The sequence below is a fragment of the Qipengyuania atrilutea genome (genome assembly GCF_013370205.1).
GTDB classification, from domain to species: domain Bacteria; phylum Pseudomonadota; class Alphaproteobacteria; order Sphingomonadales; family Sphingomonadaceae; genus Actirhodobacter; species Actirhodobacter atriluteus.
Genome location: NZ_JABWGV010000001.1, coordinates 901543 through 1007690, shown reverse-complemented (window position 1 = coordinate 1007690; position 106148 = coordinate 901543). Strand labels below are relative to the sequence as shown.

The following is a 106148-nucleotide window of genomic DNA, read 5'->3' as shown; positions in this document are numbered from 1 at the left end:
GGTAATCTCCAGCAGCGCCTTGTCGTGGTTCGCCCGCGTGGCAGCGTATTCTGCTCGGTTAATGGTGTTCTCGGCTAGGTTCACTTCCTCGCGCGCTTTGACGAGGCGATCAGCAAATTCGGTCATGGGTCAGTCCTTCGGGCAGGCCAGATTTGGCATATCGGTGTCTTCGAAAAAGGCGCAGAGCCGCAGCCCTGCCGATCGCAACCGGTCGCCCCATGCTTCGACTTTGGCGTTGTAAGTCGCTTCGGCTACCGGATCGGTCGCGATGGACGCAGTGGGGACGGGCTTCTTTTCAGTTACCGCCATCAGATCCGCACGCGGCGGAAACGACCCCGGCGTTGCGCAGGCGCTGGCAAGCGAGAGCGCGAGCAGCAGGGCTAAGTTCGCCGCCTTCGGGCGCTTGTTCGATTGCATCAATCAGTTCCTTTTCGGTTTCGGCGTTGGCGATTGCGTCAGTTGCGCGCTGTTCCGCCGCAGTATCGCGGGCTTCGATGCTTTCGACGGCCCGCTCGTTCTCGTAATCTTCGACAACATTGGCGTCGTAGAGTGCCTTCACAGCGAAAAAGGCGAGGACCGCGAGGGCTATCAGGATTGCCCATTGCAAGGGGCGGCGCAGTTCTTCAGGCACGCCCCATTTGGCGAGCAAGGGCAGCAGGAACGTGTGCATCATTCTTCCTCCACGAATACGGGATCGGCAGGCGTTCCCTGCGGGCGCTGGTTCAGCATCTCGGTTTTCTGTGCGCTGCCTTCGCTTGATCCGAAGAAGAAGCCGTAAGCTGTCCCGCCCCACGCAAGGACAAGGCCCAGCGCCAGCATCAGCGGTTCACGGTTGCCTTCAGGGATCGGCCAGAAGATGAGCGCGGCCACTATTAGCCCGCCAAGCACGATTGCGATGAGCGCCAGAACAAAGCGCGTTTTCTGACGGGTCACAGCATAGCCCCCCGCAGGTGTTCGGTGATGTCGATTTGCTGCGCCTTGGCGAAATCAGGCACGTAGGAAGGCTTGCGAACGGGAATGACGCTGGCCTTGCCATCCTGCGACCACTTGCCATCGAAGAACAGCGCCGCCTCTTTCTCGCGCCGCTCAATGACCGCGGCAGGCTTGCGCCAGTCCATGAAGCTGGCCCGGGCCGCGTCGATCTGTCCGGCTTTCCAGAGGTCCGGCCATGTCGCGCTTCTAATCGCGCCGGTATTATAATTGAACGATAGAGCTGCCGCGAATTGCTCTTCGGTGAGCGGGAAGCCCTCGAACTCCTTCAGGACCGGCGGCACATACACGTTCTGCAAGAGCCAGATGAATATCTCGAACACCCGCGACAGGTCAGCTGGCTTGTCCTTGTAGCGACCGACGAGATGGCCGGAACGATCGGTAACGCCAATGCCCCACGTCCAGATGCCTTCGCTGTCCCTGTAGGCTTCCAGCACGATGCCTTCGTGTTCGATCAGTTCCTGGCAGACCTTGAGAGTGAGCGGGTTGTCCTTCCCGTAATCGCTCGCCGGTTCTTCAAGTAGTTCCAGAGCGGCAAGCAGAAGCCGCCGCAGTTCCGCTTCATGCTTCATTACCGAACCTCCGATTGAATGCTTCTTCCTGCGCCGTGGCGTTCTTCAGGGCGTGGTCTGTCTCGGTGCGGGGTGCGCCGTTCAGCGACAGGTGCAGGACGCGCTCCCATGCCTTAAGCACGGCCTCTTCAGCTTCCTGACGGGTCATCATCTGTCCGGTGAAGCGCGCCTTTCTCGGCAGCGATTTGCTGCTTCTGATTGGCTCGCTGTGCTTCGATCGCTTCCACGTTTGCCGCCAGTCGTTCGGGGCTGGTGCGTATCATCATCAGCAGCGTGTCGAGCGTCTGCGTTTCGTTGTTCAGCCGGTGGCGCATAACGGACATTTCCGCTGCGTGTTGCTTGCGCACCGCTTCCATCTCGCGTTTATGGCTTTCGCGCATCTCATCCATGCGCTCTTGCAGTTTGTCGGCGCGGTCCTCGATCAGCTTCAGGCGTTCGCGCAGGTCGTCACGAACGGCAGCATCGCCTTCGGTGCGGATGCGGATGATTTCCGGCCGGCTGCGCAGGAAGGTGACAATGGCCAGAGCGATGATTGATCCGAAGCCCACGGTGCCGAGAAGTTGCCCCATGAGGCCGTCCATTAGTGCGTCCAGCCCATTCATCGGCCATAACCCCGCAAGTCTTTGACGCCTCTGATAAGCAGGTAACAGCAGGCCAGATGGAAACCCATGCCAAGCAGGCGACCGAACGCTTCCAGATTGTTGGCAGGCGGCTCAAACGATCCCGCGCAGACCACCCAAAGAATGTTGTAAGCGATACTGAGCGAGGTGAAAAAGATCGGCGCTTCGATCAGGTCAAACGCTCGCGGTTCACGGTTCCATGAACGGACGAACGCCTTCCGGCACGTGTAGGCGAGGCAGAGGTAGGCGACCGCAGGAAAGACCTGAAGAACGGACAGGGTGACTTCCATCAGGCCCACCAGTCCCTTGCCAGTTCTATGAGAATGCAGAGCGCGAGCGCGGTCACGCCGCAAAGCACGGTGAGCAAGGCTGTCATACCCGTTCCGTTTCTGGACGAATTGTCCGCTTGTATTTTTCAGGAATTGGCGCAGAATCAGCCGATGAGGTTGGGGTACCTGCTAATCATCGGCATCGTGGCGGCGAGTGTTCTTACCGCTGTGCTGCTTGGCGAATCTGCCGCTCTGTTATTCGGTTGGCAGGGTGTAGGCGACAAGTGGTTGTTCTGGTTCATGCCGCTGATCGGGTGGTATGCGCTCGTTACATTCCAGATGATGCGGCGGGGCATCAAAAGCCCTCTTCGCGGTATTCGCTATCTTACTGCCAAACATTGGCGGTGGTTACTTCGGGGCTTTGCGTTGTCCCTGCTTCTAGTCCCGGCAGGGCGTTCGGCCATGAGGATCAAGGAATCCATTCCGTCGTTCGTGGATTTCTACGCGGACTCTTACTTCGTCAGTGCCGACCGTTTCATATTCGGAACTGATCCGTGGCGCATCACGCACGCCGTTTTAGGACCTCAAGCGACGTTCATCATCGACCGCATCTACCTGCTGTGGTTCGTCGTCTTGCTTGGGCTGATGGTGTGGCTGGCCTTTGAACGAGACAAGGCGTTTCAAGTGAAAGCCATCCTTACATTCGTGCTGTCGTGGACCTTGCTCGGAAACGTCGCGGCTATATCGATGGCGTCTGTCGGGCCGGTCTTTTACGAGAACCAGTACGGCGATCCGTACTTTCGCGACCTCATGGAGATTCTAAGAAGCCAGCCCGATTTGAAGGCTCTCCAAATAGCCGATTATCTCTGGACTAGTGACGGGCTGGGATCGGGCATCTCGGCAATGCCCTCGCTTCATGTAGCGATCGCGCATCTGGCGCTTTTGTGCGTGCTGGAACGTATCAGAAACCGCGTCGTGATCTGGCTTGCCGTTGCATTCGAGGTCGTCATCTTCGTTGGGTCTGTTCATTTGGCTTGGCATTACGCGGTGGATGGCTTGTTCTCGATAGTAGCTGTTTCGCTGATTTGGATAGCGTTCGGTTCGTTCGTGCGATGGCTTGAAAGGAGAGCCCCTTCTCACTCAAGAAACAGCACGAAGCCTTTCTTCCCGGTTCCGGCGACCGCCGACCAGTTCAAGGTCATGCCATCGCTGTCAAAGCTGTCTAGGGTAGCTTTCAGGGCATCGCAGTCCACGTGAGACGCACCAATCAGCGTGCCGTTCGTAGCCTGTGAAGCAGTGTTCGTGATCGCTGCGCCGCTTTGCGCACGGAAAGAATGCGAAGCTGTATTGTCTGCCAGCGCCGCGATGGAAAAGCCGCCTGTATTGGCACTACTGGCTAAAGGATAAGACGGGTCGAAAGTCTCCGAAGTCGTCAGGACTACAATCGCAGCCTGCGGAGTGAAGCCGGCGCCGGTAATCGCTTGAGAACCGATGGCGGTAGGGGTGGTCAGAAGCACCAGTTTTGCACGTCTCCCACCGAGATCAAGTGCAAGGTAGGAAATGTCATCGTCTCCGGCACTGGCTGATGGAGTTATCGTGAAGCCGGTTCCGCTGAAACCGCCGATCGTCAGGTGGTAGGCTAATGAACCGCCGGTCAGATTACCGCCAGCACGGTTAGTGAGAACAGCCTGGATGGGAGTGCCATCTGCAAGACCATTTACCTCTTCGGCCAACAGGCAATATTGCCCCCCGCCATTCACCGCCACGCCGAAGCTCAAGGTCATGTTTGTCTGGATTGAGTTCGTGGCTATGCCGCCACTTCCCAGAACGAACACCACATCAGGTTCGAAAGCGGTTGCGATGCTGATCGCGCCCGTTCCCGTTCCCAGATCTACAACGTCCGCCTTAGAAGCGATAGTCCCCGCGAATGCCATATAGCTGGCACGGTAGGAAAATCCGCTGATGGTCGCGAAATTGAGATCCATACCTCCCGATGCAAATGCAGCCCGCCCCTGCAATCGGGTCGTGGACGCAGTTCGCAAAAGATAAGCGCCAGTGTTGCTGCCATTGTCCGACTGGTAGAGGGAGTTTGTGTTAGTATTGCCGAAAGCGTCGTAACTTTGACCGCTTACAACTGACCCGGTTCCAGTCTGCCCCAAAGCACCGATTGAGATACTGGCTCGCGCGGTTTCGCCCGGATCACTGACGACGTTATGGTAAGAACCGAAGAAAAGCGCGGCCTTCGGTGTCAGTCCGGTGAGCGTGGCGTTTAGCTGGCTTTGCGGACCTGTAGTCGTTCCTGTAGCGAAAGACTGAACGGCTACCGTCATATCGCCGGCAGGGCCGGCCGCTGTAGCAGGATAAGGCAAGACCTGAACAACGCTCATGCCGTGCGTTCCAGATGCACTGCCACGCTACCGGTGACAGCAGCGGCGTTTACCTTCAGTTTGGCTCCTGCTTCCAAGGCAATCGGACTGGACGTGCTGGCGAACGTGTCGGGCGCAGCTGCGGTCGATTTCTCGTAGGTGATCGTGCCCGTTCCGCTGGTCGCCTGCTCAGCGATCGTCATGGCAACCGGAGCGCGAATATAGGCGGGCGCGGTCGTTCCGCTAAAGTTGAAATCCCAGGTGGGAACCGAAAACAACGGATTGACCGCGCCGCCCGTTGCCAACGGAACCCAGTCCGCGCCGTCAAACACGCGCGCTGTGTTCGTGTCCTTGACGTAAATCTTCAGCCCTTCGAGCGGAACGATGTAAACAAACGCCGTGCTGATGTAGAGCGCGACCTGACCATCCTTGCCAGACCAAATGCCTGTAGCACCTGTCCCCACGATCCATGCCTGTCCATCGGTCGGCGTAAGCGTCGAGGGATCGGAAACGTCGAGATCTTCGACAGGGCCGCCAGCTGCTGCCCATTCCAGATAGCGCACCTGCTCATTGACGGTCGTTTCGGGCGCATCTTGTCCATTGACAAGTTCGGGCGCACCGAGAAGCGGTGTGGTCATTCGTTCACCTCGTAATTGTTAAGCGGTGGCTTCCGCCTCGTAGCCTGCGCCGACAAGCGCGCTGATTTGGGCAATGCTGTATTCCAGCGATCCTTCGGGCACTTCGGCTCCGGTTGCGGTCGTTTGATCGGCCACAGTCCACGTATAGGGCAGGCTGGGCGTTGTTACGGTCGCTTCGACAGTCCCGTTGCCCAAAGTCACCTGATACGCCTCAGAAGCCTCTCCAATCGGTATTGCGCCGCCCGTCCATGCTCCGCCGATGCGCGTGCGACGAACCGCGTCGATCGTCCAGTCTCCGCTATCTTCCTTGAACTTCGGCAACCGTCCCCCACGAAGCAGGAGCACTGGACGGAATCGAAGTCAGCTCGTCCGAATACTCGCCATCTACCGCCTGATAGATCGTTGCGCCCGGCCAAGCGCCCGAAGCATAGGGCGCTGCCATCGTATAAACTTGCGGCGTCACCGCCTCGTCGGAATCCTGCAACAGCGGAATATCGAGAACGAAGCCGCGTGTCGGCAGAGGAACGACGATAACCGCCTCATCCCTGCCGTCGAATGTAGCCCCTATGGAGCCGTCCAGCGTGGCAAGGGTTGGTGCGTCATACTTCCATTCGGTAGCAATTCGCTCGTCCGCTCCGATCGTAGTCCGCGTGCAGCGCGCCGTGATAAGTTGCCCGTCCAGTTCCAGCGTCCGAACGTCACCCGGCTCAAGGCCGAGTTCGCGTGCGGTCAATGATAGGGCAGGTTCCTTGCGCTCGTTCCACAACCTGCGGAAATAGCGGTTGCCGAGTTGCCGTGCGTCGTCAGTATTGAGTGCCAGAGTGGACAGGTCGATCTTCTGTTCGCTTCGTGCGTCCGATGTGGCAAGTGGGCGGTCGCTTCTGACTGTGTTCGGCTGCTGTTCCGCTTCAATGTCTGCAAAGTCGATCAGAATTGCGCGAGGCAGTTCAGCCGCCTGTTTGATCTTCACCGAATAGCGTGGTTCGCCCGCGAACATGGCGGTTGCCAGCGTCGAGCCAGTCGGGACACCGGTGCGCTTCAATCCCTGAATGTTGAAGTCGTGCGGGCGAATATCGCAATCGTAAGCATCGAACAGCGGTTCGAGAATGTTGTCGGCAGGACCGCGTGTCGCGCTCCACCCCGTAATCAACTGGTCCAGACCTGAGAAGTCGTAGCTTTCGACGCCGCACCATCCGGCAACGTCATTGCAAATGCTCGAAAGAGCCACGCCATCGCTGCTTACCCGGTCGAGATACCAGAAGTTTACCTGCTGCAACAGGTGTAGCTCCACGCAGCGAGCGGCTTCCCGCTTGCTGGCGTGCTTGTGGCCGTGAATGCAGGTCGTTTTCTTGGCGAAATACTTACCCATCGGCCTGCCCCCGATCGGCTTCGATCCTGGCGAGCATCATTTCGCGTTCCCATGCTTCGTTAAGCAGGGAAGGTTTGCGCATCACTTCGGACATTTTGTAACGGGATGCTTCGCGGTAGAGGCCAAGCAGCTTGCGTTCGGTAGCTTCGACCATCTCGGCCATGCGGCGCTGACGATGGTATTCGTACCGGTCCTGTTTGAGCGCGTCGGCCATCACCGGACCGCCATTTCAGCGCCTAGCGCCTGCATGATGCGCGGGTGTTCTGCCCACAGTGCGGTAAGCAGCTTGAAGCTACCGTCCTTCATCGCGGCCTTCACGGCTTCGTCAGCCAGAATGAGCGGTGCGGAATCGTGATAATCGCGGAGCCGTGCGCTTGCCATCACCGCGCCTCCCGCAGCCGGGTAAGCCGCTTGCGCCACTTGCGGTTAAGTGAGCGCTGGAACAGGTTAAGGCGGGTCTTGAGCCACCAGATGCGGGTTGATACGCTCACGACACCAGCCCCGCCATTCCGACACAGAAAAGGAAAACGGCAGCGCCGATTGCGATAATGTAGCGAGCGTCGCGGGGCGTAATCATGCTCATGCCTCCGCGATGTTCTGAAGTTCGGTAATGACGCGGGCGGCGTGGTCTTTCGCTGCCGCTTCGTCGCGGTGGCACCACTCGCCATCGGCCATGCGGGATGCTACATCCGCGCTGAAAGCACTGGTCACAGAGGCAGCGCGCAATGCGTTCGCTTGTTCGGCTGCTTCCCGGCAGACCAGGCGCAATCCTGACGGGCGAATAAGCCGGTCGGCAAGGTGACGGGGCAGGGCACCCAAGAGCAGCACCAGCGTATGCGCCGGCATCTTCTGCCCCTTGCGCCACAGGCCGATGTTGCGGATGTCCTTTTCGTCGATCCGTTCGCACAGGTCGTGAAGGTTGCCGCCTTCCGCTTCGAACAGCCGCAGCGCGTCGTCTAACCGCTGGGCAAAATCTTGTTGGATTTTCGTTTCACGCAGCATGAAAATGTTGACCTTTCGGTTCAGAGAAGACGGCATGAAGAAAGGAGATTCCGCACAGGCAGTTGCTTTCGGCGTTGTTGCCGAGAGACTGCTTGTGGGATGGATGGAGGGGCATTCAGGCGGCTCCGAGACGCGCGAGAGCATCACGACTGGCCCGTTCAAGGGCGCGGCGATGCTGACGCGATTGCGGGAAGGGTGGGCCGCAGAATTGCGAGTAGCGCCGCAGAGTAGGCTTCTTGCGGGGCAAACCAGCGGGAACGAGAGCGAGCGCGCCGAGAATGCCGAGCCTGCTAAACGAATAACTCACGCCGCCATCCTCAGGCCGCGCTTTGCGACCTCATCCAGCAGTTCGGTATCTGATAGGTGAGAAGCCCTGCCGACTATCTCGATTGCGCGATCGGTGCGGGGCAACCGGCGGATATGTCCGCGATGCTCAAGCCCACAAAGCATCTGGTGGACGCTGCCAAGGGACTTGCTGCCGATGCCTTCCTTCATCTCGCGAACCGTCGGCGCAGTGCCTTTCTCGGCAATGTAGTCCGTGATGAAGGTGAGCAGGCGTTGCTGGGCGGGAGTGGGGGCGATCATGCGCTTGCCCCGTGGTTTGGCCCGAACCCAAGGCGCTGTTGCTCCGATAATCTGGCAGCTATTGCGGCTTCTTTTGATGGAAAGGTGCCAATCTGGCGGCGCTTACCGCGCACACAAATTTGCGCCGTCCATTTTCTGTGACCGCTATGGTAGATAACCCCAGTCACGCCGCTCGTATTATCCGAACGCCGCCTTTGATTCATACGGTTGATGCTGCCCGAAACGTCGCGCAGATTAACAATCCGATTGTCCGAAGAATCACCGTTTATGTGGTCAATTTGTTGCTTCGGCCAATGACCGTAGTGCAGGAACCACGCGGCACGATGAGCGAATATCTTGACACGGTCTATCGACAGATAAACTCGTCCGTCTCTCTTCAGGCTACCAGCAGGCTTGCCTTGGTACTTCGCTCGCCATGCAGCTTCTGTGATGTGATCTCTAAAGAAGTGAGACGGTGGCGAGCCAAATGTGAACTGCCCAGTATGAGGGTTGTAGGTCACCCAGAATGGCAGGATTTTCTCGATCCGCTTTTCCTTATTCATACCGCCACCCCAGTCTGCCGCGCCTTGGCGACGATTGAGCAAAGATGAGACGCATTCAGCGCCCCGCCTGTTTTGCTCTCAGCGGTCAGCGCCAGCTCGGCGGGCCATTCCGTGGAATTACGAAGCTGCGACAGGCGGCTCTTGGAGACCCCCATCTCGTTCGCAAGCTGGGTCAGGGACATTGCATCCGACCGCTTGAGGTAATTGTGAAGCGTCATTCGCTTTGTTTAGACAGGCTAAACGATCAATGCAAGCATTTTGTTTAGACAGGCGAAACGACACCAGATTTGGCCGGTGGTATGTTGGATTTATGGCAGCGCCGATCCACGACTGGTATTTGAAGCAGTGGCTTCGCACGTTAGGGAAGCGGCAGGCTGATATTGCCCGCGACCTGGAATGGAATAAGGCGCGCGTCAGTCTAACCGCCAGTGGGAAGCAGCCTTACACGCGCGACGATATCAACGAGATAGCCGACTATCTCAATCTCCGCCCCTATGAATTACTAATGCACCCCGAGGACGCCATGCGAATGCGCCGCCTGCGGGATGAGATGATGCGCCTCGCCCATGAGACTGATGAGACGGGCGAAGATTCGCGCGACAAATCAGAGGCTCCGCAGAAAGTTTCGTCAGCCTAAACTTTTTCCTTGCGGTTTTAGTTTAGCTGTCCTAAACCATCCTCACACAGAGCGATGGAACATCCTTCATCGCTTTAGAGGAGCGATGAGATGGCACTCAACAAAAACGATAGCGAAGCACGAGCGCTCTGGGGCGCGGCTTACGAAGCAATGCCTAAAAGCGTTTTCGCTGTGATGGCTTACCATCTTGCTGATCTAGCCAGTGAAGATGGCGACAGCGCTATTGGTCGGGCACTTGAAGAAGTGAACGCGTTGGCCATGAACGGTCTCATCACTGAAACGCAGCACAAGAATGCCGCGCGCGCGCTCCAAGGTGTTAGCGCATGACCCGCTTCACCCGCACAGAAGCCCTTCACATAGACAGCCGCGGTATCACTCGTGACAAACGCGATCCGAACCCGCGCCACTGCATCGGCTACCGTATCGAAACCGAATACGACGTGCAGCCTACTGCGGCGTTTCCGTTCAGCCGTTCCAGTGCAAGCAGCGAGACGATCTACGCCCGCTACGAAGATGCGGAAGCGGACATGGAGGCGCGTCCGTCAAGCAAGCCGAATGCGCGCAGCTACGTTCGGGAAGTCGCTACGAATGTCGATAGCCTGCGGTTTGGCCGGTTGTCCAAAACCGAAAGCATGACTTCGGCTTACAACGCCGTAGCTGATGCACGGAGGGCGGCATGAGCGAGCGTTGGGATAAACACTTCATCGGCTTGGCATTGGCAAACGCGCAAATGTCAAAAGACCCATCCACTCGCGTTGGCGCTGTCATTGTCGGACCGGATCGCGAGATCGTTTCGACCGGCTTCAATGGTTTTCCACGCGGAATTGCCGATACAAATGAGCGGCTGTGTGACCGTGATACTAAACTGAAGATCATCGTTCACGCCGAAATGAACGCAATATTGAATGCTGCTCGTATCGGAACGGCGCTCAAGGGATGCACTCTTTACCTAGCTGCGACAGATGAAACCGGACTTGTGTGGGGTGGACCTCCCTGCACGAGATGCACCGTCGAAACAATTCAATCCGGTATCAGCCAGATTGTTTCCCTACCATTCAAATCCGGTCCGTCGAAATGGACTGACGATATTGAGTATGCGCGTGATTTACTTCGCGAAGCACAGGTAAACTACCGCGAGACAGAACTGTTCTACAGTCGGGCGGTGGCGTCGTGACTGGGTTCGATTTTAACCGCGCGATGATCGAAGCAGATATTGCTTCAGGCAAGGCAACCGTTCGCTCGCTCGCGATGCTTTACATGGTGGCAATGGCTAATCGTCACGCCCGCGGTAACCTGCAAGACTTCGCCGACATAAACACACTCATTAGCGACCATCGTAAGCCTAATGGCACGGAAGCCGAAAAGGCAATGGCGCTAGAGCCGGTCAAAAAGATCGCGTGGGAACTCTACGAGGCTGTTTCGGAAGCCGCCACCCGCACAGACAGTAAGGCGGTGGCACGATGAGCGCGGTTGAGAACACAGTCGATTGGTCGGCTGACGATAATGTAGGCGTCATCTATCGCAAGCGCGCTCCCACCGTAGCAGACTACGACGAGGCGATTGCGGACCTGATGGCGGCTCGCGAAGCAGTAGCGTCTGGCGACGAAAGCAAGGGCTGCGCAGTCTGCGGCGATAGCGGACATGGCGTTCGCACCTGTCATCACAATCTGCTGAACGCCGCTCGCTGGTGGGTCGCAGAACGCAATAAGCATCGGTGCTATCACTGCGGCTATGTCGCGCTGACGGACGAACAGGCGCGCGAGCATTTCGGAACCTGCGAGGATGAGGTTGCCAAGTGCATTGCCGGTCAAATCCGCACAGACAGTAAGGCGGTGGCGTCGTGAGCGGGCCTGACAACATGGTCGAGGAGTTGCGCCAACGGGCAAAAGCCTTTCGCGAGTATCCGCTTTGGAATGAAGAAGGGGATGAAGTTTATCTCATTCAGGCCGCCGACCTATTAGCCGCTGCCGCTAACCGCATCGCAGCACAATCAGACCTAGCCGCGCAGAACGAGAAGCTGCGGGAGGCGTTGAAAGCTGCAAATCGTGTTATAGACCACGCCTCTGAACGGCTTTGGAATTGCAGGCCGTCAGCAATCGCGCAGCGTCCTGCGAGCATAGACGCAGATATTCGCAACGCCCGCCAAGCCCTCAAGCACAGCGAAGGGGAAGCGAAATGAGCGAGCTATCCCTCATCATAGCCGATCGCCGTGAAGCAACTCTACCGGAACTGATAGAGCAATACCGCCAGGCAGAGAACTGGACGCAGAAAAACGACGGGCTGACGCTCATCCTGTCCGGCCAGATCAGGGCTTGCTTGATGGCATCGGGTTGCCCGCCGCTGTCCAAGGCTGACGTAGATACGCTCGGGAGAGCGCTATGAGCGTGTACGTCGATCAAGAGCGAAACCGCTTCGGTCGCATGGTAATGTGCCACATGTGGGCGGATACGCTGCCGGAACTGCACGAGATGGCGCAGGCGATCGGAATGGACCGCGAGTGGTTTCAACCGTTGTCGTTTCCGCACTACGATGTGAGCCTGTCACGACGCACGAAAGCCTTGGACCTTGGGGCCATCGAAGTTGACCGCCGCGAAGGGTGCCGCATCCGCAAGGCTATACGGGAACGCGGTTGGTCGGACGCCGATCTAGCTGACATGCGTGCTGCGCTCCCTGCTTACGATGCAGCGCGGGCCAAGCGAGCGAGGGCAGTCAAGTGACCCGCCTGCGCATCGGCCTGCTTGGCCTCATTCTATCCGCCGCCATTGGCCTTGGCCAAGGTCTCGTCCGTGGGGATCTGGCGGGGTTTGTGACTCAATTACAGGAGAACCGTCATGGGTGAAGCAACGAAGGGGCCGTGGGAACTGCAAACGACGGCGAAGCATACGGTCCAGGCTTTCACGCGCGGTCATTGGCACGAAATCAGTTCGCCGGACTACGCCGACCCGATTGCCGAGGTCTACGACACCGATGACACGTTCGGATCGGAAAGCCTCGCCAACGCCCGCCTGATCGCAGCAAGTCCTGATTTGCTTGAAGCGCTGGAGGAATGTCTTCGAGAGCACGGCGGCTTCACGATCAAAGGCGAATGCGAGCGCAAAGCCCGCGCCGCAATCGCCAAAGCCCGCGGAGAGGTCGCATGACCCACCACTCCTACCGCTCGTCCAGAGCAGACAACTGGACAAGCCCGCGTCCGTACTCCGATGCGAACCTGCGCTTGATGAAGCATGGCAAGGTGCGGCCGATGCGCGAACCTACGTGGCTTCAGCGCCTCTTGGGAGAACGGTGATGGGCGCTCCCGTAAACCAAACCGACTTTCTGGCAGACCATGACCGCATCGAGCGAGCGATGGCAGCAGAAGGGGTGTTCCAGTTGCGGCGCTATCCGATGGGCGGTGTGTCTGTCGTCATGATGGACGATCGCACCGGCAGCGGACGAACGTTCCGCGAGGCTATCGACAACGCATCACACGAAAGGTTGGCAGGATGAACCCCGACAATCACCCGGATTGCCCCCGTTGCAAAGGACAGGGCTTCTATTTGCGCCGAGAAGGCCACGGTTATTACCGTGACGGCAGCTTTGGTCATAACGATTGGCAGGATTGCGATTGTTACCCAGAAATGCCGAAAGAAAGGCTTCCTGCCGCAGTTAATCCGCATCGTGCTGACAGGTGGTGGGCACGCCTGACGCCGCGCAAGATTGCTTACAAGGCGGCAGACATTGATGAATTCATTGAAAAGCAGCTTTGCCAGGAAGCGCCGCCATGTCCCTCTACAAACCCAAGAAAAGCCGCTTCTGGCACTTCGATTTCCAATACAAGGGGCAGCGGTATAATGGATCGACTGGCTGCACGGCCAAACGGGATGCCCAAAGGGTTGAAGATGATCAACGGCGGCAAGTCTCACTAGGCGTTCAAGCCAAACCGACAATCACGCTCGAAGAAGCCTGCAACAAATGGCAGACCGAGGTGGGCGACAACCTGAAGAGCAAGAGCAACACCCTCTACCAGTTCGGCTACCTGATCGCTGCACTAGGCGGCTCCACATTGCTCCACGCTATTGAGTTCACCGACCTGCGTACCTATGCGGCCATCCGTCGCGGTAAGGTGAGCGACAGCACGATCAACCGCGAGATACAACTTCTTCGCCGCGTTGTTAACTGGCTCAGGCCCGCGAAGGTCGAGGTGCCAGAGATCGAATGGGATGATCTGATGGCGAAAGAGCCAGACTGGCGCATTCGCGAACTGACCTTCGATGAGGAAAGGCGGCTGTTCGCCCATTTGCACGACAACCTCAAACCGCTTGTTCGGTTCGCCCTTCTGAGTGGGCAGCGTCGGTCGGAAATCATATCGCTACGATGGGCAGACGTGGACGAGGTGGGAGCAAGGGCAACCGTGCAGGTCAAAGGCGGAAGCAAGCACAGCTTCCCGCTATCACCGGCAATGTTGGCAATCATCAAGGCACAACCGAAGGTCTGCCCGCAGGTCTTCACGTATGTCTGCCAGCGACCGGCACCGCGTCGGAAGGATCGTCCGGCGAGAGTGAAGGGCGAACGTTACCCCTTCAGCAAGCAGGGATGGATGCGCCAATGGCGTCGGGCACTCAAGGACGCTGGCATTGAGGATTACCGCTTTCACGATAACCGGCACACTGCCGCGACCCGTAACCTTCGCTCAAGCGGTAACATCGTTGGGGTGCAGCGGCTGCTGGGTCACAAGAACGTCGGGACGACCACACGCTATGCCCACGCACAGGAAGATGACGTTCGGGCGATGCTATTTGCAACCGAATCCCGAATTATCCCCGAACCTGACGATGAAGGCTTGCCGAAGCCGCAGAAATCTGCCAAAAATGGGGAGTAGCTACCCTGTACCCAAAACAGGTGCGCTACCAGGCTGCGCCACTCCCCGACCGGTGCCGAGCGAACTTTGCTACATTCGGGCCGGGCATCTGGTGGGCCCGGCAGGACTTGAACCCGCGACCTAGCCGTTATGAGCGGCCAGCTCTAACCAACTGAGCTACAGGCCCCCAGGATGCCGAATGTGTCGGCGCCGCCGGAACGGTCGCCATTCGCTGACAGTGGGTGCGCCTAGCTTGCCGCTTTGCCGCTGGCAACATTAAAGCGCGGGGGCGCCGCTTATCCGGCTTCGCGGCGGTGGTCTTCGTCCGCGTCGTTGTCGGCAGCGCCCTTATCTTGTGCAAGCGGCAGGGCAAGCGTGATGCGGTTCCCTTCGCGGATCAGGTCTCCGCCCGCCGCGCGGGCTTCGGCACGCGCGAGACGCAGGGCGAAGCCGGCTCCGAAGATGCCGGAACTGATGTTGCTGCCCGCGATACGGGTGCTCGCAGCGAAGATATTGTCCGCCTCGCCCAAAGCCTTCGGCAATGCACCCGATAGCAGCACGGCATTCCCGTCGTCGTCATTGCCAAGCTCAAGCGAGAGCGTCTCGTCCTGCCGCGCAGCCGACGCGAGCGTGCCGAGAATACGCCACAACATGACCTCGGCTTCCTTTCGCGTGACCACGACGAGGTAGGGATCGGTGCCGCCGTCGATGGCGAGTGACGCACCCCGCGCACTCAGTACCGGCTGGACCTGCGCAATCAATTTGCGCGTCACGTCGGTCAGGTCGCTCGATCCCTCTTCGAGGTGACGCGCATCGCTCTCCAGCGTCGCGAGGCGTTCCAAATCCTCGAAGCCTGCAAGCATGAGCGCGCTGTCGCCTGCAATCGCCGCGGCCATCGCGCGGTATTCGTGCGGCGTCGGTCCGTACATCTGCTGCTGGATAATCTCCGCGAAGCCCTGGATGGCGCCGACTGGCGTGCGCAGCTCGTGCAGCAACTCGCGCATGAGTTCCGCCCGTCTGCGGCGTTCCTTCGCTTGCGGGTCGACCGCGGGCAGCGCGCGGCGGAACTTGCCGACGAAGCCTTCGAAACGGCCGCCGATCTCGGAAAAGCTCGGAGCTGCGTCGATGACCCAATCACCGGCGATCGCTATGGCTCCGCGCAAACGGATCGCGGCACCGCGGACCGGGAGCCGGAGAACGAAGGCGCGCGCCAGATGGTCGTCGTCGTCGCTGTTCGCGCTGCCGAGAAGGGGCGAGGCGAGGTCGGTACCCACGATCATCGGCGCGACTTCGCGGTCGGCCCAGTCGATCTTGCCGCGGATATCGGTGGCGAAAGCAAATGCGGCGACCGGACGCTGCGGAGAGAAAGCCGCCGAGCCGCCGTCGACGCTATCGGGACCTTCGGCAGCGGCGCGGGCCGTACGGTTGCGCTGGAAGGTTTCGATGCGCTTCACCAAGGCTGCTATCGGCGCGTCTGCAGGAGCGGGGTTTTGCACCTGTTCGGCTACGGCTACTTCCGCCTCGACATCACTAGACCCCTCCTCGGCGTCGTTAGAGGTCACGTCTGTTTGCCCTTCCGCGTCCAGTACTGCCTCGGCGTCGAGATCGAGCGTGTCGACCGGTTCACCGTTGACGAAGATAGCGGCCTCGCCGCGCCCAGTTTCCCCACCTCCTCCCGGCTGAGTTTCCGTAACCGCCAAGGGCAGAGGGAGTCCGCGGTCGTAGATTCCGAGGCGATCGAGCACTTCCAACGCCTCGGCCGGAAGGCCGCGCCGCAAACGCAGAAAACCGCGCGCGCGGATCGGAAGCTGAGGAATTAGCTGCTGCCATTCCTCTCCGCTCAGTTCGGCGCGGGAAAGCGCAGCAGCCGCTACGTCGGGTCCGTCTTCGGCGAGGTAAGCGGCGAGGGCGGGGCTGCGAAACCGCCAGCCGGCCTCTCTTAAAATGGCAGCCCGTTCGCTTTGTGGCAGTATTTCGGCAATGGCGCCCATGCGCACCCATGCCGCTTCGAGCAGTTGCGGCTCGACGCTGAGCGAGCGATCGCCGAGCAAATCGAGTAGCTGACGAAATTGCGTCCGCACCGCCCGTTCCGTCGCCGCGCGCTGGCGCAGTACGGTAGCAAGTCGGTCGTCGTGACGCATGTGTCTGTCTACTCCCCTGTGAGTGGCAGGACGCAGGACGCGACGGGCCGACTTTAGCTTTCAGCGGCTTATGGGCGATTATTACGAAAGCTTGAAGCGCGCCCTCGGTGTGCGTTGCAAAGCGGGACAAACACTGGCAGAGATAATAATATTAGTTATTTGCGCAACGGCTGATGCTTGGCAGAGTATGAAACGGGCATAGCGCGCAGTTTTTTGGTATCTTATGCTTAGCGCCACGCGATAAGGTGACAGGGGTGCTGCGAACCGGGGACGTGAGTTGATGGGCAATTACGACGATATCGACCAGCGGTTGTTGGCCGAGCTTCAGGAAGAAGGCCGGATCACCAACGTCGATCTGGCGCAGCGTGTCGGGCTGACTGCTCCGCCGTGTCTGCGCCGCGTCCGCGCGCTCGAGGAAGACGGCGTAATCAAGGGCTATCATGCCGAACTCGACGCCGCGAAGTTGGGCTACACCATCATGGTGTTCGCAATGGTAAGCCTCAAAAGCCAGGCCGAAGATGCGCTTCGCGAATTCGAAGAACACGTGCGCGCGCTGCCTCAGGTCCGCGAATGTCATATGCTGAACGGCGAGATCGACTTCATCCTGAAGGTCGTGGCCGAAGACCTCCAGAGCTTTCAGGAATTCCTGACCGGAAAGCTGACGCCTGCACCGAACGTCGAAAGCGTGAAGACGTCGCTGACGATCCGCACGGCGAAAAACGAGCCAGGTGTCCCGCTGGGGTGAGCGGCGAGAAGTGTCTTGAAGGGCATTGCCTTTGCGGGGCGGTAAACATCTCGCTCGAAGAGCCCTCACACGAAGTCGAAATCTGCCACTGCGATATGTGCCGCCGCTGGGGCGGGGCGTTCTACGCCGCGCAAACCGGCAAAAAGGTAAAGATTGCAGGGGAAGTCAGTATTGCAATCTATCGTTCGAATGGCTGGGCTGAACGGGCTTTTTGCTCCATGTGCGGCAGCAACCTCTGGTTCCGCTTTCTACCGACAGGCAATCGCAGCTTCTCCGCCGGCATGTTCGATACAGCGTCAAGCCACTCGATCGAGAAAGAGATATTCGTCGATGAACGCGCGGACTGGTGCCGCCTTTCTGGCGATCACCCGCGACAAACAGGCGCGGAAGTTATCGCAGAGGCTAAAGCAGCAGGCTTTACCTTCGATTGAACGCGCGGCACCGGCAATAAGGCGTTACCGCTCCTTCAGCCATTCCTCGAGCCACTTGATCGAGTAATCGCCCGACAACACGTCGTCCTGTTCGATCAGTTCCTGGTGCAGCGGCAGCGAGGTCTTCACCCCTTCGATGACCATTTCGTCAAGCGCACGCCGCAGACGCATGATGCACTTGTCGCGGCTGCGTCCGAACACGATCAGCTTCGCGATCATGCTGTCGTAATACGGCGGGATCGAATAGCCGGCGTAGAGCCCGCTATCGACGCGCACATGCATGCCGCCCGCCGCATGGTAATGCGTGACCTTGCCGGGGGAGGGGGCGAAGGTGAACGGATCCTCGGCGTTGATGCGGCACTCGATCGCGTGCCCGGTAAACTGGATCTCTTCTTGCGTGAGCGACAGATCCTTGCCTGCCGCGATCCGGATCTGTTCGCGCACCAGATCGATCCCGGTGATCATTTCCGTCACCGGATGTTCGACCTGCAGGCGTGTGTTCATCTCGATGAAGTAGAACTCACCGTTTTCCCACAGGAATTCGATCGTGCCCGCACCGCGGTAAACCATGTCACGCATGGCCTTCGCGCAGGTCTCACCCATGCGTTCGCGGTCTTCCGCCGACAGGACCGGGGACGGCGCTTCTTCGAGAACCTTCTGGTGGCGGCGCTGCAGCGAGCAGTCGCGTTCGCCGAGATGGATCGCCTTGCCGCGTCCGTCACCGAACACCTGGAATTCGATGTGCCGCGGGTTGCCGAGATACTTCTCGATGTAGACGGTGTCGTCGCCGAAAGCCGCCTTCGCCTCGCTTCCGGCCTGCTTCATCAACGATGCGAGCTTGTCGGGGCTTTCGCACACTTTCATGCCGCGGCCGCCGCCGCCGCTTGCTGCCTTGATGATGACCGGATAGCCGATTTCCTCGGCGATACGGGCGGCTTCGTCGGTATCTGAGACCGCGCCGTCGGAGCCGGGAACCAGCGGCAGGCCGAGTTCGCCAGCAGTTTTCTTGGCAGCGACCTTGTCGCCCATCGTGCGGATATGTTCGGGCTTCGGACCGATCCACGCGATGCCGTGGGTCTCGACGATCTCGGCGAAGCGGGCGTTTTCCGAGAGGAAGCCATAACCGGGGTGGATCGCATCGCAATGCGCGATCTCCGCCGCAGCGATGATGGAGGCGATGTTAAGGTAGCTTTCGGCGGCGGGCGGCGGCCCGATACACACCGCATGATCGGCGAGGCGCACATGCATCGCGTCGGCATCGGCGGTCGAGTGAACCGCGACCGTTTCGATCCCCATTTCATGCGCAGCGCGGTGGATGCGGAGCGCGATTTCGCCGCGGTTGGCGATAAGTATGCGGCTGATTTCAGTCATGTCTGCACTAGCCGACGACGATGAGAGGCTGATCGAACTCGACCGGCTGCGCGTCGCCGACCAGGATGTCGCGCACGGTGCCGCTCTTGTCGGCGACGATCGGGTTCATCACCTTCATCGCTTCGATGATGAGCAAGGTGTCGCCTTCCTTCACGCTATCGCCGACCTTCACGAACGGATCGGCTCCGGGTTCGGACGAGAGATAGGCGGTTCCGACCATCGGGGATTTCAGCGCGTCCTGCGGAGCAGCACTGCCCCCGCTCGCAGGCACATCCTCGGATGCCGGCGCAGCGGCGACGGGCGCTGCCATAGCTGGCTGCGGCGCGGCAGCGGCGACGGTCTGGATGCCGCCGCGAGCGACGCGGATCTTGCGTTCGCCGTCTTCGACCTCGATTTCCGTCAGGCCCGTTTCGCCGAGCAGTTCTGCGAGTTCGCGGACCAGCGATGTGTCAACATTCATGCCGGTCTTGCGGCCGGCGGTGCTTTTGGTTTCGGCCATGAAAGCCCCTCGATTGATAGAATGCCCGTGCCTATGCGCGGCAGTGCGGCGCCTTGCAAGGGGGCGAATGCCCGTTCCTTGCGGAAAATCGGATACCGTAGCGCGCAGATGTTACAGGCCGGCTACGTACTCCAGCGCCGCGACGTAGCTTTGGGGACCGAGCCCCTGCACGGTGTGAACCGCACCCTTCGCGATGAAGGAATGGTGGCGGAAATCCTCGCGTTTGGACGGATCGGAGAGATGGACTTCGACGACCGGCGTGCGAATGGCGAGGCAGGCGTCGAGCAGCGCGACCGAAGTATGCGTAAACCCTGCGGCGTTGAGCAGGACCGCCTTCGCGCCCTCCGCCTGCGCTTCATGCAGCCAGTCGATTAGGTGGCCCTCGTGATTCGACTGCCGCATGTCGATGGCAAGTCCGAGATCTCGCGCCCGGTCGTCGAGCATGTCCGCGATGTCGTCGAGGGTGGCGCTACCGTAGATTTCCGGTTCGCGCGTGCCGAGCAAGTTCAGGTTGGGGCCGTTGAGGACATAGACTGTCTGGGTCATCGCCCCGCCATAAGCCAGCGGCGGGGCGAATGCCTAGCGGATTTCGGGGTTCTCAGGCCTCGATGCCTTTGGCCTTTCCCCATTGGCGCGCAGCGGTGTAACCGAGGTAGCCCGTGCCGAAGAGCGCGTAGAGCGGATCGGGCAAACCGGCGAGGTATGCGTTCATGCCGTTTGCTATGCTGCTCGCCATCTCTGGCTTGAATGCCGACAGGATGCCCATGGGTAGTGCGGCGAGGAAAATAATGTACATGACGTAAAGAAAGCTCAGCCGTGCGCGGCTGGTCCAGGGATCGTGCGAATTGGCTTCGGCAACGATCGCCGCGAGGCGCGTTTCGATGGTCTTGAGTTCGTGCGAACCTTGCAGTTCGAGTAGCTCGAGTTTGGCGCGGGCGCGCGCTTCCTTGTCGGGAATGATCTTGTCGATGATCGAGGCGATCGGTCCGATGAGGCCTTCGATGATGGCCATTGTTGGTGCTCCTGTCCGTGAGGGAGCGGAAGCACCTAACCATATCGGTACATGTAGGACAGATTTAGCTTCGCGTCAGCGCAAGGAGGGCTCGTGCGCGATCGAGATGGGGCCGGTCGACCATCTTCCCGTTGAGCGCCAGAGTGCCTGCACCCGGATTCGCGGCGAACAGATCGACGATGTCGCGCGCTTCAGCGATTTCGCTCTCGCTAGGAGTGAAAGCGGCGTTGATGACCGGGACCTGCGCGGGGTGGATCGCCAGCATACCGGTAAAACCTGCTTTCCACATGCGCTCTGCGCGCAGTTTTAGACCGTCGGTATCGCGGAAATCGGTCTGAATCGTCTCAATCGCGGCCACGCCCGCTGCCTTCGCGCCGAGCAGACACAGATTGCGCGCCATCACGTACAGCGGCAGATAAGCACCTTCTGCATCGGTGTTCTCGCTCGCGCCAAGTGCGTCTGCAAGGTCCTCTCCGCCCCAGGTCATGGCGGCGAGCCGTGGCGCGCCGACGTAATCGCTGGTCGAGAACATGGCCGCGGCAGTCTCGGTCACGAGCGGCATGACCTTGGTCGCGCCGGGGTCGATACCGGCCTTCGCTTCCAGCGCGCTCAGGTAAGCGTCGAGCCGTTCCACGTCCCGCCGACCGTTCGCTTTCGGTAGCATGATGCCGCCGGGCCTTGCATCCATGACTGCCGCGAGATCGGTCAGCGCGTGCTTGCCATCGAGCGGGTTGATGCGCACCCAGATACGGTGCCGGTCGCTACGCGTTTCAAGGAACTTCGCGACCATCTGCCGCGCCTCGGACTTGGCCGAGATTGCGACCGCATCCTCGAGATCGAGTATGACGATGTCGGCTTCCCCGTCGGCAGCCTTGGTCATTTTCTTTGCGCTGTCGCCCGGTGCGAACAGAAAGGACCGCATGGCTGCCATATATCGATGCTCCTCGGTTGATCGGCTGCCGCCATGCAAGGCTTGAAGCGCGACTGCAAGCGCGCCGCGCTCGCGCTTGGCAAGAACAAAGCGGGACGTTATGCAGCAATTAACCATGTTCGCGTAAAGCGAGCGTCGAGCTACCGAGGAGCGATTGATGAAGACGGCGATAATTGCTCTGCTTGCAGCCAGCCTCGCGGGGACCGCGGGTACTGCCCAGATACAGCGGGCGGACGATCGGGCTGCGACCGAACCGACCGAATGGAACGGCGACCGCGCCGAGGCGCTCCCCCCGCCGCGTATGTGGGATTGTCAGGACATTGCACCGGAATATCGCGACTGGCTTGGGGGCGATAATGCTGCCGGAGACTGGAAGTACGCAGGCCGGGCTTACATCGACCGTCAGGAAGGCCGGCGCTACGATTGGGCGGAGTGGCTTGACTGGTACGAAGGCGTGTGCGGAGAAGCCTTGTCGGCAGCGACAGACGGTCCGGACGTGCTCGGTACTGCCGCGTCGATTTCCGCGCTCGTCGGCTTCGTTGCCATGTCAGCCGATGCAGGCGAGGGCCGCGCGGTACCGCCGACGCGCAACGACAGCCCGGGCTGATCTACCCGGTCGCTTCGAGCCGACTGACATACAAAGGGGGGGTAATTCCACTGGTCGGGACGACTGGATTCGAACCAGCGACCCCCACACCCCCAGTGTGATGCGCTACCAGGCTGCGCTACGTCCCGTTCCAGTGGAGGCGGCGCTATAGGCCCGCCTCTGCCGCATGGCAAGCGCGGCGTTCAATCATCCCCGCGCATATCCGTGACGCGCGCCGTTGCTCCCGATTTGCAATGCTGCTAGGCGCGCAGCCGTAATTCCGTATCGGCGGATTGCGCGAGGGTCACTAGCATTTCATCGAAGCCTCGCCATCTTCCGCAGACCGGAGAGCGATCCGTAACAGATAGAGCCTTTTCACATGATCCACATTATCGCCGCTGCCGGTGCCGAAGCCCCTCCGGGATGGGTGCAGTGGGTGCCGATCGTCGGCATGATCGCCATCTTCTGGTTCCTTATCATCCGCCCGCAAATGCGGCGGCAGAAGGAGCATGCCGAAAAGGTCGAGGCGATGAAGAAGGGCGACCAGGTCGTGACCGCCGGCGGGCTCGTCGGAAAGATCGTCAAGGTCGACGACACCTACGCCGAGATCGAACTGGCGCAGGGCGTGCGGGTCAAGGCGGTCAAGAGCACCATCGGCGACATTCTTGCTCCCGGCGGCGCGGTCAAGGGCAAGGCCGGGGCGAACGACTGACGCTGCGCAGCCAGACATTCTGTCCGCTGCGGACCTTCTGTTCCGCCGGGCGACGATAGGATTATTAGATGCTCGATTTTCCCTTATGGAAAAAACTATGGCTGTGGGGGCTGACCGCGATTGCCGCGCTCGCCGCGCTGCCTTCGATCGCCTTGCTGGCAAACCAGGCGTGGCCTGATGCGCTACCCGACCCGACCATCAACCTCGGCCTCGACCTTGCCGGCGGCAGCCATCTTCTGCTCGAAGCGAATCCGCAGGAAGTGCGTGCGCAGCGGCTGGAAAACATGGAGGAATCGGTTCGCACCGCCATGCGGCAGGCCGAACCGCGGATCCGGATCGGCGACGTATCGACGCAGGGCGGACGCCTCAGCTTCATGCTCGACGACGCCAGCGAGATCGACCGCGCGCGTGAGATCTTGCTGCCGTTCATCAACGGCACCGGCATGGTCCGCGAGTGGGATCTGACCGTCATGGACGGAAGCCGGTTCGTTCTGACGCCGACTGCGCAGGGTCTCGACGCGGCAGTCGATCAGGCGATGGAAAGCGCGGTCGAAGTTGTCCGCAAGCGGATCGACGAACTCGGCACACGCGAGCCGACCATCATCCGGCAGGGCGATAACCGCATCGTCGTTCAGGTGCCGGGCCTCGAAGATCCCGACGCGCTGAAGGCGCTGCTCGGCGAAACCGCCCAACTTGAATTTAAACTCGTCGACCAGAACGCTCTGCCTGCGGACGTAGCGCAGGGCATTGTCCCGCCCGGGTCCGAGATCTTTCCCTATGTCGAGGATTCGCCGTTCGCAGGCCAGTCCGTAGCGGTACGCCGGCTCGGCGGCATTCGCGGAGACAACCTCGTCGGCGCACAGCAGAGCTTCGATGAAAACAATACGCCGGTCGTGACGATCCAGTTCGACCAACAGGGCGCCGCGCGTTTCGGCACCTTGACGTCCGAAAATGTGAACCGCCCTTTCGCCATCATCCTCGACGGTAAAGTGCTTTCGGCTCCGAACATCAACGAGCCAATTCTGGGCGGTACGGCGCAAATTTCCGGCAGCTTCACCGTCGAAAGCGCGAACCGGCTGGCAATCTCGCTCCGCTCCGGTGCGTTGCCCGTAGATTTGGCAGTAATCGAAGAGCGTACCGTTGGCCCGGACCTCGGCGCGGATTCGATCCGCCGCGGGATGATCGCGATGGGCATCGGCTCGCTCGCCGTGGTCGTGCTCATGATCGTGACTTACGGCCGCTTCGGCATCTACGCGACCGTAGCGCTGGTGTTCAACGTCCTGATGCTGCTCGGGATCATGGCGATCCTAAATACCACGCTGACGCTGCCTGGCATCGCGGGCTTCGTGCTGACAATCGGTGCGGCGGTGGACGCAAACGTCCTTATCAACGAACGCATACGTGAAGAGCGAAAACGGGGGCGGCGGGTCATCGCTGCGGTCGAGAACGGCTACAAGGAAGCAAGCCGCGCGATCTACGACGCTAACGTCACCAACTTCATCGCCGGCGTGCTGCTGTTCCTGTTCGGCTCCGGTCCGATTCGGGGCTTCGCAGTGGTTCTCATCATCGGCCTGTTCACCTCGGTCTTCACCGCGGTGACGCTGACCCGGATGTGGGTCGCAGGCTGGCTGCGCAAGTCGCGGCCAAGCGACCTGAACGTTTAGGGATTTACTGACATGCGACTTCTCAAACTCGTTCCCGATGATACGAACATCCCGTTCCTGAAATGGCGCGTGCCGTTCTTCGTCGTCAGCATCATCCTGATCGTAGCAAGCTGGGTCGCGGTAGCGACGCAGGGGCTTAATTACGGGGTCGACTTCGCAGGCGGTCAGGAAATCCGCGCAACGTTCACCGAAAGCTCCGCGGCGCCGATCCCGGAAATTCGCGAGACCGTCGGCGCGCTAGGCTACGGCGACCCGGTGGTGCAGCGCTTCGGCGAGCCGAACCAGGTTTCGATCCGCGTTCGCCTGCCCGACGAGGTCGCGGACGACAAGGAAGCAGCCGATCGCATCGCGGAGCAGATCACCTCGACGCTGCAGACGAATTATCCGGACTTCCAACTGGACGGCCGCGATACCGTGTCGGGTAAGGTTTCCGGAGAATTCCGCGAGCGCGCGGTCTACGCGCTGCTCGCCGCCATGCTGGCGGTCGCAATCTACATCTGGGTCCGCTTCGAATGGCAGTTCGGTGTCGGCGCGCTGTTCGCACTGTTTCACGACGTTTCCCTGACGCTGGGTATGTTCGCGCTGTTCCAGATCGAGTTCTCGCTCCAGATCATCGCCGCCATTCTCGCAATCATCGGTTACTCGCTGAACGATACGATCGTCGTTTACGACCGCATCCGCGAAAACCTGAAGAAGTACCGCAAGATGCCGCTGCCCGAATTGCTCGACCTTTCGGTCAACGAGACGCTGGCACGGACGGTGATGACGTCGCTGACGCTGCTCATCGCGCTAATCCCGCTATTGCTGTTCGGACCGGCCAGTCTGTTCGGTCTGGTCGCTGCGATCGTGCTCGGCCTGTTCGTCGGTACCTACAGCTCGGTCTACATGGCAGCGCCGATACTGCTTTGGCTGAAGGTCAATTCCGACAGCTTCATCCCGCGCGAGAACGTCGCCGACCGGCAGGAGCGGATTGCGCGCGGCGAGCTCTAGAGCCGCCGAACGAGCATTTCGGCGACCCCGATCCAGGCGGGGTCGTCGACCACCATCTGTTTCTCGCCGTGACCGGGCGGAAGCAGCCCGACGAGACTGCCGCGGCGGTCGATAAGCCTGCCAAAGGCGAAGCGGCCGCCGGGGCGGGGCACGAGCACGTCGCGGTTGATCGCCCGCCCGCTGTCAGCCGGATCGACCTGGCGCAGCCACAGCTGGTCGCCGCTGCGGTATTCGCCGACGCTCGCCTCGACCGTCAGGACCATGAGCGGGCCGTCACCGCCGAGCTCGGTGGCGAGCATTGCGTCGTGCGGGTCTTCGAGCGCCTCGGCACCGCCGTCTTTCAGGACTGCTACCACCTGCGCGGTATCGTTCTGTTCGGATCGCACCAGAATGTCCGGATCGACGCCGAGCGCCGCACCGATCCGCTCCATCCACTTTACCGATAGCGTGCGCATCCCGGTTTCAAGCCGCCCGATCGTTTGCGCAGTGGTCGGCGGATCGCAAGCTTCGGCGAGATCGGCGAGCGTCCAGCCCCTTTCTTTGCGAACGGTACGGATGCGGTTGATCATGGCGCGGTCTCTACTAACCAAATTGGTGAATTATCTTTCCTACACGCCCCGTCCGTTGGCAAGCGGCCCGCCTTTGTTTTCAACAACGGGACCGGCATTCATGAAACAGGAATTAAGCGAACGCGAACTGACGAGCGAGGGACCGCGGCGGGCCTCACGGTCGCGGAACAGGCGCGGACGAAGCGCGACGGTCAACCTCGCCGAGTCGCCGATCAGCTGGCTTCACGCGCGTGGACATATCGACGACCGCCTGTTCGCCGCCGGAGAGCAGCTTCGCGCCGATTACGAACGCTCGCAGCTATCGGCGAACGTCACCATGCGGTGGATCCCGTTGCGCATTTCGGGACAGAATGCGGATCGGGGGCTCAATCCATCGGAACGGCAGGTAGCGGCCAGGCAGCGCTTCGATGGAGCGGTCGCTCATGCCGGGCGCGGTATGGCCGACATTCTGTGGCGCGTGGTGTGCGCGGGAGAAAGCCTCTCCGCAGCCGAGAAAGGCCTGTCGTGGCCTTCGCGCAGCGGGAAGCTAGTGCTGAAACTCGCGCTCGACCGGGTGGCCGACTTCTACCGCATCGGCTGATTGCGGAACCCGCAGCGGCTCGCGTCCGTAAGTAAGGCGCTAACCTTTATCAAACGGAGCAACCCCGAATGAAACTCTACTACTCGCCCGGCGCCTGCAGCCTCGCCAGTCACATCGCCCTGATCGAAGGCGGCAAGGATTTCGAGGCGGTGAAGGTCGACCTCTCCAGCCACGAAACAGAAAACGGCGACGACTTCTACGAGATCAATCCGCGCGGCTACGTTCCCGCCATAGATACGGGCGACTGCGGGCTGATTACCGAAAACCCTGCGGTTCTGACCTACATCGCAGAGAATACGGGCGGCCTGCCCGCCGGTGAACCGTTCTACCGAATCCTCGAATGGCTCGGTTTCATCGGCACCGAACTGCACGGCGCGTATCATCCGCTGTTCGGCGAGGCGAGCGACGAGCAGAAACAAAAGGCGAAGCAGAAGCTCGCGAAGAACTACAAGCTGGTCGAGGACCAGATGAATGGCAGCGAATGGCTTGTGGGCGAAGGGCCAAGCGTAGCCGACAACTACCTGTTCGTGACCCTTACCTGGGCAGAGAACTTCGGCATTGAACTGCCTGACGCGCTTGTCCAGTACCGGGAACGCAACAAACAGCGCGATGCTGTCCAGAAAGCAATGAAGGCCGAAGGCCTGACCTGACCGACTAGGCTTCGCCGCGAAGCAGCGTGCTGACCCGGTCCCGGAGATCGGGCAGCACCTCTTCCGCGAACCAGGGGTTCTGTCTCATCCACAAGGTGCTACGCCACGAAGGGTGGGGCAGGGGAAGGAAACGCGGCAGGTAGTCGCGGTAACGCCGGATGCGCTCCGTCATCGTAAGTTTGCGGGTGTCCGGCAGGTAATATCGCTGTGCATAGGTGCCGACGAGCAGTGTCAGCCGGTCCGCCGGCAGTTCTGCGAGGATTCGCGCGTGCCACAGCGGCGCGCATTCGGGGCGGGGCGGATTGTCTCCGCCCTTCGCCTTGCCAGGGTAGCAAAGCCCCATGGAAACGATAGCGACCCGGGCCGGGTCGTGCAGCGTCTCCGAACTTATGCCGAGCCATTCCGCGAGCCGCTCACCCGACTTATCCTCGAACGGTATGCCGGTTTCGTGCGTGATGCGTCCGGGCGCTTGTCCGACCACGAGTATGCGCGACGTGCCCGAAAACTGGGCGATCGGCTTGGGTTCGAGCGGCAGGTACGCTTCGCAGAAGCGGCAGGCGGCGACTTCCTGGTGAAGGCTCAACCCTCGACCTGTTCCGCCAGCATGAGCCAGCGTTCTTCCGCCGCGTCCTTCTCCGCGCGGGCATTCTCCAGACCCTTCGAAATATTCGCGAACTTCTGCGGGTCGGAGGTGTAAAGAGCGGGATCGGACAAGATTTCCTCGCCTTTCGAGATTGCGGTTTCGAGTTCTGCAATCCGGTCCGGCAACAATTCGTAATCGCGCTGGTCCTTGTAGGAGAGCTTGCTTGACTTCGGAGCCGGAGGGGGCGGGAGTGCCGGTGTATCGGACGAACTGTCCTTCGGCTTGGCTGACTTCGCAGTTCGCTCGCTGCGTTTCGCGGCCCAGTCTTCGTAGCCGCCTGCTACGACATCGACGAAGCCGCTTCCGTCGAGGCCAAGCGTGACCGTCACCGTCCGGTCCAGAAAGTCGCGGTCGTGGCTTACGATGAGCACGGTGCCGTCGTAATCCGCGATGACTTCCTGCAAGAGGTCGAGCGTTTCGAGGTCAAGATCGTTCGTCGGCTCGTCCAGCACGAGCAGGTTCGATTTGCGCGCGAACTCACGGGCGAGCAGCAGGCGCGAACGCTCGCCGCCTGAAAGCGTGGCGACCTTGGTATCGACGATGCCGGGATCGAACAGGAACTCTTTCAGGTAGCCCTGCACATGCTTGCGCGTATCGCCAACGTCGATCCAGTCGCCGCCTTCGGCCAGCACCTGCCGCACGGTCAGTCCCTCGGTCATAAGGCTGCGCTGCTGGTCGATCATGACGCCGGTGAGGTTCTGCGCGATCGTAACGCTGCCGCTGTCGGGCTCGATCTCTCCGGTCAGCAGCTTCAGCAGCGTCGTCTTGCCGGCGCCGTTTGCGCCGACCACGCCGATCCGGTCGCCGCGCTGGATGCGTAGCGAGAAGTCGCGGATGATCTTGCGCTCGCCGTATGATTTGTTGACGTCCTGCGCGACGATGACCGACTTCGACTTGAAGTCCTCGTCGCTCGCCAGCTTCAGCTTCGCGGTACCGGCGCTCGAAATCATCGAAGCCCGCTGGGCCCGCATCTGGAAGAGCTTTTCGAGCCGCCCCTGGTTGCGCTTGCGCCGCGCAGTGACGCCGCGTTCGAGCCAATGGGCTTCGAGCTTGAGCTTCGCATCGAGTTTTTCGGCGGCGCGCGCCTCTTCGGCGTAGACCTGCTCTTCCCACGCTTCGTAGCCGCCAAAACCGACTTCCTTGCGCCTGAGCGAACCGCGGTCGAGCCACAGCGTGGCGCGGGTCAGCCGCTTGAGAAAGGTCCGGTCGTGACTGATGACGAGGAATGCGCCCGTGTAGCGCGATAGCCAGTCTTCGAGCCAGTCGATGGCGGCAAGGTCGAGGTGGTTGGTCGGCTCGTCCATGAGCAGCAGGTCGGGGTCCTGCGCAAGTGCGCGGGCGATGGCGGCGCGGCGCCGCTCGCCTCCACTGGCTCCGGCAGCGGGTGTGCTCATATCGATTCCGAGCTGTCCGGCGATTGCCTCAATCTCATGCTCGGCAGGGGCATGCGTCCCCGCAAGAGCGAAATCCATCAGCGTTTCGTGCGTGCTGAAATCGGGTTCCTGTTCGAGCAGCACGATCCGCGTTCCCGGCTTCACCTTGCGCTGTCCGCGGTCGGTTTCCAGGCGGTCCATGACGAGGCGGAACAGCGTCGTCTTTCCTGCCCCGTTGCGGCCGATCAGCGCGATCCGGTCGCGCGGTGCGATATGCAGGTCTAGCCCTTCGAATAGCCACTTGCCGCCGATCTGCAGGGCGACGTCTTCGAGGCTCAAAATTGGGGGCTGTGCCATAATGGGGGCCGCTTAAACGCAGGCGGCGGCGGTAACAAGCCGGTTCACTCGGCGGAAAGCATACGGCGCGGATATAATGTAACATTTAACAGGAGAATCGTCATGGTGCGTAAACTGCTTCCCTCGCTATCCCTTGCGCTGATCGCGCTTCCGATCGCAGTGCCTGCCGCCGCCGCGGAAGTTCAGATCCAGGTCCAGAACCCGGTCGTCGAACTGTCAGTGAGCGAAACCGTGCGTACGGCGCCCGATGTCGCGATGATCAATGCCGGTGTGCAAACCCGCGCTCCCACAGCGCGCGAAGCAATCCAGCAGAACGCGGAAGCGATGGACAAGCTGATCGCGCAGATGCGCCAACTCGGCATCGAGCGGAAGGATATCCAGACCTCCAGCTTCAATCTCAGCCCCAACTACCGTTACAATCAGCAAACGGGCGAGCAGACCTTCGACGGATACAATGTGAACAATCAGGTGAGCGTTACCCTTCGCGATCTGAAGTCGGCAGGCGAGGTGCTGGACGCGCTGGTTCAGGCGGGTGCGAACAACGTTTACGGTCCGACGTTCATGGTCGAGGACGATACCGCCATCAAGGCCGAAGCACGCCGGACTGCGTTTGCCCGCGGCCTGTCGCAGGCGCGCGAATATGCGCGGTTGGCCGGCTACAGCGATGTACGGCTCATCGAGGTGAACGAGAGCGTCCATGGCTACGGTCCCGTTCCGCCTCCCCCTCCAATGGCAGTACGTACGGAATCCGCGGATGTCTCTACGCCTATCGAACCGGGCGAGGTCGGAGTGGGTATCATGCTCGGGCTGAAATACGAAATGACGCGCTGAACCTGCGCCATTGCCAAGGGCTGAAAGGCACTTTTCGTACCATTCACAAATCGTTCAATGGCTTCGGCCTAGACGGTGATGGTCATGAAAAGTCTCCGTTCAGCTCTTATTGCAGGCGCGCTCGCCTCCGGCCTCGTCCTTACTTCACCTGCACAGGCGCAGTCGCGCAGCGACCAGGGCGAGGCGCGCAAGGAAATGCGCGCCGGTAACCAGCTTTCGCTGCGGGAGGTCGAAAGCCGTATCCTTCCGACCATGCGCGGCGCGGAATATCTTGGGCCTTCCTACGATTCCCGGGCGCGCGCCTACCGGCTCAAATTCATCCGGGACGGACGGGTTACATTTATCGACGTCGACGCGCGAACCGGACGGATAATCAAGCGCAGCCATTGATGCGAGGCCGGCACGCGAAACGCTCTTCCGGTTGACGCGTTCTGTTTCATGCCGCATTTCCGCGGCAAATTAGCTGACAGGGGCCGTTTGTATGCGCGTATTGATCGTCGAGGATGAACCGACACTCGGCAACCAGCTTAAATCGACGCTGGAGCAGACCGGATATGCGGTCGATTTGTCGACCGATGGTGAGGACGGGCATTTTCTCGGCAGTACCGAGGATTACGATGCGGTCATTCTCGATCTCGGACTGCCGGAAATCGACGGGCTCACCGTGCTCGGCATGTGGCGCAAGGAAGGCCGCGACTTTCCCGTGCTGGTTCTGACGGCGCGCGACAGCTGGTCGGACAAGGTTGCAGGTCTCGACGCAGGCGCGGACGACTACCTCGCCAAGCCGTTCCAGACCGAAGAACTGATTGCCCGCCTGCGCGCGCTTATCCGCCGCGCGTCGGGTAACACGTCGAGCGAATTGACCGCTGGCGACGTACGCCTCGACACGCGCTCGGGCCGGGTGACGCTGAAGGGCGAGCCGGTCAAGCTGACGGCTCAGGAATACAAGCTCCTGTCCTATCTGATGCACCACAAGGGCAAGGTCGTCAGCCGGACCGAACTGATCGAGCATATCTACGATCAGGATTTCGACCGCGATTCAAACACCATCGAGGTGTTCGTGACGCGCATTCGCAAGAAGCTGGGTGCGGACGTGATCACTACGATCCGCGGCCTCGGATACAGTCTCGACGATCCTGCCGACGCGCCTAGGGCCTGACGTGAACGCGCTCGACACTGCCGGGATCGCTCCCGAACAGGATCGGGCGCGGAAGGAAACGGACGACCCGAACAGCGTCGTTATCCCGGTCGCGGCGAACCACACCGGCGGCAGCCTTGCCACGCGGATGATGTTTATTGCCGCGGGCTGGATTACCGTGCTGCTGCTTGCGGGCGGCTTCGCGCTTGACCGGACGCTGACCAATCTGGTCGAGAACAATTTCGACGAGCAACTCGAATACAACCTCAACGCCATGCTCGTTTCGGCGGAAGTCGACGAGCTTGGCGAGGTCTGGTTCAACCGGCCGCTTGCCGACCAGCGATTTCTAGAGCCGAACAGCGGGCTATATTGGCAGATCAGCGGCGAAGGATATGATGATTATCCGTCGCGGTCGTTATGGGACCGCACGCTTGAGCTGAAGGACGAGGATTTCGACGACGAGATCAACGTGTATGCAAGCGACCAGTTTCCCAGCGAGCCTCTGCGCATCGCCGAGCGTACGGTCATCCTGCCGGGTAGCGACGTAAAATGGCGCTTCGCTGTCGCGGCCAGTCAGGAAGAGGCGAATGCGCAATTGAGCAGCATCCGCTCGATTCTCGTGTGGAGCTTCGTCATATTGGGGCTCGGCCTGTTCCTGTTGGCGGTGCTTCAGAACCGGGTCGGTCTTCGCCCGCTTCGCCGCGTCCGCCAGGCGATTCAAAGCCTGCGCACGACGGGTGCGAACCGGATCACCGAGCCGCTGCCGCTTGAGGTGCAGCCGCTAGTCGAGGAATTGAACGCGCTGCTCGCGCATTCGGAGAAGCAGGCGGAGGAAGCGCGCACCCACGCCGGCAATCTAGCACATGCGCTAAAAACGCCGCTTACGGTCATCAACAACGCCGCGACCGCAAAAGCGGCCGACCTGCCCGACACGGTGATCCGCGAGGCGACGACGATGCGCCGCCATGTCGACCATCATCTCGCGCGGGCTAGAGCCGTCGGCCGGCGCGCCATCGGTCACGCACGTACGCCGGTATGCGAAAGCGCGCAGGCGGTGCAGCGCGCGATCGAGCGGCTTTATCCCGAGGTTCGCTTCGACCTCGACGGTAACAAGCAGGCGAAGGTCGCGATCGAACGTCAGGACCTCGACGAAATACTCGGCAACATGATCGAGAACGCTGCAAAATACGGCGGCGGGAGCGTGTTCGTGACGGTGGATGCCGAGGCGGGCAGCGAGCAATGCGTCATTTGGGTCGAGGACGACGGTATGGGTATCCCCGAAGAAGAGCGCATCCGCATTTTCAAGCGCGGCGCGCGCCTCGATACGGATAAGCCAGGAACCGGCCTCGGCCTTGCGATCGTCCGCGATGTCGCGGAAATCTACGGCGGCTCCGTTGAACTGACGGAAAGCGAGGATCTTGGCGGACTTCTGGTCCGATTGAGCCTGCCGCGGGCAGGCTAGAGTTGGCGCTTAAGTAGTACAAAAAAGGACCGGATAACCGGCCCTCTTTCGTAACTCGAAGACGGCTTAGGCGCTGATCGGGTCACCTTCATCGTCGCCGCCCGAAGCGACCAGAAATACACCGAAGGCCACCAGACCGAAAATTGCGGCTGCTGTGCCGGAGGCGTTGGCGCCCATTTCGCTTTCACCGGCTACGGGAGCGGCGGCACGCGAAAAATTCGCGTTAGCAGCGATCGGCGTAGCGATCATGGCCATCGCGGCAAGCGCACCGGCAAGCTTCAAAGATTTCATTTGCAATTTCCCCTAAATCCCAGAGTTTAAACTTGACGAAGCAGAACGTTACGCCGTCCTTTGCGCTGCTTCAAGCACCCTCGAACGTTTTGATCACGCGTGGTGCGAAATTGCGACACCATATGCGTTGAGACGCAAATACCTTACTTTCGGCGCGCCTGTTCGTGATGGCGAATGACCTCATCGATGATGAAGCGAAGGAATTTCTCGCTGAATTCGGGGTCGAGTGCGGCGTCTTCCGCCAGTTTGCGCAGGCGTTCGATCTGCCGCTTTTCACGCCCCGGATCCGCTGGGGGTAGCGATACACTCGCCTTGTATTGCCCGACCGCCTGCGTGATGCGGAAACGCTCCGCCAGAATGTGGATCAGGGCCGCGTCGATATTATCGATACTGCGCCGGTAAGCATCGAGTTGCGGATCGCTGTCATTCTCGCTCATCGGACCGCTTATAGCGCCGCTGCGCTCCAATCCAAGCTTGCAAAGCGCCTCCCTAGTGACCATTTGCAACCCCATGAGCGCGAAGGTCGTCCCATTCAAACCGGAGCAGCCAGAGCGCGCGCCGTCCCTCGATCCCATGCTGGCGCAGACCGCATCGGCGATGAACGCGGTCAATACGGTCATTCTCGACCGGATGCAGAGCGAGATACCGCTCATCCCCAGTCTTGCAGGACATCTGATCGCCGGTGGCGGCAAGCGGCTGCGCCCGATGCTGACGCTCGCAGGCGCGGACCTCATCGGCTATCAGGGCACACGCCATCATAAACTCGCCGCTGCGGTCGAGTTCATTCACACCGCTACACTGCTGCATGACGATGTCGTCGACGGAAGCGATCTCAGGCGCGGCAAGGCGGCCGCCAACATCATTTTCGGCAACCCCGCGACCGTGCTGGTCGGCGATTTCCTGTTCAGCCGCGCCTTCGAATTGATGGTCGAGGACGGCAGCCTGAAGGTCTTGAAGATCCTCTCGGGTGCCAGCGCCATCATCGCCGAGGGCGAAGTCGATCAATTGACTGCACAGCGGCAAATCGAGACGAGCGAAGAGCGCTACCTCTCGATTATTGGCGCCAAGACGGCAGCCCTGTTTGCCGCCGCGAGCCGGATCGCCGCAGTGGTGGCGGAGCGCGGAGACGCTGAAGAGCGGGCACTGGACGATTACGGCCGCAATCTCGGGATTGCATTCCAGCTCGTCGACGATGCCATCGACTACAGTTCGAGCGCGGCGGAGATGGGGAAGACACGGGGCGACGATTTCCGCGAAGGAAAGATGACGCTGCCCGTCATTCTCGCCTACGCCCGCGGCGACGAGGACGAGCGGCGCTTCTGGAAAGCGGCTATCGGCGGCCATCGGACTACGCCGGAAGACCTCGCCCACGCGATCCGCTTGATCGAACGCCACGACGCGGTTGCCGCGACGCGCGAGCGCGCTCGCCATTTCGCGGAGCGCGCGGTCGATGCGCTCGCAATTTTTCCCGAAAGCAAGGCGCGTATGGCCATGGCGGAGGCAGCCCGCTTCGCGGTTAGCCGCGGCTACTGATTTCGTTCAGGGGCGCAGGCATGCGTGAGCTGCCGATCAATGCCGTCCTGCCGCAGCTTCTGGCGGCTCTGTCGAAAGATACCGGCGCAGTCCTGATCGCGCCGCCGGGTGCGGGCAAGACGACCGCGGTCGCCTCTGCCTTGCTGGACGAGAACTGGTGCAGCGGGCAGATCATCCTGACATCGCCTCGCCGCGTTGCCGCCCGCGCAGCGGCAGAGCGCATGGCGCAGCTTCTCTCCGAGCGCGCGGGCGAGACCGTGGGCTATGTCACAAGGCTCGACAGCAAGCAGTCGGCCGCGACGCGCATCCTCGTCATGACCGAAGGTATTTTCGTCAACCGGATCGCTGCCGACCCCGAACTGACCGGCGTTTCGGCGGTCCTGTTCGACGAAGCCCACGAACGCCATCTCGATACCGACCTCGGCTTGGCGCTGGCGCTCGAAAGCCGCTCGGTGCTGCGCGAGGATCTGCGCGTCGTCGTCATGTCCGCGACCATCGACGGAGAGCGGTTCGCGAAGCTGATTGGACCAGATACCGCGGTGATCGAAAGCGAGGGCAAGGCCTTTCCGATGTCAATCGAATGGCTCGGCGCACGCTCTGAACGGCGGATCGAGGAAGAGGTAGGCGATGCGGTCATCCGCGCATGGAAGGAACGGGATGGCGACATTCTGACCTTTCTTCCCGGCGTGCGAGAGATCGAGCGGACCCGCGACTATCTTGCCGGCAAACTGGCTGATGCCGTAATTCTTCCGCTGCACGGGCAGGTTGCACCCGCCGAGCAGCGCGCGGCCATCCGCCGCGATCCTGACGGTCGCCGCCGGATCGTGCTGGCGACCGCGATTGCGGAAACCTCGCTCACCCTCGAAGGCGTGTCGGTCGTCGTCGACAGCGGGCTTTCGCGGCGCGCCGAATACGACCGTGCGGCAGGAACGACGCGGCTGGTAACGCACCGCGCCAGTCAGGCGTCGGCGGCGCAGCGGGCAGGCCGTGCGGCGCGGCAGGGCCCCGGAATTGCCTACCGCCTATGGGAAGAGGCAGGCCATGCCGGGCGGCGCGCGTTCGATCCGCCGGAGATCGAGACGTCCGATCTGACGCCGCTGATGCTGCTTCTCGCGCAGTGGGGGACGCGCGATCCGGGTGATCTTGGATGGGTCAATCCGCCGCCCGCCGCATCGGTCGCCGCAGCGCAGGCGAACCTCAAGGCGCTGGGCGCGCTCGACGACTTATTGCGCCTGACAAAGCGAGGGGAGGAGCTTTCGCGGCTTCCGCTCGCTCCGGCATCGGCAGCCATGCTGCTGTTCGCCGGCGAGCACGGGATGGCCGACGAAGCGGCGCGGCTGGCGCTGCTGCTTCAGGAGCGCGGGCTGGGCGGGCGCGGAGAGGATCTGGAACGGCGGCTTGCAAATTGGAACGGCGACCGGAGCGAACGCGCGCAGAAATCGCGCAAGCTTGCGAGCGGCTGGGCGGCCAAGGTTGCGACAGCTGCCGAACCGTCGCCGACGGGTAAGCCGCCGCTAGGCATCGTGCTGGCGTCCGGAAGGCCCGACTTCGTGGCGCGCAGGCGCGATGCGAGCGGCGAGAACTGGCTGGCGGCGGGCGGGCGCGGCTTTCGGCTCGATCCCGCTTCGTCGCTTGCGCGTGAGGAATGGCTCGTCATCGGCGATGCGCAGGGTCATCCGCAAGGCGCACGGATCACGGCGGCGCTCGCGCTGACCATGCAGGAGGTCGAAAGCTGGCTAGGTGACCGGATCGAAAAAACCAAGCGGCTGCGCTGGACCGGCGAGCGTGTCGAAGCGCGGCTCGAACGCCGGCTCGGCGCGATAATTCTCGCGAGCGGACCCGACCCTGAGCCTGACGAGAAAGCGATCACTGCACTGCTTGTGGAAAAGGCTGCCGAAAACCTTAGTGATATCCTGCCGAAAAACCTACTGGCGCGTGCCCGTTTCGCCGGAGTGCAGGCATTAAGCGAACAGGCATTACTAGCTTCAGCCGACACCTGGCTACTGCCGCTATTGCATGGACGGCGCGACCTCGACCTGCCTTCGAGCGCCTGCGCAGAAGCCGCGCTGGGGCTCCTGTCCTGGGACGAACGGCAGCGACTCGATGAAAAGGCCCCGCGCCAGTTCGTCAGTCTCGCCGCTACGCAGCACGCGGTGGATTACACGTCGGACGATGCGCCTAGCGTGGAGGTGCGCGTGCAGGCCCTTTTCGGCCTCGATCGGCATCCGATGATCGGCGACACGCTGCTGCTGCTGAAGCTCACCAGTCCGGCCGGACGGCCGGTACAGGCGACGCGCGATTTGCCTGGGTTCTGGCGCGGAAGCTGGGCCGACGTCGCGAAGGAAATGAAGGGCCGCTATCCCAAGCATCGTTGGCCGGAACAGCCATGGACCGAAAAGCCCAGCCTCAAGACCAAGAACGCGTTTAATAAATAGGCCTCAAGCGCCGGCGCTCGCATCCGCTCGCTTGGCTTTCCTCGCTCATGCGGCCTCACGGCCGCGTCGCTGCGGGCGGGCAGTCGCCCTTGCGGCCCGCCGGGCCGAAATGCACTCTTGATTTCTCGCACGTCTTGCAGAAAGGAAACCGCATGCCAGCACGAATTTACCAGCGACCGAAAAGTGCGATGCAGTCGGGCAAGGCGCGCGTCGACGAATGGGTGCTCGAATTCGAGCAGACCGAGGCGCGGCGGCCCGACCCGCTGATGGGCTGGACCGGCAGCGGCGATACGCAGGCGCAGGTAAAGCTGACTTTTCCGGACAAGGACGCGGCGAAAGCCTACGCCGAAAAGCATGGCATTCCCGCACGCGTTCATGTGACGCCGCCGAAGACGCTGAAGCTCCAAGCTTACGCCGATAATTTTCGGTAATTGATTTTCCGATCGGTTATCGCCATATCGCCCGCCGGGAGTCGGGTGGACGTTTGCGTTCGCTCACCGGGTCAGGTCCGGAAGGAAGCAGCCCAGGTGGATTGCGGCGGGTCGCTCGGCTCCTTTTTCCCACATCCCCGGCATGACAAAAGGCGGCGTAGCGCCTAGCTAATCGTCATGCCTGATTCTCCGCAGAATAACGACATGCCGGACGGCGGCCTGCCATGGGCAGACGACGCGGAAGAGGCTAAGCCGAGCGCGGCCGAACTCGAAGCGGCGGGGCAGAATGCGCTGTTCGGGGACCCGGTTCCGGTGCCTGACGAGCCGAAACCGGCTAAAGCAGGCGAAGCGTCCACAACTGCACCTAAATCGCCCACAACTGCACCGAGCGCGGTTCAAGGCGCGGTGAACCCTCCCGAAACGGACCCTGCGACGCCTTACCGGGTGCTCGCGCGAAAGTACCGTCCGCAGACCTTTAGCGAATTGATCGGCCAGGAGCCGATGGTTCGCACGCTCGCCAATGCGATCCGCCGCGACCGGCTGGCGCACGCCTTTCTGATGACCGGGGTGCGGGGGGTCGGCAAGACCTCGACTGCGCGCCTTATCGCGAAGGCCTTGAACTGCATCGGTCCCGACGGGCAGGGCGGTCCGACGATCGATCCCTGCGGCGTGTGCGAGCCGTGTCTCGCTATCGCCGAAGGTCGCCACATCGACGTCATTGAAATGGACGCGGCGAGCCACACCGGCGTCGACGACGTGCGCGAGATCATCGAGGCGGTGCGCTATTCCGCCGTTTCGGCGCGCTACAAGATTTACATCATCGACGAAGTCCACATGCTGTCGCGCAACGCGTTCAACGCGCTATTGAAGACGCTCGAGGAGCCGCCGGCGCATGTGAAGTTCCTGTTCGCGACGACCGAGGTCGACAAGCTGCCGGTAACGGTGCTCAGCCGCACGCAGCGCTTCGACTTGCGCCGCATTCCGGCGCAGCTGCTGCAATCGCATTTCGGCTGGGTCTGCGAGCAGGAGGGCGTCGAGGCGGAAACCGAGGCGCTCGCCATGATCGCGGGCGCTGCGGAAGGCTCGGTGCGTGACGGGCTGTCCATTCTCGACCAGGCGATCGCCCATGCCGATATGGAAGGCGGCGAGGGCGCCACCGCAGTCACCGCCAAGATTGTTCGCGGCATGCTCGGCCTGGCGGACAAGAGCGCGCAGCGCCGCCTGCTGGGTCATATCCTCGAAGGCGATGCCAAGGCGCTGCTCGCTGCGATTGGCGAGCAATATGCGCTTGGAGTCGAACCGCTCGCCCTCATGCGGACGCTGATGGACCTCGTCCACCGTGTCACCGTGGCGCAGGTCGGCGGCGGACAGGCCGACGCGCCGAGTGCGGAGGAAAGCAGCGCGCTAACCGACTTTGCGCAGCGCCTGACGCCGGGGCAGCTTCACCGCCTGTGGCAGCTACTCCTGAAGGGCCATGACGAGGTGCGGATCGCGCCGGATCCGCTCGCCAGCGCGCAGATGGCACTGCTGCGCGTGCTGCATGCGGCGGACATGCCCGATCCCGGCAGCCTGGTGAAGCGGATGGAGGAACTGGCCCGGTCGGCCCCCGCACCCTCCCAATCGGACAGCACCGCCAGTCAGGGCAGCGCGCCCGAGAGTAACCTTGCGGACCGCTGGCTATCTCTGATCGAGGTAGTCGAGCGCGGCGGGCATCACCATGCGGCCAGCATCATGCGGCTGCAGGTTCGCCCGATCGCGATGTCGGACGGCGAACTCTCTTACTCGCGCGACAAGCGTTACCGTGACGAGGTTGCCGCCGTGCTGCGCGATGCGCTGATACAGGCGACCGGAAAGCGCTGGACGCTCGACGAGCAGCAGGCGGGCGGGCTTCCCTCTCTGGTCGAACAGGACGAGGAACGCTCGCGTTCCGCCGAAGCGGCCATGCGCGAGGATCCGCTGGTGAAAGCGGCGTTCGCGGCCTTCCCCGATGCCGAATTCGTCGAGGAAGAGGAGCGGGCACCCCGCGGCGGACATACAAACTGGAGCAAAAGCGCCTAAATACGGTATGTATCTGCAGCGCTGAAGAGGACACGAACTATGCAATCGATGGAAGAAATGATCGCCGCCGCACAGAAGGCCGCGGAGAAAATCCAGACGCAGATGGGCGAGGCCCAGGCGAAACTCGATTCGATCGAGGTCGAGGGGCAATCGGGCGGCGGGCTTGTAAAGATCCGTTGCACGGCCAAGGGGCGCATCCTGTCTGTCAATATCGACGAGAGCCTGATGAAGCCCGAAGAAAAGCAGATGGTCGAGGACCTCGTCACCGCCGCCTTCAACGACGCGCGCGACAAGGCCGACCGTGCCTCGAACGAGGAAATGCAGAAGATCCAGGGCGGCATGGGCCTTCCGCCGGGATTCAACCTTCCCGGCATGGGCTGAAAATTCACTAAAAAACAAGCTTCGCGCGCCATTATTTCTTAACACAATAGCGCTAATCCTGTTCGCGGTCGCTGGAATAGGGATGGATTGTGCATACTCCAAGCGACCCGCAGACCTGTCCGGACAGCCGCGACGACTGGGCGGACGAGGTGCGCCTCGAAACCGTGCGGTCGCTGGCCGAGCAGGAGCGCCACACGCTTTTCGCCAACATCGTCGGCCTATTCGGCTGCCTCGTGGCTGCAATCATGCTGCCCTTCGACGAGCAATTGTTCATCGCACTCGCCCTGCGCGCGGTATCGATCGTGACGACACGCCTGCTGGCAATCCAGCTTCGGGCAAAGCTCGCAGCCGGAGAGGATTTCGAGGCGAGCTTACGCGCCGTCACCTACAGTCTTGCCTTCGGAGGCTTTACCTGGGCGGCCTTGCTCTGGCCGGTCATCGGCTACCTCGAGCAAGGCGGCTTTTCCTTCGTCATTCTCGGCGTGGCCATCGTCGGCGTATCGCTTATCTGCGCGATGCTGGGTGCCTTGCCGATGATGCTGTTCGGATTTCTCGCCTCCTTCACCGTGTCCCTGTTCGCCGGTCTGGCGCTTCAGCCCGGTCCGGTAAGCTGGGCGATCTTGCTCGCCTCCGCGTCCATGGCGGGCGGCATGATCATGTTCAGCATGGGCATGGCGCGCCAGAACATCCAGATGTCGGAAGCGCTCGTCAGCAACCGCCGGCTCGGCGAGGACCTGTGCGAGGCGCTCGAACATGCGGAGTTCCTCTCGCTCCACGATTCCATGACGGGCCTCAAGAACCGGCGCGCCTTTTTCGAGGTCGAGGGGCATCTGGCACCGAGCGGGGAGAGGCGGCACATCCTCGCCATCGATCTCGATTATTTCAAGACGATCAACGATACGCACGGCCATGCGGTGGGCGACCGGGTCATCGTGCAATGTGCTCAGGTCCTGCGCGATTTCGCGCGCATGACGCCCGGAGGACCGCACTGTGCGGTGCGGCTGGGCGGTGAGGAGTTTCTGCTGCTGCTGACCGGGCAGGAGTACGTTACCGCCAAAGCGGTCGCCGAAGCCGTCCGGCACCGGATCGCGGCGATCGACATGTCCTATCTCGTGAAGGGGCTTACCGTATCGGCCTCCATCGGCTTTGCCGAATGCGCGCCGCAGCAGCCGCTCGAAAAGGCGCTGCTGGCTGCGGACAAGGCGCTGTACGAGGCGAAGCAGAGTGGGCGCGACCGAGTGATGCAGGCCGTGCCGGAGCAGCGCGCCGCCTGAACTGACGTCTTTCTTTCGCAGTCCGGCGTCCACAGAGCGGGGCCGCCGCGATGTTGCAGCCAGTCGGCATCGTTCCCATATATCGGTCAAGACAGTGGCCCGCTCGAAGCGGTCGCCGCACACCCCGATTACCGCCGAACGGAACCGATATGAACAAAGCCTATCCCCTACTTCCCCTGCGCGACATCGTCGTGTTTCCCGGCATGGTCGTGCCGCTTTTCGTGGGCCGCGAGAAGTCCGTGGCCGCGCTCGAAGCGGCAATGGAAGGATCGAAGGACATCGTTCTTCTGGCGCAGGTCGATCCGGCTTGCGATGATCCCGACCGCGGCGACCTGTACGACACCGGCGTCGTGGCGCAGGTTCTGCAGCTGCTGAAACTCCCTGACGGCACCGTCCGCGTTTTGGTCGAGGGCGGATCGCGCGTAAAGCTGGAGGAACTGTCTGAAACCGGCGACCTCGTAATGGCGGAGGTCTCGAACGTAGAGACCCGCACCGTGTCGGGCAGCGAAGTGACCGCGACCATGCGGCAGGTGGTCGAGCAGTTCGGCCGCTATGCGAAGCTTAACAAGAAGCTCGGCGAAGATGCGGCGGAAGACCTCTCCGAAGTGGACGACGCCGGCCAGCTTGCCGACGCGGTTGCCGCCGCGCTGGGCATCAAGGTGGCCGACAAGCAGGCGCTGCTGGTCGAGAGCGATCCGCTCAAGCGGCTCGAGATGGTGCTGTCCTTCATGGACGGTGAACTGTCGGTGCTGCAGGTCGAGCGCAAGATCCGCGGGCGCGTGAAACGCCAGATGGAGAAGACGCAGCGCGAATATTACCTCAACGAGCAGATGAAGGCGATCCAGAACGAGCTCGGCGGCGAAGACGGCGAGCAGGACGAACTGACCGCGCTCGCAGAGAAGATCGAGAAGACCAAGCTGTCCGAAGAGGCGAAGGCGAAGGCGACTTCGGAACTCAAGAAGCTCAAGGGCATGCAGCCGATGAGCGCGGAGGCGACCGTCATCCGCAACTATCTCGACGTGCTGCTCGGCCTGCCGTGGGGCGAGAAGTCCGAGGTGCAGAAGGACATCGGCAAGGCGCAGGAAATTCTCGACGAGGATCACTATGCGCTTGCCAAGGTCAAGGACCGGATCGTCGAATATCTCGCCGTGCAGGCGCGTACGAACAAGCTGAAGGGTCCGATCCTGTGTCTCGTCGGTCCTCCCGGCGTGGGCAAGACGAGCCTCGGCAAGTCGATCGCGCGCGCCACGGGGCGCGAGTTCATTCGCCAGTCGCTTGGCGGGGTCCGCGACGAAGCGGAGATTCGCGGCCACCGGCGTACCTATATCGGCTCGTTGCCGGGCAAGATCGTCACCAATCTGAAGAAGGCGGGCAAAAGCAATCCGCTGTTCCTGCTCGACGAGATCGACAAGCTGGGCCAGGATTTCCGGGGCGATCCTGCTTCGGCTCTGCTCGAAGTGCTCGATCCCGAACAGAATGCGAAGTTCCAGGACCATTATCTCGAACTCGACATCGACCTCAGTGACGTGATGTTCGTGACCACCGCGAACAGCCTCAATCTGCCGCAGCCGCTGCTCGACCGGATGGAGATCATTCGCCTTGAAGGATATACGGAAGACGAGAAGGTCGAGATCGCGCAGCGGCACCTGATTGCGAAGCAGGTCGAACTGCACGGCCTCGCCGAGGGCGAGTTCGAACTGACCGAAGCGGCCCTGCGCGACCTGATCCGCTATTACACGCGCGAAGCGGGCGTGCGTACGCTGGAGCGCGAGATCGCGCGGCTGGCGCGCAAGTCGCTGCGCAAGATCCTCGAAAAGGAAACAGACAGCGTTACCGTCACGCCCGACAACCTCGGCGACTTCGCCGGCGTGCGCAAGTTCAAGCACGGCAAGAGCGAGGAAGAGGCGCAGGTCGGCGCGGTCACGGGTCTCGCATGGACCGAGGTGGGCGGCGAGCTGCTGACCATCGAAAGCGTCACCACGCCGGGCAAGGGCGAGATCAAGACGACCGGCAAGCTCGGCGAAGTGATGAACGAAAGTGTCGCGGCGGCCTTCAGCTTCGTGAAGGCGCGGGCGCCGGCCTACGGCATCAAGCCTTCGATCTTCCAGCGCAAGAACATCCACATCCACCTGCCCGAAGGCGCGGTGCCGAAGGATGGCCCGAGTGCGGGCATCGGCATGGTCACCTCGATCGTCTCGACCCTGTCGGGCATCGCGGTGCGGCCCGATGTCGCGATGACCGGCGAGGTCACGTTGCGCGGCCGGGTCCTCCCGATCGGCGGGTTGAAGGAGAAAATGCTCGCGGCCCTGCGCGGCGGGATCACCACCGTGCTCATCCCGGAAGACAATGTGAAGGATCTCGTGGAGATACCGGACAATGTGAAGGACGGGCTGGAGATCATTCCGGTGAAGCATGTGGACGAGGTGCTTGCGCACGCTCTCACGGCGGAACCGTCGCCGATCGAGTGGACCGAGGCGGACGATCTGGCGAGCCAGCCGCTGCCGGGCCACTTCCTGAGCGAGCAACCGACCGCGCACTGACCGGTTCAATTACGTCTGCATCGCGCCGCCAGGTCTGATGGTGCGATGCAGCGACTCGCCGCTACGGCAAGGCTGCATTGGTAGCGCAACCGCGCGGCGAAAAGCTGCGCCTCGTTCATCTGTTCTTATCATAGGCTAAAATGCGCAAAAAACCGCGCGAATCAGCCAATTTGCCTTTGACTTGCCCCATGAAAGCGTATCAAGTCGCGCTCCATTCGGTGAGGCGACTCACCGAGACAATTCAATTCACTCTATTTTGGGGGAAGTACCGAATGAACAAGAACGATCTGATCGGCGCAGTTGCAGAATCCAGCGGCCTTTCGAAGAGCGATGCCGCAAGCGCCGTGGAAGGCGTTTTCGACTCCATCAGCAAGTCGCTGTCGAACGGGGACGAAGTTCGCCTCGTCGGCTTCGGCACTTTCTCCGTCGCCAAGCGCAAGGCCTCGACCGGCCGCAACCCGCGCACCGGCGAACCGATGACGATCAAGGCATCGAACCAGCCGAAGTTCAAGGCCGGCAAGGGCCTCAAGGACGCCGTCAACTAAGACAGCGTCTGTTAGACGAAAAAAGCCGCATGCGTCCTGCCGGACGTGTGCGGCTTTTTCGTTGCGGGCGTCTTTACCGCGCGGCGATGGCGTAGAGCGCGACCGCCGCGGCATTCGAGACGTTGAGGCTTTCGATCCGGTCGCTGATGGGCAGGCGAGCGAGGGCATCGCAATGCGCCTCGATATTCTGCCGCATGCCTTCGCCTTCCGCGCCCAAGACGAGCGCTGTCGGGCCGGCGGGCAGAGCATCGGCCAGCACGGTCTCGGTATGGCCGGTGAGCCCGATCCGCCAATAGCCGGCCTCGGCCAGTTCCTCGAGCGCGCGGGCGAGGTTAACCACGCGCACCCACGGCACGCTTTCGAGCGCGCCCGAAGCGGATTTGGCGACTACACCCGATTCCGGCGGGGCATGCCGGTCCTGTGTGACGATGCCCGCTGCACCGAATGCGGCTGCAGAGCGCAGGATCGCGCCGAGATTGTGTGGATCGGTCACCTGGTCGAGCACGACGATGGGCGCACCCTCGGCGTCGCGGATCACATCGCCCAGAAACACGTCGTCGAGCTGCGCGCATTCGAGCACGAGCCCCTGGTGCGGCGCATCGCGCGCGACTAGCCGGGCAAGGTCGGCGGCATCGGCATACTCGACGGGGAAATCGGGCGGCAGCTCGCCGTCCAGTGAGGCGACCCCCTCGCGCGTCGCCCACAGCTTGCGGTGCTGGCGGTCCGGGTTCAGAAGCGCCGCCTCGACCGCGTGCCGTCCCCACAGACGCACCTGTCCGGTGCTGGCCCGGCCGCTGCCGCGCCCGCCCTTCATCCGGCCCGCACGGCCGCGGAGCGCCTTCTTTCTTGCCGGTTTCGACACGCGTGTGTTTCCTTGCTTTCCTGGTATCTGCGCGCCTCCTGCCAGCAGGCCCATTGACAGGCAAGCGCAGCTTCGCCAAAGCGGCGCCTCTCGGCTGGACACCCGCTCGAAACGGGGCGCTTTCCTACGGACTTTTTCGCGAAAGTCCGCACCAAGGCAGGTTATGTGGACAGGTGGCCGAGTGGTTAAAGGCAGCAGACTGTAAATCTGCCCGCGCAAGCGTACGCTGGTTCGAATCCAGCCCTGTCCACCACCGCCTTCTAAGATATTGAGAAGGCACAGAAACCGCAGAAATTCAGGGGTTTGGTAACCATTGGGTGCTACAATCGTAGCTATGGAAGAGCCAATGTATCTGACCAAAAACCGGCACGGTGTTTACTACTACCGCCGCCCAATCATCGCTGAAGATCAAAAGTTCTGGCGTGGGCCACAAGGCGGGCCGAAGCGTGAATGGAACGTTTCTTTGCGGACTAAAGAGCGGCGCGAGGCCGTTTTGCTGCTGGCCGACGCTGCTGACAGCTACGAGGCGGAGCGCGCCGCACAACTTGCGGCCCATCTGAAAACTGTTGCTCCCAGCGAAAGCGAGCGCGAACGCGAAGAACGCCTTGCTGCGGAGGCGGAGGCTGCGGCTTCTGCCGCTCGAAAGGAGGCGAGGGCGGAATACCGGATCGAGCGTCGGCGGCGGGCTTTAGCGTCAACGGCAGAGTTGTCGCCGCAAGAGGCTGCTTGGCACGACATCGTGCGGGAAAAAGATGCGGAGATTGCGTCTCTAAGAGCAGCCGCGGAGGGGCAGCGGGCAGTCAATGATGCTAATGCCGGGCCGTTGCGTACAGCGCATCCTTCTTCTGACAGTACACATACCGTAGAGGCACTGCTGACAGCCTACGAGGCCGACAAATCGCCCCTCTGGGGCGGGTCTAGCAAAAAGGCAGTCAAGCCCGTGTTTCGTCTCTTGCGGGACCTATTCGCGGACCGGGAAGTAGCAAGCATCACTCGGAAGGATGCCCGCGACGTTGTGGACCTTCTACGCGAATTACCGACGCAGATCGGAAAACGAAAGGAGACAGCCGGAAAGCCCATCCGGGATGCTGTGGCCGTGGGTCGCAAATTGGGCCTGCCAGTGCTGCAACCCAAAACCATCAATGACGGCTATCTGTCGCACATCTCGTCAATTTTCGGGTGGGCGGTCCGGGAACAGTGGGTTCAATTCAACCCCTTTACCGGCCTAACTGTTCATGATCCGGTAGCCGACGAGGATCGGCGCGATCCTTTCACCCCAGTACAGCTACAGACGCTCTTGAGCCAGCACCACTGGGCTGCGCCCTTTGAGACAGAGACGGAAAAGCCGGGGGCATTCTGGGTTCCTCTCCTGTGCCTGTTTCATGGCCTACGGAATGGCGAAGCGGCAGGCCTGCGTGTCGAGGACATTGGCGAGGATGAGGGCCACCCTGTCCTGCATATACGGCCCTATGATGGTCGAGGGATCAAAACCGAAAGCTCCCGGGGAACGCTGCCCATCCATCCCGAAATCATCCGCCTCGGCTTCCTGCAATACGTTCAGCACCGGGCAGCGCGGCGTGAAGTGCTGCTATTCCCGGAAGGCATAGCGAATGGCCGGGGGCAGGTAGCAGCGAAGCTGGGCGAGCGGTTCAGCCTCCAGATTGGCGCGATGCTCTAAGTCCTTTAAGGCAAGCAGAGACAGGTAGAGGAAGTTGCCTGACCCGCATGCAGGATCGAGTACGCGGAAGCCCTTTAAGCGCTCTGTAAAGGCGCGAAGGAGTTCCTGAGCCTCGGCATAGGCGCGGGTCCGCTTGGCCTTCTGTGGGCCTGTCAGGAGCTTCTCGGCGGTTTGTTGTGGAGCGTTGACGACCAGCTCCTCGATTCTCTCTCGCGTAGCTGCCCAGTCGGCTGAGAGGGGCCGAATGATAACCGGCTCGACGATTTGCATGATCTTGTCGCGGTCAGTGTAGTGCGCGCCAAGCTGGCTGCGTTTGTCCGGGTCCAGACCGCGCTCGAACAGAGTGCCAAGGATGGAGGGGTCCACCTCGGACCAGTCCAAATCAGCGGCGGCAATCAGATTGTCAATGTCGTCCCGCTCAAGTGGCAGGACGTTGTCGTCATCGAAAAGGCCGCCGTTGAACCAGTCCACCTTGGTAAAACCGACCAGCCCGCCCGTTTTCATAGCGGCGAACAGGGTGCGAGCATGGGCGGCGAAGTCGTCCGCCTGCGTGCGGCTGGCCCGGAGCATGGCCGAAAACATGTTGTCGGGCAGGAGGCCGACGTCCTCTGCGAACATGCAGAACACTAGCCGGTTCACGAAGTGGGCGACCTCGTGACCCTCGTGGCCCCGAGAGCGGAGCCGCTGGGCAAGCTGTGCGAACTCCTCCGCCGCTTCCTCTGTAAGCGTCTGCCGGGTCTTGGCAGGGCGAAGTTCTTCGGGATGCTCAAAGGCGTTGCGCAGCAGGTCGCGTGTGGCCCCATCATTAAGGTCGTCGAGTGCAAACTCGTGCACCTGCTGTACCGTGTTGGTCCAATTGGTGTGTATGCGGAAACGGTCCATATCGGACACGATCAGGAGCGGGGGGTTTTCCAGTGCGATGGCGTACTGCTGGAGTTGGGCGAACGCCTTGTTCAGGTCCTTCTTTTTGCCCTTGTACTCCCAAGCGAAACAGCCTCTTCGCCAGACGTCAGCCCAGCCTTCGCCTCCGCTAGTCTTGGTCGCGCCTTTTTCGAAGGCGTACCATTCTCCCTTGGCATCGGCAGTGATCGGGTCATCCACCCCCAACAGGGCACAAAGGTCGTTGAAGTGGCTCTGCGATGCAGCGCGCTCATTCAGTTCGGCATTGCGCCATTTGGCGATAAATTTTTGAGGCGTAATTGGAACGTCTTAGCGCAGATGCGCCGAGGGGAAAGCATCGTCCGAAGCGATCTCCGCAACTGGGTATCAGACACCGCTACCGCAGTTGCCATATGTGCTTCGTTGGAGGTGTCATGCTTCCCATGAAAGGGAGGGATTGCCGTCAAACCTTCTGTTCAAGCGGAGGTGCCTCAGCTAGTCGATAGACTGTCGAGCGTGCGCAGTTTAGCTCGCGGGCTACATCTGCCGGTCGCTTGCCTTCCGATAACAATTTTTGAATACGGGCCTGGTCAACACTCGGCTTTCGCCCTTTATAAACGCCCTTGGCTTTGGCGGCCTCTATGCCGTCCCGTTGACGCTCCGCGCGTATATCCGCCTCGAACTCTGCGACGGCAGCGAGAATGCCAAGCGTCAGCTTTCCGGTGGAAGTAGTAGTGTCGATGCCGGATTGCTGTAGGACGCGGAAGCCCACGCCTTTTGCAGCTAGGCGGTCCACGATCTGATGTAGGTCTATTACCGAACGGGCAAGACGATCTAGCTTCGTGACAAGGAAGGTGTCACCCTCTCGCACGAACTCCAAAGCGTCTGCCAGGGCGGTTCTATCCGCTGCCCGGCGTCCGCTTTTCTTCTCCGCAAACACGCGTTCGCAGCCCGCTTCGCGTAGCGCATCTTGCTGCACGTCAAGCGATTGGCCTGCGGTTGATACGCGGGCATATCCGATAGTAGCCATAGATTGTCCTTGTCCGATTTGGGTTTAGAGCCAAGACCAAATGCGTACGAAAATACGAAAGTCAACCCTAATAAGACGGATATAGGGTGCTGATAGGACGACCGCTCAGGGTATAGGCAAATTGGACAGAACGCGCGATTGCCGAACTGGAAGGGACCAACTGTGGAACGCGGCTTCGTTCGGGAAAGGATAGGGCCGGGGTTGTTCAGCCTTTTCCTTCTCGGGGTCTGGGGGATACCCCCTACGGGGGTCATGCGTGCATATCTATTCGAAGGTGCCGGCACGCGCCAGTAGATCATTTTTAGGTCGCGCTCTGTTAAGGTCCTTTTCGGCTTGGTAGAGAGCGAGGTCTTGAAGCCGCTGTTCGGTAAGTTCAATCATCCTCCCCGCATAGAGCAAGCTCTCGCCAGTCCCGCCCTCCAACAGTAGCGCAGCGTATTTAGCGTCCGCAGCGCAGTAAGTCTCCCAAGCATCATGTGCTTCATAAAGCTGGGCGACCCTACTCTCCGAAAGATTATGTGCCAACTCGCCGATCATAAGGCGAAGTTTCCCGTTCAAGATGTCGAGCTCCGCTCCTGCTTTCGTGGCCATCCCAGCCGTCGTTTCATGATATGGAGCTTTGCCAGGCCAAGTTTTTCCCTTAGGGTCGTCGACCAATACTGCGGTTTCTGATTTTCTAGCAATCGCACGAGCTTCGGCTCCTACGATACCGCCGCGACTATTTCTAAACTTCTTCCGAAGGGTTCTCACCTCCTCTACCGTCATCCTTTCGGAATCCATGAGCTGCTTGAGTTTAATCGTTCGCTCTAAGCTCGCTTCGTCCTCGAAGTGTATCTGCCCGCTTAGTTTTCTCTGAACAAGGATGCCGATCCCCGTCCCAATTGCTATCAATATTGGAACGAGAGCAGCGAAATTGGCAGTGGCCCATTCCAACATCTTAATGCCCCTCTTTAGGGGATCCGCTTAGCAATATTTGGCGAGCAACAGGGGATAGCATCTGCCCGATATGTTCCCACGGCACATATACATCATGGTAGCCTAGAACATGAGGCAAGCCCGAGGATGCTGACAGATTGAGCACCATCCCTTTTTCATTGAAAGAGAAGTGCTTGAAGATACCCCAGCCATAATCTGCCACATATTGGCTTACGTCCCACTCTTCGCCTTCCAATGCTTGTCTTTTAATATCAAGATTGACATAGTCTCGAAGAAAATAAAGCGCGCGCGTGTCAAGATCAAACAATTCCTCAACTGTGATAATACCAGCTTGGTCACCGAAGAAATTGATAGTCTCTAATCCATGATTAGGATGTGCAGCCCCTGCATAGTAATCCGCCCATCCGACACTTAATGAAACAAGATCGTCTTTCCGGTAAAACTCGGATATCGCAATTTCTGAATCCGAGCCCCCAGACCATCCAGTGGGCGACTCGCGGTCATCAATAAACCTGCGAGCTTGGTAATGATGACCGAGCGCGCGAGCCCGGATAACGCTGTTTACATACAGCCAGTATTCGCCCTCTTGCTCGTACTCGATCCAATCTGTGTGAACCTGCCCTTTCTCCCGCTCGTCAAACAGAGTCAGCGACCTAATTCCGCCTTCATCCGGAACAGCGGCTGCCACTTTTAGGGAAGATGGGATAGCAGCATTGTTCTCCCTACAAGCGGCCTCGAAGGCGATAGCTAGCTCGCGCCGCCAAAATTCAGCATGATGGTCGATATACTGGAGGCGCTGTAATTCAGGCGGGAGCGGTACATCCTCAAGACGCAGAGGAATGATGTAGCGTGTTCCCAGCCTACGGTCCTTTGCATGAGCCAAGGCTTCTGCAATTTCACGATGATACACCCCATTTCGGCCTGTGGTTGCCGTCGAGCAAATAATTACCACAAGATCGGCGTCGGCTAGCCCGAGCTCTCTTTTTCGATCCCAATCATCTCCGCCGATAAGATTATCTTTATCAAACCAAGTTTCGAGACCGACTGATCGGATGAAGCTGCGGACCTCCTTGGCGGTTTCTTGAACTTCGTTTGGATAGCAGACAAACACCTGCATTAAGCGCCTCAACATATCAAAAAATATTAGACTAAAATGACGTACATACGACTTTCTGCAAGAGCTACCACAGCTCGCTTAAAATCGTTGTTTCCCATAAATCGAGACTGGGGTTGCCGAGGCTAACGAGCCACTTTTATGAGGGCGTTAGGTCGCGCTCAATGGGTACGAAAAACTTCTTCGGCTTCCCGTCCATCGAAACAAGAGTGAGTGTCATCTTCAACTTTGGGCTGCCCTCGGGAATGTACATATAGGCTCTCTCCGAAGATACATCACCACCGCCAAGGTATTGACGCGGCTGCGTCCCTACCGGTTCTGTCTTAGCTTTTAATGGAAACACCCTAGTGGCCAAGGCTCTAGCAGCGGTATGGTCGGCAAGCTCATCGCCATAATCATTTACCGTGATGGGCACAGCGTATTGCGAATAGCCGATAGCTTGTTTTGGGATGTTAATACGAGCTTCCTTCGATTCCCACCGGGTAGTAGTACGATTGCGGACCGTAATCTTGATCTCCCACCATTCACTTTCCGACCTAGGCGACGTGACTTCACACAGCACTACGGGCACATCTCCCTGACGCTGCCAGCGAAAAACACGCCATGCGATCACAGCGGCGAAGGTGGCAGCGATTGCAGTCCAGCCGGATATTAAAAGCGTGGCGTCAACGACCATAAGGAAGTAGCGTAACGGCTTGCAGCAACTGCTACAACGGGCTACTACAATCGCTCCGGCATCCTTTTGTAAAAGCCTAAGATTTCTGCGATTTTTGAGATTTGGCTGTCAATCCAGCCCTGTCCACCACTGCTCTTCGATAGGTTCGGCACCGGGGCACTCTTGCCCGACCCGTCGGCTCGGCGTATCGCGGGGCGATGACCATGACCAACCGCCCCGTCATCTCGGCCACCGGCCTTTTTACGCCCGAACACAGCATTTCGAACGAAGAACTGGTCGGCAGCTTCAACCGCTACGTCGAGCTTCACAACGCGCGCAATGCCGACGCGATCGAAGCAGGCGAGGCAGAGGCGCTGCAGCCGAGCTCGACCGAATTCATCGAGAAGGCGAGCGGAATAAAGGCGCGGCACGTCATGGTGAAAGAGCCGGTGCTCGATCCCGAAATTATGGCGCCGCGGTGGGATGAACGCGGCGACGACGAGCTTTCCATGATGGCCGAGATCGGTGTTGCGGCAGCGCGCGAGGCGCTCGAAAAGGCGGGCCGCGACGTTCGCGATGTCGATGCAGTGCTGTGCGCGGCCTCGAACATGGAGCGTCCCTATCCCGCGATGGCGGTAGAGATCCAGCAGGCGCTCGGCATCGACGGCTTCGGTTTCGACATGAATGTCGCGTGCTCGTCGGCGACCTTCGGCATCCAGACCGCGGCGGACTATATCCGCGCCGGTAACGCGAAAAGCGTACTCGTGGTCAGCCCCGAGATAACGAGCGGACACCTCAACTGGCGCGACCGCGACAGCCACTTCATTTTCGGCGACGTCGCGACAGCGGTGCTGGTGGAGGAAGCCGCCATCGCCCCGGCGGAGCATTGGGACATCCTCGGCACGAAGCTTAAGACGGTCTTTTCCAACAATATCCGCAACAATTTCGGCTTTCTCAACCGCGCGAGCCCGGAAGGCGAGGGGCAGCCGGACAAGCTGTTCGTCCAGGAAGGGCGCAAGGTGTTCAAGGAAGTCGTGCCGATGGTCGCGGAGATGATCGTGACCGAGGCGGAGCGGCTGTCGCTCGACCCCGCCGGGCTACGGCGGTTGTGGCTGCATCAGGCTAATGCGGGAATGAACCGGCTGATCGCGCAGCGGGTGCTCGGCCACGAGGCGAGCCCGGACGAAAGCCCAACGGTGCTCGATACCTACGGCAACACCTCGAGCGCCGGTTCGATCATCGCTTTCCACCTTCACAGCGGCGATCTGGAACAGGGCGACACGGGCCTGATCTGCAGTTTCGGGGCGGGCTATTCGGCGGGCTGCGTGTTCGTGCGCAAGGCCGCCTGACGCTGTGGCACCCCTGCGGCCGGGGGCGCATTTGCCTTGCGAGGGCGGGGGGCAGCCCCTAGACCGCTCTTCATGGCAGGCAATCTCATCGACAATCAGGGGAAGGGCGATGTCAGCTGGAGCTGGCCTCCGATCCACCCCGAAGGCCGCAAGTATGGATTGATCGCGCTCGGCGTTGCCCTCCTCGTGCTGTGGGGCTTCGGCTGGACGTTCATCGGAACCGCGCTGCTGTTTCTCGCGGTCGGCGTCTTCGCGTTCTTCCGCGACCCCGAACGCTCCGTACCCCAGGACGAGCGCATGATCGTCTCCCCAGCGGACGGACTGGTTTCGCTCATCACCGAGGTCGAGCCGCCGCGCGAACTACAGATCGACGACGGTTCGGGCACCGCCGGATTGCCGAGCGGGCCGGTGACGCGGGTGTCGATCTTCATGTCGGTGTTCGACGTGCATGTGAACCGCGCGCCGATCGGCGGCAGCGTGCGCCGGCTCGTCTATATTCCGGGCAAGTTCGTGAACGCCGATCTCGACAAGGCGAGCGAAGAGAACGAGCGCCAGCACATCCTCATCGAACGCAGCGACGGGCAGAAGATCGGCTTCACCCAGATCGCCGGCCTGGTGGCGCGGCGCATCGTGCCGTTCGTGAAGCCGGGCGACATGCTCGGCGTGGGGCAGCGCGTCGGCCTGATCCGCTTCGGCAGCCGGGTCGACGTTTATCTGCCCGCAGGAACCTCGCCCAAAGTGCTGCTGGGACAGACGGTGGTCGCGGGCGAAACGGTATTGGCGGAATTCGGAGAGCAGCGGTTGATCGAAGGAATAGCACAATGAACGCAGGCGATCCGAACCCGCGGGGCGGGGTACATGCGGGCAAGCTGCGCTCTACGCGCGTCGGTCCCAAGGCGACCGAGGACGAGGAGCCGGGTGAAGGCGGACCACGCAGCCTGTCACTGCGTGCGCTTCTCCCCAATGCGATCACCGCCGCGGCACTGTGCTCGGGCCTTACGGGCATTCGCTTCGCTATCGGCAGCGAATGGAGTAGCGCCATCTTCGCGGTTATCATAGCCGGCCTGCTCGACGGGATCGACGGCCGGATCGCGCGGCTGCTCAAGGCGCAGACGCGTTTCGGCGCGGAGATGGACAGTCTTGCCGATTCGCTTTCTTTCGGCATGGCCCCGGCGCTCATCATCTACCTGTGGTCGCTGGAGCAGGTGCCGCGGCTCGGCTGGTTCGCGGCGCTGGCATTTGCGATCTGCTGCGCGCTGCGGCTCGCACGCTTCAATGCGCAGATCGACGTGGACGAACAGCCGCACAAGTCGGCCGGCTTCCTGACCGGCGTTCCCGCGCCTGTCGGGGCGGGCCTCGCGTTCCTGCCGTTCTACCTGTGGATGGCGACGGGTTGGGAAGAGTTCCGCGATCCGATCCTGATGGGCCTCTGGCTGACGCTGATCGCGTTCATGATGATCTCGAACATCGCGACATTGAGCTGGACCTCGATCCGTCCGCGCCGGAACATCCGGCTGGAAATGATCGCACTCGTCGGGATATTCTTCGCGGCCCTTCTGGCAGAACCATGGTGGGCACTGGTCGCGATCTGCGTAATTTACCTTGCGCTGATGCCCTACGGCTTCGTCAAATACGCCCGGATCAAGCGGCAGCGCGCAGCCGCACGGTCCGCACCGGCTGCGGCAGGGCCGGTTTCGGCAGCGCCGGACGAGGTAGAGTAATCGCGAAGCCCGCACTGCGCCGCTTGGCCGGAAGCGCGCGGGTTTCCGCACCGCCGAGTTCGCGCCGCGCCATTGCAAAGCCGGATTTCAACCGCAGGAAACTGTCGGAGAGGGACACGGCCACGCCGACGGCTACGCTCATCAGAAACGCTACGATTGCAAATTCGGCCATGGCCCGTATCCTCGTGTTTGCCTGTTGACCAGCCTGTGGAAAAGCTGTGAACCTGGCGTTGAAACATTAGTTAACGGGAATTGTTCCCGCCCTGTTCCGGTGTTCCCTATTTGTTCTGAACGGTCAAGTGATTCGTTTCAGCTTGGTGCGCCTCTGTTGTTTACGGCGTCGCTGCCGACAGACCTGAAATCGGTACTGGATTTTCCCGCGGAAGCGCGCTAGGCGCCGCACCGTCCGCGGACCGGAACGGCGATTCCCGCCCCCTTCGCAAGCGGTCAAATCCACATGGAAGGCATCACATACCGGTGCCCCGACGGGGTTCCAGTCTTCCAGAGGCATAACCGGAAAGGAATTTACCTATGGCGGCTCCTACCGTCACGATGCAGCAATTGATCGAAGCCGGATCGCATTTCGGCCATCAGACCCACCGCTGGAACCCGCGCATGAAGCCGTACATCTTCGGCTCGCGCAACGGCATCCACATCATCGACCTTTCACAGACCGTTCCGCTGATGGCGCGTGCGCTCGACTTCATCGAGCAGACCGTGCGTTCGGGCGGCAAAGTGCTGTTCGTCGGCACGAAGCGCCAGGCGCAGGACCCGATCGCCGAAGCGGCACGGGCTTCCGGCCAGCACTTCGTCAACCACCGTTGGCTGGGCGGCATGCTCACCAACTGGAAGACGATCTCGCAGTCGATCAAGCGACTGAAGACCCTCGAAGAGCAGCTTTCGGGCGAGACCTCGGGCCTCACCAAGAAGGAAGTCCTTCAGCTGACGCGCGAGCGCGACAAGCTCGAACTGTCGCTCGGCGGCATCCGCGACATGGGCGGCATTCCCGACGTGATGTTCGTGATCGACGCCAACAAGGAAGACCTCGCGATCAAGGAAGCCGGCGTGCTCGGCATCCCGGTGGTCGCAGTGCTCGACACCAACACCGATCCTTCGGGCATCGCGTTCCCGATCCCCGGTAACGACGATGCCAGCCGCGCCGTGCGCCTCTACTGCGACGCGGTTGCCGCGGCTGCACGTTCGGGCAAGGGCGGGAATGCTGCCGACAGCGAAGGCGATGCAGGTGCGATGGAAAATCCGCCGGCGGAAGCCGCTACCGCCTGACCTGTTGCAGGGCCGCCGTGCCTTTCGGCGTGCGGCCTTGCCACGAGTTTGTAATTCAGCACCGGATGGCCATTTAGCGTTCCATCCGGTGCAACACATTTAACCCAAGAGGACGAACAGATGGCTGCCTATACCGCCGCTGATGTAAAGGCCCTGCGCGAAAAGACCGGCGCGGGCATGATGGATTGCAAGAAGGCACTCGCCGAATCGAACGGCGACATCGAAGCTGCCGTGGACGCGCTGCGTGCAAAAGGCCTCGCCGCTGCGCAGAAGAAGTCGAGCCGTACTGCAGCCGAAGGGCTGGTCGGCGTCGCGGTCGAGGGCGGCAAGGGCGTCGCCGTCGAGGTTAACTCCGAAACCGATTTCGTCGCGAAGAACGACCAGTTCCAGGACTTCGTGCGCAAGACGACCGAAGTCGCTGCCAAGCAGGGCGCGGACGATATCGAAGCGCTGAAGTCCGCGAGCTATCCCGACGGCGGAACCGTCGGCGACAAGCTCACCGACAATGTCGCGACCATCGGCGAGAACCAGCAGATCCGCCGCATGAAGACCGTCTCGGTCGATAACGGCGTGGTCGTGCCTTACATGCACAATGCCGTTGCTCCGAACCTCGGCAAGATCGGCGTGCTCGTCGCGCTTGAGAGCAAGGCTGACACCGAAGTGCTCGAAGGCCTTGGCAAGAGCCTCGCCATGCACATCGCCGCGGCTTTCCCGCAGGCGCTGAACGCAGAAGGCCTTGATCCCGACGTGATCGAGCGCGAGCGCGCAATCGCGAAGGAAAAGGCTGCCGAAAGCGGCAAGCCCGAGAACGTGCAGGAAAAGATGGTCGACGGCGCGATCGCCAAGTTCGCCAAGGAAAACGCACTGCTCTCGCAGCTGTTCGTGATGGACAACAAGACGCCGATCGCGGACGTCGTCGCGAAGGCGGGCAAGGACGCCGGGCACGAGATCGTGCTGAAGGACTACGTCCGCTTCCAGCTCGGCGAAGGCATCGAGAAGAAGCAGGAAGACTTCGCCGCAGAAGTCGCCGCAACGCGCGGCAGCTAAGCCTGGGCGCCATTGCTGGCAGAATTATGCGGCCACCGGAGTTAACGCTCCGGTGGCCGTATTCGTTCGGTCTCCGGCGCACTTCTGGACCGGAGATACTGAACTACTTGGAAGGTCCATTTCCGCGGCCGCGTGGCTGCGGGAGATCCACATCGTGGCGGTGATTCCAGATTTCGACGATCTTGCCATCTTCGTTAAACCTGAAGACGTTGATGATGGGCACCCGTTCGACACTGGTCATTCCCATGCGCTGGCCGTTTTCGTTTGGGCTTAGGGAAATGAACCATCTGGTCGCGACCTTATCACCCTCTGCGATTTGATAGTCGATTTCGCCGCGCAGTTCTCCGAAACTGTGAAACAGATCGGCGATTTCCTTTTGCGCGATCGCTTTTTCGGTGACATTTTTCCGGTCGCCGACGTCGTGCACAACGTATTCCGGAGCAACGTATTCGCTGAAAGCGTCGGTGTTGTTCGAGAACCAGAGATCTTCGTAGAATTCCGCAGCGAGACGCTTGTTGCGCTCGGTGTGATTATTCGCTGCTGGCGTATCAGATTGCTGTCCGAGCGCAGGTGAACTCACCGGCGCCGCGAGAACTGCAATGGCGAAGGCAGATAGAAGAAAACGCATAATCAATTCTCCTCGCGACCCACCAAGCATTCTACCGAAATTGCGGAAGCAGGGCAAATTGCCGCCGGAGGGCATGGTTCATCCAATTGCAAACCGAATTAACTGTCCTACTTCAAAGTTGCAGAGCTAAAGGGCGGAGCGCTCTTTCTCACCGTTCGTCCCTCGAAATAACGCTCGGCAGCTCTTCGCTTTTTCTCACCCTTGCACCGTGTTCCATGTGTTCCATCCTGTTGGACTTGCTCAGGCCGGCAGACACGCACTTGGCACGTGCAGGCGGAGGCTCTAAGGCCGGGCGCGTAACGCCTTCACGCCGCCAGCAAAAAGAACCCCGCTTCCATGACTCTTCCCCCGATGAAACGCATCCTGCTCAAACTGTCGGGCGAGGTGCTGATGGGCGAGCAGGAATACGGCATCGACCCCGCCTATGTGACGCGGCTCGCCGAAGAGGTGAAGGCTGCGAAGGAAACCGGCCTCGAAATGTGCCTCGTCATCGGCGGCGGCAACATCTTCCGCGGGATCAGCGCGGCTTCGCGCGGGCTCGACCGAACGACCGGCGACTACATGGGTATGCTCGCGACTGTGATGAACGCACTCGCGATGCAGAACGCGCTGGAACAACTTGGTGTCGAAACGCGCGTGCAGTCGGCGATCCCGATGGCGAGCGTGTGCGAGCCCTACATCCGTCGCCGGGCGGAGCGGCACTTGCAGAAGGGCCGCATCGTGATCTTCGCCGCCGGCACCGGCAATCCGTTCTTCACGACCGATACCGGCGCGGCGCTGCGCGCGGCGGAAATGAACTGCGACGCGCTGATGAAGGGAACAAGCGTGGACGGCGTATACGACCGCGATCCGAAGCTCTTCCCCGAAGCAAAGCGTTTCGATACAATATCCTATGGCAAGGTGCTGTCCGACAATCTCAAGGTGATGGACGCCACGGCAGTTGCGCTCGCGCGCGAGAATGCGATACCGATCGTCGTGTTCTCGATCCGGGAGAAGGGCAATGTCGCCCGGGTGCTGGCCGGTGAAGGCGTGCAGACGATCGTGCAGGCACAAGACTGATTTTTCGTGAGGAGAGGCCGACATGGCTAAATTCGACAAGGCCGATATCGATCGGCGCATGAACGGAGCGGTTGAATCGCTCAAAAGCGATCTCGCCGGCCTGAGGACGGGGCGCGCCAATACCAGCCTGCTCGATCCGGTGCATGTCGAGGTGTACGGCGCGATGATGCCGCTGAACCAGGTTGCGACCGTGTCCGCTCCCGAACCCCGGATGCTGAGCGTCCAGGTATGGGACAAGGCGAACGTCAACGCGGTCGAGAAGGGCATCGCCAAGGCGAACCTTGGCCTCAATCCGATGCAGGACGGGCAGACGATCCGCCTGCCGCTGCCCGACCTCACCGAGGAGCGCCGCAAGGAACTCGCCAAGCTGGCCGGCGAATACGGCGAAAAGGCGAAGATCGCGATCCGCAACGTGCGCCGCGACGGCATGGAAGCGCTGAAGGAAGACGAGAAGAAGAAGGAAATCTCGGAAGACGAGCGCAAGCGCATGGAAGACGACGTGCAGAAGATGACCGACAAGCACGTCGCCGACACCGACAGCGTGGTCGAGAAGAAGGTGCAGGAAATCCTCACCCAGTAATGGGCGGTTTTCGGGCTTCTTTCTCATGACCGATGCGACGCCCCGCGCCCGCCATGTGGCGATCATCATGGACGGCAACGGGCGCTGGGCGAAGCAGCATCACCTGCCGCGGGTCATGGGTCACCGGAAAGGCGTGGAGGCGGTGCGCGCGCTGGTCCGCGCAGTCCAGCCGATGGGTATCGAGTGCCTGACGCTCTACGCCTTTTCCAGCGAGAACTGGAAACGCCCGGAAGGCGAGATCGACGACCTCATGAACCTCATGCGCCGGTTCATCAAATCCGACTTGCCCGAGTTCGTCGCAAACGACGTACGCCTCAAGATCATCGGCGATTACAAGGCGCTGGCGCCCGATATCGTGGAAATGCTCGAGGATGCGCTGGCGCAGACTGCGAAGGGCACCCGGACCCTCGCGGTCGCTCTTAACTACGGCGGGCAGCAGGAGATTGCCCGCGCCGCGACCAAAGCGGCGGAGCATGGCGCCATTACCGACGAAAGCATTGCCGCGCATCTCGATACGGCGGACCTGCCGCCGCTCGATCTGCTCATCCGCACCAGCGGCGAGGTACGGCTTTCCAACTTCCTGCTGTGGCAGTGCGCCTATGCGGAGATGATGTTCGTCGATACGCTCTGGCCCGATTTTACGCCCGAGCATCTCGCGGGCCTGCTCGAGGAATTCTCCGGTAGGGAGCGGCGTTATGGCGGGCGCTGAGCGGACCGATACACCGCTGCGCAAACGGGACCGCTTCAGGGCGGGGGCGGTGCGCTATGTTCGGCTACCGCTCAAGCTCCGCACCTCCGACTTGCCGAGGCGGGCCGCTTCCGCAGCGGTGATGCTTGCAATTGCCGGGGCAGCGCTATGGCTCGGCGGCGTGTACTTCGACGCCTTCGCGGCGCTGATCGCACTTGCGTGCTTCGGCGAGTTCGCGAGGCTCGTATGGCGCGCGCAGAGGAACGCGGTGCTGCGGATTGCAGGCTGGCTGGCGGGCGCGGCCTACATCGCCGCCGCGGCAACGGCGCTCATCATATTGCCGATCCCTGTCGTTCTGGGCCTCGTTGCAGTCGTCATCGCGACCGATACCGGAGCCTATTTCAGCGGCCGGACCATCGGCGGGCCCAAGATCGCCCCGCGGATCAGCCCGTCCAAGACCTGGGCCGGGCTCGGCGGCGGCGCGCTATGCGCAGGCCTCGTCGCCTTCGCCTTCTTTTACAGCAATGTGGGCGAGCGGGCGTTCTCAACCATGGGGCTGGGCGCGCTGTTCATCGGAGCGGTCCTCGCGGTCGTCGCGCAGGCAGGCGACTTCTTCGAAAGCTGGCTGAAGCGGCGGGCGAACATGAAGGATTCGTCCAATCTCATTCCGGGGCACGGCGGCATCTTCGACCGCGTGGACGGCTTGTTGCCGGTCGCAATCGCCGGTTCGCTGCTGTGGTGGGTGCACCCGTGACGCGGTCGATCTCCATTCTCGGCGCGACCGGATCGGTCGGGCTCCAGACGCTCGATCTGATCCGCCGCAACCGCGCGGAATGGCGGGTCGAAGCACTGACCGCCAACTGCTCCGTCAAGGAACTTGCCGCATTGGTACGCGAATTCGGTGCGGCAATTGCCGTGGTCGGGGACGAAAGCTGCCATGCCGAACTGCGGCAGGAACTTGGCGGAACCGGTATCGCAACCGCGGCCGGACGCAGCGCGCTGATCGAAGCGGCGCAGCGCCCGGTTGACATGACGATTGCAGCGATCGTGGGCTGTGCGGGGCTCGCTCCGGTCATGGCAGCGATCGAGCGGGGCGGCACGGTCGCGCTCGCCAACAAGGAAGCGCTGGTTTCGGCGGGCGACGTGATGACTGCCGCCGTAGAGCGGCATGGCGCGACGCTCCTTCCGGTCGATTCGGAGCACAATGCGATCTTCCAGTGCCTTGCCGGCAATGCCATCGAGGACGTGCGCACGATCACGCTCACGGCGAGTGGGGGACCGCTCCGGACCTGGTCGGCCGAGCGGCTTGAGGTGGCTACGCCCGCAGAAGCGGTCGCGCATCCCAACTGGGACATGGGCGCGAAGATCAGCGTCGATTCCGCCACGATGATGAACAAGGGGCTGGAGTTCATCGAGGCGCATTACCTCTTCCCGGTCGGGCTCGACGCGCTCAAAATCGTGGTTCACCCGCAAAGCGTCATCCATTCCATGGTCGAGTACCGCGACGGCTCCACGCTGGCACAGCTCGGCCCGCCCGATATGCGCGTGCCGATCGCGTCCTGCCTCGCCTATCCGCGGCGGATGGACACGCCCTGTTCGCCGCTCGACCTCGCCGCAATCGGCGAGCTTACTTTCGAAGCACCGGACGAGGCGCGCTTTCCGGCCACCCGGCTGGCGCGGGAAGCGCTTCAGGCAGGCGGGATCGCCCCGGCGGCGCTCAATGCCGCGAACGAAGTGGCGGTGGCGGCCTTCCTCGGCGGTAAGATTGCGTTCACCAAGATAGCGGTAGTGGTGGAAGACGTTCTGGCGGCAGGAAATCTGTCGCATCAAGCAAAATCGCTCGAAGAGGTGCTCGCTGCGGACGAAGCGGCGCGCTCCCTCGCCGGGCAGATGGTGGGAAAGCACGCTATTGGCTGAACAAATTCCAGTCTGGATGTGGATTGCCGGCTTCCTTGCCGTGCTCGGGCCTTTGGTGACGCTGCACGAGCTCGGCCATTATCTGGTCGGGCGCATGTTCGGGGTTAAGGCGGAAGCATTCTCGATCGGCTTCGGCAAGGAACTGACCGGCTGGACGGACAGCCGGGGGACGCGCTGGAAGATCTCGGCTCTGCCGCTTGGCGGCTATGTCCAGTTTAAGGGCGACATGGACCCGGCCAGCATTCCCGATCGTAAGGCGCTCGACGCGATGCCGGAAGAGGAGCGCGACGGCAGCTTTCACCACGCGAAGCTGTGGCAACGCGCGCTGATCGTATTCGCAGGTCCGGCAACGAACATTCTGATCGCGGTTGCGATCTTCGCCGCTTTCTTCGCACTGCTCGGCAAGCCGATGGCAGAGCCGGTGGTGACGGGCTTCTCGGAAAACTCGGTCGCCGAGGCAGCAGGGGTCGAGGTGGGTGATCGCATCGTGGCTGTCGACGGCAATCCGGTCGACGACTTCATGCAGGTCCGGGACGCAGTGGCGCTTTATCCGGGCAAGGCGATGGACGTGGTGGTCGAGCGCGACGGGGCGCGCCAGACCGTTCCGCTCGTGACCGAGGATTATCTCTTCACCGACCGCTACGGCAATGAAGGGCGGATCGGCCTGCTTGGCGTGATGGGCGACCAGGTCGGCTACGAGAAGGTCGGGGCCGTCGCCGCCGTCGGGCTCGCTGCAGAAGCGAACGTCCGGCTCGTCGGCTCCATGATCGAGGGACTGCGGCAGATCATCTTCGGCGAACGCTCCGTTCAGGAGCTTGGCGGACCGCTCAAGATAGCCAAGTTCTCGGGCGAGAGATTGTCCGAGGGATGGCTGTCTTTCATCGAGTTTTCGGCGCTTATCTCAATTAACTTGGCATTCATTAACCTCCTGCCAATTCCGGCGCTCGATGGCGGGCACCTCGCCTTCTATGCTGCCGAAGCCGTCCGCCGCAAACCGGTGGGGCCGAGGGGCACGGAAATCGCTTATCGCACCGGCATCGCGCTGGTCGTGGCGTTGATGGTGTTCGTGACGATCAACGACGTGATTTCGTTACCGATATTCGGATAGCGGACCGCGCCTGACACGGGCCGCGACGAGGAGGTTGAACGCAAATTTGTGCATCGCACGCGCGCCGAGGTTGATTGCGCGTGTGCATCGCCTAAAGCACGGCGCGAAATCGCCTGCCGTGCAAAGCGGGGGCAAGGTGACGAAGCGGCAGATCAGGGGGCCGGCTTAGTCGATTGAACGGGCAGGACGGGAAATTCCTAACCTATGAACGGAAAACTTATGGCCGCTGATGGTGCGACGAAAACCGCGGCGAAATACGCCGCTGCATTGCTGTGCGGCTCCGCGCTTGCGGGCGTTCCTGCCGCCGCGTTCGCGCAGGACGCCGCCCCGGCCGCGGCGCAGACTGGGACGCCTGCACAGGTAACTGCTCAGCCGGCCCCGCAGCAAGTTGCTCCTCAGAACGAGATCATCCGCTCGATCCGGGTCGAGGGTGCGCAGCGGCTCGAACCGCAAACGATCCTCTCCTATATCAGCCTGAGGGTTGGTCAGCCCTATTCCGCCGCTGCCGCCGACCAGGCGCTGAAGGAACTTTCGGCGACGGAACTGTTCTCCAGCTTCGCCATCCGCAACGAGGGCGGAAACGTAGTGGTCGACGTAACCGAGAACCCGGTTATCAACCGGATCGTTCTCGAAGGGAACGAGCGCCTCAAGAACGACAAGATCCTGCCCGAGATCAAGCTCGCGCCGCGCCAGATCTTCACGCGCTCGAAAGTGCGGGCCGACGTTGCCCGGATCATCGAGCTCTACAAGCGGCAGGGCCGCTTTGCCGCCTCGGTCGAGCCGAAGATGGTGCAGTTGTCTCAGAACCGCGTCGACATCGTGTTCGAGATCGAGGAGGGGCCGAAGTCGAAGGTCCGCCAGATTAACATCATCGGCAACGAGGCTTTCTCCGACGGCGAACTGCGCGGCGAGATGCTGACGAAGCAGGCTCGTCTAACCAGCTTCTTCAGTTCCAACACCAGCTACGATCCCGACCGGCTCGCGTTTGACCAGCAGAAGCTGCGCCAGTTCTACCTGACCGAAGGCTACGCCGACTTCCGCGTCGTTTCCGCGGTGGCCGAACTGACCCCCGACCGGCGCGATTTCATCATTACCTATGTGGTCGAAGAGGGCGAGCGCTACAAATTCGGCGACGTCGAAGTTGAAAGCCAACTGCGCGACTTCGATAGCGAGGCGATGACGAACCGCCTCGGGATCCAGAGCGGCGACTGGTACAATGCCAAGCTGGTCGAGGACACGGTTGAAGGCCTGACCGAAACGGCGGGCGCATTCGGTTACGCATTCGCAGACGTGCGGCCAGAGTTCGAGCGCAACAAGGAAGCGCTCACGATGGACGTGACATTTCAGCTGCGCGAGGCGCCGCGTGTTTATGTCGAGCGGATCGACGTCAACGGCAACACGCTGACGCAGGACAAGGTCATTCGCCGCGAATTCCGCCTTGCGGAAGGCGATGCGTTCAATTCGCTCGCCGTGGCGCGCTCGACGGCGCGTATCAACTCGCTCGGCTATTTCCAGGAAGGCTTCGAGATCACGCAGGTCGAGGGCAGCCAGCCCGACCGGATCGTGCTCGAGGCGAACGTGCAGGAAGAGCCGACCGGTGAATTGCAGTTGTCGGCCGGCTTCAGCTCGATCGAGAACTTCATCCTCGCCGGTTCGATCAGGCAGCGCAACTTCCGCGGGCGCGGCCAGACCATCGGATTGAACCTCAATTATTCTCGCGTGTCGCGTTCTGCTCAGATCAGCTTTACCGAACCCTATCTGTTCGACCGCAATATCTCTGCCGGGATCGACATTTTCCGCAAAGATTTCGACAACGACTATTTCAACCGGAACGCCGCGACCTTCGAGCAGAGCAGCACCGGTATTTCCGCACGGCTTGGCGTTCCGCTTACGGAGTACATCTCGCTCGTCGGCAGCTACCGCTTCCAGATCGAGGACGTCACGATCAGCGAGCAGCAGTATTTCGCCGATTTCGACAATGACGGGATCGCGACCTGCGAGCCGCTGCTTGCCAGCCGCTATCTGTGCGAGGCCATCGGCGAGCGCACAAGCTCCATCCTCGGCGCAACGCTTGCCTACAATACACTCGATAGCCGCCTGCGGCCGACACGCGGCCGCTCGCTGCAAATCTCGACTGAGTTTGCCGGTCTGGGCGGATCGGTCGACTACCTGCGCATACGCGGCAACGCTTCGCAGTTCTGGAACGTCGGCAGCGGGTTCATCTTCTCACTCAGCGCCGAAGGCGGTGCGATCCGCAGTCTCAACAACGATCCGGTGCGGCTGACCGATCGGTTCTTCCTTGGCGAAGGGCAGATCCGCGGATTCGACATCCGGGGCGTCGGCCCGCGCATCGTTCGACAGTTTTACGATGAAGACGGCGAGATCATCGACATCATACCCGACGCGCGCAACAACCGCCGGGCGAATGATGCGATCGGGGGCACGGCATATTATCTCGGCCGCGCCGAACTCGAAATTCCGCTTGGCAGCGGCGCGCGCGAACTCGGTTTGCGCCCGTCGATCTTCGCGGATATCGGTGCGCTCTACAATGCTCCGAATCCGTCGCTTCTGACGATCCCGCCGCCCAACCCGTCGCTCTTCCGCGACAATATTACCGGGCTGCGGACGCTTTCGCCGACCGATGCCGAGGGTGCGGCCAATCAGCCGGCAGGGGACCTAACGGCATTCCGCGAAGTCTATCTCGGCGATACGCCATCCCCGCGTATTGCGGTCGGTATCGGCGTGAACTGGAACTCGCCCTTCGGTCCGTTCAGGATCGATTTTGCTCAGATCATCAAGAAAGAGCGCGGCGACGACACCAAGACATTCTCCTTCAACGTAGGAACACAGTTCTAATGAAAAATCTCATTTCTTCTTTCGCTCTGGCTTCGCTGGTTCTCGGTTCTGGCGCGGTGTTCGCTGCCGCACCGGCAGCTGCGCAGGTCAACGGCATCGCGACGAGCACCCCTGAAGTCGTGTTCGTTCGCTCGCAGGCCCGTAACAACGCCTACCAGCAGATCCAGCAGACCTACGCCTCGCAGATCCAGCAGATCAATACGGCCCGGCAGGAGCTGGCGCGATTGCAGCAGAGCCTCGATACGAACAACGACGGCCAGCTGACGAACGCAGAAGCGCAAGCCAATCCTTCGGTTGTCCAGCAGCTGCAACAGAAGGAACAGCAGATCAATACGCTCGCGCAGCCGGTGGTCTTGGCGCAGTATTACGCGATCGAGCAGCTCGTGAACGACTACGCCAATGTTCGTAACCAGGTGGTGCAGAACAAGAATATCTCGCTCATGCTGACGCCCGATGCCGTTCAGTATGCTCCGGAGAGCGCCGACGTTACCGACGATCTCGTGACCCTGCTCGACCAGCGCGTGCCGACCGTCAGCACGACGCCGCCCGCCAACTGGCAGCCGCGCCGCGAAACGGTCGCGCTCCACCAAGCCGTTGGCCAGATCGTAGGCGCTGTCGTGCAGCAACAGGCAGCACAGGCCGCCGCTCAGCAGCAGGCGGCACCGGCAACACAGCAGCCGCAGGGCCGGTAAAGGACACGAAAGGGGCAGGGCATGAGCGAAGCGGACGATAGCACCTCCATCGGCGCGATGAATGTCGCCGGTATCCTCAAGGCCCTGCCTCATCGTTACCCGATTCTGCTGGTGGACCGGGTGGCCAGCCTCGTCACGGACGAGCGCATTCATGCGGTGAAGGCCGTCAGCTTTAACGAGGACTTCTTTCAGGGCCATTTCCCCGGAAGGCCGATCATGCCCGGTGTGCTTCAGATCGAGGCGCTGGCGCAGGCTGCGGGGATACTCGCGGTCGAAACGCTGGACCTCGCCGGGTCGGGCAAGCTTGTCTATTTCATGGCGATCGAGAACGCGAAATTCCGCGCTCCGGTCGAGCCGGGCTGTCTGCTCGATCTGAAAGCCGAGTTCGTCCAAAAACGCGCACGCGTTTGCAAGTTCCGCGGCGAAGCGAGCGTCGAGGGCAAGATCACCTGCCAGGTCGAGTTTACTGCAATGATCGCTGACGCGCCCGAGTAATGCGCACGGTCGTAGTTCTCGCGGCCGCCGTCCTGCTGACGATGGCGCAGCCTGCCTATGCGCAGGACGTCTCCGTTGCCGACAATGCGGAAATGTCCGCTATGTTCGAAGCCGACCAGGCTGCGCGCAAGGGCGACAACATTGATTGGCAAACCGTAATGCGAGAAGACGTCGCGCGTTTGAAGCGTACGCGCGAATTGCTTGACGCCGACGCGCTTAATACCGCCGATGATTATTACAACGCGGCCTTCATCTTCCAGCATGGCGACGAAGCGGAGGACTACCTTCTTTCGCATGTGCTAGCCGTTCGGTCTCTCGCGCTCGGCAAGGAAGAAGCGGAATGGATCGCCGCCGCTTCGCTTGACCGCTATCTTCAATCGATTGCGCGCGGACAGATATTCGGCACGCAGCGGTCGATGTCGGTCACAAAACCAGCGAACCAAGGCCGCTACGACCGCGATTTTCTCACCGACAAGCTACGCGTGGAATCTGGCGTAGAACCTCTTTCCGAGCAGCAGGCTAAGCTCGCGGAAATGGAAGAGAACCGTCCTGCCGAATGGAAGCTTCCCTGAAGCCGTGGATGGTAGGTTGCCAACAGGGGCGGGGCAGGGTAAGCGCCCGCTTTCTCCGCGGACAGCAGGGCCGGTCGGAACCGGTCCGAAGCTAAAAGGATATATGACATGAAGGCCGATGGGCACCCCGACTACCACACCATCACCGTCAAGATGACGGATGGTACCGAGTTTCAGACGCGCTCCACCTGGGGCAGCGAAGGCGACACCCTGTCGCTCGAAATCGATCCGACGAGCCACCCGGCATGGACGGGCGGCAAGCAGCAGATTCAGGAAGGCGGCCGCGTCGCAGCCTTCAACAAGCGCTTCGGCGGGCTCAGCCTCAAGAAGTAAGCCTGTTTACCAGTTCGGCTGCATGGCCGGGAGGAAGGCGGTCCGACGGGGCCGCCTTTTTCGTTGATGCCTTCCGTTGGCGGGTCCGCTCGGCGATGGAGCAGATACGAAAAAGCCGCCGACCCGTGCAGGGACCGGCGGCTATCGTTTCGCGCGAGTAAGGGTCAGGCGTAGCTGAATGTGACGTTCGCCTGCTTGCGGCGGCGCATTGCCATGCCGGTTGCCGCAAAACCGAGCAGCATCATCGCCCAGGTCGCAGGTTCGGGCACAGCGCCGTTGACCGTCCCGACCGATCCGACGATCTGGTTACCGGTTTGCGGAATACCGCCTCCAAAAGTGCGGACAGTGATACTAACCCGGTTCGAACCGCCACCGCAAAGGCCTCCGGCAAAACAGATGAAGTTGCGACCGCTGGCTGGAATGGGGTTCTGGAACAGCGCGAACGCATCCGGATTGCTGAAATTGAAACGCAGGCTGTCGAGCGTTGCGATGAACCCGGCACCCCCAAAAAGGGTTTCCGCGTTGTCTTCGGTTATCGTGAACGTATCGAAGCCGTCGTCCAGATTGAACGTGAACGCGGTGATATTGCCCGCATCGAGGACGCCGATCGTACCATCGGTCGAGATACTTCCCGTGGCGCTGAGCCCGTTGCCCGAAAGATCGATAATGTAATCGATCGCGGCTGCCGGTGCGGCGAGGGACAACGCGCCCGCGGCGATAGCTAGTCTGGATAGATTGCTCAGTTTCATAACGAAGCTCCTTCTCGGCACGACCCGGTTGCTGACTGCTGCGTTGTAACGAAGGCTTGCCGCATGAACAAAGATATTAACGTCATGTTTAGATTTTACCCCGTTCCAGACCGGGACGGTTTTTCACGAAACCTTAACCGGCGCGCAGTTCCTCGGCGAGTAGCTCGAAATCTGCCTCGCGCGGTGAGTTCTTACGCCATATGAGCGCGATTTCCCGGCTGGCGTTCGCGGCTTTCAGGGGGCGGGCGGAGACGGTCGTACCATCGAGAATGCCGGCCTCGATCGCCATTTCCGGTACGATCGTCAGTCCAAGATCATTATCGACCATTTGCACGAGCGTGTGGAGACTGGTTCCGATCATCGTGGCCGCATCGCGCAGTTCGGGCCGGTTGCAGGCGGCGAGCGTGTGTTCCTTCAGGCAGTGGCCGTCCTCAAGCATAAGCAGGCGCCCCTCGTCGATCATCGCGGGCGTCATCACTTCGGGCGGATCGCGCGGATCGTCTTTCGGGAAAGCGACGAACAGGCGGTCGTCGGAGATATGCGCACTCGCAACGTCGCCGGTGTCGTACGGTAATGCCAGCAGCACGCAGTCGACGCGCCCGTGATGCAGAGATTCGATCGCGTCCTGGCTGGTTTCCTCGAGTAGGAAGAGTTCGAGATCGCTCCGCTCGCGCCGGAGCCTCGGAAGCATCTTGGGAAGCATGAAAGGCGCGATCGTGGGGATCACGCTCATACGAAGCTTTCCGGCAAGCGGCTTGCCAGAAGCCTGCACCAGTTCGGAAAGTTCTTCCGTTTCGCGCAGGATGCGGTGCGCCTTCTCCACCACCTGGTTACCGAGTGCCGTGAACCGGACGACCCGCCGGCTGCGTTCGACAAGTGTCACCCCAAGCAGCGATTCGAGCTCGCGAATGCCGCTCGACAGGGTGGACTGCGACACGAAGCTCGCCGTCGCCGCTCGACCGAAATGGCCATGTTCGTGCAGCGCAACAAGATATTGCAGTTGCTTGATCGTGGGCATGTAGGTGGACATGAGGCTTTATTCTTCTTCGCTGCTGGCCTGCGCGAAAGTCCCGCCGAGCTGCCCGTGCAGATCGTCGATATGCGTCATGATGAGGCGGCCGTCCTTCACACCGAATGCGAGTTTGCCTTCGACGATCTGAAGCGCGTCCTTGCCGAACACCTCGTAACGCCAGCCTTTCAGCAGTGGCAGATCGCGCATGCCGGCGGCCAGTGCCTCCATCTCGTCCGAACGCGCCAGAAGCCGCGAGGCCACGTCGATCTCGCGGCTGCGTATCTTGAGCAGAAGCTTGAGCAAGTCCGCTACCAGCGCGCCTTCCTTACCGAGCGGCGCCCCGCGCTTGTTCTTCGGCGGCATCTCGGACTTCGGCAGCGCTTCCGCCTCTTCCACGACGTTCATCAGCCGTTTGCCGATGTCGTTGCTTTTCCAGCTTGCAGAGAGGCCGCGAACCTTCGCCAGGTCGGCCTGCTTCTTCGGCGGATGCGCGGCGATGTCGGCGAGCGTTTCGTCACGCACGATCCGGCCGCGGGGGATGTTCTTGTGCTTCGCCTCGTCCTCCCGCCAGGCGGCAAGGGCTTTAAGCCGGCCGAGCACCGCCGGGTTGCGGCCTTGCGCCTTGATTCGCCGCCACGCCAGCTCTGGATCGTTCTCGTAATTCGCAGGGTCGGCGAGCTTTTCCATCTCCGCGTCGAGCCAGACGCCGCGATCAGTCTTCATCAGGCGCGTGAGTATTTTTGGGAATATCTTGGCAAGATGCGTCACGTCGCCGATCGCGTATTCGATCTGCCGGTCGGTCAGCGGTCGGCGGCTCCAATCGGTGAAGCGCGCACCCTTGTCGACCGTGATGCCGAGCCAGCTCTCGACGAGGTTGGCGTAGCCGATCTGCTCCGACTGGCTGATGGCCATCATGGCGATCTGCGTATCGAAGATCGGCTGCGGGGTCTTGCCGGTCAGATTGTGGACGATCTCGACGTCCTGGCCGCCTGCATGAAAGATCTTCAGGACGTTGTGGTTGTCGGTCAGCAGCGACAGCAACGGGGAAAGGTCGATGCCGTCCGCCAGCGGGTCGATCGCGGCGGCTTCGTTCGCATCGGCGATCTGCACGAGGCAAAGCTGCGGCCAGTAGGTATTTTCCCGCATGAATTCGGTATCGACGCACACGAAGTCGGCTTCGGAAAGGCGATCGCACAGTTCGGTGAGAGCGCTGGTCGTCGTGATCAGATCGTGAATTTTCATAGCCGCCGTTTTCTCATGTGGGCGGAGTGCCGCCCTCGGAAGCTTCGCGCACGTCCGTCCGGCTTGACAAACATGCGTGCTTCCCCTGTTAGCCCGCCCATCCTAGAAGTGCGCGGGCGCGTCAAGCTACGCTCGGCCCGCCGCCCCCGGAATACGGAAATTTTCGCTCATGCATGCTTATCGTACCCACACCTGCGCCGCCCTTTCGAAAGACGATGTCGGCGAAACCGTTCGCCTGTCGGGCTGGGTCCACAACAAGCGCGATCACGGCGGCGTTCTGTTCGTCGATCTGCGCGATCATTACGGCATCACGCAGATCGTAGCCGATAGCGACAGCGAGGCGCTGGCCATGCTGGAGAAAATCCGGCTGGAATCGGTCGTCACCATCGACGGCGCGGTAAAGGCGCGCGCTTCCGAAGCGGTGAACCCCAACCTGCCGACCGGCGAGATCGAAGTCTTCGCACGGAAGGTCGACGTGCAGAGCCGCGCGGAAGACCTGCCGCTGATCGTCAATTCGGCAGAAGACTATCCCGAAGACATCCGCCTCAAGTACCGCTTCGTCGACCTGCGGCGCGAGCGGGTCCATGCTAACATCATGCTGCGCAACAAGGTCATCCAGAGCCTGCGCCGCCGCATGACCGATCAGGGCTTTTCGGAATTCCAGACGCCGATCCTCGGTGCTTCCAGCCCAGAAGGTGCGCGCGACTATCTCGTTCCGAGCCGCCTGCACGCAGGGCGGTTCTACGCGCTTCCGCAGGCACCGCAGATGTTCAAGCAGCTACTGATGGTGGCCGGGTTCGATCGCTATTTCCAGATTGCCCCGTGCTTCCGTGACGAGGACCTGCGCGCCGACCGCAGCCCGGAGTTTTACCAGCTCGATTTCGAGATGAGCTTCGTCACGCAGGAAGACGTGTTCCAGGCGATCGAACCGGTGCTGGCCGGCGTGTTCGCGGAGTTCTCGAACGGCAAGAGCGTGACCCCCGCAGGCGAGTTTCCGCGCATTCCCTATGCCGAAGCGATGCTGAAATACGGCAGCGACAAGCCCGACCTGCGCAATCCACTCGAAATCAGCGACGTCACTTCGCATTTCGAGAAATCGGGTTTCGGCCTGTTCGAGAAGATCGTGGGCGGGGGCGGGCGCGTCCGTGTAATCCCGGCACCGAACACGCATGAAAAGAGCCGCAAGTTCTTCGACGACATGAACGACTGGGCGCGCCGCGAAGGCTTCGCTGGTCTCGGCTACGTTACCTGCAAGGGCGGAGAATTCGGCGGTCCGATCGCGAAGAACCACGGCACAGAGGGCATGGAAAAGCTCTACGGCGAGCTCGGCCTTGGTGAGAACGACGGACTGTTCTTCGCTGCCGGCAAGGAAAAGGAAGCGGTCAAGCTAGCAGGAGCGGCGCGTACCCGCGTTGCCGAAGAACTGGGACTGATCGAAGAGAATTGCTTCAAGTTCTGCTGGATCGTCGATTTTCCGATGTTCGAGTACGACGAAGACCTCAAGAAGATCGACTTCAGCCACAACCCCTTCTCTATGCCGCAGGGCGAGATGGAAGCGCTGGAAACGCAGGACCCGCTCGACATCAAGGCATGGCAGTACGACATCGTTTGCAACGGCTATGAATTGTCTTCGGGCGCAATCCGTAACCACCGGCCGGACATCATGTACAAGGCGTTCGCCGTTGCCGGTTATTCCAAGGAGGAGGTCGACGCGAACTTCTCGGGCATGATCGAGGCTTTCAAGCTGGGCGCGCCGCCGCACGGCGGCTCCGCTCCCGGTATCGACCGGATCGTCATGCTGCTGGCCGACGAGCCGAACATCCGCGAGGTAATCGCATTCCCGATGAACCAGCGAGCGCAGGATCTGATGATGGGCGCTCCCAGCATCGTCTCGGCAAAGCAGCTACGCGAACTCGATATTCAGCTTTCGCCCGCTGCGCGCGAAGCGGTCGAAAGTGCGCGAAGCGGGGAGGGGACTGACATGAACTCGAATGCAACCGACCGCGACGAAAGTCCGGACAGCGGCGAGTAAGACATAAAGAAAGGCGCGGAATCGATGTCCGCGCCCTTCTAAATTGAGACTGTCTGAGCGTCAGTCCATCTGGCGTTCGATCATGTCGCCGAACCGCTCTCCCTGACAGATTTCGTCGTAGCATCGCTGGACGACCTGTCGCTCGTCCGCGTGAAGATCGTCGCCTTCGAGCGCGCTTTCGAACTTGCCCTTGATGTAGTCCTCACCTTCTTCGACACGCTCGGCTGCGGATTCGTCGTCGTCTTCGAACAGGCTCGTGATGCCGGCCCACATCTGGTGCACTTCGCCGGTCACTGTGCCCTTCGTCACCAGTTCATCGCCTTGGCGTTCGAGCTCAGCGTTCATCTGTTCCAAGGTCCGCTCGCGCTGCTGAAGCCGCTGGCCGAACGCCTGTTTAAGCTGGGGGCTGTCGGCTTTGTCGATCGCCTGACGGTAGCCTTCCACTGAATCGAAAGTGGTATCGGTCAAACTCTTGAAAACAGTACTGCTCATATAGGAGGTCCTCTTCCTGCGTGGTATTATGAAGTGAACGAGCGAGGAAGAACTTCGGTCCGCATGAAGCGTATGAATGCCTTCGCCCAACGGGCTTGCACTGCGTGCCTGCGTTCATTAGGGCGAAAGACAACAGTGTAACTCCCAATCGAGAGGGAAAGTAATGAGCGATACCGCTGACCGCGTGCAGAAAATTGTTGTCGAGCATCTCGGCGTCGAAAGTGACAAGGTCACGCAGGAAGCCAGCTTCATCGACGATCTCGGCGCTGACAGCCTCGACATCGTCGAACTCGTGATGGCTTTCGAAGAAGAATTCGGTGTGGAAATCCCGGACGATGCTGCCGAGAAGATCACCACCGTGGGCGACGCCACGAAATATATCGAAGAGCACAAGGGCTAACGCCCCGCGCTCTCTTGCCCCGCGTTTAATCGCGGGATCTGACAGGCCCGCCCCGGTAATGGGCCGGGCCTGTTGTCTTATTACGCGGAGAAATCAATGCGTCGTGTGGTCGTAACTGGTCTTGGCCTCGTCACCCCCCTGGGCGGTGACGTCGAGACGAGCTGGTCTAATCTGATTGCCGGGAAGAGCGGGGCCGGACCGATCACTCGGTTCGATGCGAGCAACCAGAAGGCGCAGATTGCCTGCGAAGTGAAGCCCAAGGATCATGAATGGGGTTTCGATGCGGACCAGCGCGTCGATTCCAAGATTCAGCGGCAGGTGGATCCCTTCATCGTCTACGGGCTCGATGCGGCCGGTCAGGCGCTGGAAGATGCTGGCCTTACCGAAATGGATCAGGCCATGAAGGAACGCGCGGGCGTCTCCATCGGCGCAGGCATTGGCGGGCTTCCCGGGATAGAACAGGAATCGGTCAATCTGCACGAACGCGGTCCCGGCCGCGTCAGCCCGCATTTCGTCCATGGCCGCATCATCAATTTGATCAGCGGACAGGTTTCGATCCGATATGGCCTGATGGGTCCGAACCACGCGGTCGTCACGGCCTGCTCGACGGGTGCGCATTCGATCGGCGATGCCGCCCGCATGATCCGCGACGACGATGCCGACATCATGCTGGCAGGGGGCGCGGAATCGACCGTCAACCCGCTCGGCATTGCGGGTTTCGCGCAGGCGAGAGCGCTCAACACGAGCATGAACGACCGGCCGGAAGAAGCCAGCCGTCCTTACGACAAGGGCCGCGACGGCTTCGTCATGGGCGAGGGCGCAGGGGTGATGGTGCTTGAGGAGTACGAACACGCGAAAGCACGCGGGGCGAAGATCTACGCCGAAGTGGTGGGCTACGGCTTGTCGGGCGATGCTTATCACGTCACAGCTCCGCATCCGGAAGGGCGCGGCGCAGAGCTTGCCATGCGCATGGCGCTCAAAAAAGCGGGGATGGAGCCGGGCGATATCGACTACATCAATGCTCACGGCACCTCGACCATGGCCGACACGATCGAGCTTGCTGCGGCGAAGCGCGTTTTCGGCGACGACCTCGGCGGCGCATCGATGAGCAGCACGAAGTCCGCGATCGGCCATCTGCTCGGCGGAGCGGGCGCAGTCGAGAGCATCTTCTGCATTCTCGCGCTGCGCGACCAGATCGTGCCGCCTACGCTCAACCTCGACGATCCCGACGAGGGCACGGAAGGCGTCGATCTTGTCCCGCACGAGGCGAAGAAGCGCAACGTGGAGGCTGTTCTCAACAACTCCTTCGGTTTCGGCGGGACCAACGCCAGCCTGATCTTGGCCAAAGTCGATTGACTAACATTCCGGGTTCGCGCGCGTGAAGAAACTCGGCTGTTTCGTCGTAGCCCTGATCGGCCTCGCTCTTGCGATCGGCGGGGGCGCGATACTGTTCCCGTGGTATGGCGGGGGCAGCGTGGTCGAGGACCAAGCGTTTGTCGTCCCATCGGGCTCCAGCCTGACCTCGGTCGCCGGCAAGCTTGAAGAGGAAGGTCTGATTTCCTCGGCCAGCGGCTTCCTGTTCCGTGCCAAGCTGCTAGGCGGCGCGGAGCCGATCAAGGCGGGCGAATTCATGATCCCGGCCGGTGCGAGCCCGGCGAACATTCTCGAAACCTTTCAGACGGGCGACGTCATTCGCCGTGCCGTGACCATTCCCGAGGGCATGCCATCGGTGCTCGTGCAGGAAGCCCTCATGGCAGAACCGCTGCTGACGGGCGAAGTCGCGGTTCCGGAAGAAGGGTCCGTCCTGCCCGAAACCTACGATTTCGAGCGCGGGGAGAGCCGGGCCGCGGTGCTGGCCCGGATGCAAGCTGCCATGGACGAAGCGCTTGCCGAACTGTGGGAACAACGTTCGCCCAACACGGTCGTGAATTCACCTGAAGAAGCGATCATCCTCGCTTCGATCGTGGAGAAGGAAACGGCGCAGGCAGACGAGCGGCCGATGATTGCCGGGGTGCTGTCGAACCGCGTCCGGACCGGAATGATGCTTGGTGCCGACGCGACGACGATCTATCCGATCACCAGGGGCCGTCCGTTGGGTCGGATGATCCGCCGCTCGGAACTGCGTGATCCCAACCCGTACAACACCCGCGCCATCGCTGGCTTGCCGGTAGGCCCAATCACCAATCCGGGCCGCGAAAGTATTGCGGCGGTGCTCTCTCCGGCCGAAACCGAAGCGCTCTATTACGTTGCCGACGGGAGCGGGGGACACGTATTTTCGCGTACACTGCAGGAGCATAACGAGAATGTCGCCAAGTGGCGCGCGTACCGCCGGGAGAAGGGCATCTGAACCTTGCGCAGGATAGCGACGCGGCATCGGACGCGCCGTTGATCCTGACGGCGCGCCTGCCGCGCGACCTGCATGCATGGGCGACCCGGCTGCGCGATGCGCACTTTCCGCCCGAACGCAATCACCTAGAAGCGCATGTGACGCTTTTTCATGCCCTGCCGCCGTCGTGTCGCTCTGAACTATGCGATCTGCTTGCCGCGATCGTGCGCGAGAACGCCCCAGTGCAGGGTCAAATCGAGGGCATCATGAGTTTGGGCCGCGGAACCGCGATCAAGCTGTCCAGTCCCGGAATGCTCGATTTGCGCGGCCGCATCGCAGACCGCTTTCACGGGATGCTGATGCCGCAGGACGAGCACACTCCGCGCCTCCACGTGACGGTGCAGAACAAGGTCGCACCGCAAGAGGCCAAGGCGCTTCAGGCGGAGCTCGCGCCGCAGGTCGAGCCGCGCGCATTCTCATTCGCCGGTTTCGCCCTTTACCGATACCTCGGCGGGCCTTGGGGCTTCATACGCGACTGGTCCTTTCGCGGATGAAATATCCGTAAAATGCCTAGTTGACCATGCGCCGGTGCCGCCCTAGATGCGCGGCCTTGCCGGGCGCGAATTGACCGCGTAGCCCGGCGCTTCTGTCGGCGGCGCAGACTGCGCAGCACGCGATCGGGGCGGAGTAGCTCAGGTGGTTAGAGCAGTGGAATCATAATCCACGTGTCGGGGGTTCGAGTCCCTCCTCCGCTACCAACCCGCGCCTAGCCGAGGCCTCATTTCGACCAGTACTGCCGGAACTGTGCGCGCGGATCGTTCTCGACGCGCAGGTCGTCGTTGAAGATCAGCGTCGCTCTCTCGGGCGCGGAATAGGGTTTCCATTCGGGCAACCGCTCGTTGTTGGGGTCGCCGTTTGCCGCGAACGAAGCCCACATCGAAGCGATAGCGGCGGCGAGCGTGTTCGCCTCCGCGCTCGAGCCGTTAAGCGCGCCGCGCGTGTTGTAGAGACTTGGAGCAACGTCGATGCCGTGCACTGCGCCGAAGCGCCCGTCCGCTGCCGGGCTGGGCTGTGTCCACAGATACGTCCATACCGGCGCGCCGCCCTGCTTCGCCTTGAGTTCTGCCTGCGCGAAAGCGCCTTTGCGAAAGGTAAGGTCCGAATCCAGGCGTGCGGCGAGGATGAAAGGCTTGGCTTTCGCATCCTCTGCCCGGTAGGCTGCTACCGCCTCTTCCGCCCGGTCTCCGAGCCTTTCTCGAGCGAACTCGATCAGCCCGCTCTCGTCCATGGCAAAATCACCCATCCGGTAGGAACGTTCGTCGAGCACCGAGGACACGATCATCGGGACTTCCGCCGATACGTCCGGGGCATCCGGATCCCAAGGGTGACGGGGAAGGGCGATGCCGTCCACCACCGGTGCGAACGAACGCGGAGCCTCGCCGCGTGCGCGGTCGCCGGCTTCGAGCTTCGCCTGCGTTTCGAGCAGAGTGGTCCACGGCACCTCCTGCAATTTGCGGACGTCGCCCGGTGCGATCTCGAGAGCGCCCAGCAAGCGCTTTGCCGTCGCGCTTGCCATTTCGGGAGGCATCATGCGTAGTGCCGATCCACTCATGACGCCGGCGCGGTGGAACAGTCCCTTGCCGCCCGGCATAGCCATCAGTACGCTGGTCTTGGCGCCTCCTCCCGACTGACCGTAGACGAGCACGCGGTTCGGATCGCCTCCGAAGGCAGCGACGTTCTCCCGCACCCAGCCGAGCGCGGCCACGATGTCCTGCATGCCGGCCGTCCCGGATGTGGCGAAATCCTCGCCGCCGAATTCCGCCAGATGCAGAAAGCCGAATGCGCCGAGGCGGTGATTGACGGCGATCACGACACTGTCGGAGAACCGGGCCATCTGCTCGCCGTCCATGCCGACAGAATTGCCCGACCCGCTGTAGAAGCCGCCGCCGTGAAGTACGACGATGACCGGCTTTTTCGCATTCGCATCGTCGGTCGGTGTCCACAAATTGAGGGTGAGGTTGTCCTCGCCCATGCCGGACGGATTGCGATCGACCATGATGAGGTCGGCGTAGACGTGGCGGCGGTCGCCGGGGGATTGCGGAGCGACATCGCTCCAGTGAAGGGCGTCGCGGACGCCGGACCAGGCTTCGACCGGCAGCGGCGGCATGAACCGGTTCCGTCCCGACGTATCGGCGCCGTAATTTATGCCGCGGAAAATGTTCACCCCGCCTGACGACATCCCTCGCAGCTTGCCCTGCGCTGTCTCTATGACCGGAAACATTCCGGCCCCGATAGCGGGGCGGGCTGCCACCGCCGCACCCAGTGCCAATGCCGAACCTAATGTCTGCCGCCGTGTCATCATCGATACTCTCCCACAAAACGTTCCGTTGACACTAGAACCAATTGGTTGCCCGTGTTAAGCCTTTTTCGTATTTGCGGTATGCAAAGCTGCTCAGGGTGTGCGCCGAAGCTCAGAAAAACAGGTTTGCGACAGGCCTACAATCGGGAGAGAAAGAATGCGATTTATCGGGTCCGGTCTATTCAGTGTAATTGCCGCTGCAAGCCTGTCGGGCTGCGCCACTACAGAACAAACCTCGTCCGTGGCTGCCGCCGAGCCGCGCCTCGACACGCAATCCGGCCCAGTCATCGGCTCGCGCGAAGGCGAGAGCGGATCGGTCAACGTCTTTCGCGGCATACGCTATGCAGCCAGCACGGAAAGGCGGCGATTTCAGACCGCCACAGACCCGGCGCAATGGAGCGAGCCTCTTCCCGCGAAAAGCTTCGGAAACGAATGCCCGCAGCCTCCGCAGCCTGACGTGCCGGTCTTCGCATCCTGGGCGAATTCGGTCGGGACGAGCGAGGACTGCCTGTTCCTGAACGTCTGGACCCGCGGACTGTCGGATGGAAAGAAACGGCCGATCATGGTGTGGCTGCACGGCGGCGGATATGTCACCGGCTCCGGCTCGAGCAACGGCTACGACGGGTCGCGTCTTGCGGAGCGGGGCGACGTGGTCGTTGTGACGTTGAACCACCGGCTCGGCGCGTTCGGCTACTCCTACCTAGCCGGTAGCACCGACGATCCGAAATATGCCGACAGCGGCAACCTCGGCAGTCTCGACATCGTCAAGGCGCTCGAATGGGTTCGCGACCACGCCGATGAGATCGGCGGCGATCCTGACAACGTCACGATCTTCGGCGAGTCGGGCGGTGCTGCGAAAGTCTCCACGCTAATGGCCATGGAAAGCGCGCGCGGTCTGTTCCACCGGGCAATCGCGCAGTCCGGTTCGATGTCGTTAGCCGGCTTCACCCCGCGTCTCGCGACACCGCTAGCCAAGGACTTGATGACGACTGCGGGCACAAACTCAGTCGAAGAACTTGCCGCCATGCCGATGGAAGACCTCGTTACGGCAGCAATCAAATCGCGCAGCCGCGGCGCATTCTACCGCCCGGTCGTGGATGGCCGTTCACTGACCCGGCAACCCTACTCACCCGATGCCACTCCCGTATCTGCCGGTATCCCGTTGCTGGTCGGGACGAACAACAACGAGATGCGCTTGCAGGGCGGACTCGGCAGTCCAGAGAACTTCTTGCTCGCTTGGGAGCAATTGCCGGAAAAGCTGGCGGAGTTCGTGCCCGAAGGAACGGCGGAGGAAGTGATAGCAGGTATGCGCGAAGCTCACCCCGATTATGATGCAAGCGACGTGTTCTTCCAGGTTGCGACCTTCCGCAATTATCGCGGCACAGCGCTGCTGCAGGCGGAGCGAAAGAGCGAGCAAAACGCATCGGTCTATATGTACCGGCTAGACTGGCAGACGCCGGTCGAGGGCGGGCGGCTGCAAACACCGCATGCGCTCGATATCGCGTTCGTATTCGACAACGTAGCGCGCTCGACCTCGTTTACCGGTCCAGAAACGGCGGAAACGCAGCGAATGGCCGACCTCATGGCGGATGCGTGGATCGCCTTTGCCCGCAGCGGCAATCCGAACACGCCCGAATTGCCGCAGTGGCCTGCCTACGATGTGATGAACCGCGCGACGATGATCTTCGATACCACGCCTGAAGTCGTCGCCGATCCCGATGGTGCGGAGCGGCAATTGCTTCAGCGTTTGCTTCCGGAAGGCCGCTCCTTATGACGCGCGGCGTGACCGACCCGATCATACTCTACGGCTTGCCGCACTCGCTCTATTCGGGGCGGGCGCGCATTTATCTGCGCAAGCAGGGTATCGCATACCGCGAAGTCGCGCCGAGCGATCCGCGGTTCGCCTCCGTCATCGTACCGCAGATAGGCAGGGCGATCATTCCGGTGATCGAATTGCCGGACGGAACGGTCGTTCAGGACACGGTCGACATCATCGATCATTTCGAGGCGCAGGGGCAGCGCTATCCCGCTTACCCGTCATCGGCGGTTTTGCGGACCCTGTTGCATCTGTTCGAACTCTACGCCGTGTTCGGTTTGACCCGGCACGCGATGCATTACCGGTGGAGCTATCTTGGTGAGCAAGAGCGTTTCCTGCGCGATCAGTTCGGTGTCGGCGGCGATAGCCAGCGGACCGAGGCAACCATGGCCCGCATGAACAGCTATCTTCCGATGCTCGGGGTAACCGAGGCGACCATCCCGGCGATCGAGGATAGCTACCACAGGCTTCTGCAGAACCTGGAAAACCACTTTACGCGTTTTCCTTACCTGCTTGGATTTCAGCCGTCGATCGGCGATTACGCGATGTTCGGCCCGTTGTTCGCACATCTGGGACGCGATCCCGTACCGCTCGGCATTATGCAGCGCGAAGCGCCGAAGGTGTTTCGCTGGACCGAGCGAATGCATGCGCCCAATCTCGATATGCTCGAATACGGGAAGGACGAGGCAGCATATGCAAGCATCGATGAGCTGCAAGACACGCTCGGTCCGCTGCTTCGGCAGATTGCGGACGAGATCGTGCCCGGACTGATGGACCGGCTTGCTGCGCTCGAAGAACACGTCTCGCGGGGGGCAGCGGTTCCGGGTGAGCCGGTCACCGACAAGCCGCACCGGCGCATCATCGGAACGGTCGCAACGCGCTTCATGGACGCGGAATACGAGGGCGGCGTTCAGCCCTATACGTTCTTGCTTTGGCAACGCCTGCTCGACGCGGCGGGCGGCGACGAAGATACGCGGGCGCTATTCGCTTCGTGTGGCCTCAAAAAATTGGTCGACACACGCCTTCCGGTCCGCGTTGAGCGCAAGGATCATATCGAAGTGTGGGGCAAGCTAGCCGACTGATCGGCGAATGCGTTCTAGCTCTTCTGAACTTTCGGACGCATGAGGCTTTCCTGCGCTACGGTCGCGACCATTCGGCCCTCCTGATCGTAGAAATGCCCCCGGTTCAGCCCACGCGCAGCGCCGGCCCATGGACTCTCGGTCGCATAAAGATGCCAGCGGTCAAAGTCGGGTGTCGTATGAAACCACAGAGCATGATCGAGTGAGGCTGCCTGTACCCGGTCGCTCCCCGGCCTGACGCCGTGCGGCAGCATGGCGTTGCGCAGGAACATCATGTCCGATGCATAAGCAAGCAGCGCGCGTTGCAGGACCGGGTCCGCTCCAGCCGGTTCGCGCATTCGCATCCACACGCCGTTTTCGGGCTTGGCTTCCTCGCCGCCGAATAACGACTCCGGATCGAGCGGCACGATCTCGATCGGGCGCTTCTGCAGTCGGTCCACCCACGGGGCGCTGGAAGCTTGCGCATTGTCCGTCCGCCACTGCGCCACCGCAGCAAAGGCGGCGTCGCTATCGAGTTCGTAGGGCGGTGGCGCGGCGTGTTCGAACCCGGTCTCTTCGACATGGAACGACACATTCATGGTAAAGATAGTTGTGCCGCCCTGTTCGGCGTCGACCCTGCGTGCTGCGAAGCTGCGGCCCTGCGACAGGCTCGAAACGGTGTACCGGGTCGGTTCCATGCTTGAGCCGGCTTTCAGGAAATAAGCGTGGAGCGAGTGCGGCAGCCGGCTTACTTTCTCTTCATGGCACGCAGCAAGAAGCCCTTGAGCCAATGCGTGACCGCCGAACAGGCGCGGCCCCATAGCGGGCCCGGCGCTACCTTCGAAAACACCATCTCCGGTGCGCTTCACCGCTAAAATCTCAGGCAAATCGGTAATGTTTTCTCTCCCTCTTTGCATACCGGTTATTCGAACGAAGTTCGGTTAGCAAGAGCGGGAACGCATCGCTCGCTACTCCAAGCGCCTGCAAAAACGCCGCAAACGGAATCGTTTGACACTGTAACAAATAGTGTGGAATAAGCATGGCGGAAATTCAGGAGATAGCGATGACATATACGAAGGGCCGCGTCGTCAATGATGCAGACGCGCACACGATGGAAACCCAGGATTGGCTCGCGCCCTATCTGGAAGGCGAGTATAAAGAGATGTATTCGCAGGTTTATTCGAAGCGCGAGGGCGGGGATCGGATCGTGAAGATGATCGACGCCGCTAAAGCGCGCAAAAGCGACCCAGAAGCTCGGGCAAAGGCCCTTGAGAACCCCATCGAAGGTGCCAAGGGATGGCTAGGCTATGGCGGTTTCGACAAGGATGAGCGGGTCGAGGCGCTCGACTGGCTCGGCTTTCAAAGCCAGCTCGTATTTCCCACGTTCGGTCTCGGTGCCATTACCAAGGCGTCGGAGAACGATCAGCGTTACGCCGCTGCAACCGCGCTCAACAAGGCGCAGCAGGACTTCTGTAATGCCGACGACCGCCTCGACTGCGTGGCATTTACTCCGCTCGACGATCCCGAGCGCGGGCTCGCGGAAGCGAAACGCGCAGTGGCCGCCGGCGCGAAGGCAGTCATGTTCAGCGCCGGGCCTGCCGGGGACAAGAGCCCGGGTCATGCAGACTTCGATCCGTTCTGGCAATTCCTCCAGGACAACCAGATCCCGTTCATGCTGCATATCGGCCCAGGCACGAAAACCCAGCCGGCCAAGTTCAAGAACAACGGCCGCGAGCGGGCGGCCGATCTTCACGGGGGCGGCGAGAACCTGCGCTTCCCGGACTTCCTGTGCCTCTGGTATGCGCCGCAGGAGTTTCTGACCGCCATGGTCTACGACGGGGTCTTCATGCGCTTTCCCGACCTACGCGGCGGGGTCATCGAGAGCGGCGCGGGCTGGGTGCCCGAGTTCCTGCGGATGCTCGATCACGGCTGGTATTCCTTCAGCAAGACCGACCAGTATCTGAAGGACATGGACAGGATGCCGTCCGAATACATCAAGCGGGCAGTTCGCTTCACGCCGTTTCCGAACGAGGACGTGGGCCGCATGATCCGCGATTCCGCACCGGAGCTCTACCTCTTCTCCAGCGACTATCCGCACCCCGAAGGCACCAAGGATCCCTTCGGCAAGTTCGAAGCCTCGCTCGAAGGATTCGACGAAGAGGTGAAGGACATGTTCTACCGGACGAACTACGATCACATGATGTACCGCGATAGCGAGGCGATGGCGGTCGCTGCCGAATAAGTACGCCGCTACAAATCGAAAGGGGGCGCAGGCTTGAAGCTCGCGCCCCTTTTTTTCGTGTCAGGTGGCTTCGAAGCGCATTAGGTCAACGACGGCGTCAACCGACTGAGCATCGTCGAGTTCGTCGCAGAGACCGATCAAGCGGTTCGCCTTCGCCTTGCCGAGCACCGGTTCGACCAGTTCGCGGGCCTTTTCCTCGACTTCGGGTTTGGCAAGCGGATGCGTCGGGAAGCCCGGCACGTAAGCTATATAACGCTCCTGTTGCGAGCCGTCCTTCAGTGAAACAGTAACCCGCGCGCTTTCGGTCCGGTCCTCGCCTTCTCCCATTTCCTGCGCCTCGTCGCGTACAACCGTCACCTTCTGCGCGAAGCCACGCGCAGCCTCGTCGTTTTCTTGCCGCGAGAGCGACTGCGCATCGACGAAGTCCAGCCTTCCGTCGAGCATGATGATAGCGGCCAGGTAAGGAATATTAAGCGCCGGCATGTTGGCGCGTTCGAACGTAGCCGCTTCGCCGGGCATCGCGACGACGATGCGCTCGACTGCTTCGGGCCGTACGGTTTGGCGTAAATCGAGCAGTGCCCGTACGGCTGGCTGGGTCGGTCCGCCGACCGGATAGCGCTTCATCGCCGCGAGCGACATCTCGTATCGCTCGTGCAGACCTTCGACCAGCGAGGCGTGATCCTTGCCTTCGCCCTGAAAGGCGCGCCAACGGAACCAGCCGTTCTCGTTGTCGAAGCTCGCCGGAACGCCGGTGAACCCAAGCTGCGCCATCATCGCGGCCTGCAATCCGTTTCGTGCACCCATGCCGCCGAACACGAAAGCCTTCTCGATATGCCGGACGTCGAGCAGCCATTGCCACGACCCCGAAGCCTGCTGCGCGCAGTAGGCGAGCATATGGTCCACCTCGTTCGGGGTCAGACGCATCATGGCGGCAGCGGCAGCAGCAGCGCCGAACGTCGGGGCGATACCGTGATTGGCGAGGCCCGCGTAATAGAGGTTGCGCGTGCCAATCGCCTTCGGAAGGCGGCCCGCGATTTCGTAACCGGCAATGACTGCGCCGACGAATTCCTTCCCGCTTCGCTTATGCTGCCGAGCCGTCTCTAGCGCGGTCGGCACGATTGCCGGGCCGGGCTGGACATAGGCGGACGGAATAAAGTCGTTTATCTCGGCTGCGTGGGCAGTCATGGCGGATGCGAAGACGGCATCGATTGGCGATGCGGTTTGCCGCGACCCCAGTATTGGACTTTCGCCGCCCGGCGACATCGCAGCCGCATATTTTCGGCCAAGCTGCGCAGCTTCGAGCGAATGACACGCGATGATGGATGCGAGGGTATCGAGAACATGCAGCCGTCCGCGCTCGCGAATGGCGGCTGGAACCTCGTGCGACGCGCCGCCCGCGATATAGGCCGTCAGCGCCGGGGTTATCTCCCGCCAGTCTTCTTCAGGCGTTGCGTCTCCGGTCTGGTCACCGCCGGTCTGTGCCAGCGCACCAGTAGTGCCGGCCGTCATCGCAATCGCTCCTGCATAGCCGCTTTTGATCAAGCTTCGCCGTGACAGTCCCTTGTCCAATGTTCGCCCCTCCTGTCGTCTGACCGCTTAAGTGGAGGGCCAAGCTTTGACAGTCAAACCAATAGTTATTTGCGTGCGGGGCTTGCAAGCGGACGGAAGCGCCTGCACACGCAACTTATGGAGGCGGATGTCCAGGACAGCGAACGCGCGGAGCAGGTGCTCGAAGCCGCGGAAGCGCTCGCACTTGAGCGGCGCTCGCTGGCTGTCTCGTTCAACGACATCGCTGATGCATTGGGCGTCAGCCGAAGCCTTCTCTACGTTTATTTCGACAGCGCCCCGGCAATCTTCGACGCCCTGTTCGTCAAGCATGCGAGCGTTCTGGAACGGCGACTGGCCGAGCTGATTGCATCACCCGCCGGTTACCGCGACCATGCTGTAGCCCTAAACGAAACCTATCTCGACTACTGCGTGGATGCCGGCTCGATCCTGCCGCTTCTGCTGCGCGAGACACAGAACGACAGCCCTCTCGGTACGGCGGGGCGCGCCTATTTTCGCAAGCTGCTGCGTATTCTGACGCGCCATACTTCCCAAGGGCTGCAGATCGGTACGCGCGAAAGCTTCGTGTTTCTCGAACTTATCGCGGCCATTCCGGAATCGCTCGCACGGCTCGTTCGCGAAAAACAGATCGACGAGGATACGGCAAAGCGCACTTGCAAGCGCCTTACTGATGCGGCGATCGGCTCCTTCGCGCCCGTTCCTGCAGATTAGCGGTCAGAATGCGCCGCAATGTCGTGATCGCTATAATGACCGGCCATCACGATCCCGAGGCAGATTTCCTCGACCATGGCGAAAGGTGCGCGGCGACTGGCCACGATCCCGCCGGCTTTGAGCGATACGGCTGTAAGTGCGACCGTCGCGGCGCGGGCGCTCGCTTCGTCCATCCCGCCGCCGCTGGTCAGTTGCCGGATGATCGGTGCGCGAGCCTCCTCGCCTTTCGCCGTGCGCTCTTCCCTTAGCGCCGCGCGCACTTCCGGGGTGCGTAGCAGCATCTGGAGGAGCGGGCCGCGCTGTGCGGATTCATGCAGGTAGCCGACAGTCGAGAGCATGACCCTGATGTGGTCGTTCGTGCTGCGTGTCACGCGGTCGCGGCGCCGCCGTTCCTGACGTTCGATTTCGCGGCGGGCGAGGGCGACCAGCAGGTTGGTCCGGCTACCGAAACAATTGTGAACCTGCGTCTCGCTGATGCCGACACGCTGCGCCACGTCGCGGGTCGAGAGGGTTAAGACACCGCCCTCCATCGCTAGCTCTCCGGCTGCGTCGAGCAGCTGGCGCCGCCTTTCCTCGAGCGGCATCCGGGTCCGCGATCCGGGGGATTGCCGCGTCTGCCTTTTGCCGAGCGCGAAACTCTCGCTGAGCCCGAGCGGCGCGGCAGGTAGCGCCGGGCGCGTTCCTCGCGCTGCCTCGCTGCGGGTCCAATGCGAGCGGGGCGGCCGCGGGATGTCGAGGCGGTCGCAAATCTTTGCCAGGCCGTTGCCCGTCAGGCCATAACGGGCCGCAACGGCGCCCATCGGCTCGCTCCAAATTTCATCAAAAATGCGCGCGCGGGTTACTTCCATGACGCGAAGTTTAGTCCAAGCGAGCGCTATGTCCACTGCGTCGAAAACTGCAAAAGCGTCACGGTTCAGTTCTCGTACCCGATATTCAAAAATCTATATTGTTAGATTGTAAATGATGCGCTACGCCTTGTTCCAATAACAAGGGAGAGAGGGATGAGTTATAAACTCGCGGCACTGACCGGAGCGATCCTCGCGTTGGCCTCCGGCCCGGTGCTCGCTCAGATGCCCGCCGAGATCGATCCGGTTATGGTGGATGTCGAAGCCGGAACGCTCATGGGATCCCGAGAAAACGGCGTACTTGTTTTTCGAGGCGTACCCTATGCCGCGCCGCCCGTCGGCGAAGATCGCTGGCGTGCGCCGCAGCCTGTCGCGCCATGGCAGGGAGTGCGGGCAGCAACCGCACACGAGACTGCCTGCACCCAGCCGGTCGATCTCGACACAACCGTCGCCAATTTCGGCGGCGTCAACGGCGGTCAGTCGGAAGACTGCCTCTATCTGACAATTACCGCCCCTGAGAATGCGGAGGGCGCTCCGGTGCTTGTATGGTTTCACGGGGGCGCGTTCTTCCTTGGTTCCGGCAGTCTCGGTTCCTACGACGGTACGGCCAACGCTTCGGACGGCGTCATCACCGTCAGCGTCAATTACCGGCTCGGGGCGCTCGCGAACTTCGTCCACCCCGCGCTTGCTGCCGAGCATCCGGGCGAGCCGCGCGGTAATTACGCCCTGCAGGACAGTGTCGCTGTCCTCGAATGGGTGCGCGACAATATCGCAGCGTTCGGCGGCGATGCGGAGCGGGTGACGATCGCGGGCCAGTCGGCCGGCGGCGGCATCGTGACTAATCTGTTGTCGCTGCCATCGGCTAAGGGCTTGTTCGACAAGGCTATCGTTCAGTCGGGGAGCTTGCTGCTCCCGGACCGCGACGTGGCCGCTGCCGAACAAATGGCTGTCGAAGGGCTGAAAACGATCGGCATCGAGGAAGATGCGACCGCTGCGGACCTGCGGTCGATCTCGGCGCAGACCTTTGCCGCGTCCGAACCGCTTCGCGCAGGCTTTTTCTTCACGCCTGACTCTTCGTTCAAGCCCACCTCGACCATTGCCGCCTTGCGCGCGGGCACGGAAGCGGACGTGCCGCTGCTGGTCGGCGCGAACAAGGGAGAGGGCGGATTTGCAGGCGCGCGAACCTTCGCGTCGCTCGCGGGCGACGCGGGCTCTCCGGCCTTCCTTTACCGCTTCGATTATACGCCGGCCTTCCGCGCCGAGAAATGGCGCGACGGTCCGATCCATTCCGCCGAGCTCATGTTCGCCTTCGATTCCATCGACCAGTCGAGCTGGGGCGGGGAGCGGGCCGATGCGGACGACCGAGCCATGGCGGCGAAAGTCAACTCCTGCTGGATAGCCTTCATCAAGATGGCGCCGGGCCAGCGCACGTTCGAATGCGCGGATGGCTTTACCTGGAACGCTTACGAAAAAGGCGGGAACGCCGCGATCATTGCGAACGGAGGATTGGAGATGGCCCCGGCGGACGAACTGCCGGACGGACCGCCCAAACAAACTGAATAAAAAGAAACCGTGGGAGAGATAAGATGAAAAACAAATCGAAATTCATGGTTGGAACATCGCTAGGTGTTCCGGTCCTTCTCATGGCGTCGAGCGCCGCCGCGCAGACCAATCCCGATGTCGACGAACCGCGGCAGCCGGTCCTGGCGGAGCAGATCGAAGCCGAGCCCGAGAACACCATCATCGTGACCGGTTCCTACATCCGCGGGCAGCGTGAAGACGGTGCGCAGCCGGTCGACGTATTCGGGCAGGAGGAACTCGAATCGCGCGGCATCGACAGCCCGCTCGAGTTCATCAAGAGCCTCCCGTCGGTTGGGCCGGTGCTCGGCGATTCCAACCAGTACGGCGCTGGCGGCAGCCAGGGGGTCGGCTCGATCAACCTGCGAAGCCTGGGCCGCGAGCGGACGCTGGTCCTGTTCAACAATCGCCGGTTCGCAACCGAGCCCGGAGACGGCGCTGCTGACACGAACCTCATTCCGCTGTTCGCGCTCGACCGGATTGAAGTGCTGAAGGACGGAGCGGCTTCGACCTACGGCTCTGACGCGATTGCTGGGGTGGCGAACTTCGTCACGCGGCGCGACTTCACCGGGATCGAACTGGCAGGCGACTATGAGTTCGTCGACGGATCCGACGACAATTACCGGGTCAGTGCGCTTGCAGGCTTCGATCTCGGGGTAGCAAACCTGATGATCGGCGCGGGCTGGCAACACCGCTCAGAACTGCCGACGACTGCGCGCGATTTTACGCAGGTTCCGTACGCGGATAATCCGACGGGCTTCTCGTTCCTTTCCAATCCGGCATTATATGCACCCGTCGGCGTCATTCCCGGTGTAGGGGTGACTACGGTCGGGTTGGGTGTAGACGGCAGTCAGCTGAATGCCTGTGAAGAATTGGGCGGTATTGCGGGCGGCTTCCCCCGCGCCGGCGCTGCGCCGCTACCTGTTTGCCGCTATGGCTACATTCCCTTCGTCAACCTGATCGAGGAAGAAGACCGCTATCAGGTCTACGGCCAGTTCACGGCGGACTTTTCCGACAGCGTCAGCTTTACGGCTGAAGCACTCTATTCGCATACAGAACTGAACGACCTCGGTTACTCGCCTTCCTATCCGCCGGTGCAGGGGCCGCGCGGACCGGGCAGCACCAATGCCTTCACCGTTCCGGCGCGCAATCCGGGCTACGCTGCATTCCTGGAGCAGACCTTCGCACCGGGTACGCCGCCAAGACTGTTTACCCCGGTCCTCGCGTCCATCGTCCTCGGTCGGCCGTTCGCGCTCGGCGGCAATCCTCTCGATCCGCGGGGCGGGGGCAACGGCGGGGCGGTCAACAACGCTTGGCGCATTTCTGCCGGGTTCGACTTCGACCTGACGCAGGATCTTACCTTGCAGGTTTTCGGGACCTACATTCGCAGCACCCGCACGGCATTTTCGTTCGATATCGTCAGTGACCGGTATCAGAGGGCGCTCAATGGGTTTGGCGGCGAAAATTGCACCGGAACCACGCCGGGCGCCAATGGCTGCCTTTACTTCAATCCCTTCATCAATTCCGCGCCGGGCAACCCGGCACTCGGTCTCGACAACCCGGCTTACGTGCCGGGCAACGAAAACTCGCAGGAAGTCATCGACTACATCCGGCAGCAGAACGGAGCCGTGCAGGCCGAAGAGCAATATGTCGCCGATGCCGTGTTCAGCGGCGAAAGCGAAGTGTTCGGTCGCAGATTGGGCTACGCATTCGGCGGCCAGTTCCGCAAGACGGACTTCGCCAGCGATCCGATCAACCGCTTTACCGATCCCGACGCCTACCCGTGCGCGGTCGACGGCGATCGGTCATGCCTTGACGATCCCGAAGACAACAACTTCCCGGTCGGCGCCTTCACCTTCCTCGGCCAATATCCGCGCGCAAGGCTGAGCCAGGACGTTTACGCCGTATTTGCAGAAGCGCAGATCGAAGCCTTCGACGGCTTCGAAGTGACGGGAGCAGTCCGCTATGAAGATTACGGCGGCGAAGTCGGCTCCACCTTAAATCCGAAGCTTTCCGCGCGCTGGCAGGTCGCCGATTTTCTCGCCCTGCGCGGTTCGATCGGCGATACCTTCCGCGGTCCGCTGCCGTCCGATCTTAGCGAGCGCGGCATCAGTGCGGTTGCCGGTATCGACGTGCTTGGCGGCGCTTTCAAGGCAACCGACCAACTCGGAAACCCGGCGCTGGCGCCCGAAACCGCACTTACCTACAGCGTCGGTGCGATGGTCGAGTTTGGCGGCTTCAGCGCGAGCGTCGATTACTGGACCTACGAGTTCGAGGGGCGCTTTACCGACTTGCCGATCCAGCAGATTGCGCGGTTTGTTGCGCCGGGCAGCACCGGAACCCAGTTCGCCGATTGCTCAAGTCCGTTCGTATCCTTCGTCGTCTTCGAAGGCGGCGTTTGCGAGCAGGGCGTGACGACCGGCAGCGATATCAGCCGCGTGCAGACGCGTACGGTGAACGGGCCAGACGTGACCACCCGCGGTCTGGACTTCAGCCTGAACTACCGCACCCAGTTCGGCCGCGCTGCCGTGAACATCGGAGCGAACGCGACCCACACGCTCGAGTACGAGTTCGGAGATTTCGAGTTCAACGGTCTTTTGTTCAGCGAGGGCTACGATGCGGCGGGCTTCGCCAATTACGACCGGGCGCCGGGTACGGTCTCGAAATGGCGGGCGAGCGGCTATGCCAACGTCCAGTTCGAGCCGGTCGGTCTGACCTGGTCGACGACCTTTATCGGCGGTGTCGACGACAACCGCTGCATCGGTACCGAGTTCTGCGCCGCAACGCCGGAATTCGGCGGCACGAACTTCGGGCGCCGCGTCAAATCGTACATCCAGCACGACGTGTTCGCGACGATCGACCTTGCCCCGTTTTCCGGCATCGAGGCTGAACTGCAAGCTGGCGTCGAGAATTTGTTCGATACCGAGCCGGCACCGGCGCGGCTGGAATACAGCTACGACCCCTTCATCGGGACTGCGAAGGGCAGAACCTTCAAGGTGGGTACGAAGCTCCGCTTCTGATCTCCTCTCCCATGAAGCGGGTTTCGTCGGGGCGGGGGTGTCGTGGGGGCGCTCCCGCCCTTTACGTTGATAATGAAAACAGGATGTTCGTTATGACGAAAATGATTGGAAAAGCGGGTGCGCTGATTGCGCTGGTGCTGGCGCAGCCGCTGCTGGCTCAGACCGTAGCGACGCCGGTCGTCGACACCGAAGGCGGTCAGGTGCAGGGCGTCGAGCAGGGCGGCATCGATGCGTTTCTGGGCATCCGCTATGCAGCGCCGCCGATCGGCGCGCTTCGCTTCATGCCGCCAGAAAAGCCCGAACGCTGGGAAGGCGTAGCCGACGCGACCGGCTACGGTGCTCCGTGTATGCAGCTGTATTCCGCAAGCGGACCGAACGCCTCCGAAATGACGCGGCAGATACAGACGATCTTCCCGACCTCGACCGAAGCCAAGATCGACAACGAGGACTGCCTGTTCCTCAATGTCTGGACGCCCGAGGCGGGCGATGGCGGCAAGCGGCCGGTCATGGTCTGGTTCCACGGCGGCGGTTATTCCTACGGCTCCGGCGGCTGGCCGGCCTATAACGGGCGCAATCTTGCCGAGAAGGGCGACGTCGTCGTCGTGACGGTCAATCACCGGCTCAACGCGTTCGGTTACCTCAATCTCGCGCGCAAGTTCGGCGAGGACTACGCGGCATCCGGGAATGTCGGCAATCTCGATCTCGTTCGCTCGCTAGAATGGGTCCGCGACAACATCGCGGCATTCGGCGGAGATCCGGACAACGTCACTATCATGGGCGAATCGGGCGGCGGCTCCAAGGTAAGCCACCTGATGGCCATGCCATCGGCGGACGGTCTGTTCGACAAGGCGGTTATCCAGTCGGGCCCTGGCGTCTATAGCGGAAAGCCGGACGAGGCGGCGGACTATGCCGACCGGATACTGGCCGAGGCGGGCGTGGAAACACTCGAGGACCTGAGCGCGCTCAGAAGCGAGGAACTGGTCGACGCGGTAAGGCTCGCGACGCCGGCCGAAAGCGCGATGGGACGCGGTCCGCAGTTCGGACCGATCGCTGACGGCACGATCATACCGCGCGATCCCTTCCTTCCCGCCGCGCCTGAGCAGTCGCGCGATATTCCGGTACTGATCGGGTACAACAAGGACGAGATGACGCTGTTTCTGGCAGCGCAGCCGTGGTTCGGTCGGCTGACCGATGGCACGCTTCAGGCAATGACTTCAGCGATGGGACCGGAAGCGATTGGCGCGGTCGAGGCGTACCGCGCGATGTATCCGGACTATTCACCGACCCACTTGGCCGCCATCGCCATGGGAACGCGGTTTGCGAGAGGCACCTATTTGCTTGCCGATCAGCAGAGCCGGACTGCGAGCGCGCCGGTCTATGTCTACCGGCTTACGTGGGAAACACCCATCGGCGGCGGCATGTTGCGCAGCCCGCACACGCTCGATATTCCACTGATGTTCGACAACGCTGCCGAATCCGCGGTGTTCGTCGGAACGGGCGACGATGCAAAGACGATGGCGGACATGATGAGCGACGCTTGGATCGCATTCGCGAAGACCGGCACGCCTTCGTCGGAACTGCTCCCCGAATGGGAGCCCTACACGACAGCCGACCGCATGGTGATGGAATTGGACGTCGAACCGCGCCTCGTCAGCGATCCAGAAAAAGTCATCCGTGAATTGCCGCGACCGGAACAGTAGGGGATAACGAAGAAGGCCGGCGCTCCATCGGGAACGCCGGCCTTTCGAGGTCAGATCGTAGCGGCGATCAGTTGAACGTTTTGCCTGCTTCGGCTTTCTTGCGGAGGTAGTCGCTGACCGGCAGGTCGTGCTTTTCCAGTCCGGCAACGACGGTATCGAGCCCGATCGTGTCCGCCCAGAACATCGGACCGCCGGTATAGAGCGGCCAGCCATAGCCGTTGATCCAGACGACATCGATGTCGCTCGCGCGCTGCGCCATGCCTTCGTCGAGAATTTTCGCGCCCTCGTTCACCATCGGGTAAAGCAGCCGTTCGCGGATTTCGTCCTTCGAGATATCGCGCTGCTTGGTGCCTTCCTTCTCGGCGAAGTCGGAAATAATCTGCTTCACCTCGTCGGACGGCGTGCGGTTGCGGCTCTCGTCGTAGTCGTAGAACCCCTTGCCGGCCTTCTGACCGAAGCGGCCTACCGCGCAGAGTGCTTCGCGGACGGTCGTGACCTTGCTCGGATCGCGGTGCCAGCCGATGTCGATCCCGGCGAGGTCGCCCATCTGGAACGGACCCATCGGAAAGCCGAATTCGAGCAGCACATCGTCGACGTCCCAGTAATTCGCGCCTTCGAGGATAAGCTTATTAGCCTGCTCCTGCCGTTTGGAAAGCATTCGGTTGCCGATGAAGCCGGGGCAGACACCCGACACCGCGGCGACCTTGCCGATCTTCTTCGACAGTTTCATCGATGTCGCGAGGACATCGTCGCGCGTTTTCTCTCCCCTCACGACTTCGAGCAGCTTCATGACGTTGGCCGGGCTGAAGAAGTGCAGGCCGATGACATAGCCCGGACGGTTCGTGACCGAGGCAATCTCGTTGATGTCGAGGTAGCTGGTATTCGAAGCCAGGATCGCGCCGTCCTTCACGATTTCGTCGAGCTTCGTGAAGACTTCCTTCTTCACGTCCATGTTCTCGTACACCGCCTCGATAACGAGGTCGCAGTCGGCAAGGTCGCCGTAATCGAGCGTCGGGGTCAGCGAGCCCATCGCGCCTTCCACCTGCTCGTCTGTCATGCGGCCGCGCTTCGCCGTGTTCTCGTAATTCTTGCGCATCACTCCGGTCCCGCGGTCGAGCGCATCCTGCTTCATTTCGAGGATCGTGACGGGAATGCCTGCCGACAAGAAGTTCATCGCGATGCCTCCGCCCATCGTGCCTGCGCCAATGATGCCAACCTTCTTGATGTCGATCAGCGGAGTGTCCGCGGGTACGTCGTCGATCTTGTTGGCAGCGCGCTCGGCGAAGAAGTAGTGCCGCATCGCCTTAGACTGCGTGCCGGTCATCAGCTGCATGAACAGTTCGCGTTCGCGCTTCGCGCCTTCTTCGTAGGACTTCTCGCCCGCCGTCTTGACCGCTTCGATCGCTGCGTTCGGCGCATCGAAGCCGCGCATCTTGCGCCCGTTCTTCGCCCGGAATTCATCGAAAATATCGGGGTTCTTGATACCGTCCTGATTGGCGTTGCCTTCGCTGGAGCGCGGAACCGGCTGCCCGATCTTCGACTTGGCGAACGCGATGGCATCGGCTTCGAGTGCATCTTCGCTCACGAGTTCGTCGACCAGCCCGATATCCTTCGCCTTCTTGGCCGGGATCGGATTGCCGATGGCGACAAGGGGCAGGGCGGCTTCCGCTCCGACAAGGCGGGGCAGGCGCTGCGTACCTGCGGCACCGGGGATGAGACCGAGCTTGACTTCGGGAAGGCCGAGCTTGGCGCTCGGTACGGCGACGCGGTAATGGCAGGCAAGCGCCACTTCGCAGCCGCCGCCGAGCGCGGTGCCGTGAATTGCGGCAACCACCGGCTTGTCGCTCGCTTCGAGCCGGTCGAGCGCGTCCGGCAGGCTCGGACCCTGAGGCGGTTTGCCGAATTCGGTGATGTCGGCGCCTGCAAAGAAAGTGCGCCCATCGCAGCGGATAATTACGGCTTCGACGCTGTCGTCCGACAGGGCTTCCTCGATACCTGCTACGAGGCCGGCGCGCACTGCTTGGCCAAGCGCGTTCACCGGCGGATTGTCGGATATGATGACGAGCACATTGTCGTGCTTCTCGGTGCGGATGGGTGACGTCATACTGGATGGCTCCTTCAGGCGTTGCTGTGGATGAGCGCCGAATAGATCAAGGTCTTGAGCTGTCGGCGGATGGGATAGGTGGAAGACGGATAAAGCTGGGTCATGAACACCATGGTGATCTTCTCGAGCGGATCGATGAAGAATGCGGTGGAATAGGCGCCGCCCCAGTAGAACTCGCCCTTGCTCGCCGACATCAGCGTTCGCGCCGGGTCGGTAACGACGGCAAAGCCGAGGCCGAAGCCAGTGCCGGAATTGCTTGCTTCGCTGAACAGGCTCTCGCTCATTTGCGTCAGATCCGCGCCGCCGGGAAGGTGGTTCGCAGTCATCAGGTCGAGGGTCTTGGGAGCGATGATCCGCTTCTCTCCAAATTCGCCCTTGTTCAGCAGCATGGTGCAGAAGCGGTCGTAATCCCTGATCGTCGACAGCAGACCGCCGCCGCCCGAATGGAAGGAGGCTTTCGGTGCCAAGCGGCTTTCCGTACCCTTGTCGATCAGCCGCGGCGCATTACCGGGGCGGTAGCCGTAGGCGTCTGCGAGCCGATCCTGTTTCGCGGGATCGAGATCGAAGCTGGTGTCCTCCATGCCGAGCGGCGCGAAGATATGCTTCTCAAAATATTCTCCCAGTGGCATTCCGGACAGCCGCTCGACGCAGATGCCCAGAACATCCGTCGCGACCGAGTAGTTCCACCGCGTTCCCGGCTCGAATTCGAGCGGTATCTTGGCGAGTGTTTGTACGTAGTCGTCCGACGTCATCGTATCGCGCGACGTGTCGATATTCGCCTTGCGGTAGGCTGCATCGACACTGGTCCGGTTCTGAAAGCCGTAGGTCAGACCCGACATATGGGTGAGCAGATCGACGAAGCGCATCGCCCGGCCGCGGCGCATCGGCGCGAAACCGAGCGACCCTCCGCCGCCGGCGTATGCGCCGAGGTCCGCCCATTCAGGCAGGACGCGCGATACCGGGTCATCGAGTGCAACCTTGCACTGCTCGACGAGCTGCATGAATGCGACCGAAGTCACGGGCTTGGTCATGCTGGCAATGCGGAAGATCGCATCTTCGCGCATGGCGGTATCATCGCCCTGAAGCGTTCCGCCTTCGTGATAATAGACCGGCTGGCCTTCGCGCGACACCAGCAACTGGACGTTCTTCAATCTGCCGCTTTCGAGGTAGGTCTCGTCCAGAAACGGTCCGATCCGGGCGAGCCGCTCCGTATCGAAACCCAGCGTTTCCGCGTCGCGAATCTCCAACTGTCTCTCCCTCGCTGCGCTTGAATGCAGCCATACCTTCTCTTTATGCGGTGCGCATTAACGCATTTTCGCGGCAATTCAAACATCGTACCCGAAATTCAGAAAAGATTTTGCAAACCTTGCTTCGAAAGTCCTTTCGGGGGTAGGCTTCTTCGAAAGCCAGCCAATGAGTCGGCAAATGGGAAAGGAATGTCCAGGAAATGCGCGACGCCGTCATCATGTCTACAGCCCGTACTCCGCTGTCTAAATCCATCCGGGGTGCTTTCAACGCGACACATCCCGTCCAGCTCGGCGCGTGGTCGGTCGAAGCAGCAGTCGAGCGCGCCGGGCTGGAAGGCGGAGAGATTGAGGACGTGGTGATGGGCGCCGCCAGCCAGGGCGGGGCGCAGGGCTTCAACATCGGGCGTCAGATCGCTTTGAAGGCGGGCCTTCCCGTCGATGTCGCCGGAATGACGATCGACCGCCAGTGTTCGAGCGGGCTGATGGCGATCGCGACCGCGGCGAAGCAGATCATTGTCGACCGGATGGACATTTGCGTTGCTGGCGGCGTGGAATCGATCACCGCGATCCGTAATGCAGCAGGCAAGCCGCAACGCGACGAAGAACTGCTTAAGATGCATCCCGACATTTTCATGCCGATGATTGGAACAGCCGAGGTCGTGGCTAAACGCTACGGCATCAGCCGGGAAGAGCAGGACGCTTATTCGCTACAGTCGCAGCAGCGTACCGCCGCCGCGCAGGAAGCCGGGAAGCTCGACGACGAGATTATCGAAGTCTCCACGGTAATGGATGTAAAAGACCGCGAAACGGGCGAGGTCTCGCAGCAGGACGTGACGATCGGGATGGACGATTGCAACCGTCCGAATACGACGGCCGAGAGGCTGGCCAAGCTCGAACCCGTAATGGGCGAGGGACACACGGTTACCGCCGGAAACGCCAGCCAGCTGGCCGACGGTTCGGCTGCGAGCGTGCTCATGGAAGCGGAAGTTGCCAAGGCGCGGGGGCTCGAACCGCTAGGCCGCTACGTCGGTATGGCGGTCGCGGGGACGAAGCCGGACGAGATGGGGATCGGCCCCGTGTTCGCCATTCCCAAGCTGCTCGAACGTTTCGAACTTTCAATAGACGATATCGGGCTGTGGGAGCTGAACGAGGCATTCGCTGTGCAAGTCCTGTACTGCCGCGACAAGCTTGGCATTCCGGACGACCGGCTGAACGTCAACGGCGGGTCCATCTCCATCGGCCACCCTTTCGGAATGACCGGCGCGCGCTGTGTCGGCCACGCCCTGATCGAGGGGAAGCGGCGCGGCGTCAAACACGTCGTCGTCACCATGTGCGTGGGTGGCGGCATGGGCGCCGCCGGCCTTTTCGAGGTGCTGTAATGGCAAGCGCAGCGAAGCAGCCCAATCTCGCCTCGGCCATCGGATGGGTGCCGCCTCCCGGCTGGCCGGCCCGTACCCGCGCGGAATGCAAGGCACTTCTGACCGCGCCTGGCCAGCGCTTCGAAATGGAAGAGGTGGACATCCGGGGCGTGAAGCTGCGGGTATGGAAGAACGCCCCGCCGAACCTGCGCGCGGTTGCGCTGCTCGGAAAGTCGCACGGCAGCCGCGAATTCGTAATCTACGAAGACGAGCGCATGACTTACGATGCGTGGTTCCGGGCAGTCGCAAAGCTTGCGCACGAGTTCCAGGCGCGGGGCGTCGAGAAGGGCGACCGGGTCGCGCTCGCGATGCGCAATTTGCCCGAATGGCCGGTCGTGTTCTTTGCGGCAGTAACGATCGGCGCCATCTGCGTGCCGCTGAACGCGTGGTGGACCGGACCCGAACTCGCCTACGGGCTGAGCGATTCGGGCACGAAACTGCTGGTCTGCGACGAGGAACGCTGGGAGCGCATCGTTGCACACCGCGGCGAGTGTCCCGATCTCGAAACGGTCTTCGTGGCTCGCTCCGAACAGCCGCTCGAAGGAGCTGAGCGGCTCGAGGACTTTATAGGCGCGCCGCCAGAATATCCCGATCTTCCGGACGGCACGCTTCCAAGCGTCGAGATAGTGCCAGAAGACGATGCGACAATCTTCTACACGAGCGGTACGACCGGCAAGCCCAAGGGGGCGCTAGGCACGCACCGCAATCTATGCACAAACATCCTCTCCAGCGGGTTCGGCGCAGGCTGCGCGATCCTTCGCCGCGGCGAGGCTATTCCCGAACCGCAGCCAAAGACCGGCCTGACGGTTATTCCGCTGTTTCACGTCACCGCGTGTTCGGCGGGACTGATGGGCAATCTCGCTGCCGGAAACACGATGGTCTATATGTACAAGTGGGACCCGGTCGAAGCGTTCAAGATCATCGAGCGAGAGAAGGTTACCTCGACCGGCGGCGTTCCGACGATCGCATGGCAGCTTCTCGAACATCCCGAGCGCAAGCATTACGACCTCTCCAGTATCGAGGCGATTGCTTACGGCGGCGCGCCTGCAGCACCCGAACTGGTGCGCAAGATCCGCGAAGTCTTCGGCGCGCTGCCCGGGAACGGATGGGGTATGACCGAGACGATGGCGACGGTGACCGGCCATTCGTCGGAGGACTACCTCAACCGGCCCGACAGCTGCGGCCCGCCGGTGGCCGTCGCCGATCTCAAGATCATGAGCGAAGATGGCACGCGTGAGCTGCCCGTCGGGGAAATCGGCGAGCTATGGGCTCGCGGTCCCATGGTCGTGAAGGGTTACTGGAACAATCCCGAAGCGACGGCAGAAACTTTCGTCGACGGATGGGTCAGGACCGGCGATCTCGCCCGGCTCGACGAGGAGGGCTGGTGCTATATCGCGGACCGCGCGAAGGACATGATCATCCGCGGAGGCGAGAACATCTATTCATCCGAGGTCGAAAACGTTCTCTACGACCACCCTGCGGTGACCGACGCTGCGCTGATCGGCTTGCCGCATCAGCAGCTCGGCGAGGAACCGGCGGCGGTCGTTCACTTGGCGCCTGGCATGGAAGCGAGCGAGGAAGAACTCAGGGAATGGGTCGGCAAGCGCCTCGCCAAGTTCAAGGTGCCGGTCAAAATCGCATTCTCTGAAGAGACGTTGCCGCGCAATGCGAACGGAAAGATACTGAAGAAGGAACTCGGCAGCTTCTTCTGAGGACAGCGCCGTCCGTGCCGTTGGCGCGGGGCGGACAGTGATGTAGGTCGGCCGTGACGGGGAAGCGGATGGCGAAGAAGTCCGACGTGACAAAGAAATTCGGCGAGAAGCGCAGCGCCATCGTTCATGCAGCATCGGTTCTCATAAACGAGGCGGGGGTGAAGGCGACCACGCTGACCAAGGTCGCGCGGGCGATCGGCCTGAACGCGACCAGTGTCACGTACTATTTCCCGCGCAAGGACGAACTGATCGTCACCGTTTACCAGGAAACGATTGCACTTCTGAAGTCGATGGCATCCGAAGCGCTGGCCGAGGAAACGCCGCAGGAGCGGATTGCGAAGTTCGTGTCACTGCACGTTGCACTGCGAGACCGGATCCGGCGCGGCGAACGCGGCTTGATGACCGCGCTGTCGGAGATCCGCTCGCTCGACCAGGAGTATCAGGACGACCTTCTGCTGCAGTACCGCGAAGTCGTGAACGACGTGCGCAGTTTCTTCGGTGAGCCAGAGGACGACAAGGAGTACGCGCTGTTTTCGGTCCGTGCGCACATCCTTATCGAAGCGATGCTCTGGTGGCCGGTTTGGTCGCTGCGCTATTCGGTGCTAGATTTCCCGCGGGTCGAGAAAAAGATCGTCGAGATATTGTGTACCGGCATTCCGGCAAAACCGGGCCGGTGGGAGCCGCTTTCGCTCGACGGCGGCGCTTGGCGGACCAGCGACGACGAGGCCACGCAGCAGAACGACGATTTCCTCCGCGCCGCGACGGTCATGATCAACGAGCGCGGCTACCGCGGTGCGTCCGTCAACCGGATTGCGGAAGCGCTCAATGTGACGAAAGGCAGCTTCTACCATCACCATGATGCGAAAGACGATCTCGTTATGGAATGCTTCCAGCGCAGCTACGACCGGCTTTCGAAGGTGCAGATGGTCGGGCTCGAACTGGAGGGCGATTACTGGACCCGGCTATCAAGCGTGCTGCACGAACTTGCCGACGTTCAGTTTTTTGACCCCATGCCGCTGCTGCGAACGACTGCGCTGCAGGCGCTCGACAGCGAGCACAAGACCGATGTGGTCATGCGCTCGAACCGGCTCGCGCGGCGCTTTGCCGGTTTTCTGATCGACGGCATCGTCGAGGGTTCGGTGAAGCCGGTCGATCCGCTCGTCGCCAGCCAGATCATCATGTCGACGCTGAACGGCGCATATGAGGCACGGCGCTGGGCGGCTCGCTTCGATGACGGCGACGAGGCAATCAGGACATATCTGTCCGTCCTCAGCGAAGGCATTCTCGCCAAAGCGGCCTGACGACTAAACGGGTACCCGGTTACGCGGCTCGCCGACCTTCACGACCAGCATGATCAGCGCTGTCACGAGCGCTGCCAGAACGATGGCGAACAGCGGCATGAATCCGCTCGCCGCGACCAGCAGACCCGCAGCGATCGGACCGGCTGCCGCAATCGCGCCTTCCAATGTCGTGACGAAGGCGAGGCGCATCGGAATGTCTTCGGTCTGCCCGAACTCGAGGACCATTGTCGTGGACGCCAACATCCAGCCCGAACCGCCAACGCCGAGGCAGACGAAAGCCGCGTAGATGGGCACGGCAGTGCTCCCGACGATGAGCAGCGCGACCCCCGCGATCGAACTGGCAAGCGCCAGCCCGTAGATCAGCTTGAAGCCCCAGCGGTCTCCGAGCGGCCCCCAGAGTACGTTCGATACCGTGTCCGATCCAAGAAAGACGAAGCTGAGCCCGCCGATCAGTGCTCCGTCGAGACCGAGCTGGGTCCCTGCGTAAACCGTCCAGAACGGGCCGCCGACGCGCGCCATGACGGAAAAGCACTGGACGACCGAAAACCAGGCGAAGTCCCGGTCCGACAGCAGTTCGGGAAATTGCCTGATGCGCTGCATCATCGGCATTTGCGGCCGCGATACTGGGGCCGCAGGCTCGCGGATCATGGTCTTTAGCACGACCAACCCTGCGCTGGTCAGAAGAAACGCAAACAGGAATGTGGTTGCGTAGCCGTTGCCGAGCCATTCGTCGGCAATGAGATAGTTGCCTGCAGCCCATGCGAGGATTGCCGCGATCAACCCGCCGGCGAAGTTGCGATAGCCTTGCAGCCGGCCGCGCTTGCGGATCGGGATAAGCTTGCTCATGAGCATCTGGAACGCGACCCTCTGCGCCCCGGTGAAGAAACCGAGCAGCAGGAAACAGGCGAAGGTCGCGAACAGCAGCGCATTGCCGGTCAGGAAGTATCCCGTGAGCGCCAAGCCAAGAATCATCAGACGCATCAGCGAGCCGACGCGGATCGCATAAGGCAGGATATGGCTGCGGTGCTCGATCCGCGATCCGCTGGCGATCGGGCTGATGGTCGCCCCCATCTGCAGCAGCGCCGCGCCGAGACCGACTGCGGCGGTGCTGCCCGTCAACAACAGCAAATAAGCGGGAATGATCGTCGGCGCATAGATCAGACGGAAACCCGTCATCCCCAGCACACCGTGAATGAAGTTGGCGCGGTAGTTGCGCTTCAGATTGTCGTCGACGAACCGCGCGTGTTCGGCCAGCGCGCGGCGTTGCGCGCTGGCCGGATCGTCCAGACCATCGGGATCCCCGAGCGGGTCCAAAGCCTCAATAGCCGCTCAGACTGGCGTAGCGGTCCTTGAGGTAGGAGGTGCTGCCGAAGCTCGCTTCGAGGACGCGCGCCCGCTTCAGATAGAAGCCGACATCGTACTCGTCGGTCATGCCGATGCCGCCGTGCAGCTGAATGCCTTCCTTGCTGACGAGATGAAGCACGCGGTTGGCTTCCGCCTTCGCCATGGTCGCAGCCTGACTGGTCCGGAAACCAGCGTCAAGCGCCTGCAATCCGCCCTCGACGGCGGAGCGCATCAGCGCCAGATCGGCGAACAGATCGGCCATGCGATGCTGCAACGCCTGAAAGGTCGCGAGCACCTGGTTGAACTGCACGCGCTGCTTCAGATAATCGAGCGTGGTATCGAACACCTGCTGCGCCATGCCAAGCATCTCGCAGGCGGTCAGAACCCGCGCGCGGTCGAGCACTTGTTCGAGCAGATCGTCCCCGCCGCTTGCCAGCTTGTGCGCGGCCGCGCCGCTGAATTCGACGTCGGCGTGATTGCGCTGGTCGGCGAGACTGCGGTTGTGAAGCGTCACGCCATCGCCAGCCGGTACGAGATACAATCCGTCTGTCGCCGCGACGACGAACAGACCTGCGCCGTGGGCTTCGTGGACGAACTTCTTCGTTCCCGACAGCTTGCCGTCCGATACGGCCGCCTCGATCTTCGAAGGATCGTGACGAGCGCTTTCGTCGACCGCCAGAGTGGCGACTACCTCACCGGAAGTGATCCTGGGCAGCCATTCCGCTTTCTGCTCGTCGCTTCCGCCGAGGATGATGGCGGACGCAGCGATAGTAGTGGCGACCAGCGGGCTGGCGGTCAGTGTCTTGCCGAGCTGTTCGACCACGAGGCCAGCAGAGAGCCAGCCGAAGTCGGAACCGCCATGTTCTTCGGGGATGATGACCCCGGTCCAGCCCATCTCCGCCATCGTGGCGTAGACCGAACTGTCCCACGCCTGCGGGTCGCCCGCGGCGCGAACCTTGCGCCATTCGGTGACCGGGCTTTCGTTCGTGGTCCACTCGCGCGCCATGTCGCGCAGCATTTCCTGTTCGTCGTTGAGAACTGCCATGTCTGGTGCTTTCCCGTTATCTTACTGGTGATCGAGCATGCCGAGCACGCGCTTGGCGATGATATTGTTCTGGATCTCGGTCGAGCCGCCGTAGATCGTCGTTGCCTTGCCGAAGAGCCATGCGCGCACGCCGGAGAGTTCCGCTTCTGTGAAGCCTTCGCCTTCCCAGCCAAGTCCCTGCATTCCCATGATCTCGATCGCGAGTTCGGCCCGTTCCTGCCCGAGTTTCGTGCCGACCTTCTTCAGCACAGAGCTGATTTCGGATACGCCGCCCTCGGCCTTGCTTTCCTCGGCCGCACGCCGTGCGGTCAGCAGGAACGCGTTCCAGCGGATTTCGAAGTCGGCGATCTTGTCGCGCAGCACTGCATCCGCGATCCGCCCGTTATCGTCTGTCTCGACGTATTTCTTGGCGATATCGGACAGGCTGGCGCCCATGAGGCGCGCCATGCTGCCGCCGCCCGACAAGTTCGTGCGCTCGTGCTGAAGAAGCCGCTTGCCGATGGTCCATCCCTGGCCTTCCTCACCGACGAGGTTTTCCTTCGGCACCTTCACGTCGTCGAAGAAGGTTTCGCAGAACATGCTGAGACCGCTGATCATCTGAATCGGCCGGACCTCGACGCCCGGCGCATCCATGTCGATCAGCAGGAAGCTGATGCCCTTATGCTTGTCGGAGCGGTCGGTGCGGACGAGGCAGAAGCACTTGTCGGCCCACTGGCCGCCGCTCGTCCATGTCTTCTGGCCGTTCACGACGTAGTGATCGCACTTGTCCTCTGCCATCGTCTGAAGGTTTGCGAGGTCGGAGCCGGCATTGGGTTCACTATAGCCTTGGCACCACCGGACTTCGCCGCGGCAGATAGGGGGGATGTGCTCCTTCTTTTGCTCTTCGCTGCCAAATTCGAGCAGGGTGGGGCCGAACATCATCACGCCCATGCCGCCAATGGGGTTGTACGCCCCGGCGCGCGCGAATTCTTCGTTCAGGATCGCCGCCTGTTTGCGCGTCAATCCGCCGCCGCCATATTCGGAAGGCCAGGTCGGCGTGCCCCAGCCGCGCGCGCCGACAGCCTCGCGCCATTTCTTCTGTGCCGGGGTTTCGTCGCCCGGTCCCTCGACCGCGGACATGGCATTGCCCTGTCCCTTCAGTTCTTCGGGGAAGTTCTCTCCGATGAACTGGCGGACTTCGTCGCGGAAGGCCTCCGTATCGCTCTTCTGTTCAACATCAAGTTGGGTCGCCATGGTGCTCTCCTGCGAAATTGGCGGGGCGCTGCGGCCCGCGATAGGTAACTAACAAATAGGTCATTCGGCCGGATCCGGTACCCGGTCCGCGTTGTAGGCTGCGGCGCGCTGCCGTTTTTCCAGTTCGGCTAGGCTCGCTTCGTGGCTCGCACGGTCGATCCGGTAGCCGAACAGGAAGCCCGCGCCGCCGATGTATAGCACGATCAGCGCCGGGACATAGGCAAGGGCGAGCGCGCGGGGGATGGCCGGATCGATGCTCGCCGGGTCCATGCCGGGCACGATCCCGACGAAAGATACCAGCATACCTGCCGCGAACACTCCGAGGCCGGATGTGCTTTTCTGCATGAGCGTATTCGCCGCGTAGAAGAGGCCCTCACTCCGGCGTCCGGTCGCAAGCTGGCTTTCTTCCACCACGTCGCCGACCATCGCGTGGGTCAGGACCGCGGACGACACGCCGCACATCTGGAAGATGCCGGAGAACAGGAAAATCGCCGGCACGAGCAGCGGATCGCCGTTCTCGAAGAAATTACCGCTCAGCCGCAGCAGATACGGCGTGCTGCCGAAGATTACTGCGATCACCGCGAGGCCGAGCGCGGCGTTGCGCTTGCCGAACCTGCGAGAAGCGATCGGCGCGACGAACAGCGCCAGGAACGCTCCGACGAGAGAGTCGATGGTAAGGATCGCGAGCTGCGCGGAATTCAGACCCCACAGATACGTACCGAAATAGATGTTGAGTGCAGAGGTCATTCCGACCGCGGTATATTTCAGGACGCCGAAGCACAGGATGGCGAGAAAGCCCTTGTGCCCGAACGTGCTCTTCATCTGCACAAGCGTCTTCAAGGCACCGATCTTCTCCCGCGCCGGGGGCATCTTGAAATACTTGATCCGGTGGATCGTCCCGAGGCTCGAAATGAGGATGGCGGCGAACATAATTGCCGCTCCGACGATGGCGAAGGTCTCGTAGCCGTTGGGATTGAGCTGGCCGACGGGATATTCTTCGGTTGGCGCGAGGAACACCAGCAGCGTCAGGAAAGCCATGCCGACACCGCCAAGATAGGCGAAAAAATAGCGGTAGCTGGCGATGGAGGTGCGCTCGTCGTAATCGCTCGTCAGTTCGGGGGCGAGGGCGCTGCTCGGTATTTCGAAGAAGGTGATGAAGGTCCGCACGCAGCAGCCCACGACGAGGATGTACCAGAACATTCCCATCTCGCTCATGCCTGACGGCGGAAAGAACAGCAGCAGCAGGCTGGCCGAAGCGGGTATCGCGCTCAGGAACATGAACGGGTGGCGGCGGCCCCACTTTGTGCGCAGCGTGTCGGACCATTGACCGACGACCGGATCGGAGATGGCATCGACGCACAGCGCGACCAGAATGGCGAAGGACACGAGGTCCGCCCGGACGCCGATGACCTGGTTGTAGTAAAGGAGCAGGAACGAGCGGAAAGCGACGTCCTTGACGCCGTATCCGACCGAGCCGAACCCGTAGAAAAGCTTGGTGAACAGACCGAGCTTG

General features: G+C 61.5%; 114 protein-coding genes, 4 tRNA genes and 1 other RNA gene (1 of these 119 running past the window's edge). 68 read left to right on the top strand and 51 right to left on the bottom strand.

Annotated features, from left to right (window positions below; genetic code table 11):
• Positions 1-129 precede the first annotated feature (129 nt).
• Genes HUV48_RS05050 through HUV48_RS05020 form a run of 7 tightly spaced genes read right to left on the bottom strand, consistent with a single transcriptional unit; the run spans position 130 to position 2472 of the window.
• Entirely contained in the window at positions 130-309 is a 180-nt protein-coding gene (locus HUV48_RS05050; RefSeq protein ID WP_176266623.1) for a hypothetical protein, read from the bottom strand.
• The gene (locus HUV48_RS05045) at positions 296-673 is read right to left on the bottom strand and encodes a hypothetical protein (RefSeq protein ID WP_176266622.1); all 378 of its coding nucleotides are present in this window, start codon (positions 671-673) and stop codon (positions 296-298) included. The genes HUV48_RS05050 and HUV48_RS05045 overlap by 14 nt, the downstream gene beginning before the upstream one ends.
• Entirely contained in the window at positions 670-933 is a 264-nt protein-coding gene (locus tag HUV48_RS05040; RefSeq protein WP_176266621.1) for a hypothetical protein, read from the bottom strand. The genes HUV48_RS05045 and HUV48_RS05040 overlap by 4 nt, the downstream gene beginning before the upstream one ends.
• Positions 930-1562 carry a lysozyme gene (locus tag HUV48_RS05035; protein ID WP_176266620.1) on the bottom strand — a complete coding sequence of 211 codons (633 nt, stop codon included), beginning with the start codon at positions 1560-1562 and terminating at the stop codon, positions 930-932. Before HUV48_RS05035 ends, HUV48_RS05040 begins: the two co-directional genes overlap by 4 nt.
• Positions 1552-1713 carry a hypothetical protein gene (locus HUV48_RS05030; RefSeq protein ID WP_176266619.1) on the bottom strand — a complete coding sequence of 54 codons (162 nt, stop codon included), beginning with the start codon at positions 1711-1713 and terminating at the stop codon, positions 1552-1554. Before HUV48_RS05030 ends, HUV48_RS05035 begins: the two co-directional genes overlap by 11 nt.
• Positions 1691-2164, bottom strand: coding sequence for a hypothetical protein (locus HUV48_RS05025; protein ID WP_176266618.1), 474 nt, complete (start codon positions 2162-2164; stop codon positions 1691-1693). Before HUV48_RS05025 ends, HUV48_RS05030 begins: the two co-directional genes overlap by 23 nt.
• Positions 2161-2472 (bottom strand): hypothetical protein, encoded by a 312-nt coding sequence (locus HUV48_RS05020; protein WP_176266617.1) that lies wholly within the window; start codon positions 2470-2472, stop codon positions 2161-2163. Before HUV48_RS05020 ends, HUV48_RS05025 begins: the two co-directional genes overlap by 4 nt.
• A gap of 27 nt (positions 2473-2499) precedes the next feature.
• On the opposite strand from HUV48_RS05020, the gene HUV48_RS05015 reads away from it, so the two are divergent.
• Positions 2500-3708: a phosphatase PAP2 family protein gene (locus HUV48_RS05015; RefSeq protein WP_217906663.1), complete on the top strand. Its 1209-nt coding sequence runs from the start codon at positions 2500-2502 to the stop codon at positions 3706-3708.
• A gap of 1126 nt (positions 3709-4834) precedes the next feature.
• Here HUV48_RS05015 and HUV48_RS05010 read toward each other — a convergent pair.
• From HUV48_RS05010 to HUV48_RS04970, 9 genes are all read right to left on the bottom strand, one after another.
• Entirely contained in the window at positions 4835-5455 is a 621-nt protein-coding gene (locus tag HUV48_RS05010) for a DUF2793 domain-containing protein (RefSeq protein WP_176266615.1), read from the bottom strand.
• Positions 5456-5473: 18 nt separating this feature from the next.
• Entirely contained in the window at positions 5474-5776 is a 303-nt protein-coding gene (locus HUV48_RS05005; RefSeq protein ID WP_176266614.1) for a hypothetical protein, read from the bottom strand.
• Positions 5754-6824, bottom strand: a complete 1071-nt coding sequence (locus HUV48_RS05000) for a phage tail protein (protein ID WP_176266613.1) — start codon at positions 6822-6824, stop codon at positions 5754-5756. Before HUV48_RS05000 ends, HUV48_RS05005 begins: the two co-directional genes overlap by 23 nt.
• Positions 6817-7038 carry a hypothetical protein gene (locus HUV48_RS04995; RefSeq protein ID WP_176266612.1) on the bottom strand — a complete coding sequence of 74 codons (222 nt, stop codon included), beginning with the start codon at positions 7036-7038 and terminating at the stop codon, positions 6817-6819. The genes HUV48_RS05000 and HUV48_RS04995 overlap by 8 nt, the downstream gene beginning before the upstream one ends.
• Positions 7038-7205: a hypothetical protein gene (locus HUV48_RS04990; protein ID WP_176266611.1), complete on the bottom strand. Its 168-nt coding sequence runs from the start codon at positions 7203-7205 to the stop codon at positions 7038-7040. The genes HUV48_RS04995 and HUV48_RS04990 overlap by 1 nt, the downstream gene beginning before the upstream one ends.
• Before the next feature lie 198 nt (positions 7206-7403).
• Positions 7404-7826 carry a hypothetical protein gene (locus HUV48_RS04985; protein WP_176266610.1) on the bottom strand — a complete coding sequence of 141 codons (423 nt, stop codon included), beginning with the start codon at positions 7824-7826 and terminating at the stop codon, positions 7404-7406.
• 303 nt (positions 7827-8129) lie between these two features.
• Positions 8130-8411, bottom strand: a complete 282-nt coding sequence (locus HUV48_RS04980) for a LexA family protein (protein WP_176266609.1) — start codon at positions 8409-8411, stop codon at positions 8130-8132.
• Positions 8408-8953 (bottom strand): HNH endonuclease, encoded by a 546-nt coding sequence (locus HUV48_RS04975; protein WP_176266608.1) that lies wholly within the window; start codon positions 8951-8953, stop codon positions 8408-8410. The genes HUV48_RS04980 and HUV48_RS04975 overlap by 4 nt, the downstream gene beginning before the upstream one ends.
• Positions 8950-9171: a hypothetical protein gene (locus HUV48_RS04970; protein WP_176266607.1), complete on the bottom strand. Its 222-nt coding sequence runs from the start codon at positions 9169-9171 to the stop codon at positions 8950-8952. The genes HUV48_RS04975 and HUV48_RS04970 overlap by 4 nt, the downstream gene beginning before the upstream one ends.
• A gap of 92 nt (positions 9172-9263) precedes the next feature.
• Between HUV48_RS04970 and HUV48_RS04965 the strand changes: the two genes are divergently transcribed.
• From HUV48_RS04965 to HUV48_RS04910, 12 genes are all read left to right on the top strand, one after another.
• A complete protein-coding gene (locus HUV48_RS04965) occupies positions 9264-9590 on the top strand; it encodes a helix-turn-helix domain-containing protein (protein WP_176266606.1) in 327 nt (108 codons plus the stop codon).
• Positions 9591-9680: 90 nt separating this feature from the next.
• Positions 9681-9917 carry a hypothetical protein gene (locus tag HUV48_RS04960; protein ID WP_176266605.1) on the top strand — a complete coding sequence of 79 codons (237 nt, stop codon included), beginning with the start codon at positions 9681-9683 and terminating at the stop codon, positions 9915-9917.
• Complete coding sequence (locus HUV48_RS04955) at positions 9914-10270, top strand: hypothetical protein (protein WP_176266604.1); 357 nt, start codon at positions 9914-9916, stop codon at positions 10268-10270. The genes HUV48_RS04960 and HUV48_RS04955 overlap by 4 nt, the downstream gene beginning before the upstream one ends.
• Complete coding sequence (locus HUV48_RS04950; RefSeq protein ID WP_176266603.1) at positions 10267-10764, top strand: deoxycytidylate deaminase; 498 nt, start codon at positions 10267-10269, stop codon at positions 10762-10764. Before HUV48_RS04955 ends, HUV48_RS04950 begins: the two co-directional genes overlap by 4 nt.
• The gene (locus tag HUV48_RS04945) at positions 10761-11054 is read left to right on the top strand and encodes a hypothetical protein (RefSeq protein ID WP_176266602.1); all 294 of its coding nucleotides are present in this window, start codon (positions 10761-10763) and stop codon (positions 11052-11054) included. The genes HUV48_RS04950 and HUV48_RS04945 overlap by 4 nt, the downstream gene beginning before the upstream one ends.
• The gene (locus tag HUV48_RS04940) at positions 11051-11434 is read left to right on the top strand and encodes a hypothetical protein (protein ID WP_176266601.1); all 384 of its coding nucleotides are present in this window, start codon (positions 11051-11053) and stop codon (positions 11432-11434) included. The genes HUV48_RS04945 and HUV48_RS04940 overlap by 4 nt, the downstream gene beginning before the upstream one ends.
• Positions 11431-11769: a hypothetical protein gene (locus tag HUV48_RS04935; protein WP_176266600.1), complete on the top strand. Its 339-nt coding sequence runs from the start codon at positions 11431-11433 to the stop codon at positions 11767-11769. Before HUV48_RS04940 ends, HUV48_RS04935 begins: the two co-directional genes overlap by 4 nt.
• On the top strand, positions 11766-11972 hold the full coding sequence (locus HUV48_RS04930) for a hypothetical protein (protein WP_176266599.1): 207 nt from the start codon (positions 11766-11768) through the stop codon (positions 11970-11972). Before HUV48_RS04935 ends, HUV48_RS04930 begins: the two co-directional genes overlap by 4 nt.
• Positions 11969-12307, top strand: coding sequence for a DUF4031 domain-containing protein (locus HUV48_RS04925; RefSeq protein WP_176266598.1), 339 nt, complete (start codon positions 11969-11971; stop codon positions 12305-12307). Before HUV48_RS04930 ends, HUV48_RS04925 begins: the two co-directional genes overlap by 4 nt.
• A 114-nt stretch (positions 12308-12421) precedes the next feature.
• Positions 12422-12730, top strand: coding sequence for an XkdD/Y8K6 family phage-associated protein (locus HUV48_RS04920; RefSeq protein WP_176266597.1), 309 nt, complete (start codon positions 12422-12424; stop codon positions 12728-12730).
• Between the two features lie 145 nt (positions 12731-12875).
• The gene (locus HUV48_RS04915) at positions 12876-13076 is read left to right on the top strand and encodes a hypothetical protein (protein ID WP_176266596.1); all 201 of its coding nucleotides are present in this window, start codon (positions 12876-12878) and stop codon (positions 13074-13076) included.
• A 274-nt stretch (positions 13077-13350) separates the two neighbouring features.
• Positions 13351-14448: a site-specific integrase gene (locus tag HUV48_RS04910; protein ID WP_176266595.1), complete on the top strand. Its 1098-nt coding sequence runs from the start codon at positions 13351-13353 to the stop codon at positions 14446-14448.
• 89 nt (positions 14449-14537) lie between these two features.
• Here HUV48_RS04910 and HUV48_RS04905 read toward each other — a convergent pair.
• Both HUV48_RS04905 and HUV48_RS04900 read right to left on the bottom strand, forming a co-directional pair.
• A tRNA-Ile gene (locus HUV48_RS04905) sits at positions 14538-14614 on the bottom strand.
• Between the two features lie 109 nt (positions 14615-14723).
• Entirely contained in the window at positions 14724-16568 is a 1845-nt protein-coding gene (locus HUV48_RS04900) for a sensor histidine kinase (RefSeq protein ID WP_176266594.1), read from the bottom strand.
• Positions 16569-16848: 280 nt separating this feature from the next.
• Here HUV48_RS04900 and HUV48_RS04895 point away from each other — a divergent pair, with 280 nt between their 5' ends.
• Together HUV48_RS04895 and HUV48_RS04890 are read left to right on the top strand one after the other, a co-directional pair.
• On the top strand, positions 16849-17313 hold the full coding sequence (locus HUV48_RS04895; protein WP_176266593.1) for an Lrp/AsnC family transcriptional regulator: 465 nt from the start codon (positions 16849-16851) through the stop codon (positions 17311-17313).
• On the top strand, positions 17310-17744 hold the full coding sequence (locus tag HUV48_RS04890) for a GFA family protein (protein ID WP_318656043.1): 435 nt from the start codon (positions 17310-17312) through the stop codon (positions 17742-17744). The genes HUV48_RS04895 and HUV48_RS04890 overlap by 4 nt, the downstream gene beginning before the upstream one ends.
• Positions 17745-17768: 24 nt before the next feature.
• Here the strand turns inward: HUV48_RS04890 and accC are convergent, their stop codons facing one another.
• From accC to HUV48_RS04865, 5 genes are all read right to left on the bottom strand, one after another.
• Positions 17769-19115: an acetyl-CoA carboxylase biotin carboxylase subunit gene (gene accC / locus HUV48_RS04885; protein ID WP_176266591.1), complete on the bottom strand. Its 1347-nt coding sequence runs from the start codon at positions 19113-19115 to the stop codon at positions 17769-17771.
• A gap of 7 nt (positions 19116-19122) precedes the next feature.
• Entirely contained in the window at positions 19123-19614 is a 492-nt protein-coding gene (gene accB / locus HUV48_RS04880) for an acetyl-CoA carboxylase biotin carboxyl carrier protein (RefSeq protein WP_225871511.1), read from the bottom strand.
• A gap of 111 nt (positions 19615-19725) precedes the next feature.
• Positions 19726-20160 carry a type II 3-dehydroquinate dehydratase gene (gene aroQ, locus HUV48_RS04875; protein WP_176266590.1) on the bottom strand — a complete coding sequence of 145 codons (435 nt, stop codon included), beginning with the start codon at positions 20158-20160 and terminating at the stop codon, positions 19726-19728.
• Positions 20161-20212: 52 nt separating this feature from the next.
• Positions 20213-20626 carry a holin family protein gene (locus tag HUV48_RS04870; RefSeq protein WP_176266589.1) on the bottom strand — a complete coding sequence of 138 codons (414 nt, stop codon included), beginning with the start codon at positions 20624-20626 and terminating at the stop codon, positions 20213-20215.
• 64 nt (positions 20627-20690) lie between these two features.
• Positions 20691-21557: an HpcH/HpaI aldolase/citrate lyase family protein gene (locus tag HUV48_RS04865; protein WP_176266588.1), complete on the bottom strand. Its 867-nt coding sequence runs from the start codon at positions 21555-21557 to the stop codon at positions 20691-20693.
• Positions 21558-21714: 157 nt separating this feature from the next.
• On the opposite strand from HUV48_RS04865, the gene HUV48_RS04860 reads away from it, so the two are divergent.
• Positions 21715-22164, top strand: a complete 450-nt coding sequence (locus tag HUV48_RS04860; RefSeq protein ID WP_176266587.1) for a hypothetical protein — start codon at positions 21715-21717, stop codon at positions 22162-22164.
• A 51-nt stretch (positions 22165-22215) separates the two neighbouring features.
• Here HUV48_RS04860 and HUV48_RS04855 read toward each other — a convergent pair.
• Positions 22216-22292: transfer RNA gene (locus tag HUV48_RS04855), tRNA-Pro, on the bottom strand.
• Positions 22293-22522: 230 nt separating this feature from the next.
• Between HUV48_RS04855 and yajC the strand changes: the two genes are divergently transcribed.
• From yajC to secF, 3 genes are all read left to right on the top strand, one after another.
• Entirely contained in the window at positions 22523-22855 is a 333-nt protein-coding gene (gene yajC, locus HUV48_RS04850) for a preprotein translocase subunit YajC (RefSeq protein WP_176266586.1), read from the top strand.
• 68 nt (positions 22856-22923) lie between these two features.
• Positions 22924-24519 (top strand): protein translocase subunit SecD, encoded by a 1596-nt coding sequence (gene secD, locus HUV48_RS04845; RefSeq protein WP_176266585.1) that lies wholly within the window; start codon positions 22924-22926, stop codon positions 24517-24519.
• Between the two features lie 12 nt (positions 24520-24531).
• Positions 24532-25509 (top strand): protein translocase subunit SecF, encoded by a 978-nt coding sequence (secF, locus tag HUV48_RS04840; protein ID WP_176266584.1) that lies wholly within the window; start codon positions 24532-24534, stop codon positions 25507-25509.
• Here the strand turns inward: secF and HUV48_RS04835 are convergent.
• On the bottom strand, positions 25506-26078 hold the full coding sequence (locus tag HUV48_RS04835; protein ID WP_176266583.1) for a helix-turn-helix domain-containing protein: 573 nt from the start codon (positions 26076-26078) through the stop codon (positions 25506-25508). The genes secF and HUV48_RS04835 overlap by 4 nt on opposite strands.
• Positions 26079-26178: 100 nt before the next feature.
• On the opposite strand from HUV48_RS04835, the gene HUV48_RS04830 reads away from it, so the two are divergent.
• Together HUV48_RS04830 and HUV48_RS04825 are read left to right on the top strand one after the other, a co-directional pair.
• Positions 26179-26658, top strand: coding sequence for a DUF6456 domain-containing protein (locus tag HUV48_RS04830; protein WP_176266582.1), 480 nt, complete (start codon positions 26179-26181; stop codon positions 26656-26658).
• Positions 26659-26726: 68 nt separating this feature from the next.
• Entirely contained in the window at positions 26727-27308 is a 582-nt protein-coding gene (locus HUV48_RS04825; protein WP_176266581.1) for a glutathione binding-like protein, read from the top strand.
• Between the two features lie 4 nt (positions 27309-27312).
• Here the strand turns inward: HUV48_RS04825 and HUV48_RS04820 are convergent, their stop codons facing one another.
• Positions 27313-27891 (bottom strand): uracil-DNA glycosylase family protein, encoded by a 579-nt coding sequence (locus HUV48_RS04820; RefSeq protein ID WP_225871510.1) that lies wholly within the window; start codon positions 27889-27891, stop codon positions 27313-27315.
• Complete coding sequence (locus HUV48_RS04815) at positions 27888-29681, bottom strand: ABC-F family ATP-binding cassette domain-containing protein (RefSeq protein ID WP_176266580.1); 1794 nt, start codon at positions 29679-29681, stop codon at positions 27888-27890. Before HUV48_RS04815 ends, HUV48_RS04820 begins: the two co-directional genes overlap by 4 nt.
• A gap of 102 nt (positions 29682-29783) precedes the next feature.
• Here HUV48_RS04815 and HUV48_RS04810 point away from each other — a divergent pair, with 102 nt between their 5' ends.
• The 4 genes from HUV48_RS04810 to HUV48_RS04795 all read left to right on the top strand — a co-directional run bounded on the left by HUV48_RS04810 (position 29784) and on the right by HUV48_RS04795 (position 33112).
• Positions 29784-30512 carry an SIMPL domain-containing protein gene (locus HUV48_RS04810; protein WP_217906662.1) on the top strand — a complete coding sequence of 243 codons (729 nt, stop codon included), beginning with the start codon at positions 29784-29786 and terminating at the stop codon, positions 30510-30512.
• A gap of 84 nt (positions 30513-30596) precedes the next feature.
• Positions 30597-30902, top strand: a complete 306-nt coding sequence (locus tag HUV48_RS04805) for a PepSY domain-containing protein (protein WP_176266579.1) — start codon at positions 30597-30599, stop codon at positions 30900-30902.
• A 91-nt stretch (positions 30903-30993) separates the two neighbouring features.
• On the top strand, positions 30994-31671 hold the full coding sequence (locus HUV48_RS04800; RefSeq protein ID WP_176266578.1) for a response regulator transcription factor: 678 nt from the start codon (positions 30994-30996) through the stop codon (positions 31669-31671).
• Between the two features lie 127 nt (positions 31672-31798).
• Complete coding sequence (locus HUV48_RS04795; RefSeq protein ID WP_176266721.1) at positions 31799-33112, top strand: sensor histidine kinase; 1314 nt, start codon at positions 31799-31801, stop codon at positions 33110-33112.
• A gap of 66 nt (positions 33113-33178) precedes the next feature.
• Here the strand turns inward: HUV48_RS04795 and HUV48_RS04790 are convergent, their stop codons facing one another.
• Together HUV48_RS04790 and HUV48_RS04785 are read right to left on the bottom strand one after the other, a co-directional pair.
• On the bottom strand, positions 33179-33403 hold the full coding sequence (locus HUV48_RS04790; protein WP_176266577.1) for a hypothetical protein: 225 nt from the start codon (positions 33401-33403) through the stop codon (positions 33179-33181).
• A 143-nt stretch (positions 33404-33546) separates the two neighbouring features.
• Positions 33547-33840 (bottom strand): chorismate mutase, encoded by a 294-nt coding sequence (locus HUV48_RS04785; RefSeq protein ID WP_176266576.1) that lies wholly within the window; start codon positions 33838-33840, stop codon positions 33547-33549.
• A gap of 73 nt (positions 33841-33913) precedes the next feature.
• On the opposite strand from HUV48_RS04785, the gene HUV48_RS04780 reads away from it, so the two are divergent.
• The 9 genes from HUV48_RS04780 (at position 33914) to HUV48_RS04740 (ending at position 44600) form a co-directional block, all read left to right on the top strand.
• Complete coding sequence (locus HUV48_RS04780) at positions 33914-34936, top strand: polyprenyl synthetase family protein (protein WP_176266575.1); 1023 nt, start codon at positions 33914-33916, stop codon at positions 34934-34936.
• Between the two features lie 20 nt (positions 34937-34956).
• The gene (hrpB, locus tag HUV48_RS04775) at positions 34957-37371 is read left to right on the top strand and encodes an ATP-dependent helicase HrpB (protein WP_176266574.1); all 2415 of its coding nucleotides are present in this window, start codon (positions 34957-34959) and stop codon (positions 37369-37371) included.
• Positions 37372-37523: 152 nt separating this feature from the next.
• The gene (locus tag HUV48_RS04770; RefSeq protein WP_176266573.1) at positions 37524-37802 is read left to right on the top strand and encodes an ETC complex I subunit; all 279 of its coding nucleotides are present in this window, start codon (positions 37524-37526) and stop codon (positions 37800-37802) included.
• Between the two features lie 34 nt (positions 37803-37836).
• Positions 37837-37931, top strand: an RNA gene (ffs, locus tag HUV48_RS04765) — signal recognition particle sRNA small type.
• A 48-nt stretch (positions 37932-37979) separates the two neighbouring features.
• Entirely contained in the window at positions 37980-39860 is a 1881-nt protein-coding gene (locus tag HUV48_RS04760; RefSeq protein WP_404799913.1) for a DNA polymerase III subunit gamma/tau, read from the top strand.
• 39 nt (positions 39861-39899) lie between these two features.
• Complete coding sequence (locus tag HUV48_RS04755; RefSeq protein WP_176266572.1) at positions 39900-40241, top strand: YbaB/EbfC family nucleoid-associated protein; 342 nt, start codon at positions 39900-39902, stop codon at positions 40239-40241.
• 89 nt (positions 40242-40330) lie between these two features.
• Positions 40331-41515 (top strand): GGDEF domain-containing protein, encoded by a 1185-nt coding sequence (locus HUV48_RS14595; RefSeq protein ID WP_176266571.1) that lies wholly within the window; start codon positions 40331-40333, stop codon positions 41513-41515.
• Between the two features lie 149 nt (positions 41516-41664).
• A complete protein-coding gene (gene lon, locus HUV48_RS04745) occupies positions 41665-44055 on the top strand; it encodes an endopeptidase La (protein WP_176266570.1) in 2391 nt (796 codons plus the stop codon).
• Between the two features lie 272 nt (positions 44056-44327).
• Positions 44328-44600: an HU family DNA-binding protein gene (locus tag HUV48_RS04740; protein WP_176266569.1), complete on the top strand. Its 273-nt coding sequence runs from the start codon at positions 44328-44330 to the stop codon at positions 44598-44600.
• A gap of 73 nt (positions 44601-44673) precedes the next feature.
• On the opposite strand, the gene rlmB is transcribed toward HUV48_RS04740, so the two are convergent.
• Positions 44674-45462, bottom strand: coding sequence for a 23S rRNA (guanosine(2251)-2'-O)-methyltransferase RlmB (rlmB, locus tag HUV48_RS04735; RefSeq protein ID WP_318656042.1), 789 nt, complete (start codon positions 45460-45462; stop codon positions 44674-44676).
• A gap of 167 nt (positions 45463-45629) precedes the next feature.
• Between rlmB and HUV48_RS04730 the strand changes: the two genes are divergently transcribed.
• Both HUV48_RS04730 and HUV48_RS04725 read left to right on the top strand, forming a co-directional pair.
• Positions 45630-45715, top strand: a tRNA-Tyr gene (locus HUV48_RS04730).
• Between the two features lie 93 nt (positions 45716-45808).
• Positions 45809-47140 carry a site-specific integrase gene (locus HUV48_RS04725; RefSeq protein ID WP_176266568.1) on the top strand — a complete coding sequence of 444 codons (1332 nt, stop codon included), beginning with the start codon at positions 45809-45811 and terminating at the stop codon, positions 47138-47140.
• Here HUV48_RS04725 and HUV48_RS04720 read toward each other — a convergent pair.
• The 5 genes from HUV48_RS04720 to HUV48_RS04700 all read right to left on the bottom strand — a co-directional run bounded on the left by HUV48_RS04720 (position 47051) and on the right by HUV48_RS04700 (position 51775).
• Entirely contained in the window at positions 47051-48322 is a 1272-nt protein-coding gene (locus HUV48_RS04720) for a type IIL restriction-modification enzyme MmeI (RefSeq protein WP_318656048.1), read from the bottom strand. The two genes, HUV48_RS04725 and HUV48_RS04720, sit on opposite strands and share 90 nt — an antisense overlap.
• A gap of 160 nt (positions 48323-48482) precedes the next feature.
• Positions 48483-49049, bottom strand: coding sequence for a recombinase family protein (locus HUV48_RS04715; protein WP_176266566.1), 567 nt, complete (start codon positions 49047-49049; stop codon positions 48483-48485).
• Positions 49050-49313: 264 nt separating this feature from the next.
• Positions 49314-49985, bottom strand: a complete 672-nt coding sequence (locus HUV48_RS04710) for a lysozyme inhibitor LprI family protein (protein WP_176266565.1) — start codon at positions 49983-49985, stop codon at positions 49314-49316.
• 1 nt (position 49986) lies between these two features.
• Positions 49987-51102, bottom strand: a complete 1116-nt coding sequence (locus HUV48_RS04705) for a toll/interleukin-1 receptor domain-containing protein (protein ID WP_176266564.1) — start codon at positions 51100-51102, stop codon at positions 49987-49989.
• 136 nt (positions 51103-51238) lie between these two features.
• Positions 51239-51775 (bottom strand): hypothetical protein, encoded by a 537-nt coding sequence (locus HUV48_RS04700; protein WP_176266563.1) that lies wholly within the window; start codon positions 51773-51775, stop codon positions 51239-51241.
• Between the two features lie 197 nt (positions 51776-51972).
• Here HUV48_RS04700 and HUV48_RS04695 point away from each other — a divergent pair, with 197 nt between their 5' ends.
• From HUV48_RS04695 to HUV48_RS04685, 3 genes are all read left to right on the top strand, one after another.
• Positions 51973-53103, top strand: coding sequence for a beta-ketoacyl-ACP synthase III (locus HUV48_RS04695; RefSeq protein ID WP_176266562.1), 1131 nt, complete (start codon positions 51973-51975; stop codon positions 53101-53103).
• A gap of 72 nt (positions 53104-53175) precedes the next feature.
• Positions 53176-53928, top strand: a complete 753-nt coding sequence (locus HUV48_RS04690) for a phosphatidylserine decarboxylase (protein ID WP_176266561.1) — start codon at positions 53176-53178, stop codon at positions 53926-53928.
• Positions 53925-54824, top strand: a complete 900-nt coding sequence (locus HUV48_RS04685; protein ID WP_176266560.1) for a CDP-alcohol phosphatidyltransferase family protein — start codon at positions 53925-53927, stop codon at positions 54822-54824. The genes HUV48_RS04690 and HUV48_RS04685 overlap by 4 nt, the downstream gene beginning before the upstream one ends.
• On the opposite strand, the gene HUV48_RS04680 is transcribed toward HUV48_RS04685, so the two are convergent.
• The gene (locus HUV48_RS04680; protein ID WP_176266559.1) at positions 54745-54996 is read right to left on the bottom strand and encodes a hypothetical protein; all 252 of its coding nucleotides are present in this window, start codon (positions 54994-54996) and stop codon (positions 54745-54747) included. The two genes, HUV48_RS04685 and HUV48_RS04680, sit on opposite strands and share 80 nt — an antisense overlap.
• 359 nt (positions 54997-55355) lie before the next feature.
• Between HUV48_RS04680 and rpsB the strand changes: the two genes are divergently transcribed.
• Together rpsB and tsf are read left to right on the top strand one after the other, a co-directional pair.
• On the top strand, positions 55356-56108 hold the full coding sequence (rpsB, locus tag HUV48_RS04675) for a 30S ribosomal protein S2 (RefSeq protein ID WP_176266558.1): 753 nt from the start codon (positions 55356-55358) through the stop codon (positions 56106-56108).
• A gap of 120 nt (positions 56109-56228) precedes the next feature.
• Positions 56229-57155 (top strand): translation elongation factor Ts, encoded by a 927-nt coding sequence (gene tsf, locus HUV48_RS04670; protein ID WP_176266557.1) that lies wholly within the window; start codon positions 56229-56231, stop codon positions 57153-57155.
• A 103-nt stretch (positions 57156-57258) separates the two neighbouring features.
• Here tsf and HUV48_RS04665 read toward each other — a convergent pair whose 3' ends face one another.
• Positions 57259-57783 carry an ester cyclase gene (locus HUV48_RS04665; RefSeq protein ID WP_176266556.1) on the bottom strand — a complete coding sequence of 175 codons (525 nt, stop codon included), beginning with the start codon at positions 57781-57783 and terminating at the stop codon, positions 57259-57261.
• Positions 57784-58119: 336 nt separating this feature from the next.
• Between HUV48_RS04665 and pyrH the strand changes: the two genes are divergently transcribed.
• From pyrH to rpmE, 11 genes are all read left to right on the top strand, one after another.
• On the top strand, positions 58120-58842 hold the full coding sequence (gene pyrH / locus HUV48_RS04660; RefSeq protein ID WP_176266555.1) for a UMP kinase: 723 nt from the start codon (positions 58120-58122) through the stop codon (positions 58840-58842).
• A 22-nt stretch (positions 58843-58864) separates the two neighbouring features.
• Positions 58865-59422, top strand: a complete 558-nt coding sequence (frr, locus tag HUV48_RS04655) for a ribosome recycling factor (RefSeq protein ID WP_176266554.1) — start codon at positions 58865-58867, stop codon at positions 59420-59422.
• 25 nt (positions 59423-59447) lie between these two features.
• Positions 59448-60131, top strand: coding sequence for a polyprenyl diphosphate synthase (uppS, locus tag HUV48_RS04650; RefSeq protein WP_176266553.1), 684 nt, complete (start codon positions 59448-59450; stop codon positions 60129-60131).
• On the top strand, positions 60118-60864 hold the full coding sequence (locus HUV48_RS04645; protein ID WP_176266552.1) for a phosphatidate cytidylyltransferase: 747 nt from the start codon (positions 60118-60120) through the stop codon (positions 60862-60864). The genes uppS and HUV48_RS04645 overlap by 14 nt, the downstream gene beginning before the upstream one ends.
• Positions 60861-62027 (top strand): 1-deoxy-D-xylulose-5-phosphate reductoisomerase, encoded by a 1167-nt coding sequence (locus HUV48_RS04640; RefSeq protein WP_176266551.1) that lies wholly within the window; start codon positions 60861-60863, stop codon positions 62025-62027. The genes HUV48_RS04645 and HUV48_RS04640 overlap by 4 nt, the downstream gene beginning before the upstream one ends.
• On the top strand, positions 62020-63135 hold the full coding sequence (gene rseP / locus HUV48_RS04635) for an RIP metalloprotease RseP (protein ID WP_225871509.1): 1116 nt from the start codon (positions 62020-62022) through the stop codon (positions 63133-63135). Before HUV48_RS04640 ends, rseP begins: the two co-directional genes overlap by 8 nt.
• Before the next feature lie 204 nt (positions 63136-63339).
• Positions 63340-65991, top strand: coding sequence for an outer membrane protein assembly factor BamA (gene bamA, locus HUV48_RS04630; RefSeq protein ID WP_176266550.1), 2652 nt, complete (start codon positions 63340-63342; stop codon positions 65989-65991).
• Positions 65991-66683, top strand: a complete 693-nt coding sequence (locus HUV48_RS04625; RefSeq protein WP_176266549.1) for an OmpH family outer membrane protein — start codon at positions 65991-65993, stop codon at positions 66681-66683. Before bamA ends, HUV48_RS04625 begins: the two co-directional genes overlap by 1 nt.
• A 21-nt stretch (positions 66684-66704) precedes the next feature.
• Positions 66705-67178, top strand: a complete 474-nt coding sequence (gene fabZ, locus HUV48_RS04620) for a 3-hydroxyacyl-ACP dehydratase FabZ (protein WP_176266548.1) — start codon at positions 66705-66707, stop codon at positions 67176-67178.
• Positions 67178-67750: a hypothetical protein gene (locus HUV48_RS04615; protein ID WP_176266547.1), complete on the top strand. Its 573-nt coding sequence runs from the start codon at positions 67178-67180 to the stop codon at positions 67748-67750. The genes fabZ and HUV48_RS04615 overlap by 1 nt, the downstream gene beginning before the upstream one ends.
• Positions 67751-67858: 108 nt before the next feature.
• Positions 67859-68083 carry a 50S ribosomal protein L31 gene (rpmE, locus tag HUV48_RS04610; protein WP_176266546.1) on the top strand — a complete coding sequence of 75 codons (225 nt, stop codon included), beginning with the start codon at positions 67859-67861 and terminating at the stop codon, positions 68081-68083.
• A 164-nt stretch (positions 68084-68247) separates the two neighbouring features.
• Here the strand turns inward: rpmE and HUV48_RS04605 are convergent, their stop codons facing one another.
• The 3 genes from HUV48_RS04605 to rnd form a co-directional block, all read right to left on the bottom strand.
• Positions 68248-68832, bottom strand: a complete 585-nt coding sequence (locus tag HUV48_RS04605; RefSeq protein WP_176266545.1) for a PEPxxWA-CTERM sorting domain-containing protein — start codon at positions 68830-68832, stop codon at positions 68248-68250.
• Positions 68833-68965: 133 nt separating this feature from the next.
• The gene (locus HUV48_RS04600; protein ID WP_176266544.1) at positions 68966-69862 is read right to left on the bottom strand and encodes a LysR substrate-binding domain-containing protein; all 897 of its coding nucleotides are present in this window, start codon (positions 69860-69862) and stop codon (positions 68966-68968) included.
• 6 nt (positions 69863-69868) lie between these two features.
• Positions 69869-71086, bottom strand: coding sequence for a ribonuclease D (gene rnd / locus HUV48_RS04595; RefSeq protein ID WP_176266543.1), 1218 nt, complete (start codon positions 71084-71086; stop codon positions 69869-69871).
• A gap of 169 nt (positions 71087-71255) precedes the next feature.
• Between rnd and aspS the strand changes: the two genes are divergently transcribed.
• Positions 71256-73118: an aspartate--tRNA ligase gene (gene aspS, locus HUV48_RS04590; protein ID WP_176266542.1), complete on the top strand. Its 1863-nt coding sequence runs from the start codon at positions 71256-71258 to the stop codon at positions 73116-73118.
• 60 nt (positions 73119-73178) lie between these two features.
• On the opposite strand, the gene HUV48_RS04585 is transcribed toward aspS, so the two are convergent.
• On the bottom strand, positions 73179-73610 hold the full coding sequence (locus HUV48_RS04585) for a ferritin-like domain-containing protein (RefSeq protein ID WP_176266541.1): 432 nt from the start codon (positions 73608-73610) through the stop codon (positions 73179-73181).
• Positions 73611-73773: 163 nt separating this feature from the next.
• Between HUV48_RS04585 and HUV48_RS04580 the strand changes: the two genes are divergently transcribed.
• The 5 genes from HUV48_RS04580 (at position 73774) to HUV48_RS04560 (ending at position 77094) form a co-directional block, all read left to right on the top strand.
• Positions 73774-74010 carry an acyl carrier protein gene (locus HUV48_RS04580; protein ID WP_095011754.1) on the top strand — a complete coding sequence of 79 codons (237 nt, stop codon included), beginning with the start codon at positions 73774-73776 and terminating at the stop codon, positions 74008-74010.
• A gap of 96 nt (positions 74011-74106) precedes the next feature.
• A complete protein-coding gene (gene fabF / locus HUV48_RS04575) occupies positions 74107-75366 on the top strand; it encodes a beta-ketoacyl-ACP synthase II (protein WP_176266540.1) in 1260 nt (419 codons plus the stop codon).
• A gap of 22 nt (positions 75367-75388) precedes the next feature.
• The gene (gene mltG, locus HUV48_RS04570; RefSeq protein WP_176266539.1) at positions 75389-76357 is read left to right on the top strand and encodes an endolytic transglycosylase MltG; all 969 of its coding nucleotides are present in this window, start codon (positions 75389-75391) and stop codon (positions 76355-76357) included.
• A complete protein-coding gene (locus HUV48_RS04565; RefSeq protein ID WP_318656041.1) occupies positions 76324-76890 on the top strand; it encodes a 2'-5' RNA ligase family protein in 567 nt (188 codons plus the stop codon). Before mltG ends, HUV48_RS04565 begins: the two co-directional genes overlap by 34 nt.
• Before the next feature lie 127 nt (positions 76891-77017).
• Positions 77018-77094: transfer RNA gene (locus HUV48_RS04560), tRNA-Met, on the top strand.
• Between the two features lie 20 nt (positions 77095-77114).
• On the opposite strand, the gene HUV48_RS04555 is transcribed toward HUV48_RS04560, so the two are convergent.
• Positions 77115-78698 carry a carboxylesterase/lipase family protein gene (locus HUV48_RS04555; RefSeq protein WP_176266538.1) on the bottom strand — a complete coding sequence of 528 codons (1584 nt, stop codon included), beginning with the start codon at positions 78696-78698 and terminating at the stop codon, positions 77115-77117.
• Between the two features lie 154 nt (positions 78699-78852).
• On the opposite strand from HUV48_RS04555, the gene HUV48_RS04550 reads away from it, so the two are divergent.
• Together HUV48_RS04550 and HUV48_RS04545 are read left to right on the top strand one after the other, a co-directional pair.
• Complete coding sequence (locus HUV48_RS04550; RefSeq protein ID WP_176266537.1) at positions 78853-80469, top strand: carboxylesterase/lipase family protein; 1617 nt, start codon at positions 78853-78855, stop codon at positions 80467-80469.
• On the top strand, positions 80466-81593 hold the full coding sequence (locus tag HUV48_RS04545; protein WP_176266536.1) for a glutathione S-transferase family protein: 1128 nt from the start codon (positions 80466-80468) through the stop codon (positions 81591-81593). Before HUV48_RS04550 ends, HUV48_RS04545 begins: the two co-directional genes overlap by 4 nt.
• A 14-nt stretch (positions 81594-81607) precedes the next feature.
• Here the strand turns inward: HUV48_RS04545 and HUV48_RS04540 are convergent, their stop codons facing one another.
• Complete coding sequence (locus HUV48_RS04540) at positions 81608-82456, bottom strand: acyl-CoA thioesterase (RefSeq protein WP_225871508.1); 849 nt, start codon at positions 82454-82456, stop codon at positions 81608-81610.
• Positions 82457-82632: 176 nt separating this feature from the next.
• On the opposite strand from HUV48_RS04540, the gene HUV48_RS04535 reads away from it, so the two are divergent.
• Complete coding sequence (locus tag HUV48_RS04535) at positions 82633-83811, top strand: amidohydrolase family protein (RefSeq protein WP_176266535.1); 1179 nt, start codon at positions 82633-82635, stop codon at positions 83809-83811.
• A 60-nt stretch (positions 83812-83871) separates the two neighbouring features.
• Here HUV48_RS04535 and HUV48_RS04530 read toward each other — a convergent pair whose 3' ends face one another.
• Positions 83872-85320, bottom strand: coding sequence for an MmgE/PrpD family protein (locus tag HUV48_RS04530; protein WP_225871507.1), 1449 nt, complete (start codon positions 85318-85320; stop codon positions 83872-83874).
• A 177-nt stretch (positions 85321-85497) separates the two neighbouring features.
• Between HUV48_RS04530 and HUV48_RS04525 the strand changes: the two genes are divergently transcribed.
• A complete protein-coding gene (locus HUV48_RS04525; protein ID WP_176266534.1) occupies positions 85498-86088 on the top strand; it encodes a TetR/AcrR family transcriptional regulator in 591 nt (196 codons plus the stop codon).
• On the opposite strand, the gene HUV48_RS04520 is transcribed toward HUV48_RS04525, so the two are convergent.
• Positions 86085-86936 (bottom strand): TetR/AcrR family transcriptional regulator, encoded by an 852-nt coding sequence (locus HUV48_RS04520; protein WP_176266533.1) that lies wholly within the window; start codon positions 86934-86936, stop codon positions 86085-86087. The genes HUV48_RS04525 and HUV48_RS04520 overlap by 4 nt on opposite strands.
• Before the next feature lie 153 nt (positions 86937-87089).
• Here HUV48_RS04520 and HUV48_RS04515 point away from each other — a divergent pair, with 153 nt between their 5' ends.
• From HUV48_RS04515 to HUV48_RS04505, 3 genes are all read left to right on the top strand, one after another.
• Positions 87090-88496, top strand: coding sequence for a carboxylesterase/lipase family protein (locus HUV48_RS04515; protein WP_225871506.1), 1407 nt, complete (start codon positions 87090-87092; stop codon positions 88494-88496).
• A 23-nt stretch (positions 88497-88519) separates the two neighbouring features.
• Complete coding sequence (locus tag HUV48_RS04510; protein ID WP_225871505.1) at positions 88520-91531, top strand: TonB-dependent receptor domain-containing protein; 3012 nt, start codon at positions 88520-88522, stop codon at positions 91529-91531.
• A 92-nt stretch (positions 91532-91623) separates the two neighbouring features.
• Positions 91624-93231, top strand: a complete 1608-nt coding sequence (locus HUV48_RS04505; protein WP_176266532.1) for a carboxylesterase/lipase family protein — start codon at positions 91624-91626, stop codon at positions 93229-93231.
• A gap of 67 nt (positions 93232-93298) precedes the next feature.
• Here HUV48_RS04505 and HUV48_RS04500 read toward each other — a convergent pair whose 3' ends face one another.
• Together HUV48_RS04500 and HUV48_RS04495 are read right to left on the bottom strand one after the other, a co-directional pair.
• Positions 93299-95335, bottom strand: a complete 2037-nt coding sequence (locus HUV48_RS04500; protein ID WP_176266531.1) for a 3-hydroxyacyl-CoA dehydrogenase NAD-binding domain-containing protein — start codon at positions 95333-95335, stop codon at positions 93299-93301.
• Positions 95336-95349: 14 nt separating this feature from the next.
• Positions 95350-96582, bottom strand: a complete 1233-nt coding sequence (locus tag HUV48_RS04495; RefSeq protein ID WP_176266530.1) for a serine hydrolase domain-containing protein — start codon at positions 96580-96582, stop codon at positions 95350-95352.
• Positions 96583-96782: 200 nt separating this feature from the next.
• On the opposite strand from HUV48_RS04495, the gene HUV48_RS04490 reads away from it, so the two are divergent.
• From HUV48_RS04490 to HUV48_RS04480, 3 genes are all read left to right on the top strand, one after another.
• Positions 96783-97961 carry an acetyl-CoA C-acyltransferase gene (locus HUV48_RS04490; RefSeq protein ID WP_176266529.1) on the top strand — a complete coding sequence of 393 codons (1179 nt, stop codon included), beginning with the start codon at positions 96783-96785 and terminating at the stop codon, positions 97959-97961.
• Positions 97961-99712, top strand: a complete 1752-nt coding sequence (locus HUV48_RS04485; protein WP_176266528.1) for a class I adenylate-forming enzyme family protein — start codon at positions 97961-97963, stop codon at positions 99710-99712. Before HUV48_RS04490 ends, HUV48_RS04485 begins: the two co-directional genes overlap by 1 nt.
• Before the next feature lie 86 nt (positions 99713-99798).
• On the top strand, positions 99799-101013 hold the full coding sequence (locus tag HUV48_RS04480; RefSeq protein ID WP_318656040.1) for a TetR/AcrR family transcriptional regulator: 1215 nt from the start codon (positions 99799-99801) through the stop codon (positions 101011-101013).
• Between the two features lie 3 nt (positions 101014-101016).
• Here the strand turns inward: HUV48_RS04480 and HUV48_RS04475 are convergent, their stop codons facing one another.
• The 4 genes in view from HUV48_RS04475 to HUV48_RS04460 are tightly spaced (at most 60 nt apart) and all read right to left on the bottom strand, a layout consistent with a single transcriptional unit that may run on beyond the window.
• A complete protein-coding gene (locus tag HUV48_RS04475; protein WP_176266526.1) occupies positions 101017-102327 on the bottom strand; it encodes an MFS transporter in 1311 nt (436 codons plus the stop codon).
• 4 nt (positions 102328-102331) lie between these two features.
• Positions 102332-103402, bottom strand: coding sequence for an acyl-CoA dehydrogenase family protein (locus tag HUV48_RS04470; RefSeq protein WP_176266525.1), 1071 nt, complete (start codon positions 103400-103402; stop codon positions 102332-102334).
• A gap of 21 nt (positions 103403-103423) precedes the next feature.
• Positions 103424-104635, bottom strand: a complete 1212-nt coding sequence (locus HUV48_RS04465) for an acyl-CoA dehydrogenase family protein (protein WP_176266524.1) — start codon at positions 104633-104635, stop codon at positions 103424-103426.
• A 60-nt stretch (positions 104636-104695) separates the two neighbouring features.
• Positions 104696-106148, bottom strand: partial view of an MFS transporter gene (locus HUV48_RS04460; protein ID WP_176266523.1) — the 3' portion only. It continues 23 nt past the right edge of the window; 1453 of the gene's 1476 nt are visible here — the last part of the coding sequence; its start codon lies beyond the right edge, outside the window; the stop codon is at positions 104696-104698.

What these genes read in the sequence shown, in the direction of transcription:
- HUV48_RS05050 (WP_176266623.1), bottom strand. Translation starts at nt 309, where the DNA reads ATGGCGGTAACTGAAAAGAAGCCCGTCCCCACTGCGTCCATCGCGACC.
- HUV48_RS05045 (WP_176266622.1), bottom strand. Translation starts at nt 673, where the DNA reads ATGATGCACACGTTCCTGCTGCCCTTGCTCGCCAAATGGGGCGTGCCT.
- HUV48_RS05035 (WP_176266620.1), bottom strand. Translation starts at nt 1,562, where the DNA reads ATGAAGCATGAAGCGGAACTGCGGCGGCTTCTGCTTGCCGCTCTGGAA.
- HUV48_RS05030 (WP_176266619.1), bottom strand. Translation starts at nt 1,713, where the DNA reads ATGATGACCCGTCAGGAAGCTGAAGAGGCCGTGCTTAAGGCATGGGAG.
- HUV48_RS05025 (WP_176266618.1), bottom strand. Translation starts at nt 2,164, where the DNA reads ATGAATGGGCTGGACGCACTAATGGACGGCCTCATGGGGCAACTTCTC.
- HUV48_RS05020 (WP_176266617.1), bottom strand. Translation starts at nt 2,472, where the DNA reads ATGGAAGTCACCCTGTCCGTTCTTCAGGTCTTTCCTGCGGTCGCCTAC.
- HUV48_RS05015 (WP_217906663.1), top strand. Translation starts at nt 2,500, where the DNA reads ATGAGAATGCAGAGCGCGAGCGCGGTCACGCCGCAAAGCACGGTGAGC.
- HUV48_RS05010 (WP_176266615.1), bottom strand. Translation starts at nt 5,455, where the DNA reads ATGACCACACCGCTTCTCGGTGCGCCCGAACTTGTCAATGGACAAGAT.
- HUV48_RS05000 (WP_176266613.1), bottom strand. Translation starts at nt 6,824, where the DNA reads ATGGGTAAGTATTTCGCCAAGAAAACGACCTGCATTCACGGCCACAAG.
- HUV48_RS04995 (WP_176266612.1), bottom strand. Translation starts at nt 7,038, where the DNA reads ATGGCCGACGCGCTCAAACAGGACCGGTACGAATACCATCGTCAGCGC.
- HUV48_RS04990 (WP_176266611.1), bottom strand. Translation starts at nt 7,205, where the DNA reads ATGGCAAGCGCACGGCTCCGCGATTATCACGATTCCGCACCGCTCATT.
- HUV48_RS04985 (WP_176266610.1), bottom strand. Translation starts at nt 7,826, where the DNA reads ATGCTGCGTGAAACGAAAATCCAACAAGATTTTGCCCAGCGGTTAGAC.
- HUV48_RS04980 (WP_176266609.1), bottom strand. Translation starts at nt 8,411, where the DNA reads ATGATCGCCCCCACTCCCGCCCAGCAACGCCTGCTCACCTTCATCACG.
- HUV48_RS04975 (WP_176266608.1), bottom strand. Translation starts at nt 8,953, where the DNA reads ATGAATAAGGAAAAGCGGATCGAGAAAATCCTGCCATTCTGGGTGACC.
- HUV48_RS04970 (WP_176266607.1), bottom strand. Translation starts at nt 9,171, where the DNA reads ATGACGCTTCACAATTACCTCAAGCGGTCGGATGCAATGTCCCTGACC.
- HUV48_RS04965 (WP_176266606.1), top strand. Translation starts at nt 9,264, where the DNA reads ATGGCAGCGCCGATCCACGACTGGTATTTGAAGCAGTGGCTTCGCACG.
- HUV48_RS04960 (WP_176266605.1), top strand. Translation starts at nt 9,681, where the DNA reads ATGGCACTCAACAAAAACGATAGCGAAGCACGAGCGCTCTGGGGCGCG.
- HUV48_RS04955 (WP_176266604.1), top strand. Translation starts at nt 9,914, where the DNA reads ATGACCCGCTTCACCCGCACAGAAGCCCTTCACATAGACAGCCGCGGT.
- HUV48_RS04950 (WP_176266603.1), top strand. Translation starts at nt 10,267, where the DNA reads ATGAGCGAGCGTTGGGATAAACACTTCATCGGCTTGGCATTGGCAAAC.
- HUV48_RS04940 (WP_176266601.1), top strand. Translation starts at nt 11,051, where the DNA reads ATGAGCGCGGTTGAGAACACAGTCGATTGGTCGGCTGACGATAATGTA.
- HUV48_RS04930 (WP_176266599.1), top strand. Translation starts at nt 11,766, where the DNA reads ATGAGCGAGCTATCCCTCATCATAGCCGATCGCCGTGAAGCAACTCTA.
- HUV48_RS04925 (WP_176266598.1), top strand. Translation starts at nt 11,969, where the DNA reads ATGAGCGTGTACGTCGATCAAGAGCGAAACCGCTTCGGTCGCATGGTA.
- HUV48_RS04920 (WP_176266597.1), top strand. Translation starts at nt 12,422, where the DNA reads ATGGGTGAAGCAACGAAGGGGCCGTGGGAACTGCAAACGACGGCGAAG.
- HUV48_RS04915 (WP_176266596.1), top strand. Translation starts at nt 12,876, where the DNA reads ATGGGCGCTCCCGTAAACCAAACCGACTTTCTGGCAGACCATGACCGC.
- HUV48_RS04910 (WP_176266595.1), top strand. Translation starts at nt 13,351, where the DNA reads ATGTCCCTCTACAAACCCAAGAAAAGCCGCTTCTGGCACTTCGATTTC.
- HUV48_RS04900 (WP_176266594.1), bottom strand. Translation starts at nt 16,568, where the DNA reads ATGCGTCACGACGACCGACTTGCTACCGTACTGCGCCAGCGCGCGGCG.
- HUV48_RS04895 (WP_176266593.1), top strand. Translation starts at nt 16,849, where the DNA reads ATGGGCAATTACGACGATATCGACCAGCGGTTGTTGGCCGAGCTTCAG.
- accC (WP_176266591.1), bottom strand. Translation starts at nt 19,115, where the DNA reads ATGACTGAAATCAGCCGCATACTTATCGCCAACCGCGGCGAAATCGCG.
- accB (WP_225871511.1), bottom strand. Translation starts at nt 19,614, where the DNA reads ATGGCCGAAACCAAAAGCACCGCCGGCCGCAAGACCGGCATGAATGTT.
- aroQ (WP_176266590.1), bottom strand. Translation starts at nt 20,160, where the DNA reads ATGACCCAGACAGTCTATGTCCTCAACGGCCCCAACCTGAACTTGCTC.
- HUV48_RS04870 (WP_176266589.1), bottom strand. Translation starts at nt 20,626, where the DNA reads ATGGCCATCATCGAAGGCCTCATCGGACCGATCGCCTCGATCATCGAC.
- HUV48_RS04865 (WP_176266588.1), bottom strand. Translation starts at nt 21,557, where the DNA reads ATGGCAGCCATGCGGTCCTTTCTGTTCGCACCGGGCGACAGCGCAAAG.
- HUV48_RS04860 (WP_176266587.1), top strand. Translation starts at nt 21,715, where the DNA reads ATGAAGACGGCGATAATTGCTCTGCTTGCAGCCAGCCTCGCGGGGACC.
- yajC (WP_176266586.1), top strand. Translation starts at nt 22,523, where the DNA reads ATGATCCACATTATCGCCGCTGCCGGTGCCGAAGCCCCTCCGGGATGG.
- secD (WP_176266585.1), top strand. Translation starts at nt 22,924, where the DNA reads ATGCTCGATTTTCCCTTATGGAAAAAACTATGGCTGTGGGGGCTGACC.
- secF (WP_176266584.1), top strand. Translation starts at nt 24,532, where the DNA reads ATGCGACTTCTCAAACTCGTTCCCGATGATACGAACATCCCGTTCCTG.
- HUV48_RS04835 (WP_176266583.1), bottom strand. Translation starts at nt 26,078, where the DNA reads ATGATCAACCGCATCCGTACCGTTCGCAAAGAAAGGGGCTGGACGCTC.
- HUV48_RS04830 (WP_176266582.1), top strand. Translation starts at nt 26,179, where the DNA reads ATGAAACAGGAATTAAGCGAACGCGAACTGACGAGCGAGGGACCGCGG.
- HUV48_RS04825 (WP_176266581.1), top strand. Translation starts at nt 26,727, where the DNA reads ATGAAACTCTACTACTCGCCCGGCGCCTGCAGCCTCGCCAGTCACATC.
- HUV48_RS04815 (WP_176266580.1), bottom strand. Translation starts at nt 29,681, where the DNA reads ATGGCACAGCCCCCAATTTTGAGCCTCGAAGACGTCGCCCTGCAGATC.
- HUV48_RS04810 (WP_217906662.1), top strand. Translation starts at nt 29,784, where the DNA reads ATGGTGCGTAAACTGCTTCCCTCGCTATCCCTTGCGCTGATCGCGCTT.
- HUV48_RS04805 (WP_176266579.1), top strand. Translation starts at nt 30,597, where the DNA reads ATGAAAAGTCTCCGTTCAGCTCTTATTGCAGGCGCGCTCGCCTCCGGC.
- HUV48_RS04800 (WP_176266578.1), top strand. Translation starts at nt 30,994, where the DNA reads ATGCGCGTATTGATCGTCGAGGATGAACCGACACTCGGCAACCAGCTT.
- HUV48_RS04795 (WP_176266721.1), top strand. Translation starts at nt 31,799, where the DNA reads ATGATGTTTATTGCCGCGGGCTGGATTACCGTGCTGCTGCTTGCGGGC.
- HUV48_RS04790 (WP_176266577.1), bottom strand. Translation starts at nt 33,403, where the DNA reads ATGAAATCTTTGAAGCTTGCCGGTGCGCTTGCCGCGATGGCCATGATC.
- HUV48_RS04785 (WP_176266576.1), bottom strand. Translation starts at nt 33,840, where the DNA reads ATGAGCGAGAATGACAGCGATCCGCAACTCGATGCTTACCGGCGCAGT.
- HUV48_RS04780 (WP_176266575.1), top strand. Translation starts at nt 33,914, where the DNA reads ATGAGCGCGAAGGTCGTCCCATTCAAACCGGAGCAGCCAGAGCGCGCG.
- hrpB (WP_176266574.1), top strand. Translation starts at nt 34,957, where the DNA reads ATGCGTGAGCTGCCGATCAATGCCGTCCTGCCGCAGCTTCTGGCGGCT.
- HUV48_RS04770 (WP_176266573.1), top strand. Translation starts at nt 37,524, where the DNA reads ATGCCAGCACGAATTTACCAGCGACCGAAAAGTGCGATGCAGTCGGGC.
- HUV48_RS04760 (WP_404799913.1), top strand. Translation starts at nt 37,980, where the DNA reads ATGCCTGATTCTCCGCAGAATAACGACATGCCGGACGGCGGCCTGCCA.
- HUV48_RS04755 (WP_176266572.1), top strand. Translation starts at nt 39,900, where the DNA reads ATGCAATCGATGGAAGAAATGATCGCCGCCGCACAGAAGGCCGCGGAG.
- lon (WP_176266570.1), top strand. Translation starts at nt 41,665, where the DNA reads ATGAACAAAGCCTATCCCCTACTTCCCCTGCGCGACATCGTCGTGTTT.
- HUV48_RS04740 (WP_176266569.1), top strand. Translation starts at nt 44,328, where the DNA reads ATGAACAAGAACGATCTGATCGGCGCAGTTGCAGAATCCAGCGGCCTT.
- HUV48_RS04725 (WP_176266568.1), top strand. Translation starts at nt 45,809, where the DNA reads ATGTATCTGACCAAAAACCGGCACGGTGTTTACTACTACCGCCGCCCA.
- HUV48_RS04715 (WP_176266566.1), bottom strand. Translation starts at nt 49,049, where the DNA reads ATGGCTACTATCGGATATGCCCGCGTATCAACCGCAGGCCAATCGCTT.
- HUV48_RS04710 (WP_176266565.1), bottom strand. Translation starts at nt 49,985, where the DNA reads ATGTTGGAATGGGCCACTGCCAATTTCGCTGCTCTCGTTCCAATATTG.
- HUV48_RS04705 (WP_176266564.1), bottom strand. Translation starts at nt 51,102, where the DNA reads ATGCAGGTGTTTGTCTGCTATCCAAACGAAGTTCAAGAAACCGCCAAG.
- HUV48_RS04700 (WP_176266563.1), bottom strand. Translation starts at nt 51,775, where the DNA reads ATGGTCGTTGACGCCACGCTTTTAATATCCGGCTGGACTGCAATCGCT.
- HUV48_RS04695 (WP_176266562.1), top strand. Translation starts at nt 51,973, where the DNA reads ATGACCATGACCAACCGCCCCGTCATCTCGGCCACCGGCCTTTTTACG.
- HUV48_RS04690 (WP_176266561.1), top strand. Translation starts at nt 53,176, where the DNA reads ATGGCAGGCAATCTCATCGACAATCAGGGGAAGGGCGATGTCAGCTGG.
- HUV48_RS04685 (WP_176266560.1), top strand. Translation starts at nt 53,925, where the DNA reads ATGAACGCAGGCGATCCGAACCCGCGGGGCGGGGTACATGCGGGCAAG.
- HUV48_RS04680 (WP_176266559.1), bottom strand. Translation starts at nt 54,996, where the DNA reads ATGGCCGAATTTGCAATCGTAGCGTTTCTGATGAGCGTAGCCGTCGGC.
- rpsB (WP_176266558.1), top strand. Translation starts at nt 55,356, where the DNA reads ATGGCGGCTCCTACCGTCACGATGCAGCAATTGATCGAAGCCGGATCG.
- tsf (WP_176266557.1), top strand. Translation starts at nt 56,229, where the DNA reads ATGGCTGCCTATACCGCCGCTGATGTAAAGGCCCTGCGCGAAAAGACC.
- HUV48_RS04665 (WP_176266556.1), bottom strand. Translation starts at nt 57,783, where the DNA reads ATGCGTTTTCTTCTATCTGCCTTCGCCATTGCAGTTCTCGCGGCGCCG.
- pyrH (WP_176266555.1), top strand. Translation starts at nt 58,120, where the DNA reads ATGACTCTTCCCCCGATGAAACGCATCCTGCTCAAACTGTCGGGCGAG.
- frr (WP_176266554.1), top strand. Translation starts at nt 58,865, where the DNA reads ATGGCTAAATTCGACAAGGCCGATATCGATCGGCGCATGAACGGAGCG.
- uppS (WP_176266553.1), top strand. Translation starts at nt 59,448, where the DNA reads ATGACCGATGCGACGCCCCGCGCCCGCCATGTGGCGATCATCATGGAC.
- HUV48_RS04645 (WP_176266552.1), top strand. Translation starts at nt 60,118, where the DNA reads ATGGCGGGCGCTGAGCGGACCGATACACCGCTGCGCAAACGGGACCGC.
- bamA (WP_176266550.1), top strand. Translation starts at nt 63,340, where the DNA reads ATGAACGGAAAACTTATGGCCGCTGATGGTGCGACGAAAACCGCGGCG.
- HUV48_RS04625 (WP_176266549.1), top strand. Translation starts at nt 65,991, where the DNA reads ATGAAAAATCTCATTTCTTCTTTCGCTCTGGCTTCGCTGGTTCTCGGT.
- fabZ (WP_176266548.1), top strand. Translation starts at nt 66,705, where the DNA reads ATGAGCGAAGCGGACGATAGCACCTCCATCGGCGCGATGAATGTCGCC.
- HUV48_RS04615 (WP_176266547.1), top strand. Translation starts at nt 67,178, where the DNA reads ATGCGCACGGTCGTAGTTCTCGCGGCCGCCGTCCTGCTGACGATGGCG.
- rpmE (WP_176266546.1), top strand. Translation starts at nt 67,859, where the DNA reads ATGAAGGCCGATGGGCACCCCGACTACCACACCATCACCGTCAAGATG.
- HUV48_RS04605 (WP_176266545.1), bottom strand. Translation starts at nt 68,832, where the DNA reads ATGAAACTGAGCAATCTATCCAGACTAGCTATCGCCGCGGGCGCGTTG.
- HUV48_RS04600 (WP_176266544.1), bottom strand. Translation starts at nt 69,862, where the DNA reads ATGTCCACCTACATGCCCACGATCAAGCAACTGCAATATCTTGTTGCG.
- rnd (WP_176266543.1), bottom strand. Translation starts at nt 71,086, where the DNA reads ATGAAAATTCACGATCTGATCACGACGACCAGCGCTCTCACCGAACTG.
- aspS (WP_176266542.1), top strand. Translation starts at nt 71,256, where the DNA reads ATGCATGCTTATCGTACCCACACCTGCGCCGCCCTTTCGAAAGACGAT.
- HUV48_RS04585 (WP_176266541.1), bottom strand. Translation starts at nt 73,610, where the DNA reads ATGAGCAGTACTGTTTTCAAGAGTTTGACCGATACCACTTTCGATTCA.
- HUV48_RS04580 (WP_095011754.1), top strand. Translation starts at nt 73,774, where the DNA reads ATGAGCGATACCGCTGACCGCGTGCAGAAAATTGTTGTCGAGCATCTC.
- fabF (WP_176266540.1), top strand. Translation starts at nt 74,107, where the DNA reads ATGCGTCGTGTGGTCGTAACTGGTCTTGGCCTCGTCACCCCCCTGGGC.
- HUV48_RS04555 (WP_176266538.1), bottom strand. Translation starts at nt 78,698, where the DNA reads ATGATGACACGGCGGCAGACATTAGGTTCGGCATTGGCACTGGGTGCG.
- HUV48_RS04550 (WP_176266537.1), top strand. Translation starts at nt 78,853, where the DNA reads ATGCGATTTATCGGGTCCGGTCTATTCAGTGTAATTGCCGCTGCAAGC.
- HUV48_RS04545 (WP_176266536.1), top strand. Translation starts at nt 80,466, where the DNA reads ATGACGCGCGGCGTGACCGACCCGATCATACTCTACGGCTTGCCGCAC.
- HUV48_RS04535 (WP_176266535.1), top strand. Translation starts at nt 82,633, where the DNA reads ATGACATATACGAAGGGCCGCGTCGTCAATGATGCAGACGCGCACACG.
- HUV48_RS04530 (WP_225871507.1), bottom strand. Translation starts at nt 85,320, where the DNA reads ATGACGGCCGGCACTACTGGTGCGCTGGCACAGACCGGCGGTGACCAG.
- HUV48_RS04525 (WP_176266534.1), top strand. Translation starts at nt 85,498, where the DNA reads ATGGAGGCGGATGTCCAGGACAGCGAACGCGCGGAGCAGGTGCTCGAA.
- HUV48_RS04520 (WP_176266533.1), bottom strand. Translation starts at nt 86,936, where the DNA reads ATGGAAGTAACCCGCGCGCGCATTTTTGATGAAATTTGGAGCGAGCCG.
- HUV48_RS04515 (WP_225871506.1), top strand. Translation starts at nt 87,090, where the DNA reads ATGAGTTATAAACTCGCGGCACTGACCGGAGCGATCCTCGCGTTGGCC.
- HUV48_RS04510 (WP_225871505.1), top strand. Translation starts at nt 88,520, where the DNA reads ATGAAAAACAAATCGAAATTCATGGTTGGAACATCGCTAGGTGTTCCG.
- HUV48_RS04505 (WP_176266532.1), top strand. Translation starts at nt 91,624, where the DNA reads ATGACGAAAATGATTGGAAAAGCGGGTGCGCTGATTGCGCTGGTGCTG.
- HUV48_RS04500 (WP_176266531.1), bottom strand. Translation starts at nt 95,335, where the DNA reads ATGACGTCACCCATCCGCACCGAGAAGCACGACAATGTGCTCGTCATC.
- HUV48_RS04490 (WP_176266529.1), top strand. Translation starts at nt 96,783, where the DNA reads ATGCGCGACGCCGTCATCATGTCTACAGCCCGTACTCCGCTGTCTAAA.
- HUV48_RS04485 (WP_176266528.1), top strand. Translation starts at nt 97,961, where the DNA reads ATGGCAAGCGCAGCGAAGCAGCCCAATCTCGCCTCGGCCATCGGATGG.
- HUV48_RS04470 (WP_176266525.1), bottom strand. Translation starts at nt 103,402, where the DNA reads ATGGCAGTTCTCAACGACGAACAGGAAATGCTGCGCGACATGGCGCGC.
- HUV48_RS04465 (WP_176266524.1), bottom strand. Translation starts at nt 104,635, where the DNA reads ATGGCGACCCAACTTGATGTTGAACAGAAGAGCGATACGGAGGCCTTC.